At 59.5% G+C, this 96,883-nt stretch carries 87 protein-coding genes (1 of these 87 cut by a window edge); 40 read left to right on the plus strand and 47 right to left on the minus strand.

Annotated elements, in window-relative coordinates:
• The 7 genes in view from VOY09_RS02860 to mnhG are tightly spaced (each overlapping or abutting the next) and all read left to right on the plus strand, a layout consistent with a single transcriptional unit that may run on beyond the window.
• Window positions 1-1,774, plus strand: the 3' portion of a protein-coding gene (locus VOY09_RS02860; protein ID WP_322892395.1) for a putative monovalent cation/H+ antiporter subunit A. The gene continues 485 nt to the left of window position 1, outside the view; 1,774 of the gene's 2,259 nt are visible here — the last part of the coding sequence; its start codon lies beyond the left edge, outside the window; its stop codon occupies window positions 1,772-1,774.
• Window positions 1,771-2,190, plus strand: a complete 420-nt coding sequence (locus VOY09_RS02865; protein WP_322892394.1) for a Na+/H+ antiporter subunit B — start codon at window positions 1,771-1,773, stop codon at window positions 2,188-2,190. Before VOY09_RS02860 ends, VOY09_RS02865 begins: the two co-directional genes overlap by 4 nt.
• Entirely contained in the window at window positions 2,190-2,549 is a 360-nt protein-coding gene (locus tag VOY09_RS02870) for a Na+/H+ antiporter subunit C (protein WP_322892393.1), read from the plus strand. The genes VOY09_RS02865 and VOY09_RS02870 overlap by 1 nt, the downstream gene beginning before the upstream one ends.
• A complete protein-coding gene (locus VOY09_RS02875) occupies window positions 2,546-4,102 on the plus strand; it encodes a Na+/H+ antiporter subunit D (RefSeq protein ID WP_322892392.1) in 1,557 nt (518 codons plus the stop codon). Before VOY09_RS02870 ends, VOY09_RS02875 begins: the two co-directional genes overlap by 4 nt.
• Entirely contained in the window at window positions 4,099-4,578 is a 480-nt protein-coding gene (locus VOY09_RS02880) for a Na+/H+ antiporter subunit E (protein WP_322892391.1), read from the plus strand. The genes VOY09_RS02875 and VOY09_RS02880 overlap by 4 nt, the downstream gene beginning before the upstream one ends.
• Complete coding sequence (locus VOY09_RS02885) at window positions 4,575-4,877, plus strand: monovalent cation/H+ antiporter complex subunit F (RefSeq protein WP_322892390.1); 303 nt, start codon at window positions 4,575-4,577, stop codon at window positions 4,875-4,877. Before VOY09_RS02880 ends, VOY09_RS02885 begins: the two co-directional genes overlap by 4 nt.
• Window positions 4,870-5,166 (plus strand): monovalent cation/H(+) antiporter subunit G, encoded by a 297-nt coding sequence (mnhG, locus tag VOY09_RS02890; protein WP_322892389.1) that lies wholly within the window; start codon window positions 4,870-4,872, stop codon window positions 5,164-5,166. Before VOY09_RS02885 ends, mnhG begins: the two co-directional genes overlap by 8 nt.
• A 3-nt stretch (window positions 5,167-5,169) precedes the next feature.
• Here the strand turns inward: mnhG and VOY09_RS02895 are convergent, their stop codons facing one another.
• Window positions 5,170-5,334 carry a hypothetical protein gene (locus VOY09_RS02895; protein ID WP_322892388.1) on the minus strand — a complete coding sequence of 55 codons (165 nt, stop codon included), beginning with the start codon at window positions 5,332-5,334 and terminating at the stop codon, window positions 5,170-5,172.
• 162 nt (window positions 5,335-5,496) lie between these two features.
• On the opposite strand from VOY09_RS02895, the gene VOY09_RS02900 reads away from it, so the two are divergent.
• Window positions 5,497-5,766 (plus strand): hypothetical protein, encoded by a 270-nt coding sequence (locus VOY09_RS02900; RefSeq protein ID WP_322892387.1) that lies wholly within the window; start codon window positions 5,497-5,499, stop codon window positions 5,764-5,766.
• Between the two features lie 64 nt (window positions 5,767-5,830).
• Here the strand turns inward: VOY09_RS02900 and VOY09_RS02905 are convergent, their stop codons facing one another.
• Window positions 5,831-7,873: a PhoX family phosphatase gene (locus tag VOY09_RS02905; RefSeq protein ID WP_322892386.1), complete on the minus strand. Its 2,043-nt coding sequence runs from the start codon at window positions 7,871-7,873 to the stop codon at window positions 5,831-5,833.
• A gap of 208 nt (window positions 7,874-8,081) precedes the next feature.
• Here VOY09_RS02905 and VOY09_RS02910 point away from each other — a divergent pair, with 208 nt between their 5' ends.
• From VOY09_RS02910 to VOY09_RS02925, 4 genes are all read left to right on the plus strand, one after another.
• The gene (locus tag VOY09_RS02910; protein WP_322892385.1) at window positions 8,082-9,155 is read left to right on the plus strand and encodes an ABC transporter ATP-binding protein; all 1,074 of its coding nucleotides are present in this window, start codon (window positions 8,082-8,084) and stop codon (window positions 9,153-9,155) included.
• A 22-nt stretch (window positions 9,156-9,177) separates the two neighbouring features.
• Window positions 9,178-10,137 (plus strand): ABC transporter substrate-binding protein, encoded by a 960-nt coding sequence (locus VOY09_RS02915; RefSeq protein WP_322892384.1) that lies wholly within the window; start codon window positions 9,178-9,180, stop codon window positions 10,135-10,137.
• 71 nt (window positions 10,138-10,208) lie between these two features.
• Complete coding sequence (locus VOY09_RS02920; RefSeq protein ID WP_322892383.1) at window positions 10,209-11,882, plus strand: iron ABC transporter permease; 1,674 nt, start codon at window positions 10,209-10,211, stop codon at window positions 11,880-11,882.
• A gap of 4 nt (window positions 11,883-11,886) precedes the next feature.
• Window positions 11,887-12,633, plus strand: a complete 747-nt coding sequence (locus VOY09_RS02925; protein WP_322892382.1) for a metallophosphoesterase family protein — start codon at window positions 11,887-11,889, stop codon at window positions 12,631-12,633.
• Window positions 12,634-12,643: 10 nt separating this feature from the next.
• Here VOY09_RS02925 and VOY09_RS02930 read toward each other — a convergent pair whose 3' ends face one another.
• The 7 genes from VOY09_RS02930 to VOY09_RS02960 are packed head-to-tail and all read right to left on the minus strand — an operon-like array spanning window position 12,644 to window position 19,652.
• Window positions 12,644-14,002: an FGGY-family carbohydrate kinase gene (locus VOY09_RS02930; RefSeq protein WP_322892381.1), complete on the minus strand. Its 1,359-nt coding sequence runs from the start codon at window positions 14,000-14,002 to the stop codon at window positions 12,644-12,646.
• Window positions 13,999-14,313: an L-rhamnose mutarotase gene (gene rhaM, locus VOY09_RS02935; protein ID WP_322892380.1), complete on the minus strand. Its 315-nt coding sequence runs from the start codon at window positions 14,311-14,313 to the stop codon at window positions 13,999-14,001. The genes VOY09_RS02930 and rhaM overlap by 4 nt, the downstream gene beginning before the upstream one ends.
• Entirely contained in the window at window positions 14,314-15,300 is a 987-nt protein-coding gene (locus tag VOY09_RS02940; RefSeq protein WP_322892379.1) for an ABC transporter permease, read from the minus strand.
• A complete protein-coding gene (locus VOY09_RS02945) occupies window positions 15,297-16,265 on the minus strand; it encodes an ABC transporter permease (RefSeq protein WP_322892378.1) in 969 nt (322 codons plus the stop codon). The genes VOY09_RS02940 and VOY09_RS02945 overlap by 4 nt, the downstream gene beginning before the upstream one ends.
• Window positions 16,262-17,758, minus strand: coding sequence for a sugar ABC transporter ATP-binding protein (locus tag VOY09_RS02950; RefSeq protein ID WP_322892377.1), 1,497 nt, complete (start codon window positions 17,756-17,758; stop codon window positions 16,262-16,264). Before VOY09_RS02950 ends, VOY09_RS02945 begins: the two co-directional genes overlap by 4 nt.
• A 60-nt stretch (window positions 17,759-17,818) precedes the next feature.
• On the minus strand, window positions 17,819-18,811 hold the full coding sequence (gene rhaS / locus VOY09_RS02955; protein WP_322892376.1) for a rhamnose ABC transporter substrate-binding protein: 993 nt from the start codon (window positions 18,809-18,811) through the stop codon (window positions 17,819-17,821).
• Between the two features lie 28 nt (window positions 18,812-18,839).
• Window positions 18,840-19,652 (minus strand): DeoR/GlpR family DNA-binding transcription regulator, encoded by an 813-nt coding sequence (locus tag VOY09_RS02960; protein WP_322892375.1) that lies wholly within the window; start codon window positions 19,650-19,652, stop codon window positions 18,840-18,842.
• Window positions 19,653-19,817: 165 nt separating this feature from the next.
• Here VOY09_RS02960 and VOY09_RS02965 point away from each other — a divergent pair, with 165 nt between their 5' ends.
• On the plus strand, window positions 19,818-21,914 hold the full coding sequence (locus tag VOY09_RS02965) for a bifunctional rhamnulose-1-phosphate aldolase/short-chain dehydrogenase (protein ID WP_322892374.1): 2,097 nt from the start codon (window positions 19,818-19,820) through the stop codon (window positions 21,912-21,914).
• A 9-nt stretch (window positions 21,915-21,923) separates the two neighbouring features.
• Window positions 21,924-23,168, plus strand: a complete 1,245-nt coding sequence (locus VOY09_RS02970; protein WP_322892373.1) for an L-rhamnose isomerase — start codon at window positions 21,924-21,926, stop codon at window positions 23,166-23,168.
• 102 nt (window positions 23,169-23,270) lie between these two features.
• On the opposite strand, the gene VOY09_RS02975 is transcribed toward VOY09_RS02970, so the two are convergent.
• Entirely contained in the window at window positions 23,271-23,636 is a 366-nt protein-coding gene (locus VOY09_RS02975; RefSeq protein WP_322892372.1) for a helix-turn-helix domain-containing protein, read from the minus strand.
• A gap of 77 nt (window positions 23,637-23,713) precedes the next feature.
• Here VOY09_RS02975 and VOY09_RS02980 point away from each other — a divergent pair, with 77 nt between their 5' ends.
• The 6 genes from VOY09_RS02980 to VOY09_RS03005 all read left to right on the plus strand — a co-directional run bounded on the left by VOY09_RS02980 (window position 23,714) and on the right by VOY09_RS03005 (window position 30,618).
• Entirely contained in the window at window positions 23,714-25,219 is a 1,506-nt protein-coding gene (locus VOY09_RS02980; RefSeq protein WP_322892371.1) for an amidohydrolase family protein, read from the plus strand.
• Between the two features lie 172 nt (window positions 25,220-25,391).
• A complete protein-coding gene (gene ytfQ, locus VOY09_RS02985) occupies window positions 25,392-26,345 on the plus strand; it encodes a galactofuranose ABC transporter, galactofuranose-binding protein YtfQ (RefSeq protein ID WP_322892370.1) in 954 nt (317 codons plus the stop codon).
• Between the two features lie 80 nt (window positions 26,346-26,425).
• Window positions 26,426-27,919 (plus strand): sugar ABC transporter ATP-binding protein, encoded by a 1,494-nt coding sequence (locus tag VOY09_RS02990; protein ID WP_322892369.1) that lies wholly within the window; start codon window positions 26,426-26,428, stop codon window positions 27,917-27,919.
• The gene (locus tag VOY09_RS02995) at window positions 27,916-28,923 is read left to right on the plus strand and encodes an ABC transporter permease (RefSeq protein ID WP_322892368.1); all 1,008 of its coding nucleotides are present in this window, start codon (window positions 27,916-27,918) and stop codon (window positions 28,921-28,923) included. Before VOY09_RS02990 ends, VOY09_RS02995 begins: the two co-directional genes overlap by 4 nt.
• Entirely contained in the window at window positions 28,920-29,876 is a 957-nt protein-coding gene (gene yjfF / locus VOY09_RS03000; protein ID WP_322892367.1) for a galactofuranose ABC transporter, permease protein YjfF, read from the plus strand. The genes VOY09_RS02995 and yjfF overlap by 4 nt, the downstream gene beginning before the upstream one ends.
• 13 nt (window positions 29,877-29,889) lie before the next feature.
• Window positions 29,890-30,618 carry a FadR/GntR family transcriptional regulator gene (locus tag VOY09_RS03005; RefSeq protein WP_322892366.1) on the plus strand — a complete coding sequence of 243 codons (729 nt, stop codon included), beginning with the start codon at window positions 29,890-29,892 and terminating at the stop codon, window positions 30,616-30,618.
• A 16-nt stretch (window positions 30,619-30,634) separates the two neighbouring features.
• Here the strand turns inward: VOY09_RS03005 and VOY09_RS03010 are convergent, their stop codons facing one another.
• The 13 genes from VOY09_RS03010 to VOY09_RS03070 form a co-directional block, all read right to left on the minus strand.
• Window positions 30,635-32,392, minus strand: a complete 1,758-nt coding sequence (locus tag VOY09_RS03010; RefSeq protein ID WP_322892365.1) for an ABC transporter ATP-binding protein — start codon at window positions 32,390-32,392, stop codon at window positions 30,635-30,637.
• Complete coding sequence (locus VOY09_RS03015; protein ID WP_322892364.1) at window positions 32,389-33,348, minus strand: acetamidase/formamidase family protein; 960 nt, start codon at window positions 33,346-33,348, stop codon at window positions 32,389-32,391. The genes VOY09_RS03010 and VOY09_RS03015 overlap by 4 nt, the downstream gene beginning before the upstream one ends.
• Window positions 33,349-33,352: 4 nt before the next feature.
• The gene (locus VOY09_RS03020) at window positions 33,353-34,972 is read right to left on the minus strand and encodes an ABC transporter substrate-binding protein (protein ID WP_322892363.1); all 1,620 of its coding nucleotides are present in this window, start codon (window positions 34,970-34,972) and stop codon (window positions 33,353-33,355) included.
• A 34-nt stretch (window positions 34,973-35,006) separates the two neighbouring features.
• On the minus strand, window positions 35,007-35,927 hold the full coding sequence (locus VOY09_RS03025) for an ABC transporter permease (RefSeq protein WP_322892362.1): 921 nt from the start codon (window positions 35,925-35,927) through the stop codon (window positions 35,007-35,009).
• On the minus strand, window positions 35,927-36,808 hold the full coding sequence (locus VOY09_RS03030; protein WP_322892361.1) for an ABC transporter permease: 882 nt from the start codon (window positions 36,806-36,808) through the stop codon (window positions 35,927-35,929). The genes VOY09_RS03025 and VOY09_RS03030 overlap by 1 nt, the downstream gene beginning before the upstream one ends.
• Window positions 36,801-37,394 (minus strand): ANTAR domain-containing response regulator, encoded by a 594-nt coding sequence (locus VOY09_RS03035; RefSeq protein ID WP_322892360.1) that lies wholly within the window; start codon window positions 37,392-37,394, stop codon window positions 36,801-36,803. The genes VOY09_RS03030 and VOY09_RS03035 overlap by 8 nt, the downstream gene beginning before the upstream one ends.
• Window positions 37,391-38,485, minus strand: a complete 1,095-nt coding sequence (locus tag VOY09_RS03040) for a transporter substrate-binding protein (protein ID WP_322892359.1) — start codon at window positions 38,483-38,485, stop codon at window positions 37,391-37,393. The genes VOY09_RS03035 and VOY09_RS03040 overlap by 4 nt, the downstream gene beginning before the upstream one ends.
• Window positions 38,486-38,707: 222 nt before the next feature.
• Window positions 38,708-39,565, minus strand: coding sequence for a fumarylacetoacetate hydrolase family protein (locus VOY09_RS03045; RefSeq protein ID WP_322892358.1), 858 nt, complete (start codon window positions 39,563-39,565; stop codon window positions 38,708-38,710).
• An 88-nt stretch (window positions 39,566-39,653) separates the two neighbouring features.
• Entirely contained in the window at window positions 39,654-40,601 is a 948-nt protein-coding gene (locus VOY09_RS03050; protein WP_322892357.1) for an ABC transporter substrate-binding protein, read from the minus strand.
• Window positions 40,602-40,666: 65 nt separating this feature from the next.
• Window positions 40,667-41,674 (minus strand): ABC transporter permease, encoded by a 1,008-nt coding sequence (locus VOY09_RS03055; protein WP_322892356.1) that lies wholly within the window; start codon window positions 41,672-41,674, stop codon window positions 40,667-40,669.
• Window positions 41,674-43,197, minus strand: coding sequence for a sugar ABC transporter ATP-binding protein (locus tag VOY09_RS03060; protein WP_322892355.1), 1,524 nt, complete (start codon window positions 43,195-43,197; stop codon window positions 41,674-41,676). The genes VOY09_RS03055 and VOY09_RS03060 overlap by 1 nt, the downstream gene beginning before the upstream one ends.
• A gap of 42 nt (window positions 43,198-43,239) precedes the next feature.
• Window positions 43,240-43,983, minus strand: coding sequence for an SDR family oxidoreductase (locus VOY09_RS03065; RefSeq protein WP_322892354.1), 744 nt, complete (start codon window positions 43,981-43,983; stop codon window positions 43,240-43,242).
• A 10-nt stretch (window positions 43,984-43,993) separates the two neighbouring features.
• Window positions 43,994-45,517: an altronate dehydratase family protein gene (locus tag VOY09_RS03070; protein ID WP_322892353.1), complete on the minus strand. Its 1,524-nt coding sequence runs from the start codon at window positions 45,515-45,517 to the stop codon at window positions 43,994-43,996.
• Between the two features lie 100 nt (window positions 45,518-45,617).
• On the opposite strand from VOY09_RS03070, the gene VOY09_RS03075 reads away from it, so the two are divergent.
• From VOY09_RS03075 to VOY09_RS03090, 4 genes are read left to right on the plus strand one after another with little or no spacing between them, the layout of a single operon-like run.
• The gene (locus tag VOY09_RS03075; RefSeq protein ID WP_322892352.1) at window positions 45,618-46,316 is read left to right on the plus strand and encodes a GntR family transcriptional regulator; all 699 of its coding nucleotides are present in this window, start codon (window positions 45,618-45,620) and stop codon (window positions 46,314-46,316) included.
• Window positions 46,317-46,329: 13 nt separating this feature from the next.
• The gene (locus tag VOY09_RS03080) at window positions 46,330-47,376 is read left to right on the plus strand and encodes an aldo/keto reductase (protein WP_322892351.1); all 1,047 of its coding nucleotides are present in this window, start codon (window positions 46,330-46,332) and stop codon (window positions 47,374-47,376) included.
• Window positions 47,366-47,797 carry an RbsD/FucU family protein gene (locus VOY09_RS03085; RefSeq protein ID WP_322892350.1) on the plus strand — a complete coding sequence of 144 codons (432 nt, stop codon included), beginning with the start codon at window positions 47,366-47,368 and terminating at the stop codon, window positions 47,795-47,797. Before VOY09_RS03080 ends, VOY09_RS03085 begins: the two co-directional genes overlap by 11 nt.
• Window positions 47,794-48,618: an amidohydrolase family protein gene (locus VOY09_RS03090; protein ID WP_322892349.1), complete on the plus strand. Its 825-nt coding sequence runs from the start codon at window positions 47,794-47,796 to the stop codon at window positions 48,616-48,618. The genes VOY09_RS03085 and VOY09_RS03090 overlap by 4 nt, the downstream gene beginning before the upstream one ends.
• A gap of 576 nt (window positions 48,619-49,194) precedes the next feature.
• On the opposite strand, the gene VOY09_RS03095 is transcribed toward VOY09_RS03090, so the two are convergent.
• From VOY09_RS03095 to VOY09_RS03120, 6 genes are all read right to left on the minus strand, one after another.
• Window positions 49,195-50,196 carry an SDR family NAD(P)-dependent oxidoreductase gene (locus VOY09_RS03095; protein ID WP_322892348.1) on the minus strand — a complete coding sequence of 334 codons (1,002 nt, stop codon included), beginning with the start codon at window positions 50,194-50,196 and terminating at the stop codon, window positions 49,195-49,197.
• A complete protein-coding gene (locus tag VOY09_RS03100; protein ID WP_322892347.1) occupies window positions 50,193-51,542 on the minus strand; it encodes a UDP-glucose/GDP-mannose dehydrogenase family protein in 1,350 nt (449 codons plus the stop codon). Before VOY09_RS03100 ends, VOY09_RS03095 begins: the two co-directional genes overlap by 4 nt.
• Window positions 51,543-51,833: 291 nt before the next feature.
• On the minus strand, window positions 51,834-53,429 hold the full coding sequence (locus VOY09_RS03105; protein WP_322892346.1) for a gamma-glutamyltransferase family protein: 1,596 nt from the start codon (window positions 53,427-53,429) through the stop codon (window positions 51,834-51,836).
• A complete protein-coding gene (locus tag VOY09_RS03110; RefSeq protein WP_322892345.1) occupies window positions 53,429-54,940 on the minus strand; it encodes a tripartite tricarboxylate transporter permease in 1,512 nt (503 codons plus the stop codon). Before VOY09_RS03110 ends, VOY09_RS03105 begins: the two co-directional genes overlap by 1 nt.
• A 6-nt stretch (window positions 54,941-54,946) precedes the next feature.
• Window positions 54,947-55,456 carry a tripartite tricarboxylate transporter TctB family protein gene (locus VOY09_RS03115; protein ID WP_322892344.1) on the minus strand — a complete coding sequence of 170 codons (510 nt, stop codon included), beginning with the start codon at window positions 55,454-55,456 and terminating at the stop codon, window positions 54,947-54,949.
• Window positions 55,453-56,403 (minus strand): tripartite tricarboxylate transporter substrate binding protein, encoded by a 951-nt coding sequence (locus VOY09_RS03120; protein WP_322892343.1) that lies wholly within the window; start codon window positions 56,401-56,403, stop codon window positions 55,453-55,455. Before VOY09_RS03120 ends, VOY09_RS03115 begins: the two co-directional genes overlap by 4 nt.
• A 117-nt stretch (window positions 56,404-56,520) precedes the next feature.
• On the opposite strand from VOY09_RS03120, the gene VOY09_RS03125 reads away from it, so the two are divergent.
• The gene (locus VOY09_RS03125) at window positions 56,521-57,399 is read left to right on the plus strand and encodes a LysR family transcriptional regulator (protein WP_322892342.1); all 879 of its coding nucleotides are present in this window, start codon (window positions 56,521-56,523) and stop codon (window positions 57,397-57,399) included.
• Window positions 57,400-57,434: 35 nt separating this feature from the next.
• On the opposite strand, the gene VOY09_RS03130 is transcribed toward VOY09_RS03125, so the two are convergent.
• From VOY09_RS03130 to VOY09_RS03140, 3 genes are all read right to left on the minus strand, one after another.
• A complete protein-coding gene (locus tag VOY09_RS03130; RefSeq protein WP_322892341.1) occupies window positions 57,435-57,980 on the minus strand; it encodes a YaeQ family protein in 546 nt (181 codons plus the stop codon).
• Window positions 57,981-58,139: 159 nt separating this feature from the next.
• Window positions 58,140-59,063: a zinc metalloprotease HtpX gene (gene htpX / locus VOY09_RS03135; protein ID WP_322892340.1), complete on the minus strand. Its 924-nt coding sequence runs from the start codon at window positions 59,061-59,063 to the stop codon at window positions 58,140-58,142.
• Window positions 59,064-59,196: 133 nt separating this feature from the next.
• On the minus strand, window positions 59,197-59,670 hold the full coding sequence (locus VOY09_RS03140; protein WP_322892339.1) for a DUF305 domain-containing protein: 474 nt from the start codon (window positions 59,668-59,670) through the stop codon (window positions 59,197-59,199).
• Window positions 59,671-60,011: 341 nt separating this feature from the next.
• On the opposite strand from VOY09_RS03140, the gene VOY09_RS03145 reads away from it, so the two are divergent.
• Both VOY09_RS03145 and VOY09_RS03150 read left to right on the plus strand, forming a co-directional pair.
• Window positions 60,012-60,374, plus strand: coding sequence for a DUF411 domain-containing protein (locus VOY09_RS03145; RefSeq protein ID WP_322892338.1), 363 nt, complete (start codon window positions 60,012-60,014; stop codon window positions 60,372-60,374).
• Window positions 60,375-60,383: 9 nt separating this feature from the next.
• Window positions 60,384-61,145, plus strand: coding sequence for a glutaredoxin (locus tag VOY09_RS03150; RefSeq protein ID WP_322892337.1), 762 nt, complete (start codon window positions 60,384-60,386; stop codon window positions 61,143-61,145).
• A gap of 11 nt (window positions 61,146-61,156) precedes the next feature.
• Here the strand turns inward: VOY09_RS03150 and VOY09_RS03155 are convergent, their stop codons facing one another.
• On the minus strand, window positions 61,157-62,434 hold the full coding sequence (locus VOY09_RS03155) for a hemolysin family protein (protein ID WP_322892944.1): 1,278 nt from the start codon (window positions 62,432-62,434) through the stop codon (window positions 61,157-61,159).
• Between the two features lie 84 nt (window positions 62,435-62,518).
• On the minus strand, window positions 62,519-63,475 hold the full coding sequence (locus VOY09_RS03160) for a DUF6635 family protein (RefSeq protein ID WP_322892336.1): 957 nt from the start codon (window positions 63,473-63,475) through the stop codon (window positions 62,519-62,521).
• Between the two features lie 223 nt (window positions 63,476-63,698).
• On the opposite strand from VOY09_RS03160, the gene VOY09_RS03165 reads away from it, so the two are divergent.
• From VOY09_RS03165 to VOY09_RS03190, 6 genes are all read left to right on the plus strand, one after another.
• On the plus strand, window positions 63,699-64,619 hold the full coding sequence (locus tag VOY09_RS03165; RefSeq protein ID WP_322892335.1) for a calcium/sodium antiporter: 921 nt from the start codon (window positions 63,699-63,701) through the stop codon (window positions 64,617-64,619).
• Window positions 64,620-64,678: 59 nt separating this feature from the next.
• Complete coding sequence (locus VOY09_RS03170) at window positions 64,679-64,978, plus strand: hypothetical protein (RefSeq protein WP_322892334.1); 300 nt, start codon at window positions 64,679-64,681, stop codon at window positions 64,976-64,978.
• A 46-nt stretch (window positions 64,979-65,024) separates the two neighbouring features.
• Window positions 65,025-67,490, plus strand: coding sequence for a protein translocase subunit SecD (secD, locus tag VOY09_RS03175; protein ID WP_322892333.1), 2,466 nt, complete (start codon window positions 65,025-65,027; stop codon window positions 67,488-67,490).
• A gap of 94 nt (window positions 67,491-67,584) precedes the next feature.
• Complete coding sequence (locus tag VOY09_RS03180) at window positions 67,585-68,586, plus strand: hypothetical protein (RefSeq protein ID WP_322892332.1); 1,002 nt, start codon at window positions 67,585-67,587, stop codon at window positions 68,584-68,586.
• Window positions 68,587-68,691: 105 nt separating this feature from the next.
• A complete protein-coding gene (locus tag VOY09_RS03185) occupies window positions 68,692-69,675 on the plus strand; it encodes an ABC transporter substrate-binding protein (protein WP_322892331.1) in 984 nt (327 codons plus the stop codon).
• A gap of 1 nt (window position 69,676) precedes the next feature.
• Window positions 69,677-71,413: an iron ABC transporter permease gene (locus tag VOY09_RS03190; RefSeq protein WP_322892330.1), complete on the plus strand. Its 1,737-nt coding sequence runs from the start codon at window positions 69,677-69,679 to the stop codon at window positions 71,411-71,413.
• Between the two features lie 3 nt (window positions 71,414-71,416).
• Here the strand turns inward: VOY09_RS03190 and VOY09_RS03195 are convergent, their stop codons facing one another.
• Complete coding sequence (locus VOY09_RS03195) at window positions 71,417-72,460, minus strand: ABC transporter ATP-binding protein (protein WP_322892329.1); 1,044 nt, start codon at window positions 72,458-72,460, stop codon at window positions 71,417-71,419.
• Window positions 72,461-72,755: 295 nt separating this feature from the next.
• Between VOY09_RS03195 and VOY09_RS03200 the strand changes: the two genes are divergently transcribed.
• The 4 genes from VOY09_RS03200 to VOY09_RS03215 all read left to right on the plus strand — a co-directional run bounded on the left by VOY09_RS03200 (window position 72,756) and on the right by VOY09_RS03215 (window position 78,991).
• Window positions 72,756-73,262: a 2Fe-2S iron-sulfur cluster-binding protein gene (locus VOY09_RS03200; RefSeq protein ID WP_322892328.1), complete on the plus strand. Its 507-nt coding sequence runs from the start codon at window positions 72,756-72,758 to the stop codon at window positions 73,260-73,262.
• Window positions 73,259-74,245 (plus strand): xanthine dehydrogenase family protein subunit M, encoded by a 987-nt coding sequence (locus VOY09_RS03205; protein ID WP_322892327.1) that lies wholly within the window; start codon window positions 73,259-73,261, stop codon window positions 74,243-74,245. Before VOY09_RS03200 ends, VOY09_RS03205 begins: the two co-directional genes overlap by 4 nt.
• Entirely contained in the window at window positions 74,242-76,440 is a 2,199-nt protein-coding gene (locus tag VOY09_RS03210) for a xanthine dehydrogenase family protein molybdopterin-binding subunit (protein ID WP_322892326.1), read from the plus strand. The genes VOY09_RS03205 and VOY09_RS03210 overlap by 4 nt, the downstream gene beginning before the upstream one ends.
• Window positions 76,441-76,669: 229 nt before the next feature.
• Window positions 76,670-78,991 (plus strand): Tex family protein, encoded by a 2,322-nt coding sequence (locus tag VOY09_RS03215; RefSeq protein WP_322892325.1) that lies wholly within the window; start codon window positions 76,670-76,672, stop codon window positions 78,989-78,991.
• Window positions 78,992-79,591: 600 nt separating this feature from the next.
• Here VOY09_RS03215 and VOY09_RS03220 read toward each other — a convergent pair.
• The 12 genes from VOY09_RS03220 to VOY09_RS03275 all read right to left on the minus strand — a co-directional run bounded on the left by VOY09_RS03220 (window position 79,592) and on the right by VOY09_RS03275 (window position 93,569).
• Entirely contained in the window at window positions 79,592-80,299 is a 708-nt protein-coding gene (locus VOY09_RS03220; protein ID WP_322892324.1) for a hypothetical protein, read from the minus strand.
• Window positions 80,286-80,975 (minus strand): phosphate regulon transcriptional regulator PhoB, encoded by a 690-nt coding sequence (gene phoB, locus VOY09_RS03225; RefSeq protein WP_322892323.1) that lies wholly within the window; start codon window positions 80,973-80,975, stop codon window positions 80,286-80,288. Before phoB ends, VOY09_RS03220 begins: the two co-directional genes overlap by 14 nt.
• A complete protein-coding gene (phoU, locus tag VOY09_RS03230; protein ID WP_322892322.1) occupies window positions 80,975-81,691 on the minus strand; it encodes a phosphate signaling complex protein PhoU in 717 nt (238 codons plus the stop codon). The genes phoB and phoU overlap by 1 nt, the downstream gene beginning before the upstream one ends.
• Before the next feature lie 11 nt (window positions 81,692-81,702).
• Complete coding sequence (pstB, locus tag VOY09_RS03235; protein ID WP_416236718.1) at window positions 81,703-82,464, minus strand: phosphate ABC transporter ATP-binding protein PstB; 762 nt, start codon at window positions 82,462-82,464, stop codon at window positions 81,703-81,705.
• Window positions 82,465-82,511: 47 nt separating this feature from the next.
• Entirely contained in the window at window positions 82,512-83,807 is a 1,296-nt protein-coding gene (gene pstA / locus VOY09_RS03240; RefSeq protein WP_322892320.1) for a phosphate ABC transporter permease PstA, read from the minus strand.
• Between the two features lie 11 nt (window positions 83,808-83,818).
• A complete protein-coding gene (gene pstC / locus VOY09_RS03245) occupies window positions 83,819-85,195 on the minus strand; it encodes a phosphate ABC transporter permease subunit PstC (RefSeq protein WP_322892319.1) in 1,377 nt (458 codons plus the stop codon).
• Between the two features lie 66 nt (window positions 85,196-85,261).
• A complete protein-coding gene (locus tag VOY09_RS03250) occupies window positions 85,262-86,311 on the minus strand; it encodes a substrate-binding domain-containing protein (RefSeq protein WP_322892318.1) in 1,050 nt (349 codons plus the stop codon).
• Window positions 86,312-86,850: 539 nt separating this feature from the next.
• The gene (locus VOY09_RS03255) at window positions 86,851-89,376 is read right to left on the minus strand and encodes an arsenate reductase (azurin) large subunit (RefSeq protein ID WP_322892317.1); all 2,526 of its coding nucleotides are present in this window, start codon (window positions 89,374-89,376) and stop codon (window positions 86,851-86,853) included.
• A gap of 12 nt (window positions 89,377-89,388) precedes the next feature.
• Window positions 89,389-89,910, minus strand: coding sequence for an arsenate reductase (azurin) small subunit (locus tag VOY09_RS03260; protein ID WP_322892316.1), 522 nt, complete (start codon window positions 89,908-89,910; stop codon window positions 89,389-89,391).
• A 151-nt stretch (window positions 89,911-90,061) separates the two neighbouring features.
• Entirely contained in the window at window positions 90,062-91,291 is a 1,230-nt protein-coding gene (locus tag VOY09_RS03265; protein WP_322892315.1) for a sigma-54-dependent transcriptional regulator, read from the minus strand.
• A complete protein-coding gene (locus VOY09_RS03270; RefSeq protein ID WP_322892314.1) occupies window positions 91,285-92,709 on the minus strand; it encodes a HAMP domain-containing sensor histidine kinase in 1,425 nt (474 codons plus the stop codon). The genes VOY09_RS03265 and VOY09_RS03270 overlap by 7 nt, the downstream gene beginning before the upstream one ends.
• Complete coding sequence (locus VOY09_RS03275) at window positions 92,709-93,569, minus strand: PhnD/SsuA/transferrin family substrate-binding protein (protein WP_322892313.1); 861 nt, start codon at window positions 93,567-93,569, stop codon at window positions 92,709-92,711. The genes VOY09_RS03270 and VOY09_RS03275 overlap by 1 nt, the downstream gene beginning before the upstream one ends.
• Before the next feature lie 589 nt (window positions 93,570-94,158).
• Here VOY09_RS03275 and phnD point away from each other — a divergent pair.
• The 3 genes from phnD to phnE all read left to right on the plus strand — a co-directional run bounded on the left by phnD (window position 94,159) and on the right by phnE (window position 96,790).
• Complete coding sequence (gene phnD, locus VOY09_RS03280; RefSeq protein WP_322892312.1) at window positions 94,159-95,106, plus strand: phosphate/phosphite/phosphonate ABC transporter substrate-binding protein; 948 nt, start codon at window positions 94,159-94,161, stop codon at window positions 95,104-95,106.
• Between the two features lie 65 nt (window positions 95,107-95,171).
• Window positions 95,172-95,993, plus strand: a complete 822-nt coding sequence (gene phnC / locus VOY09_RS03285; RefSeq protein ID WP_322892311.1) for a phosphonate ABC transporter ATP-binding protein — start codon at window positions 95,172-95,174, stop codon at window positions 95,991-95,993.
• Window positions 95,990-96,790, plus strand: coding sequence for a phosphonate ABC transporter, permease protein PhnE (gene phnE, locus VOY09_RS03290; RefSeq protein WP_322892310.1), 801 nt, complete (start codon window positions 95,990-95,992; stop codon window positions 96,788-96,790). The genes phnC and phnE overlap by 4 nt, the downstream gene beginning before the upstream one ends.
• Window positions 96,791-96,883 lie beyond the last annotated feature (93 nt).

Below are 96,883 nucleotides of genomic sequence, written 5' to 3' on the forward strand. Positions count from 1 at the left end.
GATCGTGCTGATCGGCAATGTCGCGGGCACATTCGAGCTGTCGGAAATCCGCGCCATGCCGGGTGTGCTGACGCAGAGCGTGTTTTACCTGCCGATCCTGATTCTGGTGCTGTTGGCGGCATTCACGAAATCGGCGCAGATGCCGTTCCATTTCTGGTTGCCCAATGCGATGGCGGCCCCGACCCCGGTCAGCGCCTATCTGCATTCGGCGACGATGGTGAAGGCGGGGATTTACCTGATGGCCCGCACGCATCCGTCGCTGGCGGGGACGGATGTCTGGCTCTGGACGCTGACGATTGCGGGTGCGGCGACGATGGTCTTTGCCTCGGTCATGGCGTTGCGGCAGACCGATCTGAAACAGGCACTGGCCTATACGACATTGATGGCGCTTGGCGCGCTGACGCTGCTGCTGGCCAATTCGTCGGGCTATGCGATCACGGCGGCGGTGGTGTTCCTGCTGATGCATTCCTTTTACAAGGCGGCGCTGTTTCTTGTCGTCGGCATTCTGGATCACCAGACCGGCACGCGGGAAACGACGAAGCTTTACGGCCTTGGCCGCGCCATGCCGGTGACCGCCTTTGCCGCTGTTCTGGCGGGGCTGTCGATGGCAGGTCTGCCACCGTTTCTGGGCTTTATCGCCAAGGAATTATCCTATGCGGGCGGGGTCGAGGCGGCGTCATCCCCTTGGCTTGTCGCCGGGGCCTTCCTGATCGCCAATGCGCTGATGTTCGCGATTGCGGCCATCGTCGGCTATCGGCCTTTCTTCAGCAAGGCCGGCAAAAAGCTGGAAAATGTGACCGAGGCGAAATGGCCGATGCTGGCCGGACCGCTGGTGCTGGCCATGTTGGGTGCTTTTTTTGGGATCTTCCCCTATTGGTTGCAGAATAGTCTGATCCACCCGACCGTTGCATCGATCCTTGGCAGTACGGTGGATGCGAAAGATCTGCATCTTTGGGCCGGGTTCAACCTGCCTTTGGTGCTGAGCCTTGCGACCTTTGCCCTTGGCTTTGTGCTTTATGCGTTCAGCACGCCGTTGCGTGCGATGTTGATCCGGATCATCGACAATGGCCCGAACTTTGACCGTGGCTGGGATAAATTGCTGGCCGCTGTACTGGCCTTTGCCAAATGGCAGACGCGGGTGATCCAGACCGGGCAGCTGCGGTTCTATATCATGGCGACCTTTATCACAGCACTTGTCGCCATGGCAGGGACGATGGCGATCAAACAGGCGCTGGTTCTGCCCATCGTCTGGACCCCGGTCAGTCTGACCGATGGGATGGTCTTTGGGCTGGTGATCACCGGCACGGGCCTTGCGATCTGGACCCAGTCACGCATCACCGCCATTGCCGGGCTCGGCGTGGTGGGGATCGGGATCGCGATGATCTTTATCCTGTATTCCGCGCCGGATGTGGCGATCACGCAATTGCTGGTCGAAACGCTGATCGTGGTGCTGTTCGCGGTTGCTGCATTGCGCCTGCCCAGCCTTGGGTCGGAACCGTTGAGCAAGCGCTGGCTGGATGCGGCTGTCGCGATTGGTCTGGGTGTGACCGTCACGCTGATCATGCTGATGGTCACCGCAGGCCCGATTGACCGCAGCTTGTCCGATTTCTTTGAGGCGGCCAGCTATCCGGATGCGTTCGGCCAGAACATCGTCAATGTCATCCTCGTCGATTTCCGCGCGCTGGATACATTTGGTGAAGTTGCGGTCGTGCTGGTCGCTGCGATTGGCGTCTTTGCGCTGCTGCGCAGCAAACCCGAGAAGGACGAGGCATGAAATCTATCATTCTGATCGCCGGGTCGCGGTTGCTTGTGGCCCTGCTGACGGTGTTTTCCGTCTATATGCTGCTGCGCGGGCATAATGAGCCGGGTGGCGGATTTATCGGCGGGCTGCTGGCGGCTGTCGGTTTCGTGATTTTCGCCATCGCCTGCGGAACCGAGGATGCGCGCAAGGCGCTGCGGTTCCGCCCGGCCAGCATCGCCGCTGTCGGGCTTGGCATGGCGCTGTTTGCCGGGCTGATGGCCGCGATCTGGTCAGATGCGTTTTTCACCGGGCAATGGTTGTTCATCAACGCCACGCCAGAGGATAAGGGTATCCCGCTGTCATCGGTGCTGATCTTTGATATCGGCGTCTATCTTGTCGTGCTTGGCTCTGTCCTGACGATTGTTTTTGCCTTGGAAGAGGAGGTCTGATGGAACCGCTTTTGTCGATCCTGATCGGTGTTCTGGTGGCGGCTTCCGTCTATCTGATGCTGGCGCGCAACCTGATGCGGTTCCTGTTCGGTCTGATTCTGTTGTCCAACGCGGCCAATCTCGCGATTTTCGCCTCTGGTCGGATGACAGCCGGTGGGCCGCCGCTGGTGCCTGATGGATTCGATACGCCGGTCGGCACCGTCGCCAATGCGCTGCCGCAGGCGCTGGTCCTGACGGCGATCGTGATCGGCTTTGGTTTGTTTGCCTTCGCATTGATTTTGGCTGTGCGCGCTTATCGCAGCCTTGGCACTTTGAATACCGACGAAATGCGCGTCGCTGAACCGAAAGAACAGGGATGAGCTGGTATCTATCGCTTCCTTTGATCCTGCCATTTGCGACAGCGGTCATCGCTTTCCTTTTGCGCGACCGTGCCATTGGTGCCTGGGTTTCCGTTGCCGGATCGGCGCTGGGGCTGGTTGCCGCAGGCGTATTGATGGCACTTGTGTTGGATCAGGGTATTGTCGCAGGACAAATGGGCAATTGGCCTGCCCCTTTCGGGATCACATTGGTGGCCGATCTTTTGTCGGCGGTCATGGTGCTGATCACGGCGATCACGGCATTGGCGGTGGCGATCTATGCGCTGTCGGATGTGGATATGCGGCATGGGCGGCTGGGCTATCACGCTTTGTTCCAGATCCTGATCGCTGGCGTGACCGGTGCTTTCCTGACGGGCGATCTGTTCAACATGTATGTCTGGTTCGAGGTGATGCTGATCGCCTCTTTCGGGTTGCTGATCATCAATGGCGGCAAGGAACAGATCGACGCTGGCGTGAAATATGTCGCGCTGAACCTTATTTCCACGATCCTGTTTCTGACCGGGATCGGGCTGCTGTATGGCCTGACCGGCACGTTGAACTTTGCCGATCTGGCCCTGAAGGTGGAAGAGGTCGAAAATCAGGCATTGCTGACCGTCATCTCGATGATGTTCATGGTGGCCTTTGGGGTCAAGGCGGCGGCATTTCCGGTGTTTTTCTGGCTGCCTGCCGCATATCACACGCCCAGCTTTTCCGTCTCTGCCGTTTTTGCGGGCCTGCTGACCAAGGTCGGGGTTTACGCGCTGATGCGGGTGTTCACTTTGGTCTTTGACCATGACATCGGCTATACCCATACGATCCTTTTGTGGGTCGCTTGTTTCACCATGGTGACAGGCGTGTTGGGCGCAGCGGCGCAGTCGGATTTCCGCAAGATCCTGTCGTTCCATATCATCAGCCAGATCGGCTATATGATCCTGGGTCTGGCGATCTATACGCCTTTGGCGCTGGTCGGCGCGGTGTTCTATCTGGTTCACCATATCATCGTGAAGGCGAACCTGTTCCTGATCGCGGGCATCAGCCAAAGGCTGACCGGCGGGTCCGATGTCTACAAGATCGGGGGGCTTTATAAATCCAGCCCGTTTCTTGCGGCCCTCTTTCTGATCCCGGCGTTTTCGCTGGCGGGTTTCCCGCCGTTGTCAGGGTTCTGGGCGAAATATATCATCGTGAAAGCGTCACTCGACCAAGGTTTGTGGATCGTCGCCTTTCTTGCCTTGGCGGTGGGTCTGATGACGATCTATTCAATGACCAAGATCTGGGCAGAGGCCTTCTGGAAACCGCATCCTGACGGGATCGAGCCGAAACTTTCCACCCTGCCCGGCCGCAGCGCGCTGCTGATCCCGGTGATCTTTCTGGCGGTGTTGACCATGGTCATCGGGTTGATGCCAGATCCATTCGTGACATTCGCTGAACGGGCGGCGGAGCAATTGCTGGATTCGACGGCCTATATCACCACCGTGCTGGGCGAAGATGCGATGCCAGCCGCCCTGCCCGATACGGGTGATGTTCCGGCGACCGAAAATCCGGAGGTAGAACAATGAATATGTTTATCCTCAACATCGCGCTGGCGATCATCTGGGCCGCCTTGTGGGGCAGCCCGACCTTGCTGATGCTGGGCGCGGGCTATGTGCTGGGTTTTTTCACGCTTTGGTTCGCGTCGCCTGTGTTCGGCCTGAAAGGCAGCTATTTCCTGCGATCCTGGCGGGTTGTGCGGCTGATCCTGTACTTCATCTATGAATTGATCATGTCGAGCCTGCGCGTCGCTTATGACGTGCTGACACCGGACGATTACAGCAACCCCGCCATTCTGGAAATGCCGCTGGATGTGAAAACCGATTTTCAGATCCTGCTGATCACGAATCTGATTTCGCTGACACCGGGGACCTTGAGCCTTGACGTGTCGCCCGACCGCAAGACCCTGACATTCCATGCCATGTATGCCGACGATCCAGAGGCGCTGATCGCGGATACGAAAAACGGCATGGAACGATTGGTCAGAGAGGTATTTGAAGAATGACTGCCACCGGTTTTCTGGATATCGCGACCTATATCTCGGTCGCTTTGATTGCCTTGTCGCTGGCGATTGCCTTTGTGCGGCTGGTGCTTGGCCCGACGCTGGCGGATCGGGTTGTGGCGCTCGATATGATGACCACCCTGATCATCGCCTTTTGCGGCATCGTCGCAGTGCTGACGGCGGTCGCCGCCTTTCTGGATGTGGCGATTGTGATGGCGCTGGTCGGCTTTCTGGCGACGGTTGCGCTCGCGCGCTATGCCGAACGCCGCGACCCCGAAAACAAGGCGCATGCAGATGATTGAGATTATCGTCGGATTATTCCTGCTGATCGGCAGCTTTTTCGCGCTGGTCGCGGCCATCGGGATCTACCGGCTGCCGGATGTGCTGATGCGGATGCATGCCTCGACCAAAGCGGGGACTTTGGGCAGTAGTCTGATCCTTGTGGGCTGTGCGTTTTATTTCACCGATGCGGCGATCACCACACGCGTGATCGCCACGATTGTGTTTCTGATGCTTACAGCACCGATTGCCGCCCATATGTTGGGACGCGCCGCGGCACGCGGATATAAGCCGCATCGCAAAAACAGATAGCCCTTAATGGTCAGGGGCGTCCTTGGCCAAGGTCGATTTATTCTCATCGCGGTGCATCTTGGGATCGTGCAGCCGATCAAGGGTTTTCTTGCGGCTGACCATCGCCACGACGATGACGGCGAGAAACGTGAAGATCGACAAAGCGATCAGAAAAATACTGCTGTCCATAACAAATTCCTTTCGGGTTGTGGTGTCGGGACAACCGTTGACGGGCCAAAGCGTTCCCGGCCCCCAGATGTCCCATTACCGAGGGAACGAAATGCCTTGTTGCGGGTTTTATTATAAATGAAGCCACGCCAGCCAAGCTGGCCTATGAACGGAGGCCCAAAGATGAGCCATTCAGAAAACAATGTTGATCGTCAGGTCAAGCGCCACAAAGGCCCGCTTTACGGGATGATCGCCGTCGTCGTCTTTGCCGCCGTACTGCTATTCTGGTGGTTGGGCACCGAAGTTGACGAGGCCCCCGGCATGGAAGGTGAGGCCGCCCCTGCGTCGCAGACCTCGCCGGATCAGACCACCGGCACAGACCCGATCATCGATGGTGAGACAACGCCGGTCGAGACAACACCCGTTCCGGGTGACACTGTCGTCACTGAATAATCAACACGATATAACGAAAAAAGGGGCGCGTTGATCGCGCCCCTTTCCTGTTCATGGCTGCGGATCAGGACCCGACGACGCCGCCGTCATCCTTGGTGATCACGACAGTCGCGGACCGTGGCACGGTGCCATTGTAATCCGGGAAGCCAGAGCCGAAGTCACCAGCTGCAAATTGCTCGGGCGAGGCATTGGCGCCGGGGTGCTGGAAGTTCACGAACATCGTTCTGCCATCGGGCGTGGTCACGACACCGGTGGTTTCCTGACCCCATGGGCCGGTCAGAAAGCGCTTGATCTCGCCGGTGGCAGGATCGGCGCAAAGCATGCCGTTCATGCCCAGTTCGGCGTTTGGTCCGGTATGATCGGGGCCGACATCGCCCATATCGGTCTGGATCCACAGGCGGGAGTCGGCATCGCACCACAGCCCGTCCGGGCTGCCGAAGATGCTGTCGTCATCCAGAGTGCCACCATCCGCCAAGGCAGAGCTGTTGGCAGGACCGGCGACCACGAACAGGTCCCAATCGAACGACATCTTTGTGTGATCGTCGTTGTCGTAGTTCCAGCGAATGATTTGGCCATAGTTGTTTTCGGCACGTGGGTTGGCGGCGTCAACTTCTGCCTGGGTCCGGCGGGTGTTGTTGGTCAGCGCGAAATAGACAGTGCCGGTGTTCGGATCGACAGCGCCCCATTCGGCGCGGTCCATCTTGGTCGCGCCGACAAAGTCAGCCGCCAGACGGGTGTTGACCAGAATATCGGCCAGATCGGCAAAGCCGTTTTCCGGTGTCAGCCCGTTGCGGCCAGCCGCCAGTGCCAGCCATTCGCCGGAGCCATCATCGTTGAACTTGGCGACATAGAGCGTGCCTGTGTCAAGGATCGCACCATCGGTTTCGCCTTCGACGAAGACGTCGTCAGAGACGAATTTGTAGATATATTCAAACCGTGCGTCATCGCCGGAATAGCAGACAACAGGCGCGCCGGCGACTGGGTTGGCGAAGACAACGCCTTCATGGGCGAAACGGCCCAGAGCGGTGCGTTTGATCGGTGTCGCCTCTGGGTCCATCGGGTCGATTTCGACCATCCAGCCAAAGGTGTTCGGCTCGTTGCGGTAATCTTCGGTTGCAGAGGCACCCTTGGCCGCAGCGTCGAAACGAACATATTCATCCGCGCCGGATTTCGCCATATGCCAGCCGTAACGACCGCCCAGAGGATCGTCAGACACGCCATAGCGGGCATGTTCGCGCGGCATGTCGGCATCGGTGTTCGAGAAATAGCCAGCCCAGTTTTCCTCGGCGGTCAGATAGGTGTTCCAAGGTGTCACACCATGGGCGCAGTTGTTGACTGTGCCGCGAGTCATTGTGCCATCGGGGCTGAATTTGGTCTGCACATGGGCAGACCCACGCACCGGGCCACCGATTTCGATCGGCGTAACGCCAGTCACCTTGCGGTTGCGCGGATCGGCGACAACAGCCCAGCTGCCATCGGCCTGTTTGCTGGTGCGGTAGATGCTGACGCCATGGGCGGCGACTTCCATCCGGACTTCGTCATCGTCGCGCATGCCATCGGCATCATAGACGACATCGCTTTTGCCCATCGGTTGGCCTTTATAGCCTTCTTTCTCGGCATGCAGGAAGCGTGGTTCGATATATTCGTGGTTCACCGCGATGATGCCATCCTCGGAGGACCCATCAATCGGGAAGAAATGGATACCGTCATGGCACTGGCCGATCTGGTGTTCCTGTTCGGCACCTGTGTTGGCACCGGCGCGGTAGGCAGGCATATCGCCGGAGATCGGCTCGCCTGTAGGCGCCAGGATGGAGAAGCTGTAGCCTTCGGGCAGCACGACGCTATCGTCAAAGGACACGGGCACGGGGGTAAAGCCGATCAGGCTCGACGTCGTCTGCGCCAAGGCCGCCTTGCCGGTCAATGAGGCACCGATCAGGCCTGTGGTGATGGTCGCCAGACCACCCATCAGGAAGCCGCGGCGTTTCATGCGGGCGTCCATCACATCATAGAAAGTACGGTTCGCGGATGTGTTGCACTGCGGCTCATCGCCATGCTCAAAACCGGGTGCGTTGGTGTGATCGGGGAAATCTCGCTCGAAATCTTTCATTTCTGGCTCTCCATATTGGTCAGGGTCTCGGCCCGTGCGGGTCGATGCAGGCTGGGTAGCCCGGCCAGATGACAGAAACATGACGCGCCACCGCAGAATGTAGGTGATCGGCGACTTCAATTCCTGATTGTCGGCGGCTCTGCCCCTTTCTTGAAAGGGCGCAGCTCCGTCACAAAACCGTAACATCGTGGCGCTACGGGATCATCTTATGATACAAAATGTCGCAGCCGATCCAAGCTATGCCCTGCAGGCCAAGCGTATCGCCAAATCCTTTGGCGATACGCAGGTCCTGCGCAATATCGACCTTGATCTGGTGCCGGGCGAGGTTGTGGCATTGCTGGGCCCCTCGGGCTGCGGCAAGACCACATTGCTGCGGATCGCGGCGGGGCTTTTGCCTGCGACAAGCGGACAGATGCAGATCGCTGGCAAATCCGTGGTTGATGGCAGCAAATTCAACGCTGCCCCGGAAAAGCGTGGCATTGGCATGGTGTTTCAGGATTACGCGATCTGGCCGCATCTGAGCGTGCTGGACAATGTCGCCTTCCCGCTGCGGATGCGCAAACTGGGCCGCAGCGCGCGGGAGAAACGCGCGCATGAGGCGCTGGACCGTGTCGGTCTGGCACATCTGGCGGATCGGTTTCCCGGCACGCTGTCAGGCGGACAGCAGCAGCGCGTGGCGCTGGCCCGCGCGATTGTGGCGGAACCGCCGCTGGTGCTGTTTGATGAGCCTTTGTCCAACCTTGACCGCGAATTGCGTGAAGGTCTGGCACTGGAAATCGGTGCGTTATTGCGCGAACTGGGTCTGTCAGCGATCTATGTCACGCATGACCAATCCGAAGCTTTCACGATCGCGGACCGTGTCGCTGTCATGCTGGGCGGTGAGATCGCGCAGATCGCCGTGCCGGAACATCTGTTCGCGGCACCAGCCTCGGTGGCGGTGGCGCAGTTTCTGAATATCGGTGCATTGATCGACGGCAGTGTCAGCGCCACGCGCGGCTTTACCTGCGCACAGGACCGGATCAATCTGCCCCATCTTGCCGGGATGTCACCCGAAGGACCGGCACGCATTCTGATCCCGCGCACCGCCGTCCGCCCCGATCCGCAGGGCGCGCTGATGGCGCAGGTGTTGCGCTGCCAGTTTCAGGGTGACCGTTACCTTTTGCATCTGGGATTGGGCGGCGCGGGCGCGAGCCTTGTCTGCCCGACCGACCGCCCTGCCCTTGTGAACAGCCAGATACCGCTGTCGATTGATCCTGATCGGCTGCGTGTTTTTACAAATTAAACTCATGTAAAAGGACCATAACATGAACCGTACGACAGTTCTTGCCGCGACTTTTGGCCTGATCGGCAGCTTTGCCCAGGCCGATACTTTGACATTCTACACAGCCGGACCCGGCGGTCTGGCCGATGCGCTGGCGCAGGCGTTTCAGGCCGAAACCGGGATCACCGTGAATGTGTTTCAGGGCACCACCGGGCAGGTCATGGCGCGGCTGGAAGCTGAAGAAGCCAATCCGCAGGCGGATGTCGTTGTCTCGGCCAGCTGGGGGTCCGCTGTCGATATGCAGGAACGCGGGTTGCTGATGGAGTATATGTCGCCCAATGCGGAAAATGTGCCCGATAGCCTCAAGACCAGCCATTATACCGCGCAGGGGATTTCAGCGCTGGCGCTGGTCTGGAACAGCCAGAGCGACGTGCCGCGCCCTGCCGAATGGTCCGACCTGACCGATGAGGTCTATCGTGATATGATCACCATGCCCGACCCTGCGCAATCAGGCACCGCCTTTGATCTGGTCGCCGGGCTGGAAGCCGCGATGGGCGAAGAGGCCTGGGATCTGCTGGCCGCACTGGCCGATAATGACATGATCGTGCCCGGCCCGAATGCCGCAGCGCTGAACCCGGTGTTGCAGGGTGCCAAGGCCGTGGTCTTTGGCGCTGTGGATTACATCAGCTATGGTCAGGCCGCTGACGGAGAAACCATCGAAGTCATCGTGCCAGCAAGCGGCACGGTCATCGCGCCCCGTCCGATGATGATCCTCAATTCCACCGCCCAGCCAGAGGCTGCACAGCAATTCGTTGATTTTGTGCTGTCGGATGCCGGTCAGGAGATGGTTGCCCAGACATGGATGATGCCCGCCCGTGCCGATATCGCAGGTCTGCGCCCCGGTATCGCCGATCTGTCGGTGATCGCCGTCGACGAAGATGCCGTTGCCGCCCGCCGCGATGAGATCATCGCGCGTTTCAACGACACTGTCATCAACCGCTGATCCGGACCGGATTGACGTGCATGGCCCCGAGCATTTTCGGGGCCATTTGCATGCACCAAGGAAGATAACACATGCTGCGCGCGCAATCTGTTCTGACACTTCTGGCGGCGGCGGCGCTGCTGATCCTTGTTGGCTTGCCGGTTCTGTTCATCCTGATGCAAGCAATCTTTCCCGAATTTGCGCGCGGATCATTCGAAGGCGCTTTTGCCAGCCTCGCGATCCTGACCGAGAATGACCGGCTGATCACGCAAGCGCGCAATACCGTCAGCCTTGCGTTTTCGGTGATGCTGGGCTGTCTGATCTTTGGTCTGCCCATTGGTGTGCTGCGCGGACTGTTCCATGTGCCCGGCGCGCGTGTCTGGGATGTGGTGTTCCTGATCCCGTTTCTGATCCCGCCGTTCATCGCCGCGATTGCCTGGATGATGACCTTGCAGCCGCGCGGCTATCTGTTCCAGCTTGTCGGTTTTGATCTGGGCGGGTTCCTGTTCAGCTTTACCGGCGTTGCCTTTGTGATGACGCTGAACCTGTTTCCTTTGGTCTATTTCGCTGTTTCGCGCGCGTTGGAAATGGTTGGTGGCCGGTTTGCCGCGGCGGCGCGGGTGCATGGTGCGCGGCCAATGCCTGCGTTTTTCCTGATCACCCTGCCGTTGTCGATCCCGGCGATTGCCGCCAGCCTGCTGATCGTTTTTGCCCTGTCGATCGAGGAATTCGGTACCCCCGCCGCCCTTGCATCCCGCACCGGGTTCGAGGTGCTGGTGACCGGCATCTATACCCGCCTGTCGGACTGGCCGATTGATCTGTCCGGTGCGGCGCTGGGGTCGGTGATGCTGATGGCGATGGTGCTGGCGGCCTATGTGCTGCAGAACTGGATCGCGACGCGGCGATCCTATATCAGCCAGACTGGCAAGCCTGCCGATCTGGACAAGGCCGATCTGGGGTCCTGGCGCTGGCCGGTGCTGGGGTTGTTCATGCTGGTCGCGGTGATCGGCGTGGTTATTCCGCTGATTGCCATTGCGGTGACGTCAGTCATGGGCACAATTTCGGGCGGGCTGCTGTGGTCAAATTTCGACCTGCGCCATTATGCGCCGATATTCGAGGCGGGCAGCAACGCGGGACAAGCCTTGCTGACCAGCGGTTGGCTGGCTGTGCTGACCGCCTTTGCGACGGCCATCATCGGTGGGCTGGTCGCCTATATCGTCGTGCGCGGTACGGGCCGGGGCCGCGTGGTGATGGACGGGTTGTCGGTATTGCCCAATGCTATTCCGGCCATCGTGCTGGCGGTGGGGATCATTCTGGTCTGGAATTCACCCTATCTGCCGGTCACGCTTTATGGCACGGCGGCGATCCTGCTGATCGCCTATATCGGCATTCTGCTGCCCTATCCGATCCGCTATGCCGTCGCACGGTTGCGGCAAATCTCCGGCTCGCTGGATGATGCGGCCCGCGTTGCGGGGGCGGATCAGATGCAGGCCCTGCGCCATATCATCCTGCCGCTGATGGCGCCGTCGCTGATTGCCGCGATGATGCTGGTTTTCGCCATCGCCTCGCGCGAGCTTGTCGCCTCGATCATGCTGGCGCCTGCGGGGCTACGCACCGTCGGGACATTTGTGTTCGCGCAGTTCGAGCAAGGATCGGTCCAGACCGGCATGGCGATGAGCGTGATTGCGATTACCATCACCTCTGGCATATTGCTGGGCGTGAACCTTTGGTTGGCGCGGCAAGGCAGCAGCGCGTTTTCAGGATAGGCTGATGGTGCTGATTGCCCAGATCACCGATCTGCATCTGCGTGATGATGGCGCATATCCGGCGCATGATCCCGCCGATGCCCTGCGCCGGGCCTTTGCGCAGATCGCCGCGATGGCGATGCGCCCCGATGCGATCATCCTGACCGGCGATATCATCGACCGGAGCGCGCGCGGCTATGACGCCGCGCTGGGATTATTGCGCGACGCACCGGTGCCGCTGTTGCCAATGCCCGGCAATCACGACCCTGCACCGGCCTTTCGTGCCGCTTTTGCCGATTGGGTCGATTATGCGCCGGATCATCTGAGTTTCACCCGGCAGATCGGAGACCTGCATCTGATCGCCTTGGACAGCACATTGCCGGATGGCAGTGGCGGGGTTGATCATGCGCGGCTGGCGTGGCTCGAACAGGCCCTCGCCCGCGCGACCGGGCCGGTGCTGTTCGCCCTGCACCATCCGCCGTTCCCGACCGGCGCGCCGCATCTGGACAAGGCGGGGTTTACGCAGGCTCGGGCGCTGGCCGGTCTGGTCGCGCAGGGCGCCGTTTGCCGGGTGATTGCGGGCCATGCGCATCGCGCGATGCAGAGCCTCTGGGCCGGCTGTCTTGCCAGCACGGCCCCGGCGATTGGCCATGGGCTGAGCCTGTCGCTGACTGGCGCTGATCCGCATAATCCGGTGCAAAGCGAACCTGCGTTTGAGCTGCATCTGATCGCGCCGGATCATATGGTCACCCATTGGGTTGGCGTCACTTAAACCACGTCGTCTATCGCCCGGTCAGGCTGTGCCAGTGCTTTGCATAGGTGATCAGGCTTGCGCTGTCAGTCGGCGGCGCGACCGATTGCGTCTGTGTCGGGGCGGCATGCCGCAGACACAGCAAGGTCGCCCCGACAGAGGTGCCGGTCGCGGAATCTGCCACCGCGACCTCGCCTGACGACAGCGCAGAGAGCATGTCGAGATAGTCTTGATTGCGGGCAAAGGGTCCCTCGACGATGACCGGACCGCGCGCGCCGGTCAGGTCCAGACAGATGCGGGTCATCAGTGCCAGATACCAGGCCAGCGCCAATGCCTTTTGCCCCGGCGTGGCGGGGTCGGCTGTCCAGCGCATGACCTGCCCCTGAAACGGGCCGGAGCCGGGGTCGACCGCAGGCAGCAGCATAAGTCCGCGCTGCAGGACATCGGCGCGGTCCATTATGTCCGGCGCGGTGTTGTCGCCCTGACGGATCAGATCATATTCGCGTCCGCCCATGAAGCGGGCGGATGGCACCGCCTCTGCGCGGGCAGAGACATTGACCAGCACGTCGCGGCCCGGGTCGGGTGTGATGGGATCGCCGCCAACCGCCATGCAGACGACCCAGGTGCCGGTCGAGACGACGGCGAACGGGTCTGATCGCCCCAGCAGATGCGGGTAAAGCGAGGCGTTGGAATCGTGGATGCCCACGCTGACGGGGGTCTTTGTGGTCATGCCAGTGATCTTGGCAATTTCGGGCAAAAGCTGTCCCAATTGCTCATCTGGTCTGCGTGGTGACGCCATCTTGTCGGTCAATCCGAGCCGGGCCACCAGCGGCGAAATCTGCCCTTTCCACGGGTCCCACAGATCGGTGTGGCAGCCCAAGGAGGATACATCACAGGCCATCTGCCCGGTCAGCCGCCAGCCCCAATATTGCGGATAGGTCAGGACATGCGCGGTGCGGTCCCGCAGACCGGGGTCCGTCGCAAACATCCAATGCAATTGCGCGCCAAGGTTCAGCCCATTGGGCAGGCGTGGCGAACCGGTCAGGCTGAAATCGGGGCGCAGCCTGTTGTATTCAGCGTCCAGATCATCCGGGCCGTCATGTTCGTAGTCCAGCATCGGCGCGGCAAGCCCGCCCGCGTGATCCAGCAGCACCGCCGCCGCGCCATGGGTGGTAACCGAAATTGCATCGACACCCCAATTCGCATGAAATTCCGCCAGATTGAGCAGAAAGAAATCCCAATGCCCGTCCAGATCGAAATGCGGCCAAGGCGGGCCGGGCAGCACCTTGTTGGGGCGGGTGACGACGCTGATCTCGCGCAGGGAGCCTTCCTCGACCAGTGCCAGTTTGGCATTGGTCTTGCCCACGTCGATGACGGCGATCTTCCTCATGGCATGTGAAAGACGGGCGTCAGCGGCGTGGCGACGGGCGCATTATCCAGCCCGGTTTCCATGATGTCCGCCATATGCGCCCACCAGCGCTGCATCACAGGATGATCGGGCAGCGCATCCATGCCGTGACCCTCCTTTCGCCACAGCACACCGAACAGGATATGCGTGTCGCGGTCCAGATGGATGGAATAATCGCTGACCCCCGCCTGATGCAAAAGATCAACCAGTTCCGGCCAGATCGCGTCATGGCGGCGTTTATATTCATCCTCCATGCCGGGGTTCAGCTGCATTTTAAACGCGTATTTTTCCATTCATCTTTTCCCGAACAGCCGTGGCAGGGCGATGACACTGATCAGCAGGGCACCGATGAAAATGCTCATCACGATCCCCGGCACATTCAGCAGGCCAAAGCCGAAGGTCACCATGCCGATGATCAGCGCGGCCAGCACGATGCCCGGAATACTGCCCGACCCGCCAAGAATATTGACCCCGCCAAGCACGACCATGGTGACGACCTCAAGCTCGAACCCCGCGGCGATGGAGGGTCTGGTCGAACCAAGGCGCGAGGTCAGGCAAACCGCGGCAATCCCCGACATCAACCCGGTCAACAGAAACAGGATGAATTTCACCCGCGCCACCCGGATGCCGGAAAACTGCGCCGCCGTGGCATTGTTCCCGATGGCATAGACGGCGCGACCAAAGCTGCTGCGGTGCAACAAAGCCCAGTAGATCACCGCCAGCACTGTGAACAGAACCAGCTCAAAACTGAACACCCACCAGACATAGCCCTGCCCGAAATAGGCGAATCCGGGCGGATAGCCGGTGAACGCCTGATCGCCCAGCACGATATAGGCGATGCCGCGAAACAGGCTCATCGTGCCGATGGTCACGACGATGGATGGCAGCCCCATGCCCGCGACTAGAATGCCGTTGAACGCACCGCACAGCACCCCGGTGCCCACGCCGACGATCACCAGCACCGGCACCCCTGCGCCGGCCTGCATCGCGACCCCCATCGCAGTCGATGCCAGCGCGATGATGGAGGCAACAGACAGATCAATCTCGCCCGAGATGATCAGCAGCGCCATGGCCAGCGCGATCATTGCCTTTTCGGTAAAGTTGAAAGTCGCGTCGGACAGGTTCCACGCATTCAGGAAATAGGGCGAGGTGAAGGAATTGGTGACAAAGATCGCAATCGCCACGGCCACAAGGATTGATTCCCAGGACCGCAAGGCGCGTACCGCAGGCGATTGCAGCCGGTCAGGGATGGCGCGGGCGGTATGTGGTTGTTGGGTCATGTGGGCTCTACCTCTTTGAGGATGATGCGGCCTTTGGGGCGGTTCTGGGTGGCGTTTAGGGCGACGGCAATCACGATGGCACTGCCGGAAATCGCCATCTGCCAGAAGGGCGAAATACCAATCACCGGCAGCGCGTTATTGATCACGCCCAGAAACAGCGCGCCCAGAACTGCGCCGATCACGCTGCCCGCGCCACCCGCGATGACGATCCCGCCGATCACGCAGGCCGCAACAACCTGCAATTCAAACCCGGCGGCCACATCGACATAGGCGACGGCATAGCGCGCAACCCACAGATAGCCCGTCAGCCCCGCCAAAGCGCCAGAGATGACAAAGGCAATGCATTGCGTCCGCCCGACATCGATGCCAGTGTAAACCGCCGCATGCGGATTGCCGCCCACGGCATAGAAAGACCGGCCCAAAGGCGTGCGCGTCAGGATTACGAAGAACAGCGCGATAGCGAGTAACGCCACCCAACTCATCACCGGCAGGCCCAGCAGCATAGTGCGTGGGAGGGCTTTGAATGCCGTGCTCATCTGGTGCGCGTTGACCCATGCCCCGCCGGTCATCAGAAAGATTGTGCCGCGATAGATCGTCATCGTGCCAAGTGTGACCACGATGGAAGGGATACCCAGTTTCCACACCAGCAAACCGTTGAACGCACCCAAGGCACCGCCCATCAGCACCACGGCGATCAGGATCAAGGGCAGCGGCACGCCCATGCCATTCATCAGCGCCGCTGCCATGCCGCAAAGTGCCAGATTGGCCGCGACCGACAGATCAATGCATTTGGTCAGGATCACGATCATCTGGCCAATCGCCAGCAGGATCAGCGGCGAGGTGTCGTTGAACACATTGACCAGATTGCCGGGCCGCACAAAGGCGGGGAAACGCGCAGCCACCCCGCCGATCAGCAGGACGATGGCAAAGGCCAGCAAGACATCGCGGTTTTTGAGAGTATTCATGCAGCCTCTGCTATGCCTGCGGCAGCGCGGACCAAACGTTCGGGGGTCATTGCATCGCCTGTGACTTCATCCACGATCCGGCCTTCGCGCATCACGATGACGCGGTCGGACATGCCGAGGATTTCGGGAATTTCGGAACTGACCATGATCACCGCCAGCCCTTCGGCGGCAAGTTCTGCCATGAATTCATGCACCGCCGCCTTGGACCCGATATCGATCCCCTTGGTCGGCTCGTCCAGAATGATGACGCGGGGTTTGGTCGCCAGCCATTTGGCGATCACCACCTTTTGCTGGTTGCCGCCCGACAGCAGCCCCAGTTCCTGATCCAGACTGGCGGCGCGCAGGTCAAGCCGTTGGGTATAATCGCGGGCGAGCTTGAATTCCTCGGCCAGCCGCAGGAACCCGTTCCGGCTGGTGCGCGACAGTGACGGCAGGGTGACGTTCTGGAAAATCGGCAAACCCCTGATCGCACCCTGCCGCCCGCGATCTTCGGGCACATAGACGATCCCAGCGGAAATCGCGTCATGGGTAGACCGGATCACGCGGACCTTGTCATCAATGCGCACAGCCCCTTTCGACGGTGTGGTGATGCCGAACAGGGCCTGCATCACCTCTGACCGCCCTGCCCCGACGAGGCCGTAAAAGCCAAGGATTTCCCCCTGATGCAGGGTGAACCGGATATCGGCAAATTCGGTCGGATGATCATAGCCCGCCACGGTCAGAACGGGCGGCCCGATATTGGGCGTGCGGGTGGGGAAAATCTGATCGACGCTGCGGCCGACCATCATCTGGACCAATTGGCCTTCGGTGACGTCCTTCATTGCACCTGCGCCAACGAATTGCCCGTCACGAAAGACAGTATAGCGGTCGGCGATCCGGAAGATTTCATCGAATTTATGGCTGATGAACAGGATCGCCTTCCCCTGCGCCTTCAGCGTCTCGACCAGATCATAAAGCTCGTGGATTTCCTTGTGGCTCAATGCCGCTGTCGGTTCATCCAGCACCACGACGCGGGCGTCAGTGGACAAGGCGCGCGCAATCGCCACCAGATGTTTGGACGCAATGCCCAGATCACCCAGCCGCAGATCAGGGTCCATCGACGACCCGATCCCCACCAGCAATTCGCGCGCCCCGTCACGCATCGCGCGGCGGTCAATCAGGCCGAACCGTGTGCGCGGCGCATGGCCCAGCCAGATATTCTCGGCCACGGATAATTCGTCAAACAGCACCGTTTCCTGATGGATCGCGGTGACACCAGCATCGGTGGCGGCCTGTGCATTGGCAAATTGCACCACCTCACCCGCGACGGTGATCGTGCCTTCTTCGGGTTGGTAGATGCCGGTCAGCACTTTGACCGTGGTGGATTTACCGGCACCATTTTCGCCGATCAGGGCGGTGACTTGACCGGGGTAAAGGTCAAGCTGGACGTCCTGCAAGGCTTTGACACCCGGAAATGACTTGGAAATGCCGCGAAGCGACAGGATGGGTTCCATCAGACTGGCCTTTGGGAAATGGGGCCCCGGCAAAGTCACACCTTGCCGGGGCAGAAGCGATTAGAAGATCGACTTGAATTCGTCGATATTCGAGGAATCGTAGGTGAACGGATCAGACATCGCTGCCTCATTGTTGTCGTCCAGCACGGCCTCGCCGATCCGGCCCATCGAAATGGTCGCACCCGGTTCGGCGGTCGCTTCGCCTTTCAGCAGGTTGTAGGAAATCATCGTTGCAGCGTAACCCAGATCAATCGGGTTCCAGATCGCAAAGCTGATTGTTGCACCGGATTCCACAGCCCCCGCCATTTCCGACGGCAGACCAAGGCCGGTGACATTCACCTCGCCAATCTTACCCGCATCGGCGACAGCCTGTGACGCCGCCAGAATACCCACCGTCGTCGGGGCGATAATCGCCTTGAGATCAGGATAGGTGGACATCAGGCCCTGCGCTTCGCGGTAGGATTTATCGGCAAGGTCATCGCCGTAAACCGTCGCGACAAGGTTGATGCCGGGGTAATCAGGCAGGACCTTCGTCGCCTCTTCAATCCAGATATTCTGGTTGGTCGATGTCGAGGTCGCCGACAGGATCGCCACATCGCCGCCATCCGGCAGTTGGTCGGCGGCCAGTTTGATGATCGTATTGCCGATCAGTTCCGGCGATGACGGGTTCAGATGCATCTGACGACCCGCAGGGGCGACACCGGAATCCCATGAAATCACGGTGATGCCACGGTCCATCGCACGTTGCAGCGCGGGGGCCACCGCGTCGGGGTCATTGGCGGAAATTGCGATGGCATCGACGCCTTGCGCGATCAGGGCGTTGATCACCTCGATCTGGCCTTCGGCGGTGGTGCTGGTCGGGCCGGTGTAGATGATTTCGACATCACCCAATTCGGCAGCGGCTTCCTCTGCGCCTTCGTTGGCGGCTTCGAAAAAGCCGATCCCCAGCGCCTTGACCACCAGCGCGATCCGCACGTTTTCGGCAGCAGCAGGCTGCGCCAGCATCAAGGATGCAAAGGCGGCAGAGGCCAGCGCTTTCTTCATAATAGACATTGTTTCGTTCCTCCCAGTTAAAAATCCGTCAGGCGTCGCCTGCCCGGTCCTCCGTCCTGTCAGCGGCCCCTGTGCGGGCCACGATCAGCTTGATATCCGCCGCGTCCAGCATGGCGGCGTCGCGGTCACTGATCCCTTCGTCGGTGATGACGGTATGAATGCGTGACAGCGCGCAGAGCAGCAGGCTGGAGCGGGCGGAAAACTTCGTGCTATCGGCCAGAACCACCAGTTCATCGGCCTGATTAATCAGCTTTTGTTCGGCCTGCACCAGCATCGGGTCCCCCTCCATCAACCCGAGCGCGCCAAGGCCACGACAGCCCATGAACATGCGGCTGGCATAGAAATTGCGGCTGCCATCCTCGTCAAAGGGCGACAGGATGATGTTCTGTTCGCGGTAGATTGCACCGGCAGGCAGCAGAACCGTATTTTTGGAATGTTTCAGCAGATGTTCCGCGATTGGAAAGCTGTTGGTAAAGACCTGGCATCGGCGCGCCGTCAGCGGATGGACCATCTGGAATGTCGTGGTGCCACCGTTGATGATGATCGCCTCGCCATCTTTGCACAGATCGACTGCGGCGCGGGCAATCGCGCGTTTTTCAGCCAGACGGATGGTTTCGTTGAGGCTGAAAGGCCGGGCATTGATGCTGACGAATTGCGATGGCGACACTGATTCCGCCCCGCCGCGCACCCGGCGCAGTTTCTTTTGCAGATGCAGTGCGGCGATATCGCGGCGGATCGTGGCCTCGCTCGCCCCTGTCAACGTGACCAGATCGGCGACCGTGACAACGGGCCTGCCTTCGATGGATGACAAGATGATCCTGTGGCGTTCGCTTTCGTGCATTACCGTCTCCCCTGTTGCCTAGTTTCCAACTAAAACAATCATTGTCAATCATTTTCAGTCATCACAATCATTTCTGCGGCGCAGCATGATTGAATATGATTGTTATTGATTGACTTTCATTGCGAACTCGGCGCAATTTTCAGCCAGAGGTCAGAGGAGGATATCATGACAGCACCCGACAACCATTTGAAAAACCTGTGGGATGACGCGCAGGCCGCTGGCATGAGCGAGTCGAAAAAGCTGCTTTACCGCTCCAACCTGCTCGGCTCTGACAAGCGCGTGACGAATTACGGCGGCGGCAATACCAGCGCCAAGGTGATGGAACGCGACCCGCTGACCGGTGATCAGGTCGAGGTGTTGTGGGTCAAAGGCTCCGGCGGCGATATCGGGTCCATCAAGATGGACGGGTTTTCGACCCTCTACATGGACAAGCTGCAAGCGCTCAAGGGCATGTATCGCGGTCTGGACCATGAGGATGAAATGGTCGGCTATCTGCCGCATTGCACCTTCAACCTCAACCCGCGTGCCGCCAGCATCGACACGCCCTTGCACGCCTATGTGCCGCGCAAGCATGTTGATCACGTCCATTCTGACGCGATCATCGCCATCGCCGCCTCAGTCAATTCGCGCGACCTGACGACCCAAGTGTTCGGCGACGACATCGGCTGGCTGCCATGGAAAAAGCCCGGCTATGAACTGGGGCTTTGGCTGGAAAAGCTGGCAACGGAAAATCCCCAGATGCGCGGTGCGGTGTTGGAAAGTCACGGCCTGTTCACCTGGGCCGATGATGCCAAAGACTGCTATCTGACCACGCTGGAAATCATCAACACAGCCGCCGATTGGCTGGCAGAACAATCCGCAAGCAAGCCCGCCTTTGGCGGCGTCAAACGCCCGGACCTGCCCGCAGAGGAACGCCGCGTGGTGGCGGCACAGCTGATGCCGGTGATCCGCGGGCTGATCTCGGGCGACCGGCACAAGGTCGGCCATTTCGATGATTCTGCTGCGGTGCTGGAGTTCGTCGGCTCTGAAATGCTGGACACGCTCGCCCCGATGGGCACCTCCTGCCCGGACCATTTCCTGCGCACGAAAATCCGCCCGCTGGTGGTGGATTTCGACCCGGCCAACCCGGATATCGCCGCAACGCTGGCCAGCCTTGCCCCCGCGATCGAAGATTACCGTGCCGATTACGCCGCCTATTACGACCGCTGCAAACATGACAACAGCCCCGCCCTACGCGACCCCAATGCGGTGGTCTATCTGGTCCCCGGCGTCGGCATGATCACCTTTGCGCTGGATAAGGCGACGGCGCGGATATCGGGCGAATTCTATGTCAACGCGATCAACGTCATGCGCGGCGCGTCTGCTGTGTCCACCTATCAGGGCCTGCCGGAACAGGAAGCCTTTGATATCGAATATTGGCTGTTGGAAGAAGCCAAGTTGCAACGGATGCCGAAACCCAAATCCATGGCTGGTCGCATCGCCCTCGTCACAGGCGGCGCGGGCGGGATCGGGTCCGCCACCGCCGAACGGCTGCTGAAAGAAGGTGCCTGCGTCATGCTCGCCGATATCGACGGTGCGGCGGTGGATGATGTGGCGGCTGGCATGGCGAAAGCCTTTGGCGCAGATGTCGTGCGCGCCTGCGCCATGGATGTCACGGACGAGGCGCAGGTCATTGCCGCTTATGCACAAACAGCATTGGAATTCGGCGGCGTCGATATTCTGGTCTCCAACGCCGGTATCGCCTCCTCTGCCCCGGTCGAGGACACCACGCTGGCCTTGTGGAACAAGAACATGGATATCCTGTCCACCGGCTATTTCCTTGTCAGCCGCGAAGCGTTCAAACTGCTGCGCAAACAAGGGATCGGCGGGTCGGTCGTCTTTGTCGCCTCCAAGAACGGTTTGGCCGCCAGCCCCAATGCCAGCGCTTATTGCACGGCGAAAGCGGCCGAGATTCATCTGGCACGCTGCCTCGCACTGGAAGGCGCAGATGCGGGCATCCGCGTCAACACCGTCAACCCCGATGCCGTGCTGCGCGGATCGAAAATCTGGTCCGGCGAATGGCTCGACCAGCGCGCCAGCACCTATCAGACCGACAAGGACGGGCTAGAGGAAATGTATCGCCAACGGTCCTTGCTGAAACGGTCGGTCCTGCCCGAGGACATCGCCGAAGGCGTCTATTTCCTCGCCTCGGACCTGTCCGCCAAATCGACCGGCAATATCCTGAACGTCGATGCCGGCAATAAAGAAGCGTTCACGCGCTAGGGGATGATGATGACCAACACCTATGAGTCCGCCCGCGCCCAGTTCGCCGATTGGGGCGTGGATACCGAGGCAGCCTTGGCCGCGCTGTCCACCGTGCCGATTTCCGTGCATTGCTGGCAGGGCGATGATGTGGCGGGGTTCGAGACGAAAACCGGCACATCGGGCGGCGGCATTCAGGCGACCGGCAACCATCCGGGGCGCGCGCGCAATCCTGATGAATTGCGCGCCGATCTGGATTTCGCTTTCGCGCAGATCCCCGGCAAGCACCGGCTGAACCTGCATGCCTGCTATCTGGACAGTGACGAAAACCCCGACCGTGACCAGATCGCATACCACCATTTCACGCCTTGGGTCGATTGGGCAAAGGGTCAGGGGCTGGGGCTGGATTTCAACCCGACCTTCTTTGCTCATGCGAAAGCCGATGACAACCTGACCCTGTCGCACCCCGATGCGGGGATCCGCGATTTCTGGATCGAACATGGCAAGCGCTGCCGCGAGATTGCCGCAAGAATGGGCCGGGAACTGGGTTCTGCTGCGGTCAATAACATCTGGGTGCCGGACGGGTCCAAGGATACGCCGGTCGACCGGATGGCAGCACGGCGCCGGCTGGAAGCGTCATTGGACGCGATGATGGCCGACAAACTGCCGAAAAGTGAACTGATCGACGCTGTGGAATCCAAACTCTTCGGGATCGGCGTGGAATCCATGACCGTCGGCAGCCACGAATTCTACCTTGGCTATGCGATCCGCAAGGGCATGGCGCTTTGCCTTGATATGGGCCATTTCCACCCGACCGAGAGCGTGGCGGACAAATTGTCATCCGTCGCCCTGTCGGTCGATGATATCCTGCTGCATGTCTCGCGCCCGGTGCGCTGGGACAGCGACCATGTGATCCTGCTGAATGATGATCTGCTGGCGATGGCGCAGGAACTGGTCTTTGCCGATCTTCTGTCGCGCACGCGGATCGGGCTGGATTTCTTTGACGCGACGATCAGCCGGACCGCGGCCTGGGTCATCGGCGTGCGCAATATGCAAAAGGCGCTGCTGCGCGCCTTCCTGCTGCCGCAAACGCAGTTGAAGGCGATGGAAGACAGCCTTGATTTCACCGGACGTCTGGTGCTGAGCGAGGAAGCCCGTGACCTGCCATTTGCCGCGATCTGGGGCGAATTTTGTGCGCGCGCTGATGTGCCGGTTGGGGCGACTTTGCTGACGGATCTGCAATCCTATCAGCAAGGTGTTTCCGGGCGCGGGTGAAATAATGAATGATGATCCAGGTCGGCGAACCGGTCGCAGGGACCTGTCTAAAAAAGCCTAGCCCAGTTTGTCACTTATGAATGCGGCTCAGGTGCAAAGGCGTTACGCGGCATGCGCCTTTGCCGCATTCTCCTCGATCACAGTGCAATTGTCTGCGGCCCATTGGCACAGGGTGAACAGCGGGCCGACCAAAGTCTGGCCCAGATCGGTTAGCCTATATTCCACCCAAGGCGGGTTTTTATCCGCATAGACCTGGCGCGCCACCAGCCCGTCACGTTCCAGCCCGCGCAGGGTCATCGTCAGCATCCGTTGCGAGATATTTTCAACCTCGCGCCGGATCTGGCTATAGCGTTTGGGCTGTTCGGACAGGATCAGGATCACCAGCACGGTCCATTTATCACCCACCCGCGACAGGATGGGTGAGATCCTTTCGCAATCGCCGGGCACAGACATGTTCCCTAGTTTCATTCACGTGTCTCCTTGCGGGTATTTCTACATCCTTTAGATGCCTAGGGCACTAATAGTAACCACAAGGACAAAACACAATGTGTGAGCTTTGCAAGGCCGGTTTCCCGCGCCAACATAACCACCCGACCCGCCGGACATTCCTGCGCAGCGCCATGGCCAGTGCCGCTGCGGCGGCGTTTCTGCCGGCCTTCATGACACGCCCCGCCATGGCGCAGGACCTGCCCGCTGGCGTGGGTGAGGCTGGCCGCCGCACTCTGATCAAAGGCGGCCATATCCTGAGCCAGGATTCGACCATTGGCGATTTCACTGGGGATGTGCTGCTGGAAGGCAGCCGGATTTTGGAGGTCGCACCATCGATTGACGCAGGCGACACCGCTGTGATCGACGCCACAGGCCGGATCGTGATGCCGGGATTTGTCGACACGCATCACCACCAGTTTGAAACATCATTGCGGTCCTATCTGCCCAACGGGATCATGTTCGGCGATCCGACACGGCCCGATGAGCCGAATTATCTGGATGATATCCTTGGCAAATTCTCCAAGGTTTACCGGCCAGAGGATGTCTATATCGCGCAGCTTTTTGGTGGTTTGAGCCAGTTGGATGCCGGTGTGACCACCGTCCATGACGTCTCACAAATCCACCATTCGCCCGCCCATTCCGATGCGGTGATCGCCGGGATGCAGGCCGTCGGTCGGCGCGGTGTGTTCGGTTATTTTGAAGGCTATGGTCCCGATCTGGCCTATCCGCAGGATGCCCGCCGTCTGCGGAACGAGTATTTCGCATCCGACGATCAATTGCTGACCATGCTGATGGGTGGTGAAGTCTATCTGCCCGGTGTTGATCCGCTGGAACTCTGGCGGCTGGGGCAAGAGCTTGACCTGATGATCGGGCTGCATGTCGTCGGATCGCTTGGGATGCAAGAGACGATGGATAATCTGATCCCGCATTACACTGACAAACACCTGTTCATCCATATGACCGGCATGTCCGACGCCGCATGGAATCGTGCGCAGGAAGTCGGCGCGCATGTCTCACTGTCGGTGCCGATCGAGATGCAGATGCGCCACGGCACGCCGCCGATCCAGAAAGCCATCGATATGGGCATGGCGCCATCTCTGTCGGTCGATGTCGAATGCACGATGACCGCCGATTTCTTTACCCAGATGCGCGGCGCGATGACGGTGCAACGGATGTTCGCCAACGAGATTGCATTGGAACAAGGGCCAGAGGCGGCCCCTGCCCTGATGGATGTGCGCGATGCGATCACCTTTGCCACGATCAATGGCGCGGCTGGGTTGAAGCTAGATCACAAGGTCGGGTCGCTGACGCCGGGCAAAGAGGCGGATATCATCCTGCTCAACGCTGACGCGCTGAACGTGGCCCCGCTGAACAATGCGGCAGGCGCGGTGGTGACGCTGATGGAACGTTCCAACGTGGAAACCGTGCTCGTCGCGGGCCAGATCAAGAAATGGCAGGGCGCGATGGTCGGCCATGATATCGCCGCTTTGCGTGATCAGATTGTTGCTTCGCGTGACTATCTGTTCGAGGCGGCAGAGGTCGATATCCCCTTGTTTGACTGATAAATCCTGGCCCTGTGCTGCCCGGGAACGGATGCGCGCAGGGCCATTTTGCAGGCTGTGCCGCGCGAAAAGTGCAAAATAGCCTGCAAAAAATTCTTGCCCCAATGTATATAATAGTATTTATTTTCCCGCAGGTCCGGAGGGGACCAACGAGATCTCGGGAGGATTTCTTATGCTGAAACGTATTTTGATGGCCAGTGTGGCTGTCACGAGCTTTGGGGCCGTTGCGGCCCATGCGCAGACCATCGGCTTTTCGCAGATCGGGTCTGAATCCGGTTGGCGCGCCGCCGAAACCACTGTCACGATGCAAGAGGCCGAAGCACGCGGCATCGATCTGCGCTTTTCTGACGCGCAGCAGCGGCAGGAAAACCAGATTGCGGCACTGCGGTCGTTCATCGCACAAGGTGTCGACGGTATCCTGCTGGCCCCGGTCGTCGCAACCGGCTGGGATTCGGTCCTGGAAGAGGCGGCAGAGGCTGAAATTCCAGTCGTCCTGCTGGACCGCATGGTCGACAGCGACCCAGAGCTTTACCTGACCGCTGTCGGGTCCGATCTGGTGCATGAAGGTCGCGTTGCGGGGGAATGGCTGGTCGAAACTGTCGATGGTGCGGAATGCCGGGTCTTTGAATTGCAGGGCACAACCGGGTCTTCGCCCGCGATTGACCGCAAGGCCGGTTTTGAAGAAGGCATCGCAGGGGCCGATAATATCGAGATCGTGCGCAGCCAGACCGGCGATTTCACCCGGACGCGCGGCAAGGAAGTCATGGAAAGCTTCCTGCAGGCGGAAAATGGCGGCGCGGATATCTGCGCGCTTTACGCCCATAACGACGATATGGCCGTCGGTGCCATTCAGGCGATCAAAGAGGCTGGACTGACCCCAGGCACCGATATCCTGGTCGTCTCAATTGACGCCGTGCCGGATATCTTCCTTGCGCTGGCTGCGGGTGAGGCGAATGCCACGGTGGAACTGACCCCGAACATGGCAGGCCCTGCATTTGACGCGCTGGAGGCTTATTTCGCCGATGGCACGATGCCTGAAAAATTCATCCAGACAGAATCGCGGCTTTATACCCAAGCTGATGATCCTGCCGGTGAATATGAGGCCCGCAAAGATCTGGGTTACTGATATTGTAACGCCTGTTGCCGGGGCGCGGGGAAACCTGCGCCCCGGCGTCATCTTTGCCCCTGCCCTGCACGAGGCCCCGAATGCTGCTTGCGACACGCGACCTGACCAAGACGTTTCCCGGAACAAAAGCGCTGGACGCTGTCAGTTTCGGCCTGAAAGCGGGCGAGGTTCACGCCCTGCTGGGCGAAAACGGGGCCGGAAAATCGACCCTGATCAAATGCCTGACCGGCGCATATAGACGCGATTCCGGTGATATTCTGTTCGAAGGCCAGCCGATATCGCCACAAAGCACGCTGGAAGCGCAGGCGATTGGCATCGGCACGGTTTATCAGGAGGTCAATCTGCTGCCCAACCTGACGGTGGCGGAAAACCTGACCCTTGGCCATCCGCCGCGCCGGTTTGGCATGATCCGCACGCGCGCGATGATCGCGCAGGCGGATGAAATGCTGGCGGGTTATGGCCTTGATATCGATGTGCGCCGGACGCTTGACCAATATTCCGTCGCGGTGCAGCAGATCGTGGCGATTGCCCGCGCGGTGCATTTGTCAGGCCGTGTGCTGATCCTTGATGAACCCACCGCCAGCCTTGATGCGCGCGAAGTGCAGATGCTGTTCGATGTGGTGCGCGACCTGCGCGCGCGCGGGCTGGGGATCATCTTTATCTCACATTTTCTGGATCAGGTGTTCGAAATCTCGGACCGTCTGACCATTCTGCGCAATGGCCAGCATATCGCGACACATGAGGCGGCGGATGTGGACCGGATGCAATTAATCACCTTGATGCTGGGCCATGAATTGCAACAGGAAACCGCCACAAAGCTGCGCCCGATGGCGGACAGCACAGATGCGATCCGCTTTACCGGCGTCGGGCGGCGGGGCCGGATCGCGCCTTTTGACCTGACCGTCCACAAGGGCGAAGTCATCGGGATGGCGGGCCTGCTTGGTTCTGGTCGCACGGAAAGCGCAGAGGTGCTATTCGGCGCTGTCCCCAGCGACAGCGGCACAGCGGAAGACAGCAATGGTACAGTGGACCTACGCAATCCACGTGCGGCGATTGCCGCCGGTTTTGCCTTCGCGCCCGAGGATCGCAAGACCGACGGGATCATCGCGGAACTGAGCGTGCGGGAAAACATCATCCTCGCGCTGCAAGCGCGGCGCGGATGGGCGCGCCCGATCCCGCAGGCCGAACAGGTCCGCATGGCGAATGAGTATATCGCCCGGCTGGATATCCGCACACCGGATGCAGAAAAACCTGTGGGCCTGCTGTCAGGCGGCAATCAGCAAAAGGTGATCCTTGCCCGTTGGCTCGCGACCAACCCACGGTTTCTTATCCTTGATGAACCGACGCGCGGGATCGATGTGGGCGCCCATGCTGAAATTCTGCGGCTGATTGAAGAGGTTGTGGCCCAAGGCATGTCGATCCTCGTGATCTCATCCGAGCTGGATGAACTTGTCGCCGTTTCCCATCGCGTGATCGTCGTGCGCGACCGGCAGCATGTGTCCGAATTAACGGGGGAAGATGTGACCAGCGATACGATTGTCCGCGCGATTGCAGCGCCAGAGGTGGTGGCATGAAGACCGTTCTGCGCCGCATTGCACCCCAATTGCTGACATTGGCCGCCGTGATCGTGTTGGTCAGCATATACTTCCCCAGTTTCTGGCAGATCGTCTATGTGAATGACCGCCTTGTCGGCATCCCGATTGACGTGATCAAACGGGGCGCTCCTGTTGCCCTGTTGGCCATCGGCATGACATTGGTCATTGCCACGCGCGGCATCGACCTGTCGGTCGGCGCGGTGATGGCGATCTGCGGCGCGAGTGCGGCCTGGTCGATTGATCAGGGCTTCGGCCTGTGGTCCGCGCTTGGCATCGCGCTGGTTGCGGGGCTGGTCTGCGGCTTGTGGAACGGGTTGTTGGTCGCTGTCTTCAACATCCAGCCGATTGTCGCAACATTGATCCTAATGGTGGCAGGGCGCGGCGTTGCGCAGCTGATCACCGGTGGGACAATCCTGACCTTTGACAATGATATGTTTTCCTATCTGGGATCAGGCACATTGTTCGGCATCCCGGTGCCTGCAGTGATCTGGGTGCTGACGGGTATCGGCTTTGGCCTGTTGGTGCGGCGCACAGCGCTTGGGCTCTTGGTGGAATCCATCGGGGTGAACCTGCGCGCCAGCACGCTGACCGGGATCAACAGCCGCGTCTTGCTGATCGCCGTCTATATGGGTTCTGGGTTTTGCGCCGCTTTGGCGGGGATCATTGCCACAGCGGATATCCGCGGGGCAGATGCCAATAACGCGGGGCTTTGGCTGGAGCTTGACGCGATCCTTGCCGTGGTCATCGGGGGTAATTCGCTGCTGGGTGGTCGGTTTTCGATCCTCGCCTCGATCCTTGGCGCGATGATCATCCAGACGATCAACACCGGCATTCTGCTGGCGGGCTTCCCGTCCGAGTTCAATCTGGTGATCAAGGCGGTGCTGGTGATCGTCATCCTTGTGCTGCAATCACCCAAAGTGCTGCCGCAACTGGCTTATCTCTGGCCCAAGCGACAAAGTGCCGGAACGGGGACAAAGACATGAACATCCGCGCGCTGCCGCTTTATGCGACGATTGCCATCTTTCTGCTGGCCTATCTGATCTGCTATATTCAGTTCCCGGCGATGCTATCCACGCGGGTCATTGGCAATCTTCTGACTGACAATGCCTATCTCGGGATCGTCGCGGTGGGCATGACCATTGTGATCATCTCGGGCGGGATCGATCTGTCGGTGGGGTCTGTCATCGCCTTTGCCGGTGTCTTTATCGCGGTGGTTTTGCGCGATACTGGGCTGCATCCATTGGTGGCCTTTGCGATGTTACTTGCGATCACCACCGCCTTTGGCGCGGCAATGGGTGGGATGATCTATCTGCTGGCAATGCCGCCTTTCATCGTCACGCTGGCGGGCATGTTTCTGGCGCGCGGGGCGAGCTACATGCTGTCGATTGACTCCGTCCCGATTGCCGATCCGTTCTACGACATGATGCAGCGCGCCTATTATCTGATGCCGGGCCGGGGACGTTTGACGTTGCTGGCGGTGATCATGATCGCCGCTGTGGCCGTGGGGATGATCGTGCTGCACCGCACCCGCTTTGGCACCAATGTCTATGCCCTGGGCGGGGGCGAGGCGACGGCGCGGCTGATGGGGGTCGCGGTTGGCCCGACGACCGTGGCGGTCTATGCGTTTTCGGGCTTTATGGCTGGGCTTTCGGGCATCGTGTTTTCTATCTACACCTCTGCCGGTTATCCGCTGGCGACGGTCGGGGTGGAACTGAATGCCATTGCCGCAGTGGTCATCGGCGGTACACTTTTGACTGGCGGCAGCGGCTATATGTTTGGTACTTTGATCGGTGTTCTGACCATGGGTCTGATCCAGACCTATATTGTCTTCGACGGCAGCCTGTCGAGCTGGTGGACAAAAATCGTGATCGGCGCTCTGCTGCTGATGTTCATCCTGCTGCAAAAAGGACTGCTGCGTTTACGCATTAACAAGTAGCTAAGGAGAAATCATGTCCGATCTGTTGCGCGATGCCCTGAACGAAACGCTGGTGCGCAATAGCCATGGGCAAGTTGTCGAAGGGATCGGCAGCGCGATTGTCAGTGGCAAATATCCGCAAGGATCGATCCTGCCACGCGATGAAGAACTGGCGGGCCAATTCGGTGTTTCACGCACCGTGTTGCGCGAGGCGATGAAAACCCTGTCCGCCAAAGGCATGATCGTCGCCCGCACCCGCGTTGGCACCAAAGTTTGCGACCGGCAGCAATGGAACCTTTTTGATGCCGCAGTGCTGGTCTGGCATCTGAATGAATATCCCGACATGGGGTTTCTGGATCAGTTGTTCGAGATGCGGCTGACGATGGAACCTGCCGCCGCCGCCATGGCCGCGACCCGCGCGACTACGGAAGAAATTACCTTGCTTTACGATCATGCCGAAGCGATGCGAACAGCAGAAAGTGACAAGACCTTTGCGATGGCCGATCTTGCGCTGCACCGCGCGATTACCAAAGCCTCGGGCAATGTGTTCATGCATTCGGTGGGCACTTTGATCGAGGCGGCTTTGCTGACCACGTTCCGGCTCAGCTCGCCCGCGTCAGAGCCGGTGACGCAGCAGGATGTCTCTGCCGCGCATCTGCGCATTGTCGATGCCATCGCGCGGCGTGATACCGGTGGCGCGGAACAGGCGATGCGCGATGTGATCCTTTATGGGCAAAGGCGGATCAGCGGCGCGGTGCGCTGAGCGCGCCGGTCTGACCCTAGACCGCCATTTCCGGCGCGACGAGATGACCGCAGCCGATATCCGTCAGCGCCAGCCGGGTGACGTCATCGCCGATCCGGCGCATTGGCGATGGTGGCTCGCTCGCTGGGCGCAGATATGCGCTACGCTGGCGAGTTGGGTCGGGGACCGGCACCGCATCCAGCAGACGTTGCGTATAGGGATGGCGCGGATTTCCGAAGATCTGGTCGCGCGTGCCCATCTCGACGATCTGGCCCAGATACATCACGGCCAGCCTGTCGACGACATTTTCGACCACTGCCATATCGTGGCTGATGAACAGATAGGCCACGCCGAATTCGGCCTTCAATTCTTCCAACAGGGCCAGCACGCGCGCCTGCACCGACACGTCCAAGGCAGAGACACTTTCATCGCAAATGATCAGCCGGGGCCGCAAGGCAAGCGCACGAGCGACGCAGATCCGTTGCCGCTGGCCGCCGGAAAATTCATGCGGATAGCGCGTCATCTGGTCACTGGTCAGCCCGACGCGGCGAAAGAGTTCTGCCGTGCGATCACGTCGTTCGCTGGCCGTGCCGATCCCGTGGATCACCAAGGGTTCGGCCACTGCATCGCCGACCTTCATCCGTGGGTCGAGGGCGGCCATAGGGTCCTGAAACACCATCTGCACATCGCGGCAGATATTTTTGCGGCCCTGCGCGGTCAGACCTGACAAGGATTTGCCATCCACATTGATCTGCCCCTGATGCGGAACCAAACCAGCCAGCGCCTTGGCAATCGTGGATTTGCCACAGCCGCTTTCGCCGACAAGGCCAAAGGTCTCGCCGGGCTGTATGTCGAAGCTCACGCCTTCCACCGCATGCACGCGGTGGGTGGGACGGCCCAGAAAATTCGCGCCGATGTCGAAATGCACTTTCACATTGACCAATCGCGCCACCGGGACCAATGCCTTGGGCGGCAAAGGTGCCGCACGCGCGGCCCCTGCCCCCAGCCGTGGCACAGAAGCCAGCAGATCGCGGGTATATGCCGCCTGTGGCGCGGCGAAGACGTCAATCGTCCGCCCTTGTTCAACCATCCGGCCCGCCTGCATCACCACGACGCGATCCGCGGTTTCGGCCACCACGCCCATATCATGCGTGATCAAGATAATCGCCGTGCCGGTTTCCTGCTGCAAGTCTTTTAGCAGTTCCAGCACCTCGCGCTGCACGGTCACATCCAATGCGGTCGTCGGTTCATCCGCGATCAGAAGCGCGGGACGTAAGGCCAGCGCCATGGCGATCATCACCCGCTGGCGCATCCCGCCAGATAATTCATGCGGATATTGGCCCATCCGGCGTTCGGGCTCGGCAAGCCGCACTTGCCGCAAGGCCCCAATCGCCGCCTCGCGCGCCTGATGGCGCGACAGCGGCTCATGCGCCCGGATCGCCTCGATTAATTGCGTGCCGATGGTCTGCACCGGGTTCAGCGATGTCATCGGTTCCTGAAAGATCATCGCCACCTGCGCGCCGCGCAAAGGCCGCATCTGGTTTTCGGTAAGTTGCGCCAGATCGGTGCCACCCAGCAGCATCTGCCCGGACGTCACAGTCACATTGTTCGGCAGCAAACCCATCAGGGCGAGCGAGGTGATGGATTTCCCCGAACCGCTTTCCCCTGCAATCGCCAGGGTTTCGCCCGCACGCAGATCGAAACGCAGGTCCGAGACAAGGGGTTTCACCACCCCCCTGTCCCGGACAGAGACGGTCAGATCGCGGACCGACAGCAACGGATCAGACATATTCATGCGAAAACCGAGCGTGGGAAATAGAACGATACCACCCAATTGGGCATATCGACGATTTCCGATATCCGCAGATCGCCACAGGTCGACACCAGCATATAGGCATCGACCGCCGCCATGCCGTGCTGTGCACAGAGCAGATCGACCATCTGTTCAACCGCCTGCCGCGCGCCTGTCATCAGGTCAGGGCCGATGCCAGTCGTCACCTCATAGCCATCCGCGTCGATATGGCGGGTCACCGGACCCGGCGTGGTGAAACGCGGCATTTTTAGGTTGGCACCTTTCACCAGATCCAGCGTCAGCGTCACATCCATCGGGCTTTCGATGGCGGTGCCGCAAACCTCGCCATCGCCTTGGGCGGCATGGGTGTCGCCCACGGAAAACAACGCCCCCGCGACCTCGACCGGTAGGTAAAGCACCGTGCCTTTTGCGATATCACGGATGTCGAGATTGCCGCCCGTCCGACGTGGTGGCACGATGGAATGCAGGCCGGGTTCGGCCTGCGCGACACCGATAGTGCCGGTGAACGGCTTCAGCGCGACCTTGCCATGTGCGCCCCAAAGCGCGGGTGCCAGACTGACCGCATCGTATTTCCATAAGGTCAGTGCCGGATCGGTGAACTGATCGGCGAGCAGCCCGAAACCGGGGATATTCGCCGTCCAGCCCCAGGCAGAGCCATCCTGCACGCGCGGCGCAAAGTCATGCAGCGTGATTTTCAGCGCATCGCCGGGTTCGGCCCCATCGACATAGATCGGGCCGGACACCGGATTGATCTTGCCGAAATCCAGCGCTGTGACGTCAGCTACTGTGCTCGACGGGCCAAGCTGGCCCGCCGATGAATCCTGACAGTGAAACAGGATCGTTGATCCCGGTGCGACCACCTCGGCCGGGGCAATGGAATTGTCCCAGCCGAAATGGTGCTGCGCCCCGTGGATCGTGTAGTCGCAGTTTTTGCACATTTTATTATTCAGTCACAAAGACATAGTCATAGTTGACAGGGATCGACACCGGATCGACATAGAGCGCGTCATCACCACCCATGCGGGCCGATTTCATCGTGTAGCGCTGTTCGTTGAACACTGGCACCCACGGGGCTTCGGCCATCACGTCCTGATAGACCTGCGACCACATTTCCAGCCGTTCTGGTGCGGCAGGGTCGATGAAGCTGTCAGCTTCGACAGCCATGGCATCGATCCCTTCATTGCAGAATTTCGACCAGTTCCAGCCCCCCTCGCCCGCGCCGGCGCAACCGAGGATCGGGCCATAGAAGTTCGACGGATCCGGGAAATCCGCGATCCAGGCCATGCCGCCGGACCAGATCATCGGCGCCTCACCCGCGCCGCCAGCCTCGATCACATTGGCCTGTGCCAGGCTGCGGATTTCCAGCGTCACGCCGATCTCTGCCAGATCCTGCTGGATCGCCTGGGCGATGCGCGGGTTAGGGTCAGTGTTCATCACGTAAAGCTCGGTGGTGAAACCATCCGCGAAACCGGCCTCGGCCAGCTTGGCCTTGGCAGCTTCGACATCATAGGCGAAACCATCGAACCCTTCGCTATAACCCGGCATGCTGGGTGGCAGCGGCTGGGTGGCGGGCACAGCGCGCCCGTTGATGATCTGAACGATCCGTTCCTTGTTGATCGCCATATTCACCGCCTCGCGCACGGCAAGCTGATCGAACGGGGCAACGCCGACATTCAACGTGATATAGCCGGTATGCAGCTGGCCGCCTTCGATCACGCGCGCAGCCTGTTCGGGATCAGCCATGACTTCGACGAATTTCGCAGGGGGGATGCCGTCACCCGGCACGTCGACTTCACCCTGTTGCAAGCGAAGAAGTGCTACAATCGGCTCTTGCCCGACTTCAAAGGTGATCCCATCAAGATATGGCACGCCTTCACGCCAGTATTCGGCGTTCTTTTCAAAGACGACGCGCTGGCCGATGGTCCAGTCAGTCAGTTTGAACGCGCCCGTGCCGACAGGGTTCTTGCCGAAATCATCGCCCATTTCCTCGACCACCTCCTGCGGCACGATAGAGGCAAAGTTCAGCCCCATCACATGCAGGAAGGTTGCATCAGGCCGTGACAGGGTGATCTGCACGGTCAGCGGATCGATCACTTCGACCCCCGCCAACGTCTCTGCCGCACCGCTTGAAATCTCGTCAAACCCGACAATCGACGCAAAGAACCCTGCGCCGGGGGATTGCGTGGCAGGCAAGGTCACACGGTCGAGCGAATATTTGACATCTTCCGCCGTCATTTCACGGCCGTTGTGGAAGGTCACACCCTCGCGCAGCGTGAAGGTAAAGACTGTGCCATCCTCGGACACCTCATAGCTTTCGGCCAGACCGGGGCGCAGATCGGTGGTGCCGGGGACATAATCCATCAGCCCGTCAAATAGCGATTTGATCATCGACCAGTTCTGCCAATCATAGCCGATGGCTGGGTCGAGCGTGGCGACATCATCCTTATAGGTGATGGTGATCATGCCACCCGGTGTCGCCTCGGGGTCAGGTGTGTAATCCTGCGCCGCCAGCGGCAGCGCCATGGCAGCGATAAGAGCAGTCGAACAAAGCAGTTTTTTCATGATGATCTTCCTGTTGTTGAGGTTGGTTTGTGCTTCACCGCATCTTGATGCGCGGATCGATGAAGGGGGTGATGACGTCAGCCAAAAGATTGCCCAGCACGATGGCGGTCGCCGACACCATGGTCACCCCCATGATGATCGGGATATCGACACGCTGGATTGCCTGCCAGGCAAGCTGGCCGATGCCGGGCCAGCCGAACACGCTTTCGACGACGACGAGCCCGCCCATGAAAATACCGATATCGATCCCGATCATCGCGATAATCGGCAGGATCGCATTGGGCAGGGCATGGCGGGTCAGAATGCGCGCACGGGTCAGCCCCTTGGCGCGGGCGGTGCGGATGTAATCCTGCCGCAGCACCTCGATCATCGATGACCGCATCATGCGCGAATACCAGCCTGATCCCATGATCCCCAGCGTGACCGCGGGCAAAACCAGATGCGCGAAGGTGCCGTAACCGCCGATGGGAAACCAGCCAAGCTGGACGGCAAAGACGTATAGCAGCAGCAGACCGACCACGAATTGCGGGGCAGAGACGGCGACAAAACTGGTCACCATCAAAGCCTGATCCAAGGGCCGCCCGCGAAAGATCGCTGCGATCACGCCCAAGGTCAGCCCGATCAGCAATTCACAGAAAATGCCCCCCGCCATCAACAGCAAGGTTGCGGGCAGGCGCGAGGCGATCAGCGCCGACACTTCGGTGCGTTGCAGGTAACTGCGGCCCATATCGCCTTGGACAAGGCCCGCCAGATAGCGACCATATTGCACCAGCAACGGCTGATCCAGCCCCAGTTGCTGACGGATATTTTCCACCGTCTGCGCCGTGGCCGACCGCCCCGCGATCTGGCGCACCGGATCGGCAGGCAGGACGTAAAGCAGAACGAACGTGATGAAACTGACGCCCAGCAGGATCAACAGGGCCTGAATGACGCGACGCAACAGATATCCGGCCATCAATCCTGCCCTCTTTGTGTGGGGTCCAGCACATCGCGCAGGGCGTCACCGACCAGATTGAACGCCAATGCCAGCAGCAGGATCGCGGCACCGGGGATGAACACCAGCCACGGCGCGGCCTGAAAATAGGTCTGGTTTTCAAAAATGATATTGCCCCAGCTTGGCGTTGGCGGCTGCACACCGACACCAAGGAAACTCAGGGTCGCCTCCAACAACACGGTGACCGAAATCCCCAACGTGCCCCAGACAATCAGCGTCGGCACCAGATGCGGGAGGATATGCCGGAACAGGATGCGCGATTGCGATGCGCCCAAGGTGCGTTCGGCGGCGATGAATTCACGCTCTGACAGGCTGGTGGTTTCAGTATAGACCACACGCGCAGTCTGCACCCAGTTCACCAATGCGATGACCATCGCCACGATCCAGAGCGAGGGCTGGAAAATCGCCGCCAGACAAATCGCCAGCAACAGCGCCGGAAAGGCCATCATCAGATCGGTGAAGCGCATCAGCACCGATCCAATCCAGCCCCGCAGAAACCCGGCAGTCAGCCCGATCAATGTGCCGATGATCAGCGCCGCGCCATTCGCCACCACCCCGATGATCAGCGAGGTGCGCGCGCCGTAAAGGATACGGCTGAACAGATCGCGCCCCAACAAGTCCGTGCCCATCAGAAAGTCGCCGCCCGGCGGCATCGGTGCGCCTTGCAGGGTCAGACCATCGAACAATTGCTCGTTCGGGCCATAGCGCACCAGCCAAGGTGCAAAGATCGCGCCACCCACGACGATGAAAATGATCGCAAAGCCGAACAAGGCAAGCTTGCGGCGCAGCAACCGCCGCCACACGCCCGCAGGCGAAACGATGACCGGGGTGATATCAACCATGATCACTCTCCTGTGGTCCGGCGTTGGAGACGATGCGTTCTGCCGCTTCCTCGAAACTCACCCGCCAGGCCATCGCCATCGCGCGCAACTGATCATAGGCGGCATCTTCCGACTTGCCCCGCGCAGCCAGCAAGGCCACGGCACGCACCACGGTTTGCCGCTGGCCCAACCGCGCGCGCAGGCTGGTAATCCGGTCGGCCATCTCCGCGCGTGCGTCAAAAGTCGCGCGGGCGATCAGCAAGGCGGAATAGACGCCGCCAGTTCCCACAGGCTTCAAAATCTGCGCGTCAGCGCCGAAATTCATCAGCCATTCGATGCGCCCCGGCGCCTCGGACCCGACAAGGGCGATAGTGGGCATCGGGGCCTGACCCGCAGGCCAGGGGAATTGATCGTCATAGGCGGGATCAACATCCAGAAACAGATAATCAGCCCCGCGCGCCGCCACTGGCAAGCTGGGCCAATGCGGGGTCACTTGCAGGCCAATCGCCTCTAACTGGCGGGTCAGGGCGACCACGGTGGCATGTGGCCGGTGCAGGATCGCAGCATTTGCCCCGCCCAATTCAGGGATCTGCAAGCGGCGCATCATGTGACCACCCGCAAGGCAGGACGTAACGTCTCGCGGCCCATTGTCAGATAAGGATCACCCTCTACCGGCCCCATGGATTTCAGCGCGACAAAGGCACCCTGCTGCACCTGCGCGATGACGACTGGCAGGCTGGTGTGATGCGTGCGCGCATTGATCCCAAGCTGCGCGGCTTCCGGCAGGGCGAGCAATTGCGCCAGCGGCCACATCTCGGCCCCCGGACGCCCATGCAACAAACGCGCCAGCATCATGACAGAGGCATGGGCTGCCGCCTCGAAAGACGACCCGAAGTCCCTGCCCTCGCCCTGCGCCAGACCGGGCTGTCCGCGAAACCACGGCCCGGCAGCGATCACGCCTTCGGCAGCAGCACCAATCGCAGGTAATTCGCATTCGGTCAGGTTGCAGGACAGCACCGGGCAATTCCCTTGCGCGAAATAGAGATCACGGGCGCGCAGGTCGGCCATCCCTTGCAAGAACGCATATTGCGATGGGCCGATCAGTTGATTAAGTACGAAATCGGGCCGCATCTCGGCGATCTCGGCCACGATCCGCGCCACATCGGTGGACCCCAGCGGCAGATACCGTTCGCCCAGCACCGACCCGCCAGCGCGCATACCGATTTCGCGCGCCAGCCGGTTCATTTCCCAGCCCCAGATGTAATTCGACCCGGTGAGATAGCTCCGCGTGCCGTGCCGGGCAAAGGCGTGATCCAGCAATGGCAACAGGTGCTGGTTCGGGCAGGCGTGGGTATAGACGATGCGGTCAGATGTTTCGAACCCTTCATGCGGCACCGGATACCATAGCGCGCCATCCGCCCGCTCAAGAGCGGGGATCACTTCCTTACGGCTCCATGATGTGGTGCAGCCAATGACATGGCGCGCGTCCGTTTCGCGCAGGATGTCTTCGCAGAGCGGCGCATAGGCATCGACATTGCCCTGCGGATCACGCGTGATAGCCCGAAAGGCGATATCAAACGCAGGGTCAACATTGACCTGCGCGATGGCCTTGAGTGCACCGGTCAGGCTCGCCTCGCCCAGCAGGCTATAGGTGCCGGAGCGCGAGAACAGGATGCCAAGGTCGATCTTGCGTTTCAATGCGATGCCTCAAACGAAAAAAGCCCCGCTTTCCCAAACGCAGATAGCGTTGCGGGAAAAGCGAGGCGTGAATGCCGATATGTCTTGATCAAGATCGCCCGAGATTTGACTTTATGTCAACTGCAAGACAGAGCAGGCGATCTCGATCGGTGTGATGGCTTAAAATTTAAGCGCTTTTGGTGATATCTGCCCCGAACAGGGCGATATGGTTGAAACCTGCCTTCAGGCTGATGCGCGCACCTTCTGCGTCTGCACGCCAAGCCCGTCGATGCCAAGGCGCAGAACCTCGCCGCCTTTGAGGTAATGTGGTGGCTTTTGCCCCATCCCGACACCGGGCGGCGTCCCGGTTGAGATGATGTCACCCGGTTGCAGGCTCATGAACCGTGAACAATAGGCGATCAAATGCGGCACCTTGTAGACCATCGTCGCGGTGCTGCCGTCCTGATAGCGCTTGCCGTCCACCTCCAGCCACAGGCCGAGGGCGTCATGATCAGCGATTTCATCCGGTGTCACCAGCCAGGGGCCGGTCGGACCGAAAGTGTCGCAGCCCTTACCCTTGTCCCATGTGCCGGCGCGTTCGATCTGATATTCGCGTTCAGACACGTCATTGATCACGCAGAAACCGGCGACGTGGTTCATCGCATCGGCTTCTTCAATATAGGCACCGCCCTGCCCGATCACGACACCCAGTTCGACCTCCCAATCGGTTTTGACCGATCCACGCGGGATCTGGATATCATCGTCAGGCCCGCAGATGGCCGAGGTCCATTTGTTGAAAATCACTGGCTCCGGCGGCACGTCAAGACCGCTTTCGGCGGCATGATCGGCATAGTTCAAGCCGATGCAGATAAATTTACCCACCTGCCCGACGCACGGCCCAAGGCGCAGATCGTCCTGCGGCGTGCCAGCAACAACCGGCAGGCTGTCGATATCCAGCGCCTTCAGCCGCGCAATCGTATCGGGCAGCAGCGCCGCACCGGCGACATCTGGCACATGAGCAGACAGATCGCGCACGTGACCTTCCGCGTCCAGACATCCGGGTTTTTCCTGACCGCGCGGGCCGTAACGCAATAGTTTCATCTGCTCTCTTTCTTCATTTAATATGGCGCAGCCCCGGACCTGATCCGGGAGCTTGCCCCGGACCCCGATCCGGGGCCGCTAGTTCTGATCAATCGTAAAGAACCGCCTGAATGTCAGCATCATCGATATTGGACTGATCATAATAGTAAAAGCCCGTGTCGATCACCGCTGGCAATTCTTCCCCGTTCATCGCCGCAATTGCGGCCTTGACGGTTTCATAGCCGATCCCCACCGGGTTCTGCGTGATCGCGCCTGCCATCAGACCCTCGCGGATCGCATCGGTCTGCGCCTTGCCGGAATCATAACCGATGATGGTGACACCTTCGGTGCCCATTTCACGCACCGCATTGACGATCCCGATGGCCGATCCCTCATTGGTGCCGAACATCCCGTCCAGATCAGGGTTGGCGGTCAGGATCGCCTTGGCGACTTCGGTTGATTGCAACTGATCGCCTGCCCCATATTGCACGCTGACAATATTGATATCGGGATAGGCGGCTTCCATCTGGTTCAGAAACCCGTCGCGCCGGTCAATCCCGGTGCGGCTGGTCTGGTCATGGGCGACGACGGCAACATTGCCTGCGCCGCCGATCAGTTCCGCCATCTTGTCAGCGGCCAAAGCAGCGGCAGCGACGTTGTCGGTCGTGGCCGTGGTGACAGGAATATCGCTGTCCACACCGCTGTCAAAGGCAACAATCGCGATGCCCGCATCGGCGGCCTGCTGTAGCAGCGGGATAGCGGCCTGACTGTCGAGCGCGGCAAAGCCGATGGCAGACGGGTTATTGGCCAAAGCGGCAGACAGCATGTCGATCTGGCGGTCCACCATGGTTTCGTTGTCGGGGCCCTCAAAAGTGATACGCACCCCTTCTTCTGCCGCGGCCTGATCGGCACCGGCTTTTACTGCCTGCCAGAACTGGTGCTGAAACCCTTTCGAGATCAGCGGGATATAGATTTCATCCTGAGCAAAGGCAGCAGGTGCCGTGCTCATGGTCAAAGTGGCGGCAAATGCGCCGAATAAAACGCGACGTGACAACATGTGGTTTCCTCCCTTGGTTGTCGGTTGTCCCGGCCACCTTTTGCCGGGGATCGTGGTAAATGGTGTCAGGCAGACCGTCTGCGGCGCAGCATATCGGCATAGACCGCCAGAATGATGATCGCGCCGGTGACAACGGTCTGCCATTCCTGCGCGACGGACAGGACCCGCAGGCCGTTGGTCAGCACCGCCATGATCAAGGCGCCGATCAGCGAGCCGAGGATCGAGCCGCGCCCACCGGACAGCGACGTCCCGCCGATGACCACCGCCGCAATCGCCTCCAATTCATAGCCGAGCCCCAACGCGGGCTGCGCCGAATTCAGCCGCGATGCGATCAGCAGTCCGGCGATGCCAACGATGGCACCTGACAGCGCATAAATAGCAATCTTCCAACGGTCGGTATTCACACCCGACAGCCGCACCGATTCCTCGTTCGACCCCAGCGCGAAACAATAGCGCCCCAGCACCGTGCGGTTCAGGATATAGGCGGTGACACCGGCGACGACGAAAAGGATCAGCACGCCATTGGGGATCGGCACAGCCGGGAATATCTGCCCGATCAGCGACCCGCGCGAGATTTCGCTGAACCCCGGCGTATCGTTGAAATAGATCGGGCGGGTGCCGGAGATCACAAGACTCATTCCCTTAAGGATCAGCATCATCCCCAATGTGGCAATGAACGGCGGGATTTTCATCTTGGCAACAAAGGTGCCGGAACAAAGCCCGCAACCCGCACCGGTGGCAATCGCCGCGATCACACCCAGCCACAGCGGCAGACCAGCATAGGTCAGCACCACCCCGGTGATCACCGCGCAAAAGGTCATCATCGTCCCGACCGACAGATCAATCCCGCCGGTGATGATCACCAGCGTCACCGCAATGGCCAACACCCCGTTGACCGATGTCGCCTGCAGGATCGCTATCATATTCGAGGTCTGCATGAAATTCGGCGAGGCTATCGAGAAACCGATCAGCAGGATGATCAAACTGGCAAAGGCCAGCACCCGCTGATGCGTCCCCGTCGCGATCATCCTTGCGGCGACAGATTTCGGGGCGTCCTGGGTTGATATGCTCATTATGCGTCCTCCGCTTCGACCACAGCACTTTCGCGCTGCGTGGCCAATGTCATGATGTCCTGCTGGCTGGTGCCTGCGCCGCCGGGCAGAATGCCGGTCAGGCGCCCCTCGCACATCACCGCGATCCGGTGCGACAGGCGCATCACCTCCGGCAATTCCGATGAGATGACGATGATCGCGCGACCTTGCGCGGCGAGTTCTTCCAGCAGGGCGTAGATTTCGGACTTTGCGCCCACGTCAATGCCGCGCGTCGGCTCATCAAAGATCAGCACATCGCAATCACGCAGCAGCCATTTCGCGATGACCACCTTTTGCTGGTTGCCCCCCGACAAAAGCCGCACATCCTGCAGGTCAGACGGCGTGCGGATACGCAACTTGTCGATATAGGACAGCGCAGTTTTCTGCATGGCGGCTTCGTTCAGGATGCCTGCCTTGCTGGTGAATGTCGCAAGGCTCGACATTGCAATATTGGCCCGCACCGACATATCCACGGCAAGCCCCAGATGTTTGCGATCTTCCGACAAATAGCCGATCCCGGCGGCAACAGCGTCACAGGGACTACGGATATCGACCGGCTGACCGCCCACCAAAATCTCGCCCGCGTCGCGTTTATCCGCGCCAAAGATGATCCGTGCCACCTCGGTCCGGCCCGCGCCCATCAGCCCGGCAAAGCCAAGGATTTCGCCCTTGCGCACATCAAAGCTGACGCCGCGCACATCCCGGCCGCGCGACAGGTTGCGGACTTCCAGCGCGACCGCGTTCCGGCTGGTGTCTGGAAATTCCGGGATCACATGCGCCAGATCGCGGCCCACCATCAGCTGAATGATCTTGTCCAAAGGTGTCGTCGCCGCATCCACCGTATCGATATAGGCCCCATCGCGCAGCACGGTGACACGGTCGGCGATCCGTTTGATCTCATCCATCCGGTGGCTGATATAGACGATGCCAACGCCATCAGCCTTCAGCTTGTTGATCACCGCGAAGAGTTCGGTGATTTCGGCATCATTCAGCGCGGCGGTCGGTTCATCCATCACCAGAACGCGGGGGTTGTAGGAGAGCGCCTTGGCAATCTCGATCAATTGCTGGCGCGCAATGGTCTGGGTGCCGACCATGGTGCGCGGGTCCAGCGCGAGGCTGAGAGAGGCGAAAATTTCCGCCGTCTGCCGGTTCAGCGCCGCCTCATCCAGCCGCCCGAAACTGCGGCGCGGTTCGCGCCCGATCAGCACATTCTGCGCGGCGGTCAAGTCATTCATCAGGCTGAGTTCCTGATGGATGATCCCGATCCCCAGATCCTGCGCCGCGCGTGGGCTGTCAGGCGTGACCGGCGCGCCGTTCACAAACATCTCCCCGCCGTCGCGGGCATAGATACCCGCCATGATCTTCATCAGGGTCGATTTGCCGGCACCGTTTTCGCCCATCAGGGCATGGACTTCGCCCGCGCGCAGATCGAACTGCACGCCTTTGAGCGCGTGAACACCCGGAAAGCGTTTCTCGATCCCTCGCATTTCGACCAGAAATGTCATGTGCTGCGGCCCTCCCAAGCCTTACCTCCTCCCGCTTTGCCGTCAGATCGTCACGCCACCATCCACAAGTACCGCTTGGCCGGTCACGAAACGGCTGGCATCCGACAAAAGATGCACAATCGTCGGCGTTAGATCATCAACCGTCGCCAGACGGCCCATCGGCTGACGCGCGATGAAATCCTTTTCCGCCTGCACCGGGTCCGGTGCGGCGGCGATCCGCCCTTGCAAGGATGGCGTGTCCACCGTGCCGGGGCATAGCGCGTTGCAGCGCAGGTTCCGCGTCACGAAATCGGCGGCAATCGCCTTGGTCAGCCCGATGACTGCTGCCTTGGTTGCGCCGTAAGCGGTGCGGTTCGGGAACCCTTTCACCGATGACGCCATCGACGACATATTGAGGATCGCGGCACTGCCAGTGTTGTCAGCCTGCCGCAGCAACCCCGGCACAAAGGCGCGGCACATCCGCACCATCGACGTGACGTTCAGATCGAGCGCAAAGGCCCAGTCATCATCCGTCAGGTCCAGAATGCTGCCGTGATGCACCACACCCGCGCAATTGAACAAGCTGTCTAGGTCGGGCAGGTCATCAGCCAGCGCTTTGATCGCACCCGCGTTGGTCACGTCAAGCAGCCGGGTTTCAATGCCTTTCACGCCGTCCAGCGCCGCCAGCAGGTCCGCATTGACATCCGTCGCAATCACCCGCGCGCCTGCGGCGGCACAGGCGCGCGCACTGGCCGCCCCGATGCCCTGCCCCGCTGCCGTGATCAGTATCGTCTTGTTGTGCAACATATCTTCCATCCTACATTACCGCGCCGATCTGCCAGGGCACGAATTCGACCCCGCCAAAACCCAGCTCTTCGCTTTTCGTCTGCTCACCGGAGGCGATGCGGATGAACATCTCGAAAATCTCATGCCCCTTCTCATCCAGGCTGACACCATCGGTGATGATATCGCCGCAGTTAATGTCCATATCCTCGGACATGCGGCCATACATTTCAGAATTGGTCGCCAGCTTGATACAAGGCGTCGGCATATAGCCCGACACCGACCCGCGCCCGGTGGTGAAGGCAATCAGATTGGCGCCTGATGCGATCTGGCCAGTGACGGAACAGGGGTCAAAACCGGGGCTGTCCATAAACACGAACCCCTTGGTCGTGATCTGCTCGCCGAACAGGTAAACCTCTGCCAAGGGTGCCGCCCCGCTTTTAGCAACAGCACCCAGCGATTTTTCAAGGATCGTCGTCAGCCCACCACGTTTGTTGCCGGGGCTGGGGTTATTGTCCATCTCGCCTTGATTACGCGCGGTGTAATCTTCCCACCAATGGATGCGGTCGATCAGTTTGCGGCCCACATCCTCGGACACGGCACGCCGGGTCAGCAGATGTTCTGCGCCGTAAATTTCGGATGTTTCCGACAGGATCGTCGTGCCGCCATGCTGGACCAACAGATCCGACGCCTTGCCCAAGGCGGGGTTCGCGGTGATCCCGGAATAGCCATCCGATCCACCACATTGCATCCCCAGCATCAGTTGCGACACAGGCGCAGGCTGGCGGGTCGCCTGATTGGCCAGTTCCGCAATCCCGCGCAATTCCTCCAGACCCTTTTCAATCGTCTTGCGCGTTCCGCCTTCCTGCTGGATCGTCATATAGCGCAGCGCACCATCGGCCCGGATCGGGCGTCCGCCGACAAGGGCCGATACCTGCATCACCTCGCACCCCAGCCCGATCAACAGAATACCGCCGAAATTGGGGTGCTGGGCATAGCCGGACAAAGTGCGAAACAAAGTGGCGTAGCCTTCGTTGTCGCTGGCCATCCCACAGCCGGTGCCATGGGTGATCGGCACGATCCCGTCGATATTGGGAAATTCATCCAACAGGCCAGATTTCTCCGCCGCTTCCGCAATGAATTTCGCAACTGACCCGGAACAATTCACCGAGGTCAGAATGCCCAGATAATTGCGCGTGCCGACGCGGCCATCCGCGCGGTGATAGCCGTTGAATGTCCGCGCCTCTGCGACTGGCGCAAGCGGAACGGCCTGACTGGCATAGGCATAGTCCTGCGCGTGATCGCCCATGCCAAGGTTCTGCACATGCACATGATCGCCCGCCGCAATATCCGTCTTCGCCTGACCGATGATCTGCCCATAGCGCAGCACATTGCTGCCAGCAGCAATCGGCGCGACAGCGATCTTATGCCCTTGTTTGACCGATTGCACAGCCTTCAGCCCCGATACGTGATCAATCTCACCCGCTGCGATATCGGCCAAAGCGATGGCGACATTATCCTGTGGGTGCAGATGGATCAGTCGAGGGGTCTGGGTCATGCATCGCTCTCCTCTGGTCAACAAACGACCCTGCGCTTAAACAGAACGCTAGCTTGACTAAACACACCTGTCAACTAACATGCCAGTAAGGGAGCAATGCATGGCCGCAGAAAATCTTGTCGTGGATATCGACAGCCTTGATGGGCCTTTGGGGCAAAGGGTCTATTCTGTGCTGCGCAACGGCATCCTTGATCTGACCTTTCCGCCCGGCATGGTGTTGCGAAAAGCGGCGCTTTGCGAGCAACTCGGCGTCTCCCGATCTCCGGTGGCCGAGGCTTTGGGGAAATTATCCTCCGAAGGGCTGGTGGATATCATCCCGCAATCCGCGACCCGCGTGGCGCAACTGTCGCTGAACGAATTGCGCGAAGAGAGTTTTCTGCGCGAGGCGGTCGAGGTCGCGGCGGTCGCCAAAGTCGCGGCGGACCGGACAGAGGAGCAACTGACCCGATTGTCGCGCAATCTGCGGCTTCAGGCCTTGTTGACCGAAGACCGCGATTATCAGGGTTTTTTTGAGGCGGACGTCGATTTCCACGCCTTGATCATGGAATTCACCGGCTATCCCAAAGTTGTCGCCGCCGCGGGCCAGCTGTCGCTGCAATTGCGCCGCGCTAGGATGCTGCTGTTGCCCAAGGAAGGCCGCCCCGAAGAAACCGTGCAGGAACATCAGGCCGTGCTTGACGCGATCCGGGCGCAAGACCCCGATGCCGCGCGGCAGGTCATGTCGGCCCATCTGGGACAGCTGATCACAAGGCTGGCGCCGCTGGAACGCCAGCACCCGACCTATTTCCGCCCGACCTGATTAAGGAAAATCGATGCGACTGACCCAGACCCGCAACTTAAACGATAGAACCGCCCGCCCGATTGCCTTGACCCAATTGGGTTTCGGCGGCGCACCTTTGGGTAATCTGTATCGCAAAGTATCGGACGTGGATGCCCAGGCGACATTGCAGGCGGCCTGGGATGCGGGCATCCGCTATTTCGACACCGCCCCGCAATATGGGCTGGGCCGGTCTGAAATGCGCTTTGCTCAAGCCTTGCAGCGGTTTGAAGGCGATCTGGTGCTCTCTACGAAAGCAGGCCGGGTATTGCTGGATTGTGCCCCGGAAGAGGTCACACCAGAAGCCTTCGTCGATGTGCCGCAAAAGCGGATTGTGTTCGACTATACTTATGACGGGATCATGCGCAGTTTTGCCGACAGCATGGCCCGGCTTGGTACAGATCAGATCGACATCCTGATGCTGCATGACATCGATGCAGGCACACATGGCGTTGCCGGGGTCGAGGATAAGCTGCACGAATTGTTCAACCAAGGCGGCTATCGCGCCCTGACCGAATTACGCAGCACCGGGCGGGTCGCGGCGATTGGTGCCGGGGTAAACACATGGCAGATCTGTGAAAGGCTGCTGCAAGAGGCGGAGTTCGACTGCTTTCTGCTGGCAGGCCGCTATACACTGCTGGAACAGGACCCTTTGGACAGCTTTCTGCCGCTCTGCATCGCCAGAGATGTGGGGATCATCCTCGGCGGGCCCTATAATTCCGGCATCCTCGCCACCGGCGCAATCGAAGGCGCAAAATATAATTACGCCCCTGCCCCGGCAGATATCCGCGCCAAGGTGGATCGCATCGCCGCTGTCTGCGCCGCCCATGATACCGATCTGATCACCGCCGCCTTGCAATTTCCGTTGGCGCATCCGGCGGTCAAGACAGTCATTCCGGGTGCCGCGACACCCGATGAAGTACGCCAAAATGTCCGCATTTTTGAAACTGACGTGCCACGCGGCCTATGGTCCGATCTGAAATCCGAAGGGCTGATCCGGCAAGACGCCCCCGTCCCCATGGAGGCAATCAATGCTGCGTAACATTCCCCAGATCCTGTCACCCGACCTGCTGCACAGCCTGCGCGCGATGGGGCACGGCGATGATATCGTCATCGCCGATGCCAATTTCCCCGCGACCAGCCTCGCCCGCCGCTGTCACCGGCTCGACGGAATCAGCGCCACTGATTTGCTGGAGGCGATCCTGTCGCTGCTGCCGCTTGATACTTTCGTGCCAGACCCGGCCGTGGTGATGCAAGTGGTGGGCGATGCAGATGCGACCCCGCCGATTGTCACCGCTTTTCAAAGCATCATTCACCAACGCGCAGATCATCCCGTGACCCTGTCGGCTATCGACCGCTTTGATTTCTACACGCGGGCCAAGGAGGCCTTTGCCATCGTCCAAACCGGCGAGACGCGGCTATACGGCAATATCATCCTTAAGAAAGGCGTGATCGGCGCATGATCATCGACGCGCATCAGCATTTCTGGCAGATCGCACGCGGCGATTATGGCTGGCTGACCCCGGATCTGCCAAAGCTTTACCGCGATTTCATGCCATCCGATCTGGCACCGATTTTGCAGCGCAATGATGTGAAAGGCACTATTCTGGTGCAGGCAGCGCCCAGCTTTGCAGAAACGGAATTTCTGCTACAGATCGCAGAAAAGACGCCCTTTGTTCTGGGTGTCGTCGGCTGGGTCGATTTCACCGATCCCGATGCCCCGGCCACAATCGCCCGGCTCGCCGCGCATCCAAAACTGATCGGCTTGCGCGCCATGATACAAGACATCCGTGATGATGACTGGATGTTGCAAGACAGGCTGACACCAGCCTTCGAGGCAATGATCGCCCATGATCTGGTGTTTGACGCGTTGGTCCTGCCAAGGCATCTATCGCGCCTCAAGAGACTGGTCGCCCGGCATGCAGAGCTGCGTGTGGTGATCGACCATGCAGCCAAACCCGCCATTGCAGACCGGCAGTTCGACTCATGGGCCGCCGACATGGCCGCCTTGGCCGCGCAGGAACAGGTATGCTGCAAATTATCCGGCCTGCTGACCGAAGCTGGCGAAAACGGCAGCAAGGCAGACCTTGAACCTTACATCGCCCATTTGCTGCGTATTTTCGGCGCGGGACGTCTGATCTGGGGCAGCGACTGGCCGGTCCTGACCCTTGCCGCAAGCTATGACAGCTGGCTTGAGATCGCAAAGGCGCTGATCCCTGACGACGCGGTTCCGCACGGTATCTTTGGCGGCAATGCGGCAAAGGTTTATCGATTATTTGACTGACGCATCTGAGCCAGAAGTCCAGCCCCCGGCAATATTGAAGCCGTCCTCTCACCGTCAATCAGCACTTGCGTTTTCACCCAATTGGCCGCTCTGATCGCGTCATAATCAAATTATATTACAATCATGAAACAAATTCGTCCTGATGAGGCATAGTTTTGCTACGCACATCAAGGCTTTGATAATCTTGCTACTTATGATTGAGTGCCACGTCTTTTCTGAGCAAAAACCGTTCACAAAACGTCACCACGCAACGCCCGCCCTTTTCAGATACGGCGGATCACGTTATGTTCACGATATATTTATTATTTATAAAATTTAGAATTCTGAGGCTATCATGAGTAACGATTTTACGTGGCGCTTAGTCGAGTGCCGTAAATGTGGACATATGTTGAGGTTCGGAAAAACGCGCTGCGGGTATTGCCAGCATCCGACACCATGGCTCAACCGATATCCGGTTTATCTGCCGGTCGTCATAGTCGTCTCACTCGGCTATATTGCCTTTCACTTCGTTTAAGGTCGGCTTGACCGAGAGTGTGTGGGGTTTACCTGGGATAATGGCGCGGTTTGGCCGTTAGGTCAGTTGCGATAGTACTCCCGATACCATTTCACAAACCTAGCAACCCCGTCGCGCATATCCGTCTGCGGCGCATAGCCGGTCAGCGCCTGCAGCAACCCCGCATCGGTCCATGTTGCGAGGACATCTCCCGGCTGCATCTCCATGTTATTGCGGGTTGCAATCTTGCCGGTGGCCGCTTCAATCGCGGTGATGAAATCGTCCAGCCGCACCTTGGTGGAATTGCCGATATTGACCACCCGGTAGGGAGCGACGGGTGACAGGCTGTCACCGGCATGGGGGCCGCCCTGCCCCGGCACGGCGTCGAACAACAGCCGGATCGCGCGCACCAGATCATCGACATAGGTGAAATCACGCCACATATCGCCGTGGTTATAAACATCGATCGGATCACCGTTCAGGATCGCCTTGGTGAATTTGAACAATGCCATATCGGGCCGCCCCCATGGCCCATAGACCGTGAAGAACCGGAACATCGTGATGGGCAGGTCGTGGATATGCGCCCATGAATGCGCCATCGCCTCATTCGCCTTTTTGGTCGCGGCGTAGAACGACATTTGCGTGTCAGCCTTGTGCGTTTCCGCATAAGGCATCTCGATATTGGCACCATAGACCGAAGAGGTCGAAGCCATCAGCAGATGCGCGGGCCGCACAGCCAAAGCCGCCTGCATCAGGTTGAAGGTTCCGATGATATTGGCGTCGATATAGGCGCGCGGATTGTCGATGGAATAACGCACGCCCGCTTGGGCTGCCAGATGGACGATGATATCGGGCTGCGCGGCGGCGACGGCCTGCGTCAGGGTATCAGCTTCTTCCAGCAGCGCCTCTGTCGCGGTGAAACCTGCATGCTGGCCCAGCAAAGCGTGCCGCTTTTGCTTGAGCGTCACATCGTAATAATCCGACATCCCGTCATAACCGGCGACCTGCCAGCCTTCCTGCAACAGCAATTCGGCAAGATGGAAGCCGATGAAACCAGCCGTCCCTGTGATGAAGGCGCGTTTCATTCAGCGGCACTGCGACTGGCGCTACTGTCGGTCAGAGGCTGCGCCCGCCCGACCCCGTCATAATCGACAAAGCCAGCCGCCAGCACATCATCGCGGTCATAGATATTGCGCAGATCGGCCATCCGCGCATTGGTCATGCCATCGGCCAGACGTTTCAGGTCCAGCGCGCGGAACTGGTTCCATTCGGTCAGGATCAGCAGGCAATCAGCGCCCTGCGCGGCCTCATAAGGATCAACCGCCCATGTCACGCCGGGCAAGAGCGCCTCGCCTTCCTTGCGGCCATGCGGATCGACCACGCGGACCTTCGCGCCGCCACCGACCAGCGCGGGGATGACAGTCAGGGATGGCGCGTCACGCATGTCATCGGTCTCGGGCTTGAAGGTCACGCCGAGCACCGCGATTACCTTACCATTGACCGACCCACCGCAGATATCCATGACCTTGTCGATCATCCGCCGCTTGGTCAGGTCATTCACCGCGATCACGGTTTCGGTGATCCGCTGCGGCACACCATGTTCCTGCCCGATCCGCGCGAGGGCGCTGGTATCCTTGGGAAAGCACGACCCGCCATAGCCCGGCCCGGCATGCAGGAATTTATTGCCGATGCGCCCGTCAAGGCCCATGCCCTTGGCCACCGATTTCACATCCGCGCCCACCCTTTCGCAAAGGGCGGCGATCTCATTGATGAAACTGATCTTGGTCGCGAGAAAGGCATTGGCGGCATATTTGATCATTTCCGCCGATTCCAGATCCGTAAAGACGATCGGAAAATCGCGCAGGAATAGCGGGCGATAGACATCGCCCAGCACCTGCTGCGCGCGGTCACTTTCGACGCCGACAACGACGCGGTCAGGCTTCATGAAATCGTCAATCGCCGCCCCTTCGCGCAGGAATTCGGGGTTGGAGGCGACGTCGAATTCCGCATCAGGCCGGGTTTGGCGGATCACATCCGCGACCTTGCGATTGGTGCCGACAGGCACGGTCGATTTGGTGACAACGACTGCATAGCCCGTCAGGGCGCGCGCGATATCGGCAGCGGCGGCCATCACATAGGTCAGATCGGCATGACCATCACCGCGCCGGGTCGGTGTGCCGACCGCGATGAACACGGCATCCGCACCATCCACAGCGGCGGCAAGATCGGTGGTGAACGTCAGCCGCCCGGCTGCGACATTGCGCGCCAGCACGGCATCGAGGCCCGGTTCATAGATCGGAACCTCGCCGCGTTCCAGCATCGCAACCTTTGCGGGCAACTTATCCACGCAAACCACATCGTGACCAAAGTCAGAGAAACACACCCCTGAAACAAGGCCGACATAGCCCGTGCCAATCATTGCTATTTTCATAAACTCGAGACCTTTAACATTACAGGCGCAGGTGGCAGAAAACTGTCACCAACGCGGACTATTTACCATATCGGACCGCAGCCGTATTTACCCTTCAGCGCCTTGATCACGCGCCATAAGGGTATCATGTTGTTCCATCTTAAGTTTGAGAAAACGTCAAGCCAGGGATATTTTTTGAAACGCCGTTTGAGGATCCGCAATGATGTATCGCGGATATTATCCTCTAACGCCATCAGAATGCGGCGAACTGGTGAACCCCATAGCGTGCAGGTTCCCTTACAGTGATTTAGATCAAAAGCCGCCCGCCTGACCGTCTTTGCGCGGGTCAGAGCCCGCCGCATAGCCGCCAGCATCACGTTTCTCGATCAGCTGCGCACCGCCAAAGCCAAAAGCGCTGTCCGGTGTTTCCACCGAAATCTCATGCCCCAGCGCGGCAAGTTCAGCGCGCGTGGTCTCGGACAGGGCGGATTCGCAGGCCACTTTTCTGCCCTCAATGAACCGCCAGCGTGGCGCGTCGATGGCCGTTTGCACGTCTTGATCCCAGACGTGCGTGCGCATCACCATCTGCACATGGCCTTGCGCCTGCATCGGGCCGCCCATGACGCCAAAGCTCATCTTGGGTTTGCCGCCTTGCATGAGGAAACCGGGGATGATGGTCTGGAACGGGCGTTTGCGCGGGCCAACCTCATTCGGATGGCCGGGTTCCAGAGTAAACCCAGCACCACGGTTTTGCAGGCTGATCCCGGTGCCAGGCACGACAACGCCCGATCCGAAACCGGAATAATTCGACTGGATGAACGACACCATCATGCCCGACGCATCCGCCGTGGTCAGATAAACCGTCCCGCCGGTCTTAGGCGCGCCGGGGCCGTAATTCTGGGCGTGGTCACGCGACACCAGCTTGGCGCGGCCTTTCAGATAATCAGGGTTGATCAGGTCCTCTGGCGTGACTTTGGTCATATATTTCGCATCGGCGACAAATTTATGCAGATCGGCAAAGGCCAGCTTGATCGCCTCGATCTGCAAATGCAACGCCATCGGATCATCGGCCTGAAGCTCCGCCAGATCAAGATGTTCCAGAATGCCAAGCGCCATGAGTGCGGCGATCCCCTGCCCGTTTGGCGGGATTTCATGCAAGGTCACGTCACGGTAATCAGTTGCAATCGTCCCGCACCATTCGGGCTGATGCGCGGCCAGATCAGCCACGGTCAGGGTCGCGCCATTGGCTCGGGCATCAGCGGCGATTTTCTCGGCCAAGGTGCCTTCGTAGAAATCACGCCCGCCGCTTTCGGCGATCCGCTGCAGCGTATTTGCCATATCCGCACTGCGGAACCTTTCACCGGCCTTGGGCACCTGCCCGCCCGGCATGAACATATCCGCAAAGCCCGGCTGACCCGACAACACCTCTGCACCGCGCTGCCACAATGTGCCGATCACCGGCGATACGGTAAATCCGCTTTCGGCATAATTGATCGCGGGCGCAAGGACCGTCGGCAGGTCCAGCTTGCCGAAACGGCGGGTCAGTTCCGCCCAGGCACTGACGGCACCGGGCACCGTGACGCTGCCCCAGCCGCGATAGGGGACCTCTGTCTGACCACGAAAGTAATCAGGCGTCCAGGCTTCGGGCGATGCGCCGGATGCGTTCAGACCGCGCAATTCCTTGCCATCCCACAGGATACAATAGGCATCACTGCCCAACCCGTTGCCGGTAGGTTCCACAACCGTCAACGTGGCCGCCGCCGCAATCGCCGCATCAACAGCATTGCCGCCGCGCGCCATCATTGCCAGCGCTGCCTGCGTCGCCAACGGATGAGAGGTGGCCGCCACATTCTCGGCAAGCACCGGGGAACGGCGGGACGGGTAAAGCGCATCATGGCGAAGAGGCATCAGGTAACATCCTTAACTTGTGTATTTTTACGTCTGTCTTTCAAAATCCCGCGGATGGCCCAGGCGATGGACAGCAACGCGGCAACAAGAAACACAAGGCTGACAGGGCGGGTCAGAAACAGTGACCAATCATTTTCGGTCATCAAAGCACGGCGCAGATTGGTTTCAGCAATCGGGCCAAGGATCACGGCCAGCACCAATGGAGCGAGCGGATAATCCAGCGCCTTCATCGCATAACCAAAAATCCCGATGGCGATAAGAAGCGACAGATCACTGACCCGGTTGTTCAGGGCGAATGTACCCACGATGCAGCAGACCAGCACAGTCGGCACGATCACCCATTTGGGCACCTCGGCGACACGCAGAAAAGCACGCATCGACACGACACAGATAAACAGCATCATCAGGCTGGACACAGCCATGGCGATGAACATGCCATAGACAAGGTCCGGGTTATCCATGATCAACCGTGGCCCGATGGAAATGCCATGCACCATCAGGGCGGCCAGCAGGATCGCATCTACCGCAGACCCCGGAATCCCGAGAGAGATCATCGGAATAAGCCCGCCACCAGCAGTAGCCGAATTGCCCGATTCCGAGGCGACGACGCCTTCGGGATTGCCTTGGCCGAAACTTTCCGGCGTTTTCGACGCGCGCTTGGCCTGATCATAGGCAATCAGGTTGGCGATCGACCCGCCCGCCCCCGGCAGCGCACCAATCGCCACGCCGATCATCGAGGACCGGATCAGGTTGACAGGCCCAGCCAACACTTCGCGCATCACGGCGAAATTGTTGAACTTGATCTCGCCCTTCACCAGCTTTTCGCCGCTATGGATCGTCTTGGGGTCTTCGACTTCGCTGGCAAGTTGCGAAATTGCATAAATCCCGATCAGCACGATCAGAAACGGCAGGCCAGCGCGCAAGGCGTCGATCCCCATGTCAAACCGTGGGCGTCCCATCATCGGGTCCGTGCCAATGGTGGCAATCGCCAGACCGATCAAACCCGAAATCAAACCGCGTTGCAGCGAATGGCCCACAAGGCTCGCCACAATCGTCAGCGCGAATACGATCAGGCTGAAATATTCCCACGGCCCCAACCTGACCGCAAAAACCGCCAGCGGCGGTGCTGCAACAATCAGCACCAGTGTCGAAATGACAGTCCCAAAGAATGACGCCCAGACACCCAAGGCCAACGCCCGCCCCGGTTCGCCCTTGCGGGCCATGGGATAGGCGTCGAATGTCGTGGCAAGCGCCGATGGCGTGCCCGGAATACCCAGCAAGGCGGCGGATATCAGACCACCCGTATAGCCGCCCACATAGACCGCCAGCATGACCGACACGCCCTGCAACGGCGGCAAGGCAAAGGTCAGCGGCAGCGTCAGCACAATGGCCATGGTGACGGTAAAGCCGGGAATGGCCGCAGCGACGATCCCGGCAATGGCGCCGAAGAACATCATGATCAAGGTCGAGAAAGACAGCACCTCAGAGGCGCCAAGAAGAAACGCGTCCATAGAATGTTACCTTCCTCTGGGCAAAAAGACGTTGAAGACTTCGGCGAAAAGCCAGTTCAGCCCGAATGAAAAGATCAGCGACAGGATCACGCAAAGCACCACTGCTTTTTTGGTCCTGGGCGATAATGTCAGCAAGAAGACGAGCAGGAAAACCAGTGTCGCGATGGGATAGCCGATGATCGGCATCGCCGTGATATAGATGATCAGGAACGCGAACATCAGCAGCACAAGGTACCGGGTTCTGGCCCATAAAACGACCTGCGACGCAAAGCGGGGATAAGCCTCGGCCGGGATCTGGCGAACTGACCCGACAATGGCGCTGACCAGCAGCAGGCTCAAAAGCACATGCACCAGCATGGGGAATGCGCCTGCACCCAATGCCTCGAACCGCGATGTCGGGATGCTCAGCGCCTCAATGAACATGCCGATGGATGCCGCCAGCAGCGCGACATAGGACAGAAGGCGCGCGATCTCGCCCGCCTCCTGCGTCAGAACCTGATCACGATTGTCGTTCAAGGCGCGATAACCTCGGCCAGACGCTCAACAGTGTCGCTCAGATTGCTAAGATATGCGGTGTAATCTTCACGACCACGGAACATGACGTCAGCACCTGAATTGTTGATCTGCTCGATAAAGGTTTCATCCATCGCCAATTGTTCCAGCGCAGCCTCTAGTGTCACCTGCACATCCTCCGGCACGCCCTTGGGCACGACAATGCCACGTGTGATCAACAGATCCAGATCAGCGCCCATTTCCAGAAAGGTCGGCACATCGGGTGTTTGTGCAATCCGCTCTTCCGTCCCGGAGGCAAGGAACAGCAGATCACCGTTTTCCGCGAATGAAAGCGACGAAGAAATATCGCCGATGGCCACATCAAGATTGCCACCCACAACAGCGCGGATACGTTCACCCGTGCCTTCATAGCCGACATAGCGCCATTCAAAATCAAACGCCTCGGCGATCATGGCAGCATGCAGATGCGGCACACCGCCCAAAGTCACACCGACGGTCAGCGCATTGGGATTTTCCTGCGCATAGGCGACCATTCCTTCAAAATCGTCAAACGGCTGGTCGGTGGCCGCCACAAGATATTGCGGTGACGCTGTCATCAGCGCGATCAGGTCGAAATCATCCCATGCCAGATCCGTCATCCCGACCGCAGTCGCGGTCAAAAGCCCCTCATGCACCTGGCTGATCGTATAGCCATCTGCGGGGCGGCGCACCGCCTCGGCCAGACCGACCGTGCCACCAACGCCGCCAATGTTGATCACCGGCATTTCGGCGCCAAGATATTCAGAAATGTTATTCGCAATGATCCGCATCAGGATGTCGCTGCCGCCACCGGGGGCCCAGGGCACGATGAATTCAACCGGCCGTGTCGGATAATCCTGTGCAAATACGGGCTGCACCATCATCGCCGCTGCCAGTCCGGCGCCCGCGATAGTCCGTGTGAATTTCGTCATGGGTGTCTCCTTGTTGGTTGCCTTAAATATTGGCCTTCCCCTTGGCTACAAAGAAAGCAAAGGCGCATAAAGCGATTTTATTTGATGTTTAGATAAAGCTTTGCTTAATCTACACCCATGGATATACGTCAACTTCAGACAATCATCGCCGTTGCCGACACTGGCAGCCTTGTCACGGCAGCCGGTGTTGTGAACCTCACACCATCGGCAGTAAGCCAGCAAATTCAATCACTTGAGGGGGAACTTGGTGTAGACCTATTCGACCGCAAGAAACGCCCTTTACAACTGAATGCCAAGGGCGAGGAATTCCTGCGCGCGGCCCGTGACATCGTGCAGACAATGACCGAAACCAGAATGATCATTTCTGGCGGCCGCACCGCCGGTATGCTTACTTTCGGGGCGATCCGCACGGTTTCTACGCATCTTGTGTCCGAAGCCTTCGTCCGGATGCGGGCAAGCTATCCTGACCTGACCTTTCAGATGAATGTCGGCATGTCCGAACGGCTATTGTCCAATGTGGCAGCAGGAAGGTTGGATGCCGCCCTTGTCGCGGAACACGTCGGGGTTCCTGCGGGTCTTGTCTGGCGGCCAGTCCTGACAGAACCGCTGGTCATGATCGCCCCTGCCGGGAATGAAGGCCGGTCCGAAGTCTGGCTTTTGCGCAATCTGCCCTTTATCCGCTATGCGACCAGCGTGCCGCTTGCCCGTCAGATCGAAACCGAGCTGTCGCGCATGTCGGTGACGCCACGCGAAATTGCTGTCACCAATACCATGCCTGCGGTCGTCGGCATGGTGCAGGCCGGGCTTGGCGTGGCGATCGTGCCGCAAATCGCCATCTACAACGTCAGCCCGCAGTCGCTGTACTGGCAGCCCTTCTGCGACGGCGCGATCACACGTTGCGTTGGGCTTGTGCAGCGGCAGGTGTCGTCCCGCTCAAAGGTATTGGCGCAGCTGTATCAAGTGCTTGTGGATCACGTTGAAACCAGCGCGCCGTAGTTTCGGCACTGCTGTACTGATCAGCGAAGCCTGACTTAAGCTATGCTTTTCCACTTCACCGGGGTCACGTTGACAATATGATCACCCACATTGACCATCAGATCGCCGTCCTGGATATTGATCTGAAGCTTCATTGACCGGTTTGCCAGTGCGGCCAGTCTGGCCGTGTCATCCTCGGAAAAATTGGTGACTTCAAGATTATCGAACCGGGTCGTGCTGTTCTTGACCTTGTCCCACCACATATCGGCGGTCCTGCCGCCATAAGGGTAGATGAACACCTTATCCGCCTTGCCACAGGACTGACGTATCACCTTTTCGCTGGGCAACCCGAGAGCAACCCAGACGTCAAGTTCGCCGCTCAGGCTTTTCTGCCAGATGTCCGGTTCATCATCGGTCGACAGGCCCTTTGTCATTTCCAGATGCTCATGCGCATTGAGCGCAAAAGCCAAAATCCGTACCATCAGCCGTTCATCGGTCTCTGACGGGTGTTTGGCAACGGTCAGCTTATGGGTCTCATAATAATGCCGATCCATGTCAGAGACTGACAATTCAACTTTATAAATAGTGGCATTTTGCGCCATGACGTGTCCTAAATCTTCAATGATTGGGATGCGTACTGCGTCTGGTCACGTAGTGAAAGCAGATAACCATCGGCGACTGCCACCACGCGCGCCTTTTGCTTTATCCGTCACATTGCGGATGACGATTTCAGCGTCACGCTAAAACCGTCAGACGTCATTTCAGGACCAGGGGCCCCCGCGTCCGCGATTGCGTGTCGTGGGAACACCGCTTCTGACAAAAGGCTCTGCCGCGACCTGCGATGCGCCCTTGGTTTGCCCCGCCATCGCGCGCAATGCGGCAATTCGGTTCTCGGTCGCGGGATGGGTCGCGAACAGGTTGTCGTGTTTATGCGCATGCAGCGGATTGATGATGAACATATGCGCCGTCGCCGGGTTGCGCTCTGCCGCGTGATTGTCGATCTGCGCCGCACCCACGGCGATTTTTTCCAACGCCGATGCGAGCCAGAGCGGGTTGCCACAAATTTCCGCACCGGCCTTATCGGCGGCATATTCCCGTGTCCGGCTGATCGCCATCTGCACCAGCGCTGCGGCGAAAGGTGCAAGGAACATCAAGGCCAATGTGCCGATCATCCCGAGCCGTTCACGCGAACCGCCAAAAAACATGGCAAAATTGGCCAACATCGAAATTGCACCGGCGAAGGTGGCCGTCACTGTCATGATCGCCGTATCGTGGTTGCGGATATGGGCCAGTTCATGCGCGATGACGCCCGTCAGTTCCTCGCGACTGAGGCTGCGCATCAGGCCGGTCGTCACCGCAACGGCTGCATTCGCCGGGTTGCGCCCGGTTGCAAAGGCATTGGGTTGCGGCGTGTCGATCAGATACACTTTGGGCTCCGGCAGGCCCGCGTTGCGTGCAAGATCGGCAGTCATGGCATGCAGGCCAAGACGGTCACCCCGGATGACAGGCTGGGCATTATGCATCCGCAGGATCATCCGATCCGAGTTCCACCAGGTATAGACATTCATCGCGGCGGCAACGACCACTGCGATCAGCGCGCCCCCGGCTCCGCCCAGCAGGTAGCCAATGCCCATGAACAGCGCGGTCATCGCCGCCATCAATATCGCTGTCTTCACATAACCCATCTTTGTCTCCGAAAAGTTGTCACTGTGACACGCGGTAGATATGGGTAAGCGACTGGACGCGTGCAAGCACGTCCAGCACGCAGCGGTCATGACAGGTTAGCAGGCAGCAAGAACGGCTTTAACCAGCACCAGTTCAGTTGGCGTTTTCAGCCAACCAATTGCTCATTTCTTCCATCTCTGCGACCTGTGCCGCGATAATTGCTTCGGCAAGCGCCAGCATTTGCGGGTCCTGACCATGGTCAATCAGCACTTCGGCCATGTCGATGGCGCCCTGATGGTGGGCAATCATCCCGCAGGCGAAGGCGATGTCGGCATCTTCATTCATCATCCCGTCATGCATGGCGGGCATGGAGATCATCATCCGGCGCATGTTTTCCTGCACGTGCTCTGGCATGGCCGCAAGATCGACCCCGTCCATATCCATCATGCCACCATCCGTTTCGGCATCCATGCTGCCATGCCCCATCGCAGAATGGTCCATATCGCCCATCGCGGTCTCAACATTGCATTGTTCGGGAAGCTGGAACTCTGCCTCTTGCGCGGCGGCAGAGAATGACAGCGCAAGCGTCGTTGCCGCCGCTGTGAGGATTGTCTTTGTATATGTCATTGTGGTTCTCCTGATTTTCTATCTGTCTGGGCGCGTCCACCGCGCCTTGTCGTTTCAACATCGAACAGCATGCCCCCCGATAGGCGACAACATCGCTAGGGAGATATGGGGATTCCAGCTACTGGAAGGTCAAGCGCCGCCGCGAAGATTTATTTTGTGGCGCGGACTTGACCTTCCTGCCGCTGGAATCCCCATGTCTTGTTCCAAGGGTCTTTGGGACCAAAACTTGGCACAAGAAGGATTTGAATATGATGGATCGACGGATATTCTTGGCATCGATGGTAGGAACCATGGCTTCTGCCTCCGCTGTGATGGCTGCCTCGCCCCAAGGGAGAACCGATATGATAGAGGTTGTCCGGTCACCCGATTGTGGCTGTTGCGGTGCATGGATCACCCATCTGCAAGAGCATGGCTTCAGCGTCGCGGAGGTGTTGTCCGACGACATGACCGCCGTAAAAGATCGTCACGCCGTCCCGGCACAGCTGAGATCCTGTCACACCGGCGTTATCGACAGCTACGTGATTGAAGGGCATGTGCCGGCGCAGGATATCCAAAGACTGCTTGAGGAACGCCCGCAGGCAGACGGGCTTGCCGTGCCCGGCATGCCCATTGGTTCACCGGGGATGGAAATGGGGGATCGGACTGACACTTATGACGTTGTTCTGTGGTCAGGGTCCGAGACACAGATTTTTTCGACATATTGAGGGAACGCAATGGCACAGACACCACAGAGAACGGCCAGCCTTCACCGGATGGTCACGCCCGAGCATACCTGCCCCTACGGGCTCAAATCGCTGGATCTGCTGAAACGGCATGGTTACATCGTCGAGGATCATCATCTTGAAACGCGCGAACAAACCGATGCGTTCAAGGAAAAACACGATGTGAAAACCACCCCACAAACCTTTATCGACGGGCAGCGGATCGGCGGCTATGACGATCTGCTGGCACATTTTGGCAAGGACTTGCCGGATGCGGATGCAACCACCTATACGCCGGTCATCGCGCTTTTCGCGATGGCTGCGGCGATGGCTGGGGCCACAAGCTGGGCTTTTTCCGGGCAGGTCATCACCATCCTCGCCGCCGAATGGTTCATCGCCATCGCCATGTGCCTGCTGGCCTTGCAAAAGCTCAAGGATATCGAAAGCTTTTCGACGATGTTCCTGAACTATGACCTTCTGGCGCAACGCTGGGTACGATACGGCTACATCTACCCATTTGCAGAAGGGCTTGCCGGTGTTCTGATGATCGCGGGTGCGTTGATGTGGCTGTCAATTCCCGTCGCCCTGTTTATCGGCACGATTGGCGCGGTCTCGGTTTTCAAGGCCGTCTACATTGACAAGCGCGAGCTGAAATGTGCCTGCGTCGGCGGCGATAGCAACGTTCCTTTGGGGTTCGTTTCCCTGACCGAGAACCTGATGATGATCGGCATGGCCGTATGGATGCTGATAAAAATCGGGACTCTCGGCCATTGATTATCGCGAAATCACCCTGCCCGCGCGACCAGAAGCTTGTCGATCCGCCGCCCATCAAGATCGACAACTTCGATAGTCCAGCCTTGAAGGGTCAGCACCTGACCAACCTCGGGCAGATGCCCGATTTCTTCGAGAACAAGCCCCGCAACCGTCTCAAAATCGCGATCTGGCCCGATATCGAGTGACAGCATTTCGGCAAATTCATCCACCGGCATCCAGCCAGCGACCAGATAGGATCCGTCGGCGCGGGTGACCACCTTTGGCTCATCTGTCACGTGATCAGGGAATTCGCCTGCGATGGCCGTCAACACATCCATCGGTGTAATGATCCCCTCAAAATGCCCGTATTCGTCATAGACCAGCACCATATGCGCGGGGGCGGTGCGCAGACGGTCCACCACCTCCAGCGCGCTTTTGCCGTCGCGGACAACCGGGGCTTCGCGCAACAAGGCACGCAGATCGAAAGGTTCGTTCATCAGGGCGGGGGCAAGAATATCGCGCGTCGTCAGCACGCCGATGATATTGTCGACCTCACCGTCCCAGACCGGCACGCGCGACCTGCTCAGATCATGTAGCCGCTGCAGCAATGCGGTCTGATCAATATTGGCATCCAAGGTCTCGACCTCATTGCGTGGGGTCATCAGGCCCCGCGCGGTGCGGTCGGCCACGCGCATCACGCCAGCGATCATCTGGCTTTCGGCACGGTTCATCGCGCCAGAGCTTTCCGCCTCGGCAATGATCAGGCGGACTTCTTCGTCGCTGACACCGCGGGATTGTTCGCCCGATTGCCCCAGCAACCGCAGAACCAGTTTGCCCGAACGGTCAAGCACCCAGATCAGCGGGGCCGCGACCCGTGCAATGATCCGCATCATCGGGGCCATCCGCGCGGCTACCTGTTCTGGCGCACGCAAAGCGATCTGTTTGGGCACAAGTTCGCCGACGATCAAGGACAGATAGGTGATCGCCACCACAACCGAGCCCACGCCCAATGGCTGCGCCAAACCGACGGGCATCCCCGCCTCAGCAAAGGTCGCGGCCAGACGTGCGCCCAATGTCGCGCCCGAAAACGCCCCGGCGAGGATACCGACCAGCGTAATGCCAATCTGGACGCTGGACAGAAACCGGCCCGGGTCTTCGGCCAGCCTGATCGCCGTTGCCGCACCCTTGCTGCCTTTATCCGCCAGCATCTTGAGCCTTGCTGGCCGGGCCGACACGATGGCCAGTTCCGACATGGCCAGAAGCCCGTTGATCAGGGTGAGCGTGACTACAATCGCGATTTCGAAATACATTTTTTCCCGTTCTTGCCGGATCATCCGGCTGTTGCTGTCATAAGAGTGTATTGTGTTGCACTGGCCGGGGCCATGGCAAGCCTGTCAGGGCCTGAAAACCCGCAACAGGCTGGCGATCGCATCCCAGATATCCAGCACCCGCGCATAAAGATGTTCGCGCGCGACGAAAGGCTTGCTGCCGCTGGCGGTCAGTTCAACCTCCAGCGTGTCGATCAGGCGCAGCAGGCGGCGGCGGTGGATACCAAGGCGGCTTTGCACCGGATCGGCAAGGATGCCTGCAAAGGCCGCGAAGATCGATCCGATCATGATCAGCACGGCCACTGTTAACCCGACCAGCACGGGCGATGCGCCGGGGCGGAACATGCCGTACCAGACACCACCCAGGCTTTCGCCCAAAGGAAACTGGGTGACCGCAGTCGTCCAGGCCAGCGCATCGGCCACGCCGGGCGCCATCGAGATCATGCCGGGTGTCAGCGCATTGAAGACCAAAGCACCCACCGCGATCGTGCACAAAGCCGTCGTCATGTCTGCCACGGCCGAGCGTGTGCTGGCGTAATCGGCCAAGGCTGTTGCAATGCGCTGACCAACCGCCGCCGCCGCCGCCGGATCGGGCCGCTGACGGATCATTTCGCGAAACTGCGGTGCGGCCAGAACGGCCCGCGCCAATGCAGATGGATCCCGTGCGGCAGCATCTGCATCCAACGGCAGGCCCAACAGATCGGTGACAATCAACGCCTCGACCCGCCGCGCAACAGCGGTGCGCAGCAAGGTGCGCCGCCGCGCGAACCACTGGCCGATGCGGCGAAACCCCAGACGCCGAAAAATATAGGCCATCAGCCGCGTCAGTAGAAATATTGGAGCGAGCATCACATTCAAAGGTGCGCGCAGAATATCCCACCCACAGGCCGAGGCATGCAGCCAGAACGTCCCCGGCCAGGTGAAATAACGGCCAACAAAGCCGTCGACCTGATGGCGCAAGCCCGTGAAATATGCATGTGGAACTGCCGCATTGCGCGGTCGGCTATGTGATGATGAGACCATGATGGGTGCCCATCATCTCCTGTTGTTTATTGCCGGACACAAAGGCGTGCGGCTGACCCAGTATGCATGTCGTAGCGCCCGCCAGTGACTGCAAGATCCTACATTAAATCTTTTTAAGATGTGGCTGCAAAAATATTATTTTTCCAGACGGCTTGCACAGTCTCGGACCAATGCACAAATCCGGGATTGATGGGCAGATCATCTGCCAAGAAGGACCTCTCCGTTGGATTATATTTATGTTGTCGCCGGTCTGATCGGCTTGTTTTTTGGTGGTGAGGCGCTGGTGCGCGGCAGTGTCGGCATCGCCCGCCGGCTTGCGATCCCGCCTTTGCTGATTGGTCTGACAGTCGTTGGTTTCGGCACATCGACGCCCGAACTGCTGGTTTCTGTCGATGCCGCGTTGCGCGGTGTGCCGGATATTGCGCTGGGCAATATCATCGGCTCGAACATCGCGAATATCCTGCTCATTGTGGGTCTGACGGCACTGGTCTGGCCGATCACCGTCATGGGCGCGACATTGCGGCGTGACACGTTGGTGATGATTGCCGCGGCTCTGGCGCTGGTGCCGATCTTTGCGCTGGGGCAGATGGGACAGCTGTCCGGTGTTATTCTGGTGGCAGGTCTGATCGGATATCTGATCTGGGCCTATCGCACGCCCGACGATGCTGAGGCCGAAGATGCTGACCTGCCCGCGCCTGCGTCAACCTTGGTTTCTGCGCTCTGGGTCATTGGCGGTCTGGTCGTGCTGATGGTAGGCGCGCGGTTCCTGGTTGATGGCTCCGTCTCCATCGCTCGCGGCTATGGCATTTCAGAGGCCTTTATCGGCCTGACGATTGTGGCAGTCGGTACGTCGCTGCCAGAACTCGCGACATCCCTGATCGCGGCTTTCCGTCGCCAGTCCGAGATTGCGATCGGCAATATCGTTGGTTCCAACATCTTCAACGTGCTGGGTATTCTGGGCATCACCGCTGTCATCGCGCCGATCCCGGTTGCAGGCCGGTTCCTGAGCTTTGATCTGCCGGTGATGATCGCCGTGTCGCTGGTGCTGACAGCGCTGTTGCTGACCCGCCCCAAGATCGGCCGCTGGATGGGTGTCGCCATGCTGGCAGGCTATGTGATCTATGTCTGGGCAGCGCAGGGGTGATCCTGCGCAGCGCATCATCGTGGCGAAAGGCTAATACAGCAACGCTTTGCCGGCTGGTGGTGGTGCTTTTGCTGGCGCTGTGCGCCGCGCCGACGATGCCGGCGCAACTACTCAGCGGCACGGATCGTCCGGTCGCTGACAGCCAGATTACCGCGATTGATGGTGTTCTGATACAACAGCGCCAGCTGCTCCGTGCGCCGCTGGGGCAAGATGATCTGACTGATTTTATTGCGCCAGTTGCGGTGCCCGAGACTTCGCCAACAGGCCGGGTTTCGGTCATCTGGTCGGCCTCTGCACGCGCCAATCGGGCCGCGAGCCACAATATCCTGCCACCACTGCGCGGCCCGCCTGCCGTCTGACACACGTTTCGTCAGATATACTGTCAGGCAATCATGGATATTGAATATGCGCCGACCAGCATGGGTCATCATGACCTATGTCGTCCTGCTGCTACTTGCAGTGGCGACAGCCCTTCCCAACTTTCTTCCTACGACCGCCCGCAATGCGTTGCCCGACTGGGCGACCAGCCAGACCGTGTCGCTGGGTCTTGATCTGCAAGGCGGCGCGCATCTGCTGCTGGCCGTGGATCGCGACGATCTGGCCCAAGCGCGCTTGCAGGATCTGCGCGAAACCCTTGTGGCCGAGATGCAGGCGCTGAACCAAAACCAATCCGCGATCAGCAGCGACGGGCTGACGCTGAGCCTTGCTGCCGATGACGCCTTGTTCGCTGCCATGCAGGACCGTGCCGCCGCGACAGCCGAGCCGGGCATGCCGGTGGATTACACAGTGACGCTGACTGATCGCGTGATGCGGCTGGCACTGACATCCGCCGGTCTGGACCGCGCCGCAACAGCCGCCGCCGACACCAGCCTTGAAGTGATCCGCCAGCGTATTGATCAGGTCGGCGTGTCCGAACCGGTGATCAGCCGTGTGGGTGATGACCGTATTCTGGTGCAGATGCCCGGCGTCGAGAACCCGGCGCAGTTGCGCGATCTGCTGGGGTCGACCGCCAAGATGAGCTTTCAGATGGTCGCCCCCCAACCCGGGCCGGGTGTGTCTTTGTTGGCGATGCGTGATGGCAGCGGCACAATCCCTGTCGAAAGCCGCGTCGCCCTGTCCGGTGACAGGCTGGATCAGGCGGCGATGGCTTTCGATCCCGACACCGGCCAACCAATGGTAACCTTTGCCTTTGACCGGCAAGGGGCCGTGACCTTTGCCGACATCACAGCCGCCAATATCGGCCAGCGCTTTGCCGTTGTGCTGGATGGGCAGGTGTTGACCGCGCCGGTGATTCAATCCGTCATTCCCGGCGGCCAAGGCCAGATCACCGGCAATTTCACACCGCAAGAGGCGCAGACCCTTGCAGTCCTGCTGACCTCGGGCGCCCTGCCCGCCTCGCTGGAGGTGATCGAGGAACGCAGCGTCGGGGCCGCACTTGGTGCAGATTCGATCCGGTCCGGGCTGGTCACGGGCATTGTCGGTCTGGCGCTGGTGATGACGATGATGGTCGTGCTGTACGGCGGCTGGGGACTGCTGGCCAGTGCGGTGCTGGGGATCAACGTGATGCTGACCCTGACGGCATTGGGCGTTCTCGGCGCAACGCTGACCTTGCCGGGGATTGCGGGCATCATCCTGTGCCTTGGGATCGCGGTGGACAGCAACATCCTGATCTTCAGCCGCATCCGTGAAGAAACCGCAAAAGGCGCCGTCGCGATCAAGGCGCTGAAACAAGGATATGCGCAGGCCTGGGCAACGATCTTTGACGCCAATATCACTACGCTTCTGGCGATGGTGCTGCTGTTTCTTTTCGGTGCTGGTGCCGTGCGCGGCTTTGCCATCACGATGAGCCTTGGCATCGTGATTTCGATGTTCACCGCTGTCGTGCTGATGCGGATGATGATGGAAGCCTTGGTGCGGCGCCGCAAACCCGCGCGGCTGACGATTGCGCCGCTGTTTGGACGGGTCCGGGCACCCGGTGCGTTTTCCTTCATGCGGCGCGGGCGGCTGGCGCTCGCAGTGTCGGCGATGCTGTCCATCGGCGCGATTGTGGCGTTGATTGCGCCCGGACCCAACCTCGGGATTGATTTCACCGGCGGTCTGCAGATGGTGCTGCGATCCGACACAACCGTGCCGCTGGCCGATCTGCGCGCGGCGATCACGGCCAGCGTGCCGGGTGACGCCAGTCTGCAAGCCTTTGGCGATGTGAATGAGGCGCTCATCCGTGTCCAAGGCGTAGCGGGACAAGCGACTGTCGCTGCTGTCGAAACCGCAGCAGCGCAGGTTGTGCCGGGTGCTGTCTTTGACCAGATCGATCTTGTGGGCCCGACGGTCAGCGGCGAACTTGCCACCACCGGGCTGATTGCCCTGTCGCTCGCCATTCTGGCGATGCTGGCCTATATCTGGGTGCGGTTTGAATGGCATTTCGCGGCAGGTGCGATTGTCGTGCTGTTCCTCGACATTACCAAAACCTTTGGCGTGATCGCCCTTGCGGGCTGGGAGGTGAATCTGACGACCATCGTCGCCCTGCTGACGCTGATCGGCTATTCGGTGAATGATAAAGTGGTGGTCTATGACCGCATCCGCGAACATCTGCGCGCGGGTGGCGATATTTCACTGGCGGACGTGATTGACCGCAGCCTCAACCAGGTGCTGGCGCGCTGCATTTTCACATCGGGCACAACATTGGCCGCATTACTGCCGATGGCGATCTGGGGCGGACCTGCAGTGGCTGGTTTCGCCTGGCCGATGATCGCAGGCGTCGTGATCGCAACGGCATCGTCGCTCTTCGTGGCGGGGCCAGTGTTGGCATGGCTGGCCGCGCGCAGCGGCGTGGCCCGCCAAGGGTCCGAGGTGCCGGGGGCAGCGACGTGAATGGCTGATCGCAATACTGGTTTATCAGTTCCGTCCTTTTCTGTAATTGACAGACCATCGCCAATAGCGCTGCGACCTAACGAAAGGCTTTGCCATGACACTGCGAATCCGACCCGCTGAACACGCCGATCTTGATCAGATGTGCGATCTATTGCTGGCTGATGCGGAAAATCGCTGCACCGCCAATCCGGGGCTATGGAAACTCGACGAAGATCCGCGTGGCAAAATCATATCCACGATAAAGGCGGCGATGGAGGCGCAGGACCCTCCTATCCGGCACCAATGGCTGGTCGCACAATCAGGCGACAATATCGTGGGCGTCGCGCATTCGATCCTGCTGCCGGTTCCGCCGATCTATGCCGGGGCATTCGGACCGCCCGGCCTGATCATGGAGGATTGCTATGTCGCACCCGGCGCGCCGCCAGCAACGCAACATGACCTGCTCACGGCGGCAGAAGCGGATCTGATGGCGGCCGGGGCGCTGATTCTGCTGGCATCCAGTGTGGACGGCGGAACATTGGAATCCGCTTATGCCGAACAGGATTATGCCCCGCTGACAAAGTATTTTGCCAAGACCGGCCTGACCCGGCAAACGGCGTTCGCCGATGTGCGGCAAGCCACCGTCGATGACGTTCCCGGCATTGTCACCGCAAGCGCGGTTCACCGGCGTGTTCTGGAGGACCTGCACCCGCTGTTCTGGAAACCACATGCTGATGCCGATACACGTTTTGACGCATGGATGCGCCGCAGCCTGACGCTGCAAGACCGCGATATGTTCGTGTCAGACGAAGGCGGGATCAGTGGCTACGCGATCTCGCAACCGGCGACCGCACTTCATTTTCCGATGCCGCATGACATCACGGAGATTTGCGTGATTGATGACTTCTTTCATGACACCTTCACGTCCCCGCAGAAACGCGGTGCCGCTGCTGACACGGCGGTCGCACTCTTTTCCGCAGCAGAGGCTGCGCGTGCCAAGCGCCGTGATCATTCCGTTCTGGTTGTCTGTCCGGCCGAATGGCAATCCAAAATCCAGATTTTGGAACAGCTTGGATATCGTAACGCAATCACCTGGCACATCAAGATGCTGGTCTAAAGCTGGGTATTTCCTGCCGCGGCGATCAGTATTCACAGCATGACACTACTGTCACAATTCATTGTTAAAGGTCCCGGATATTTTCGTGTCAAAAGGAATTCCGACATGCGCCCCACCGCTACTGCACTCACCACCCTTCTTGCCCTGCTGCCTTCAGTTCTTCTTGCGCAGGATGTTTCGGGCAAGCTTGTCCTTTATACCTCTCAGCCAAATGAGGATGCACAGCAGACTGTCGATGCCTTCATGGCCGCCTATCCAGGGGTCGAGGTGGAATGGTTCCGCGATGGCACGACACAGGTCATGGCCAAGCTCGCGGCAGAATTTCAGGCCGGTGCGCCGCAGCCGGACGTGCTGCTGATCGCCGATTCTGTCACCATGGAAGGGCTGAAAGCCGAAGACCGGCTGATGGCCTATCCCGAGGCTGACACCAGCGCCTATGCCGATGGCGTGATGGACCCAGAAGGTTTCTGGTTCGCGACAAAGCTGATCACTACCGGTATCGTCTATAACACCTCTGCCACCATGGTGCCGACATCCTGGGCCGATCTGACCGCGCCTGAGGCCGAATACAATATCGTGCTGCCATCGCCGCTGACCTCGGGTGCGGCGACGATCCATATGGTGTCAATTGCCGGGGTACCTTCCTTGGGCTGGGATTATTATCAGGCGCTGGCTGATCAGGGTGCCATCGCACAGGGCGGCAATGGCGGTGTCTATCAGGCCGTCGCCGGTGGTGAGAAGCTTTACGGTTTCGTCGTCGATTTCCTTGCCATCCGTGGCAAGAATGACGGCGCCCCGGTGGAATTCGTCTTCCCCGAGGAAGGTGTCTCCGCCGTCAGCGAACCTGTGGCGATCCTGTCGACCGCGCAGAACCCCGATGCGGCAAAAGCCTTTGTCGATTTCATTATCTCGGTCGAAGGACAGGAACTGGCCGCCGCGCAAGGCTATCTGCCCGCGCATCCTGACGTAACCCCGCCCGAAGGTTTCCCGCCGGTGAGCGAGATCAATCTGATGACCTTCGATCCTGCCGCTGCATTGGCCGAAGACACCGACAACAAGATGCGCTTTACCGAAATGTTCGGCGGCTGATTTGACCGCTGAAACAATCTCCCGGGGCGGTTCGCGCCGCCCCGGCTGGCGCTATGGCGAAGGGCTGACGCTGACCACCACGGTCGCAGTCGTGACATTGCTGGTGGGCGTGCCGCTCGCACTCTTGTTTCGCACCGGCCTGACGGATGATGCAGGTTACACGCTTGGCCCATTGTTAGCGGCGATGGACAGCACTGCCTTGCAACGTGCGCTGTGGCATTCGGTGCAAAGTGCTGGGCTGTCGGCGCTTTGCGCGACCATATTCGGCACACTTTTGGCCTTGATCATCGGCCTGACCGATATCCGCGCGCGCGGTCTGCTGGTGTTCCTGATCCTGCTGCCGATGATGATCCCGCCGCATGTCACCGCCATCGCCTGGCTGCAGGCCATGGGTCCGGGCAGCCCGCTGTTGAATATGTTCGGCCTCGCGCCGCCGCCCGGATCGCCGCATCCGATGCATGGGCTGGGCGGATTGGTGGCGCTGCTGACAATCCAGCACACAGCCCTAGTGTTTCTGATCCTGCGCGCCGCCCTGCGCGGTTTCCCGCGCGAAATGGTCGAGGCTGCACGGCTGTCCGGTGCCGGCATGGGCCGCATTCTGTGGCGCGTGATTCTGCCACTTTTGGCGCCTGCTCTGCTGGCGGGGTTCATGCTGGCCTTCACCGCTGCCTTGGGCAATTTCGGCATCAATGCGCTGATCGGCGTGCCTGCGCGCTATACCACCCTGCCCGTGCTGATCTGGCAGCGGCTGGCGGCTTTCGGCCCCGGCATGTTGTCCGGCGTCGCCGTGATCGCGATCATTCTGGCGCTGCTGACGCTGGCGGTGCTGAGCCTGCAATTATTCCTGACCCGCCGCCTGCGCACGCAGATGAGCGGTCTGGCCCAGTCCCCCTTGGCGCATCCTTTGGGCGCGTTCCGCCCTGTGGTCGAAGCCGGGTTGTGGCTGGTCGTCGTCGCCACTTTGGTGCTGCCGCTGACGGCGCTGGTCACCACATCTTTGGTGCCGACCTATGGTGTGCCTTTGTCCCGCACGACCGCGACTTTCGCGAATTATGCGGAAGTGCTGTTTCGTCAGAGCGTGACGGCCCGTGCCTTTGCCAATTCGACGTTCATCGCCAGCGCGGCGGCCATTGTGATCGCGATCCTCGCCATCGCCCTGGGGCATTTCATGACCCGCGGGTCGCGCAGCGGCCAACGCGCGGCCAGCCTTGCCGCTGGGCAGGCAGAGATGGCCTATGCGATCCCCGGTCTGGTGATTTCGGTCGCCTTCATCCTTGCCTTTCTCCAACCGCTGCCGGTGCTGGGCCTGCGGCTTTACAATACGCTGTGGATCATCCTGCTGGCCTATGTCGCGGCCTTTCTTGCCATCGGGCTGAAACCTGTGGTCGCGGCCTTTTCACAGATGGACAGCAGCCTTGATGATGCAGGCCGGGTCGCGGGCGCAGGATTCGGGCGGCGGATGCTGCGGATATCCGGCCCACTGGCCGCACCTGCCGCCGCATCAGGCGCAATGCTGGTGTTTCTGACCGCTTACAACGAGGTGACAGTGTCATCACTGCTGTGGTCGACGGGGAATGAGACGATTGGCACCGTCATCTTCAACTATGAAAACGGCGGCTACACGACGCTTGCGTCAGCCATGTCAGTCGTCACCGTGCTGGCGACAATCATGCTGATGCTGGGGCTGAACCTCTTTGCCCGCCGCGTACCGCCGGGTGTGATCCCATGGCGGGCCTGAGCGTTAGTCCTGTGGCAAAACCCAGCCGCCGTTGATCATCAGATCGACATTTTCCCCAACGGCGGGCTTATCCTGCAGACTGATCGGCAATGCCTCGGGCAACCCGTCAACCTCGACCAAAGCATCCCAGTGATTACCGCGAAAGGTCAGGCGGGCGATCCGCGCCGCCAGCCCGCCGGCACCCAAGGCAATCTGTTCGGGCCGCAGCATTAGTCGCGCCGCACCTGTCTGCGTGCCGACAGGGCAATCCGCCGTAACCACTACCGGACCCAGCCTGACCTGCGCCTTTGTCCCCATGACGCCGACAACCTCAACCGGCAGAACCACGCCTTTGCCGATGAAACCCGCGACACGGTCGCATACCGGGCGGGCATAAACCTCTTCCGGCGGGCCGGATTGCAGGATCCGCCCCTCCCACATCACCGCGATCTGCCCGGCGAGGGCCATCGCCTCATGCTGGTCATGGGTGATGTAAAGCGTCGTCGCCGCACTGCGGCGGTGAAAGGCGGCCAGTTCCTCTTCCATACTCGCGCGCAGATGCGGGTCGAGGTTGGCCAGCGGTTCATCCATCAGGATCGTCCGTGCGCCCTGCGCCAGACAGCGCGCGAGCGCCACCCGCTGCCTTTGCCCGCCCGACAGTTCGGCAGGCATACGTGCGGCATGCGGTGTCAGCGCGACAGTTTCCAGATGGCCCGCCGCCGCCTGCTGCGCCGCCTTGCGCCCCATCCCGGCGGTTTCCAACGGAAAAGCCACATTGCCCGCGACACTCATATGCGGCCAAAGCGCATAGGATTGAAATACCACGCCCACGCCGCGATCCTCGGGGCCGATATGCAGGCCCGGCCCGGCGACCACTTTGCCATTGAGGGCGATTGTGCCGCTGTCGGGCTTTTCCAGCCCCACGATCAGCCGCAATAATGTTGATTTCCCACATCCTGACGGGCCAACGACAACAAAAAATGTGCCTGCAGGAATGTCGAGAGTGACGTCTTCCACCGCCATCTTGCCCGAAAAGCTGCGTGACACCGCGTTCAGTTGGATGCTCATAGAGTTGGTCCCAAAGCTGTCCTGGCGCACGCAACCGCGCCGCCGGGAAATGACGAATTCACCGACTCTCTATCCGCATTTTTCATGACATGCGATTGACGCATCGCAAATTCTGATCACCGAATGCCATGCCATGCCAGATCAGTGACGGAAGAGGATCGCATGAGTGCACGAAAAACTTTGCCGCCCAATGGCGTGATCAATGTCCGGCAAAACCACGCCACCCTGCCACGCTGAACCAAATCCGATCCGCTGCGTTGCATCTGCATACCAGTCCAAAAATCCGGAGCATGAGATGCAGTCTAAGCTGAAGATCAACAACGCCGAATATCATCTGGATCACGATCCACGCACCTCGCTTCTGGATGCTTTGCGCAATCACCTCGGCCTGACGGGCACCAAGAAAGGCTGCGATCACGGCCAATGCGGCGCTTGCACGATTTTGGTGAATGGTCGGCGCATCAACTCATGCCTCACCCTCGCCTGCATGCACGATGGTGATGAGATCACGACAATTGAAGGGATCGGCACGCCAGATGAAATGTCTGACTTGCAGAGTACCTTCATAGACCATGATGCCTTTCAATGCGGCTATTGCACGCCGGGCCAGATTTGCTCAGCTACTGCGATGTTGGAAGAAGCACGCCAAGGCTGGCCCAGCCATGTCACCGATGATCTGACGCAAAGCGCTGATTTGTCCGATGCAGAGATTTCCGAACGGATGAGCGGCAATCTGTGCCGCTGTTCGGCCTATCCCAATATCGTGGCAGCCATCCGGCAAATGGCAGGTGAAACACAATGAAGACCTTCACCTATAGCCGGGCAGAGTCACAGAGTGACGCCGTTCAATCAGCACAAGCCGGGACCGCTTTTATTGCCGGTGGCACCAACCTTCTTGACCTGATGAAGCTGGAAGTCATGACCCCGGATCATCTGGTCGACATCAACCACCTTGACCTCAAGCGGATCGAAGAAACCGCGGATGGCGGCCTGCGTATCGGGGCGCTGGTGTCCAACAGCGATCTGGCGAATGACATGCGGGTCAGGACAAGCTGGCCGCTTTTATCACAGGCGCTGCTGTCCGGTGCCTCGGGCCAGTTGCGCAACAAGGCGACGACCGGCGGCAATCTGCTGCAACGCACACGCTGCTATTATTTCTATGACACCGACACCCCCTGCAACAAAAGAACCCCCGGCAGCGGCTGTGCGGCGCAGGGCGGTTTCAACCGGATCCACGCGATCTTTGGGACGAGCGAGGCCTGCATCGCCACCCACCCCAGCGACATGGCCGTCGCCTTGCGCGCGCTCGGGGCAAAGGTTGAAATTCTGCGCAATGACGGTGAGGTGCAGAAGGTTCCCTTGGGCGAGCTTTACCGCTTTCCCGGCGACAATCCTGAGGTCGAAACGATCCTACACCCCGGCGACCTGATCACCCATGTGCTGCTGCCAGCGCCTTTGGGCGGCACGCAAATCTACCGCAAAGTCCGCGACCGCGCCTCCTATGCATTTGCGCTGGTCTCAGTGGCGGCAATCATGAGATTACAAAACGGCAAGATTTCCACAGCACGGCTAGCCTTCGGCGGCGTCGCCCCCTTCCCTTGGCGCGTGCCGGAGGTGGAGGACCTGATAGAAGGCCAAGCTCCATCGCCTGCGCTATGGACACAAGCGGCTGACCTGCTGCTGCAAGACGCCAAAGGTCAGGGCAGCAATGATTTCAAGATCCCGCTGCTACGCCGGACATTGGCGGCGGTACTGGAACAAGCGACGAACGGAGCAGACATATGAGCACGCATCTGAAGATGGACGAACCTGATCACCGCCGCCGGCTTGACCATATGGCGCAAGGTATCATCGGCACCGGGATGAACCGACCCGATGGCAAGGCCAAGGTGACGGGTACTGCCCCTTTTGCCTATGAGGTTCAGCCGGAGGGAATGGCCTATGGCGTGCTTGTGCGCGCGGCGGTCACCTGTGGCACGCTAAAGCACGTCGACAGCGACAAGGTCGCCGCATTGCCCGGTGTTCTTGCCGTGATGCATGGGCCAAAGTTCCTGCGCAATCCGGCACAGGGCACCGCCGACAAAGCCCCGGTGCAAGGCAGTGAGGATATCGCCTATTGGGGTCAGCCGGTCGCGCTTGTTGTCGCTGAAACATTTGAACAGGCCCGCCATGGGGCACAGATGCTGCAGCTCGAGATCAAGGCCAAGTCAGGACAGGTCGACCCCGAAACGGCCACTTTCGAAACACCCGAGAAAAAGCAGGACAGCCAAGGCGATCTGGATCAGGCGATGCAGCAAGCGGATTTCACTGTCGATGTCACCTACACCACCCCGGGTCACAACAGCGCCGCGATGGAGCCGCATGCATCGATCGCCGCATGGGACGGCGATCAGTTGACGCTGCGTGGCAGCTATCAGATGCCCAATTACAATATCAACGAACTTGCCTCTTCCCTTGGGATTACGCCCGAAAAGGTCAGAATATTGTCGCCTTTCGTCGGCGGCGGCTTTGGCTCGAAACTCGGCATTGCACCCGAAGCGGTCGCCGCGGCACTCGCAGCGCGGGAACTGGCACGCCCGGTGGGTGTTGCCTTGAGCCGCAAGCAAGTGTTCGAGGCGACAATGCGCCGCTCAGAAAGCCGTCAACGTGTCAAGCTGGCCGCAGATGCGCAGGGGCAGCTTACGGCCATCGGGCATGACGCCTATGTTTCCAACCTACCGGATGAGGATTTTTCCGAACCTGTGACGCAGGCGACGCCGTTCACCTATCAGGGTGAGAACCGCGTCATCGGCCATCACATCGCCCGGGTGAACCGGACCTGTGCAGGCTCTGTCCGCGCGCCAGGGGAATCCATCGGCCTGACCGTGCTGGAAAATGCGATGGATGAACTGGCTGATGTGCTGGCGATTGATCCGGTCGAATTCCGGCTGAAGAATATTCCGGACAAGAACCCCACCTCGGGTCTTCCTTTTTCCTCTCACAAGCTTGCCGAAGCATTACGCACTGGACGCGACAGGTTCGGATGGGACGCACGCAACCCAAAACCCGGATCTTGCAGAGAAGGCGAATGGCTGCTCGGGATGGGCATGGCATCGGCGGTGCGCGTCAATATTCTGGCTGAGGCGCGTGCGCGCGTGACCCTGTCTCCTGGCGGAGAGGCCCACGTAGAAACCGACATGACCGATATCGGCACAGGCACCTATGCAATCCTGACGCAGATTTGCGGCGAAATGCTGGGCCTGCCAGCCGAAAAGATCACGGTGTCGCTGGGTGACACCTCGCATCCGCGCGGGCCGGGGTCTGGCGGGTCTTGGGGCGCGTCTTCGGCAGGCACCGCCGTCTTTCTCGCCTGCGAGCAAATTCGCGCGGAGATCGCCAAAAAGCTGGATGCGGATGAGACAGATCTGAGTTTCAAAGATGGCCATGTCATATTTGAAAACCGTCAGACGCCCCTGACCGACCTCATTGACGCAGCCATCACAATCGAAGGGCATGTCGAACCGGGCAAAACCATGAAGGACGTGACCCAAGCCACCTATGGCGCGCATTTCGCTGAAGTCGCTGTCAATGCCGTGACGGGAGAGACCCGGGTACGGCGCATGCTGGGCGTGTTCGCTGCAGGGCGCATCCTGAATGAAAAAACGGCGCGGTCCCAGTGCCTTGGCGGGATGACCTTCGGGATCGGTATGGCCCTGACCGAAGAGTTGGTCCATGATCCGCGACATGGTCAGATCGTCAATCACGACTTTGCCGAATATCATCTCCCGGTGAACGCCGATGTCCCGCAACTCGATGTCGTCTTTCTTGAAGAGCGCGACGATTACGCCAACCCGATGCAATCAAAGGGCATCGGCGAACTGGGCATCTGCGGTGCGGCGGCTGCCATTACCAATGCGATGTTTAACGCGACGGGTGTGCGTGTCCGCGATTATCCCGCCACGCTGGACAAAGTGCTGGCCGGTTTTGAGGATGGTTGTTGAGCTTGGGGAAGATGCGGACATCCGGGTCGCCCTGATACCCAGAGTTACAAAACCCGATACGCAGATTTAGGCATTGTGGCCGCTGCGATCTGCCCACTTTATGGCGCGGATCTTGCGATATCATCATGCGCCAAATCGCGCGTCACGGTGTCAAACACTGTGCAATGGACTTGGCGGCACGTGGATGTACCGCTATCACAATCCTTCCAAAGCCACGAAGGACCCAGTCATGACCGCCATCGCAGATCGCATTGCCCGCACCATCGCCGCCGAGATCGCAGCGCGCCCGGATCAGGTTACCGCGACAATCGCTTTGTTGGATGGCGGCGACACCGTGCCTTTTGTCGCGCGCTACCGCAAAGAGGCCACAGGCGGGCTCGATGATACACAATTGCGCAAACTGGCCGAACGGTTGGAGTATTTGCGCGATCTTGAAAAGCGGCGCGCGAGTATCGTTGCGGAAATCACGTCGCAGGGAAAACTGACCGATGCGCTGGCCCGCGCGCTGGCCACGGCCGATACCAAATCTGTGCTTGAGGATCTTTATCTGCCGTTCAAGCCCAAGCGGCGCACCAAAGCCATGATCGCGCGTGAAAACGGGCTGGAACCCTTGCTGCGCGCGATCCTTGCCGACCGCGCGGCGGACCCTTTGGCCTTGGCGACAGCCTATATCAGTGATGTCGTTCCCACCGAGAAAGACGCGCTCAACGGCGCGCGCGACATTCTGGTCGAGGAATTGGGCGAAAACGCCGCCCTGCTGGGCCGCCTGCGCGATTTCATGCAGAAAGAGGCGCTGATCACCGCGCAGGTCAGCAAAGGAAAAGAAGAGGTCGGCGCGAAGTTTTCCGATTATTTCGCCCATAGCGAACTTTGGGCGACGATCCCGTCGCACCGCGCGCTGGCGATCCTGCGCGCCTCCAAAGAAGAGATCGTGACGATCAATATCGCGCCAGAGCCGGAAACCGGCCTGCCGCGCGTGATCGGCATGATCGCCGCCGAAATCGGGATCACCGGCGACGGCAAAGGTGATACTTGGCTACGCGAGGTTGCGCGATGGGCCTGGAATGTCAAATTGAGCCTGTCGATGTTCATGGACCTGATGACCGACCTGCGCCGCCGCGCCCATGATGCCGCGATTGATGTCTTTGCCCGCAACCTGCGCGATCTGCTGCTGGCGGCACCGGCTGGCGCGCGGGCAACATTAGGCCTTGATCCAGGGATCAGGACCGGGTGCAAAGTCGCCGTCGTGGATGAAACGGGCAAGCTGTTGGATACAGCGACGATCTATCCGTTCCAGCCACGCATGGACCTGCGCGGTGCCGAAGCCACGCTGACCCAGATGATCCAGAAACATGGCATCGCCCTCATCGCCATCGGCAATGGCACCGCCAGCCGCGAATCCGAACGCTTGGTCGCTGATGTGATCAAAGCCCTGCCCGCAGGCACACCCCGCCCGACCCCGGTGATCGTGTCAGAGGCCGGGGCATCGGTCTATTCCGCCTCCGAACTCGCGTCACAGGAATTCCCCGATGTTGATGTGTCGATCCGTGGTGCCGTGTCCATCGCGCGCCGCCTGCAGGACCCTTTGTCTGAACTGGTGAAAATCGAACCACAGGCCATCGGCGTCGGCCAGTATCAGCATGACGTGGACCAGCGGCGACTGGCGCAAAGCCTTGCCGCTGTGGTCGAAGATGCAGTGAACGCAGTGGGTGTGGACCTCAACATGGCCTCTGCGCCGCTGTTGTCGCATATCGCAGGGCTGGGGCCGTCGCTGGCGCAGGCGGTTGTGGCGCATCGCGATGCGCACGGGCCATTTGCCAATCGCAAAGCCTTGTTGAAGGTCGCGGGGCTTGGCCCCAAGGCGTTCCAGCAATGCGCCGGTTTCCTGCGGATCAGCGGCGGGACGGATCCGCTAGACGCCTCATCCGTCCACCCCGAAGCCTACGGCGTCGCACGCAAGATCGTCAAAGCCTGCGGGCGCGATATCCGCGAGATCATGGGCAACAGCAGCGCCCTGTCCAGCCTACGCGCCGAACAATTCGTGGATGGCGATTTTGGTCTGCCCACCGTGCGCGATATTCTGACCGAGCTGGAAAAGCCGGGCCGCGACCCGCGACCCACCTTCAAAACCGCGACCTTTGCTGAAGGCATCGACAGTATCACCGACCTCAAACCCGGCATGTCGCTGGAAGGCACCGTCACCAATGTCGCGGCCTTCGGGGCCTTTGTCGATATCGGCGTGCATCAGGACGGGCTGGTCCATGTCAGCCAACTGGCCGATAAATTCGTCAAAGACCCGCATGAGGTGGTCAAAGCAGGCGATGTCGTGCGCGTCCGCGTCACCGAAGTGGACGTGCCGCGCAAACGCATCGGCCTGACCATGCGCAAAGACAACGATGCGAACCCCGCCCCGCGGACGCGCGATGCGGCCGCAGCAGGCGCTTCGCGGACAGCAAAGACCGGCAAAACACGACCTCCCGAAGCGCAAAGCCAGGGTGCATTCGGGTCCGCCCTGGCGGATGCGATGAAACGCCGACCAAACGGCGCGTGACGTCTGAGGGGTCTTGCCAGCAACGGTCCCGATGAGCAGCCCTTGCCCTAAGCAGCAGTGAATATCTGCATGGGCAGGGGCAAAGCGAGAGGCAATACCGTCGAAACAGACGACTACATTCATATTCTCGGCGGATGAATCAAACTGTGAGATCTGCAGGATCCTGTCGGTTCTGCGTTGCTCAGCTTTTCTGGGGATTTAGTGGCGGACAGACAGTCAGCCAAACAACAACAAGCATTCATTTAGTCCGTATGATAACAGAGAAATAATTTACTTGGTTAATAAAAATGTGTAGCAATATGATTAGCATATTTTTAACAGAGTGTTGGTTGCGGGAGCTCGACTTGGACACTGTTTAGCACGCCTTCGAACGGTCGTCATGAGTCGATGAAAGACAAAATCAAGCTACGGTGGATGTAATTTTCTCGTTCTAAAGCGTTATACAATTCATCTGAGGGCCAATCCTTTGGCGTCCAGAAATCGAAAGATGAGATCGAAAAACGGATGCAATTCGTGAAACATACCGTCACTGGCGGATCGAAAAAACCACCGCGATACTTTCCCGCTGTGATAAATTGCACCAAAATTATGTTACCTTGCCTAATCCCCGGCTAACGTAAAACCGATCCCGCGCACAACTCGTAAAGGATCAACCCCGATCTGCTTCTTTATACGGCTGCGCATTCGAAAGATGTGCAGTTCATTAGACCGAAGGGAAGTGACTCTGTTGCCAAAAACGAGTTTTGCCAATGATTGCTTATCCAACACCGCCTCGGGTGCGTCGAAAAAAGGACCAATCACACAATGATCTGTTTTGCTCATTGTCGCACAACGCTCACCTTGACAAAGCCTAAATTGCTGGCAATCTAGGGTAAATACATTCGTAGATCTAAGGTCTTTGATAGCAATCGGGCGCTCGCGGCGTAATGTGGACCTGACAGTAATAAAGCAGTTGGCAGTACTAGACTGCTGATTCAAAAGTCCAATGGTCTCAGTTTTCGCGCTGAGTGTAGGGACATAGGGTAATATAGCTAGAGTTTCGGTTGCCTGATACGCTTTTATTAGCGCAGTTGTATCAGGGTGGGCTGTGGCCAAAGTGATATCATAAACTACTATATCCGGCTTTACGTTAGCCAAGACAGTCAGAGCTATCGATATTTCAGGGCTATGGAACAGCTCTATCAAGGCGAGATCGCAGGCAGCAACAAGCGCGTAAGTCGGTTCGCTTGGTGAAAGCCAAAGCAGCTTCGAACGCTCTGTGCTTTCAGAGAGAACAACTGGTAGAATGCGTGCTTTATCCCAGCGCATATCCGGCGCCGCGCACAGTGCGGATCAGGTCGTCGCCGCCGTGACTGCCCAGAACCTTGCGCAACCGGCCGACATGCACGTCAACGGTGCGGGTATCGACATAGATGTCGCGGCCCCAGACGCGGTCCAGCAATTGATCCCGGCTCCAGACCCGGCCCGGCTTTTCCATGAAGGTGGTCAGCAGGCGGAATTCGGTCGGGCCGAGGCGCAGCTCATTCGCGCCACGGAACACTTTGTGGGTTTCGGAATCCAGCACGATATCGTCGTAAACCAGCCGCTCGCCCATTGTCGCAGGCCGCGACCGGCGCAGATGCGCCTTCACACGCGCCAGAAGTTCGATGATCGAATAGGGTTTGGAGATGTAATCATCCGCCCCGGTTTCCAGACCGCGAACTTTGTCCACCTCTTCCGACCGTGCAGAGAGCATGATCACGGGTGTCATGCGGAACGCCGGGCGGCTTTTGATCTGGCGGCAGATTTCGATGCCGGATGTGCCGGGCAGCATCCAATCCAGCAGGATCAGATCGGGCTGTTCTTCTTCGATCAACAACAGAGCTTCGTTGCCATCGGCGGCTTTGATGACGCGGAACCCTTCGCTTTCAAGGTTGTAAGCCAGCACTTCACGTTGTGCTGGCTCATCTTCGACCACAAGGACAGAAGGTTGCAGTTCGACCATCAGATGGCACTTCCTTGCAGTTCCAATGCAGTGTCGTCCTGCTTGGGCCGTTCATCCTCAGGCAGCTTGCCAGTCACGGCATAGATCGCCTGTTCGGCGATGCCGGTGGCATGATCGCCGATCCGTTCGATGTTTTTGGCGATGAAATGCAGATGCATGCCCACGGCGATATTGGCATGGTCTTCCATCATATGGGTCAGAAGCGAGCGGAACAGGGTGTTGTATATCTGATCTGCTTCGACATCGCGGTCAATGATGTCATGCGCTTTGGTCACATCGCGCTGGATGAAAGCGTCCAGCGCATCATTGATCATGCTTTCAACAAAGGAAGACATGCGCCCCAAGTCAGACAAGGTGCCGCTGATCGGGCCGACGCTCGACATCGCCTTGGTCCGCTTGGCGATATTCTTGGCATAATCGCCGCAGCGTTCCAGATGCGAGCTGATTTCCATCACCGACAGCACCAGCCGCAGGTCTTTCGCCGTCGGCGCGCGCAGGGCCAGCAGACGGGCTGCATCGGCTTTGACCATCAGGTCAAGCTCATCGATGATCCCGTCGCCTTTGCGCACCTGTTCGGCCAATTCGGCGTCGCGGGTTTTCAGCGCCTTCGCCGCATCGCTGAGCGCCTGTTCCACCAGACCGCCCATTTTCATGACCGTGGCCTGAATGCTTTCAAGGTCGCGGTCGAAGGACGCGACGATATGTTGATCGTTCATAGCTTTGATCCTTATCCGATCCGGCCGGTGATATAGCTTTCGGTGCGTGGGTCTTGCGGGTTGGTGAAGATCTGATCGGTGGTGTTGAATTCCACCAGATTGCCCAAGTGGAAGAACGCGGTCTTTTGGCTGACGCGGGCCGCCTGCTGCATAGAGTGGGTCACGATCACGACCGAAAATTCCTGGCGCAATTCATCGATCAGCTCTTCGATCTGGGCTGTGGCAATCGGATCAAGCGCAGAGCAAGGTTCGTCCATCAGCAGCACTTCTGGTGCTGTCGCAACGGCCCGGGCAATGCACAGACGTTGCTGCTGACCACCCGACAGGCCGGTGCCGGGGGAATTCAGGCGGTCCTTCGCCTCGTTCCAAAGTGCGGCACGGCGCAGCGACTTTTCAACGATGATATCCATGTCGGCCTTTGTTTGCGCCAGACCGTGGATTTTCGGGCCATAAGCCACGTTATCATAGATCGACTTGGGGAAAGGGTTGGGTTTCTGGAACACCATCCCGACCTTGGCACGCAATTGCACCGGATCGACGCGGGCGTCATAGATATCCTGCCCATCCATCGTGATGCTACCGGTGACGCGGCAGATGTCGATCGTGTCGTTCATCCGGTTGAGGCAACGCAGGAAGGTCGACTTGCCGCAGCCCGACGGGCCGATAAAAGCAGTGACCATCTTGTCACCGATTTCGACATTCACGTCCTTGATGGCGTGGGTATCGCCATAAAAGACCTGCACACCGGAGGCAGCGATTTTTGTTTCATTCATTTCAGAAGTTCTTTCAACTCGTCTCAGATCATCCATGGTGCGGTCCTTTACCAACGGCGTTCAAATTTGCTGCGCATATAGATGGCGATCCCGTTCATGAAAATCAGGAAAGTCAGCAATACCAGAATGGCAGCAGAGGTCCGGCTGACAAAGCCGCGTTCGGGGCTGTCGGCCCAGATAAAGATCTGGGTTGGCAGGGCGGTGGCGGCTTCAAACGGGCTCGAAGCAGCCGAGGTGATGAACGCGTTCATCCCGATCAGCAGCAGGGGGGCTGTTTCACCCAAAGCCTGTGCCAGACCGATGATCGTGCCGGTCAGGATACCAGGCATCGCGAGAGGCAGCACGTGCTGGAACACCACCTGTTGTTTTGAGGCACCCACACCCAAGGCCGCTTCGCGGATCGAGGGTGGCACGGCCTTCAGCGCGGCGCGGGTCGCGATGATGATTGTCGGCATTGTCATCAAGGCCAATGTCAAACCACCCACGAAGGGGGCAGAGCGTGGCATCCCGAGGTAGTTGAGGAAAACCGCCAGCGCCAGCAGACCGAAGACCACCGAAGGCACAGCCGCAAGGTTGTTGATATTCACTTCGATGAAGTCGGACACTTTGTTCTTGGGTGCGAATTCTTCAAGGTAGATCGCAGCACCGATCCCAGCGGGAAAGGCGATGATGAAACAGATCAGCAAGGCCCAGAACGACCCGACCAGCGCCCCACGCAGACCGGCAAGTTCAGGAAAGCGGGAATCGGCATTGGTGATCAGCGAAAAATTCAGCGGTTTACTGATCGCGCCAGCATCAACCAACTCGTCCCACCAACCCACGGCCTGATCATTGACGCGGCGCAAAGCTTCTGGCGTGTCGCGATTGATCGACCCTTTGTGCAATTGGTCGAATGCGTCAGAGGCGGGGACGGTGATGCTGATGGTCTGCCCGATCAAGGACGGATCGGCAACAACCCGGTCGCGCACATAAAACTGCGCCCCGTTTGACAGGATCTGCTGCACAGCACGCCGTTCTGAATCGTCATCAACACTCGGCAGCTTTGCGATCATCGCATTGGTCACGACATTCTGGAAACCGCCACGGGGCAGGTTTTCGACGGGGACTTCAGCAGGATCGATAAAGACATCCAACGTGATATGCGTCTGTACAAAGGCGGTGTGGCCGGTGCGGATCAGCGAAGCGAACAGCAAGAACATGACTGCAAAAGCGATGGAGATTGCCACGAGACCAAGACCTTGCAGCAGCACGTCTTTACGCTTGCGGCGGGCGATAGCCGGTGACCGGTCTGTCAGCGAAATCTGGTGTGGGGCGGGTATGCCCGTGTTAGGAGAGTCAACCATTTATCAATGCCTCAATCATAGATTTCGCGGTATTTGCGGACGATCCGCAAGGCCAGCACGTTGATGCCAAGTGTGATGATGAACAACATCATTCCCAGCGCAAAGGCTGACAGCGTCTTGGGGTTGTCGAAGGCAGTGTCGCCAATCAGCAGTGTCACGATCTGTACCGTCACGGCTGTGACCGAATCGAGCGGATTGATCGTCATCCTTGCGATCAGACCGGCGGCCATCACCACAATCATGGTTTCACCAATCGCGCGGCTGACGGCCAGCAGCACACCACCGACGATGCCGGGGATGGCGGCAGGGAACAGGACGTTCAGCATGGTTTCCGACCGTGTGGCCCCCAGCGCCAGGGCGCCGTCACGCAAGCTTTGCGGGACTGCAGCCAAGGCGTCATCGGCGAAGGACGAAATGAACGGGATCAACATGATCCCCATCACCCCACCAGCCGCCAAGGCTGTGTTCGATGCGACGTCAAGCCCCAGCGTTGCACCTGTGCTGCGCAGCCAAGGGGCCACGACCAGGATCGCGAAGAAGCCGTAGACAATCGTTGGCACACCCGAAAGGATTTCAAGGAAGGGCTTGATGACCGAGCGTGCGCGGCGCGAAGCGAATTCGTTCAGATAGATGGCGGTCATCAGACCGATGGGAATGGCAATGATCAAGGCCACGCTGGCGATCACGAATGTCCCAAGGAACACCGGAATGGCACCAAAGGCACCTTCGGCAGCGATCTGGTCCGCGCGGATCGGGATCTGTGGTTCCCAGTTCAGACCAAACAGGAATTCCGTGATCGGCACCATCGAGAAGAATTTGCTTGTCTCATAGGCGAGCGCGAAAACGATCGCAACGGTGACAAAAATTGCGAAGATCGCGCAGAAGCCCATCAGCCGCAGAATGATGCCTTCGCTGCCCTGGCGGGCGCGGAATTCGGCGGTCACCGTGCGGCGGGCAAAGGCGATCAGTGCTGCAACCGCGATGACCACGACGATCACCAGCGCGATATCTGCAGTGCGGCTATATCCGACAAGACGTTCCGCCGCTTCGATCTTCCACGGTTCGGGCGTGCCGAACACCCGCCCGCTGGCGAGAGAGTTGATTTCGGCCATGATCAACTGGATCGCGCCAGTACCAAGGCCGTCAAACGTGCCTTCCGGCAGGCTGGCGGCGACCAGACGCTGGATCAATGGATCAGCCAGCGCGATCCACACGAGAATAAGAATGAAAACCGGCACGAGAACGACCAGAGCCGAAAACATGCCGTGGAAACCGACCAGAGAGTGCAATGTTGCGCCCCCGTCACGAATGGCCTGAGCGGCCCTTATGTTCATCACATAACCGATGGCGGCGGCGACAAACAGGATGATGAAAGCGAGCAGGATCATGCAACTGGCCAATCTGTTGAAAAAAACCTGCCCCGCGGCTTTCGCGGGGCAGGCCTGGAGACTAATTTACTCGGTTTTGGCGGCCATTGTTTCGCCGGCGATCACGGCAGCCTGTGTGGCAGCGCGGATATCGTCAGCCAAAGGCACCATGCCACGCTCAGACAGGTAACCGCCCTGAGCCAGTGCATCCTCGGACATGTATTCTTCGATGAATTCCTGCATGTTCGGGATCACACCGCGGTGTGCGTTCTTGATGTAGAAATACAGCGGACGCGACACAGGGTAAGAACCGTCAGCAACGGTTTCAAAGCCTGGCTCGATGCCGTTCAGCTTCACACCAGCCAGTGTATCCAGGTTTTCGTAAACGAACGAATAACCGAAGATACCCAATGCGTTTGGATCAGCCTGCAGACGCTGCACGATCAGGTTGTCGTTTTCACCGGCTTCGATGAATGGCCCGTCGGTGCGCATGCGCGAGCAGTTTTCTTCGACCCAGTCGCCGTCAAAGCCACCGTCAGCGACATAGTCCAGCTCTTCACAGCCAGCATGCATCGCCAGTTCAACCCATGCGTCACGTGTGCCGGATGTGGGTGGGGGGCCAATAACGACGATGTCGATGTCGGGCAGGCGCGCATCGATTTCAGACCAACGGGAATAGGGGTTGTCGGCCCATTCGCCATCGACAGGAACCTGTGCTGCCAGTGCCAGATACATCTCGCCCAGAGTGATGTCCCACTCAAAGTCGGATGCGTTGTTGTAAGCCATCGACAGGCCGTCAAAACCGATCAGCGCTTCGGAGATGTCGGTGACGCCGTTCTGGACGCACAGGTCATACTCACCAGCCGTCATAGCGCGCGATGCGCCGGTCAGGTCAGGATGAGCTTCACCGATGCCGCCACAGAAAATCTGCATGCCGCCGCCGGTGCCGGTGGATTCAACGATTGGCGATGGTGCGCCAGTGTTGTTTGCGAATTGCTCTGCAACAGCTTGGCTGTATGGGAACACGGTGGACGAACCCACGAGGCGAATTTCGCCGCGGCCGCTTTGCGCGGACACTGCTGTGGCGGATGCAGCGGCAAGCGCCAGCACCGACACGGAAAGTTTGGTGAATGTCATGGTAACTCCTGATTGTCGTTTCGGACCGACAGAACCGGCCTCACTCACCGGATAGTGCGATTCTGTGAAGGCGATGTAACAGTTATATGACGATTTTGTAACAGCCATCTCTCGTGCTGTGTTCAGGCATCCGAGGTGCTTATCTCAGTTGCATCAACAACCACCTTCCGCAGCATTTCATGTTTCGAGAGCGCCGATTGTTGTCGGTGTTGGGGCGTGGCATTTTGGACCCCGCCTCCCGCCAAGACTTATCAGCACGAGACAAACTGCGCGATCAGTGCCGACTAGCGATAATTATGTGACTTTGATTAAAGGATAATCTCAGGCAATGATCTTTTTCCGCAGGGATATGGTTCGTTGCGCCCCGGGCACGGTCGAGCCGCAGTCTCCCGATCCGGATGCGTGATTGCCTGCAACCAATCCGCGCGGATTCGACAAAGATTGGCCAATAGGATGAGGTCAGCCCTCAGTAGAGGCACCACGAAAGTCAGCGCCGCCCGGCTTGCACCGGGCAGCGCTGTTCGTTTTGTAGACCATACTCAGAAGCGGTATTCCTTGGACTTGAAGGAAATACCCCGCACCGCTTCGGGCATATCCGAGATTTTGCGGATATCGGCCCAAGTCTGTTTGTAGACAGGGATCACCAGTTCATTCACGCCTTCGCCAACGATGTTGCCCTGCGTGCCCCGCGGCGAGCCGAACAGCATGAAGGTCTCACCGCGCTTGGCAGTATCGGTCGGATAGGCCATCGCCTGCGTGGCCCCGTTGTTGTTGAACACCTCCACCAGATCGCCGGGGTTGATGTTTTTCTCGGCCATATCCTCGGGATGCATTTCGAGGAACGGATAGGGCCAGCGATCCATGACAAAATCGTTCTCCTGATCAAGAAACCAGTTCTGCCAGTTGAGGTTGGACCGTCCGTTATTAATAAAGAACGGATAGGCGGCCTTCTCGGCATCTTTGCCCGGTGTCGCCAGCCCACGCCATGGGCCAGCCATGAACCGCGCGCGTCCGTCATCGGTTGAGAAAGCGCCATCCTTGTAAAGTCGGTCGGTACCAAGGATCGTCTCGCCATCCAGCCCGGCAGGCGGTTCTTGAAAGCCATTCGTTCCCATGGCACGCAGGCGCGCATAGGTGACATCGGGATGCGCCGCCTGATACCCATCGATAAAGGCATCCTCTTCACTGTCCCAGTCATAACCCTGGAATTGTGCGGCGTAATCGGCTTCGCCCATATTCGACAGCACCCTCTCCATTGCCTGCGCGATACCAGCGGCGATGAGGCAATCTGGCTTGGCGTGGCCCGGCGGGTCCATATATTTTTCCGCCAGACGCATCCGCCGCTCGCCATTCATCGAAGTGAGGTTCATTTCCCCCTGTTGTGCGGCTGGCAAGACGACATGCGCCTGACCGCCCATCTCGTTCTGGATGATATCGACATTCACCGCAAAAAGCCCACCTTCGGCAATTGACGCGACAATGGCATCGACAAGTGCATCCTGCCCCTGCCCTGCGAACGCATCCATCGCCTCTTTCACCATATTGGTACGGCGATTGTAGGCGCGTTTGAACTCGGTCGCGTTCAACGTTGTGCGGTAATGGTTGCAGGCCCAGATGTGATGTACACCGCCTTCGCCATTGATGATGAGCTGGTCCACATAGGCAGCAGGCCGTCCAACATGGCTTTCATTCGGGCGGAAATAGCCCTCCTGATGGCCACCCATCCGCACGCAACCGCCACCAAGCTGTCCAATATTGCCTGTGGCGAGTGCGATATTCACGATAGCGCCATTAGTGCGGTAATTGTCATTGCCCCAAATGACACCTTTCTCATAGCCGATCATCGTGCGGCGGCGGGAGCCATCCTCTTTCGGCTGTCCGATCCATTCGGCAGCCTTGCGGATATCTTCGGCAGGCACTCCGCAAATTTCGGCAGCCTCATCCAGCGACAGGCGTACGGCGTCTACGGTATCCTCAAAGCTCGACAGATGGCCGGGCTGGCCGTCAGACTCCCCCCCTGCGGGAAACTGAGCAGGGCGATCAACGGCTTCACGCAACGTATGCGCCTCGATGAACGTCTGATCCTGCCAGCCCTGATCGACGATATGGGTGAAGATCGCATTGGCCAGCGCCAGATCCGTGCCCGAGTTGATTGCCAGATGCAGCACGTTCTCAGCGCCCGCGGTATCCTCGGCAGCATTGACGCTGACCGTGCGGCGCGGATCGATAAAGATGACCCGTGCAGGCGCATGGGCCTCATCGGGCATCAGGTCCGATTTCTTCCCCATCGACGCGCCCTGCAGGTTCGGCACCCAATGGTTCAAATAATAGTTCGTCTGGCATTCCAGCGGATTACAGCCCCATGCGACGAGCGTATCAGCCAACTCGGCATCTTCGTAGGCATTGTTGAGTTCACCCACGCCCATGTCGCGTGTCGCGTGAACCTCGGAATTATAGGCGGGCCGGTTGTGAATGCGGACGTTCTTGACCTTCATGCTCTCGAAATAGAGTTTCCCGGTGCCCCAGGTGTTCTCATAGCCGCCGCCCGAGCCGCCGTGATCAAACATCGACACGATCAGGTCATCCTCAGACCCGTCTGTCACGACCCGTGCCGTCACACGGGCCACGAGATCATAGGCATCATCCCAGCTTGTCTGCTGGTAGGACCCGTAGCGCCATACCAGCGGATCAGTCAATCGGTGGCCTTGTGTGCCGGTCACGGTGGAGGGATGGTTCTCCGCCATACGCGCGCCGCGGACCGAGCCAAGCCCGGAATTCACCACGCAATTCACATCAGGCTTGATCACCAGATGCACATCGCGCCCATCCTGTTTCACGATGTTATACATCGACGGCGCATACCAAGCTTCGGTATCCTGAAACTGCTGCTCGCTAAGGTCCACCCCAAAGATGTTTTGCGCAGGTTCGGTGCCGCCCTGCCGGTTGATCGGCCATGTATAGGCCTTGTAGCCGCAGCCAACGATACAATAGTGGCAAACGGCATTCACTTCGGTCGCGTCGGCAGGAATGATCGGCAGACGGTCGATTTGTCTTTTATAAGCCATGGTATTTCCCCCTCAGAGCACGTTGGACAGACGGCCGTAGATCAGCTCGTCCACGCCCTCGGCATATATCTCGCCGTCATCATCGACGCGCAGGTTGAATTGCGGCAGGTTGCTGGTGGAATGGCCCCAGACCTGCTGACCTCCGGCCTCGACATCGAAGCGCGAGTGATGGCCGGGGCAATTCATCGTCCGGTCGTCGCCATTGTAGTTCAAGTACCAGCCTTTGTGCGGACAGAGCACGGAATAGGCGACGATATCACCATCCGGGCCTGCACCACCTTCGACAGCCTGTCCAAGCTTGAGAAGGACACCGGGGCTGTCATCATCGGGATAGGCGATGTCAAAAGGTTCATTGACCACCAAATCGGTAAGGTTGGCGAGACGGTTCGACGGGTAATCGACCCGTGCAAGTGCGGCCTGCGCCTTGGCCTCTTGCGTGCCTATGAGTGTCGTGGCAGCTGCGCCTGCGCTGGCCATAATGCCCCCACGCAAGAACTGTCGGCGGCCGGTATCGACCAGTCGATTGCATTTCATGGCTTGGCTCCTCCCTAGCTTTGGCAACAATGTAGCGGACCTAACCGGCATTGCGGCAGTATGAAGCGGTGAAACCGGGACTCTGAACTATCTGAAATTGAATGGTTTTGCGGCAGTGTTCGGAATTCCGAACACTGCCAGTGGCCAGCCTTCAGGACAAACCAAGCTTTTGCATCTTCTCCCAGAGAGTCGTGCGAGCGACACGCAACAGCCGCGCCGCCGCGCCAATCTGACCCTGTGTCTCCTCCAGCGCTGCGACGATTTGCGCGCGTTCGGCTGCGTCCCGTGCTTCGGCCAGCGAGCGCAACACATGCCCCCCAGCAAGCCGTTCTGGGAACAGGTCGGTCGGTTGCAAAAGTTCGCCCTGCGCGGATTGCATGGCGCGCATCAGCCGTGATCGCACCTCACGCCCGCCACCGGGCCAATCGTGATCGCGCACTGCAATCTCGGTCAGCGCACTGATCCCGCGCAAAGGTGAGGCGCGCCGGGCGTTGAGCGTATCGAACATTTGGTCAAGCAGCCAGAGCGCATCATCGGGGCGGTCACGCAGTGGGGGGACAGCGATCTCAGCAGCGGCGAGCCTTGCATAAAGATCAGGCCGGAATTGCTGTGCCGCAACCCTTTCTTCAATCAGGGGATCGGCGGCTGAGATGATGCGCGCAGTGAAACCGGCATCGAGCCTCTCGAACAGGCGCGACTGCACTGGCCTGGTCATCCTCTCGATTGCGTTGAGAAAAAGCACGCCGTCTCCCAGCCGCTCGATTGCCCCACCAACTCCAAAAAGCGCAGCCTCAACATGGGCCTCGCGCGCAAGATTGACGGTCATGAACGGGGCTGCAAGCCGGTCCGACAGGCTGTGCAGCCGTGCTGCAATCAGCCCCTTTGCGAGCCCGGGCCCACCCAACACGATTAAATGCGCGTCATCTGTGGCAAGCTTCTGCACCAGCGCTTCTATGCGCCGTGCCGCTGGCGAAAGGCCAATAAGCGGCGGCAGCACCTCGACGCTTTTCGCTGGCATCAGTCGCACCAGTCGGTCAAGAAAACGGGCCATATCAAAGGGTTTGGTGATATAATCCGCCGCACCCGCCTGTATCAGCCGCACTGCCTGCCCTATCTCGCCCTGCCCCGTGATGAACAGAAACGGAGGCGGGCTGGAGGTCCGGCACAGCGTGGCATAGATGTCCTCGCCATTGCCATCGGGCAGCCGGATATCGCAGACGACGGCATCAATGGGCGCACGCGGCGTCCGCAGCGCCCCCACGGCACGCGCTACCTGTTTGATCCAGAGGACCTCAGCCCCTTCAATCTCAAGTCGCTGAGCGATGGACCCGCCCATGATCTCATCATCCTCAATGAGCGCAATGCGGCGGCCTTTTAGCATAGCTGTGTGCCTTCTTTTACGGGAAAGGTCAGCACGATCCGCGTGCCTTTGCTCTGCGGCGCACAGTCAATCTCGCCGCCTTCCTTCAACACCAGATCGCGCACCAGCCGCAGCCCGGTGCCACCGCCGGGTGGGATCGCGGTGGAGGTGAGCAAGCGCAGGCGGGCCGCTTCAGGCAGACCTGGCCCATCATCGGTCACTGTTACCACCAGCGCATCAGGCCTAGCTTGCACCTCCAGCCCGATTTTCCCGCCTTTGTCCGCCGCTTCAGAGGCATTGAGCAGCAGGTTCAAAATGATCTGCCGCAGAGAGCCCGCATCATGCCGTGACAGCAGGTCCGGCGCGCCCGAGACCTGCCAGTCAAGCGACTGGCCTTGGCGCGCCGTCTCGGGGCCGATGAGCAGTCGAAGGTCATCAAAATCGCTCGCGCTGAGCCGCGTGCCGCTGTGATCGAGCCGGTTTTCGTCGAGCGTCGCCCGCACCACATCGCGCAGATGTTTTAGCCCCCTTTCGAGAAGCGCTGCCGATTGCCGCACGACCTGCGGTCGCTCCGCATAGCGCGTGATCGTGTCGGTGGCGTTCAGCAGCCCACCCAGCGGATTGTTGATCTCATGCGCCAGCGAAGACGACAGCCGCCCGAGGCTTACGAACCTCTCGCGTTCTGCAAGCCGCCGCTCCGCCTCGACCCGCGCTTCGACCGCATGCGTCATCGCATTATAGGTCAGAAACAGACGAGCAAGTTCAGTATCGCCTTTTGGTACATCCGTGCTTGGGATCGGGCGGGGCTGGCCATCGGTGGCGTCCATCCCGCGTACCAGAACTGTCATGGGCCGCAACATCCGGCGCATCGCCAGATAGCCACCCAATGCCAACACACCCGTTGCCAAGGCATTGCCGATCAGCAGGTAGAGCCCCGCCTGCCGCCGCTCGGCGACAAGATCGGCGACGTCAAGCTCGGTTGTAATGCTGCCGACAATGCGCCCCTGATAGAAGAGAGGTGCCGCGACACGCAGATGCTGGTCAGCGCCGCTGATGCTGACGGCATCGAGCGATTGGGCATTGGCATCGAGCCCATCAATGGCACTGTCCACCGGAACACGGCGCGGATCGCTCGCGGCCAGCACGCGCCCGCTCTCCTCGGCCACAACCGTCAGCACCATGCGCGGTGTTTTGCCCGCAGAGCCCGCCCGGTCGAGCGTATCGTAGATTTCCCAGATATCATTGCGCAGCACGAGTGGGCCAAGCGCGACCGACAGCCCTTCGATATGCAGCGCCGCCAGTTCCTGCAGCCGCGCATCCTGAACACGGCCCAAGGCTGCGAGCACTTGCTGCGAGGCGACAATCCCTACCAGCACCATCATCAACGCCGCGATAAGTGGCACTCGCAACGTCAGCGGCAGGTGGCGCAGCCTCTGCATTACCGCGCGCCGTCGAAATCGCGCAGCCGTCTGGCAATCCCGTCGAAGAGGGCGGGCGTACCGGGGACCATCCCGTCAAGCTGGAGCAAAGCCAGCGCGCGACGACCTTCTTCCGTCGCAGACATATTGAGCAAGCAACTCTGAAACGCGCGTAGATTCGGGGATGCCATTCTGTCTGCCCTTGCGCAGAATGGCGGAAAGCCCAGCCATTCAGATCGCGCAATTACTTTCGTCTGCGCGGTCAGGTCGGGCTCGACGCTTGCGAGCGTTTCCCAGACGTAGCCATCAACGCTGCCTGACCTTACAAGGCCGGCACCCACCGCCCGCACCACATTGCGGTGCCCATAGGTGAAGATCGTACGGGCAAAAAAGTTTTCGGGCCGCTGTCTAGCGCGAGCGAGGTCGGAGGCGGTGACAAGATAGCCCGAATTGGAATCAGGGTCGGAGAAGGCATGCATGCTGCCTTCCAGATCGGCCAGAGCACGCGCATCATCGGTAGGTGCTGCGATAAGATACGACCGGTAACGCGGCGCACCCCGCCAAAGCGGCACGGCAACGAGCGACAAAGCGGTCTGATGCTGGAGGTAGGGATAGCCGCAAAGCCATGCCGCATCGACCGCACCTCCCAGCAACAGCCCGGTCACCTCCTGATAAGTCCGACGCTGCACAAGCTCGACTGACCTGCCCATTGCAGCACCGAGCGTGGCGCGCAGCTGTTCAATGATTGCTGCGTCATTGTCGCGGAACACAGGCGTCAGCCCGAGCCGAAAGCTCACCTGTGCGCCAAGGCGCGGCGCCGCCAGCGTCAGCGCCGCTGCTGCCCCCGCAAAGCTGAGTGACGCCCGCCGAGTGAATGCCATGATCAAATCTCCCGCCAATACAGTTGATACCAGCAACGTGGGAAAGGCAATTGGGCGGGAGAGTTTGCAATAGTAGCGTTCGCCCATAGCCAACACCAATTCGGTTGAACGCTAGCCATAAGAATTCATCAGGTTCCTTTTTTGGCACGTGATGGGATGTTTGCAGCCTTTCCAATTTCGGTATCCCAGGGTTGATAGGCACCCTAATTTGCATCGGGCGTTCTCGGACATATGGGCATCGTCGGTCAGTTTTAGGGTGAGTCGGGCGCGTTGTTCAGCACCAGGTCGGCGATGGAGGAACTCACGCCTCGAACAGCAGCCGGATAAAACTTTGACGTGGCAAGAGTCTGGCAGCGTTATAGCGATCGGGGTTATCTGGTCGAACCTGTTAGCTGCGAATTTGGCAAGAAGTAGGCGCAGGGTAGCCGTCTCGGCTTAGCAGCACCGTAATACCTAGCCGAATATGCCAATGACAATTGTTGCTCTTCAGAAAATGATTTTTACAAAACCATCACATATATTTTACGTCACTGTTTCCTCCGACAGTCAGGGACAGGGCATCATCCCGCTGTCACAAAGGAAATTCACCATGAAAATGATTGCGTCACTGACCGCTATGGCTGTCGTCCTGGCCACGCCCAGCTTTGCTGAGTTCGCGTTGTCCGAAGGCTATGTCGACACTGACGGCGACCTGATCGCCGACATCCCCACCGACGAAAGCCAGTGGCTGGACCCTGACACTTTGGTGTTTGCCTATACACCTGTCGAAGATCCTGCCGTTTACGCAGAAGTCTGGCAGCCCTTCCTTGACCACATGGAAGAACTGACCGGCAAGACCGTGCAATTTTTCCCCGTGCAATCCAACGCCGCCCAGATCGAAGCGATGCGCGCGGGCCGTCTGCATGTCGCCGGTTTCAACACCGGGTCAAACCCGCTGGCCGTTGCCTGTGCCGGTTTCCGTCCATTCGCCATGATGGCCGCCGAAGATGGCTCTTTCGGCTATGAGATGGAAATCATCACCTATCCTGACAGCGGCATCGCCGAAATCGCCGATCTTGCTGGCCGCACCTTGGCCTTTACCTCGGAAACCTCGAATTCCGGCTTCAAGGCACCATCCGCCCTGCTGGAATCCGAATTCGCGCTGGTCGCTGGCACCGATTTTGAAACCGCCTTTTCCGGCGCGCATGACAATTCGATCCTGGGTGTCGCCAACCGCGACTATGACGCTGCCGCCATCGCCAATTCGGTGCGCAAGCGGATGGAAGCCCGCGACGTGATCACCGCCGATCAGGTCGAGATCATCTATACATCCGACACTTTCCCAACCACCGGCTATGGCACCGTCTATAACCTGCACCCCGATCTGCAGGAAAAAGTGGCAGAGGCTTTCTTCTCTTTCGACTGGGCCGGCACCAGCATGGAAGAAGAATTCAGCGCTTCGGGTGAAGCACAGTTCATCCCGATCACCTTCCAGGAAAACTGGGCCGTGATCCGTCAGATCGACGCGGCGCTGGACGTGCAATACACCTGCGAATAACGCAGGCCCCACGGATTGACGCGGGCGGTGCAAATCGCCCGCGTTCCCCTTTTTCAGGATATCCCATGCTGATCCTTCAATCGCTTTCCAAGACCTATAAAACCGGCGACACGGCCCTGTCTGACGTGTCGCTCGAGGTGCCCAAAGGCCAGATCATGGGGCTGATCGGCCCCTCTGGCGCGGGCAAATCCACGTTGATCCGCTGCATCAACCGGCTGGTCGAACCGACCGGCGGCAAGGTGCTGCTGAACGATGTGGACCTTGTAGGTCTTGGCAAGCGCGACTTGCGCCAGCAGCGTCGCCGGATCGGGATGATCTTTCAGGAATATGCTTTGGTTGAACGGCTGACCGTGATGGAAAACGTGCTGTCAGGCCGTTTGGGCTATGTCCCGTTCTGGCGCAGTTATCTGCGCAAATTCCCCGCAGATGATATCGCGCGCGCCTATGCGCTGCTGGACCGTGTCGGGTTGATGGAACATGCCGATAAACGCGCCGATGCTTTGTCCGGTGGTCAGCGGCAACGCGTGGGCATCGCCCGCGCGCTGGCGCAGGACCCCGAATTGCTGCTGGTCGATGAACCGACGGCGAGCCTTGACCCCAAGACATCCCGTCAGATCATGCGCCTGCTGATCGAGATTTGCGCCGAACGCGGTCTGCCCGCCATCGTCAATATCCATGACGTCCCGCTGGCCCAGCAATTCATGCAGCGCATCGTGGGGCTGCGCGCCGGGCGCGTTGTCTTTGACGGGCCGCCTGATCTGCTGACGCAGGATGCCTTGACCACGATCTATGGCGAAGAAGATTGGAACGCGATGCGCAAGGGCGACGAGGAACAGACCGCCGCCGAGGCCGACGCGCGCGACCGTCTGGCGGCGCTGGTCATATGAGCAGCTATCCCACCAGTTGGAAACGCCCGCCGCAAATCGTCAAGGACCGGCGCTGGCGGATTGCGCTGCAAACCGGCATTGTCATTTATCTAATCCTCGCCATCGGATCGGTAGAGGTGAACTGGACCCGCGTCTACGAAGGTCTGGAACGCGGACAGCGCTTTATCATGGGGTTCCTGCAACCGGATTTCACCAGCCGCTGGCGTGATATCAGCACGGGTCTGGTCGAAAGCCTTACGATGACGCTGACCTCGACCGTGGTCGGTGTTGCGATTTCCATCCCCATCGGGATCGGGGCGGCGCGCAATATCGCGCCCCGCTGGATTTATGCGATCTGCCGGTCGATCATCGCCATCAGTCGGGCGTTACAGGAAATCATCATCGCAATCTTTCTGGTGGCGATGTTCGGGTTCGGCCCTTTCGCCGGCTTCCTGACGCTGTCATTCGCGACCATCGGCTTCATCGCCAAATTGCTGGCCGATGATATCGAGGAAATTCAGGAGGCACAGGCAGAAGCCGTCCGCGCCACCGGCGCATCCTGGTGGCAGGTCGTCAATTACGCGATCCAGCCGCAGGTGATGCCACGGCTGATCGGGTTGTCGCTATACCGGCTTGATATCAATTTCCGCGAATCCGCTGTAATCGGGATCGTCGGTGCGGGCGGCATTGGCGCGACGCTGAACACCGCGATCAGCCGCTATGAATATGATAGTGCCGGGGCAATTTTGCTGATCATCATCGGGATCGTGATGGTGGCGGAATACAGCTCCAGCTATCTGCGAAAGTTCCTGCAATGACCGAGCTGACCCATCATTCCCAAGTCTGGACCTATCGCACCCCGCGCATGCGGCTGCTGATCTGGGGTGGCTGGCTCGCCTTGGTCGCGCTCT

Source organism: Yoonia sp. 67-2, assembly GCF_035117555.1.
Lineage (GTDB): Bacteria > Pseudomonadota > Alphaproteobacteria > Rhodobacterales > Rhodobacteraceae > Yoonia.

Bases quoted from the DNA above. Each gene is read 5' to 3' on its own strand.
- VOY09_RS02865 (WP_322892394.1), top strand. From the start codon at position 1,771: ATGAAATCTATCATTCTGATCGCCGGGTCGCGGTTGCTTGTGGCCCTG.
- VOY09_RS02870 (WP_322892393.1), top strand. From the start codon at position 2,190: ATGGAACCGCTTTTGTCGATCCTGATCGGTGTTCTGGTGGCGGCTTCC.
- VOY09_RS02875 (WP_322892392.1), top strand. From the start codon at position 2,546: ATGAGCTGGTATCTATCGCTTCCTTTGATCCTGCCATTTGCGACAGCG.
- VOY09_RS02880 (WP_322892391.1), top strand. From the start codon at position 4,099: ATGAATATGTTTATCCTCAACATCGCGCTGGCGATCATCTGGGCCGCC.
- VOY09_RS02885 (WP_322892390.1), top strand. From the start codon at position 4,575: ATGACTGCCACCGGTTTTCTGGATATCGCGACCTATATCTCGGTCGCT.
- mnhG (WP_322892389.1), top strand. From the start codon at position 4,870: ATGATTGAGATTATCGTCGGATTATTCCTGCTGATCGGCAGCTTTTTC.
- VOY09_RS02895 (WP_322892388.1), bottom strand. From the start codon at position 5,334: ATGGACAGCAGTATTTTTCTGATCGCTTTGTCGATCTTCACGTTTCTC.
- VOY09_RS02900 (WP_322892387.1), top strand. From the start codon at position 5,497: ATGAGCCATTCAGAAAACAATGTTGATCGTCAGGTCAAGCGCCACAAA.
- VOY09_RS02905 (WP_322892386.1), bottom strand. From the start codon at position 7,873: ATGAAAGATTTCGAGCGAGATTTCCCCGATCACACCAACGCACCCGGT.
- VOY09_RS02910 (WP_322892385.1), top strand. From the start codon at position 8,082: ATGATACAAAATGTCGCAGCCGATCCAAGCTATGCCCTGCAGGCCAAG.
- VOY09_RS02915 (WP_322892384.1), top strand. From the start codon at position 9,178: ATGAACCGTACGACAGTTCTTGCCGCGACTTTTGGCCTGATCGGCAGC.
- VOY09_RS02920 (WP_322892383.1), top strand. From the start codon at position 10,209: ATGCTGCGCGCGCAATCTGTTCTGACACTTCTGGCGGCGGCGGCGCTG.
- VOY09_RS02925 (WP_322892382.1), top strand. From the start codon at position 11,887: ATGGTGCTGATTGCCCAGATCACCGATCTGCATCTGCGTGATGATGGC.
- VOY09_RS02930 (WP_322892381.1), bottom strand. From the start codon at position 14,002: ATGAGGAAGATCGCCGTCATCGACGTGGGCAAGACCAATGCCAAACTG.
- rhaM (WP_322892380.1), bottom strand. From the start codon at position 14,313: ATGGAAAAATACGCGTTTAAAATGCAGCTGAACCCCGGCATGGAGGAT.
- VOY09_RS02940 (WP_322892379.1), bottom strand. From the start codon at position 15,300: ATGACCCAACAACCACATACCGCCCGCGCCATCCCTGACCGGCTGCAA.
- VOY09_RS02945 (WP_322892378.1), bottom strand. From the start codon at position 16,265: ATGAATACTCTCAAAAACCGCGATGTCTTGCTGGCCTTTGCCATCGTC.
- VOY09_RS02950 (WP_322892377.1), bottom strand. From the start codon at position 17,758: ATGGAACCCATCCTGTCGCTTCGCGGCATTTCCAAGTCATTTCCGGGT.
- rhaS (WP_322892376.1), bottom strand. From the start codon at position 18,811: ATGTCTATTATGAAGAAAGCGCTGGCCTCTGCCGCCTTTGCATCCTTG.
- VOY09_RS02960 (WP_322892375.1), bottom strand. From the start codon at position 19,652: ATGCACGAAAGCGAACGCCACAGGATCATCTTGTCATCCATCGAAGGC.
- VOY09_RS02965 (WP_322892374.1), top strand. From the start codon at position 19,818: ATGACAGCACCCGACAACCATTTGAAAAACCTGTGGGATGACGCGCAG.
- VOY09_RS02970 (WP_322892373.1), top strand. From the start codon at position 21,924: ATGACCAACACCTATGAGTCCGCCCGCGCCCAGTTCGCCGATTGGGGC.
- VOY09_RS02975 (WP_322892372.1), bottom strand. From the start codon at position 23,636: ATGAAACTAGGGAACATGTCTGTGCCCGGCGATTGCGAAAGGATCTCA.
- VOY09_RS02980 (WP_322892371.1), top strand. From the start codon at position 23,714: ATGTGTGAGCTTTGCAAGGCCGGTTTCCCGCGCCAACATAACCACCCG.
- ytfQ (WP_322892370.1), top strand. From the start codon at position 25,392: ATGCTGAAACGTATTTTGATGGCCAGTGTGGCTGTCACGAGCTTTGGG.
- VOY09_RS02990 (WP_322892369.1), top strand. From the start codon at position 26,426: ATGCTGCTTGCGACACGCGACCTGACCAAGACGTTTCCCGGAACAAAA.
- VOY09_RS02995 (WP_322892368.1), top strand. From the start codon at position 27,916: ATGAAGACCGTTCTGCGCCGCATTGCACCCCAATTGCTGACATTGGCC.
- yjfF (WP_322892367.1), top strand. From the start codon at position 28,920: ATGAACATCCGCGCGCTGCCGCTTTATGCGACGATTGCCATCTTTCTG.
- VOY09_RS03005 (WP_322892366.1), top strand. From the start codon at position 29,890: ATGTCCGATCTGTTGCGCGATGCCCTGAACGAAACGCTGGTGCGCAAT.
- VOY09_RS03010 (WP_322892365.1), bottom strand. From the start codon at position 32,392: ATGAATATGTCTGATCCGTTGCTGTCGGTCCGCGATCTGACCGTCTCT.
- VOY09_RS03015 (WP_322892364.1), bottom strand. From the start codon at position 33,348: ATGTGCAAAAACTGCGACTACACGATCCACGGGGCGCAGCACCATTTC.
- VOY09_RS03020 (WP_322892363.1), bottom strand. From the start codon at position 34,972: ATGAAAAAACTGCTTTGTTCGACTGCTCTTATCGCTGCCATGGCGCTG.
- VOY09_RS03025 (WP_322892362.1), bottom strand. From the start codon at position 35,927: ATGGCCGGATATCTGTTGCGTCGCGTCATTCAGGCCCTGTTGATCCTG.
- VOY09_RS03030 (WP_322892361.1), bottom strand. From the start codon at position 36,808: ATGGTTGATATCACCCCGGTCATCGTTTCGCCTGCGGGCGTGTGGCGG.
- VOY09_RS03035 (WP_322892360.1), bottom strand. From the start codon at position 37,394: ATGATGCGCCGCTTGCAGATCCCTGAATTGGGCGGGGCAAATGCTGCG.
- VOY09_RS03045 (WP_322892358.1), bottom strand. From the start codon at position 39,565: ATGAAACTATTGCGTTACGGCCCGCGCGGTCAGGAAAAACCCGGATGT.
- VOY09_RS03050 (WP_322892357.1), bottom strand. From the start codon at position 40,601: ATGTTGTCACGTCGCGTTTTATTCGGCGCATTTGCCGCCACTTTGACC.
- VOY09_RS03055 (WP_322892356.1), bottom strand. From the start codon at position 41,674: ATGAGCATATCAACCCAGGACGCCCCGAAATCTGTCGCCGCAAGGATG.
- VOY09_RS03060 (WP_322892355.1), bottom strand. From the start codon at position 43,197: ATGACATTTCTGGTCGAAATGCGAGGGATCGAGAAACGCTTTCCGGGT.
- VOY09_RS03065 (WP_322892354.1), bottom strand. From the start codon at position 43,983: ATGTTGCACAACAAGACGATACTGATCACGGCAGCGGGGCAGGGCATC.
- VOY09_RS03070 (WP_322892353.1), bottom strand. From the start codon at position 45,517: ATGACCCAGACCCCTCGACTGATCCATCTGCACCCACAGGATAATGTC.
- VOY09_RS03075 (WP_322892352.1), top strand. From the start codon at position 45,618: ATGGCCGCAGAAAATCTTGTCGTGGATATCGACAGCCTTGATGGGCCT.
- VOY09_RS03080 (WP_322892351.1), top strand. From the start codon at position 46,330: ATGCGACTGACCCAGACCCGCAACTTAAACGATAGAACCGCCCGCCCG.
- VOY09_RS03085 (WP_322892350.1), top strand. From the start codon at position 47,366: ATGCTGCGTAACATTCCCCAGATCCTGTCACCCGACCTGCTGCACAGC.
- VOY09_RS03090 (WP_322892349.1), top strand. From the start codon at position 47,794: ATGATCATCGACGCGCATCAGCATTTCTGGCAGATCGCACGCGGCGAT.
- VOY09_RS03095 (WP_322892348.1), bottom strand. From the start codon at position 50,196: ATGAAACGCGCCTTCATCACAGGGACGGCTGGTTTCATCGGCTTCCAT.
- VOY09_RS03100 (WP_322892347.1), bottom strand. From the start codon at position 51,542: ATGAAAATAGCAATGATTGGCACGGGCTATGTCGGCCTTGTTTCAGGG.
- VOY09_RS03105 (WP_322892346.1), bottom strand. From the start codon at position 53,429: ATGCCTCTTCGCCATGATGCGCTTTACCCGTCCCGCCGTTCCCCGGTG.
- VOY09_RS03110 (WP_322892345.1), bottom strand. From the start codon at position 54,940: ATGGACGCGTTTCTTCTTGGCGCCTCTGAGGTGCTGTCTTTCTCGACC.
- VOY09_RS03120 (WP_322892343.1), bottom strand. From the start codon at position 56,403: ATGACGAAATTCACACGGACTATCGCGGGCGCCGGACTGGCAGCGGCG.
- VOY09_RS03125 (WP_322892342.1), top strand. From the start codon at position 56,521: ATGGATATACGTCAACTTCAGACAATCATCGCCGTTGCCGACACTGGC.
- VOY09_RS03130 (WP_322892341.1), bottom strand. From the start codon at position 57,980: ATGGCGCAAAATGCCACTATTTATAAAGTTGAATTGTCAGTCTCTGAC.
- htpX (WP_322892340.1), bottom strand. From the start codon at position 59,063: ATGGGTTATGTGAAGACAGCGATATTGATGGCGGCGATGACCGCGCTG.
- VOY09_RS03140 (WP_322892339.1), bottom strand. From the start codon at position 59,670: ATGACATATACAAAGACAATCCTCACAGCGGCGGCAACGACGCTTGCG.
- VOY09_RS03145 (WP_322892338.1), top strand. From the start codon at position 60,012: ATGATAGAGGTTGTCCGGTCACCCGATTGTGGCTGTTGCGGTGCATGG.
- VOY09_RS03150 (WP_322892337.1), top strand. From the start codon at position 60,384: ATGGCACAGACACCACAGAGAACGGCCAGCCTTCACCGGATGGTCACG.
- VOY09_RS03155 (WP_322892944.1), bottom strand. From the start codon at position 62,434: ATGTATTTCGAAATCGCGATTGTAGTCACGCTCACCCTGATCAACGGG.
- VOY09_RS03160 (WP_322892336.1), bottom strand. From the start codon at position 63,475: ATGGTCTCATCATCACATAGCCGACCGCGCAATGCGGCAGTTCCACAT.
- secD (WP_322892333.1), top strand. From the start codon at position 65,025: ATGCGCCGACCAGCATGGGTCATCATGACCTATGTCGTCCTGCTGCTA.
- VOY09_RS03180 (WP_322892332.1), top strand. From the start codon at position 67,585: ATGACACTGCGAATCCGACCCGCTGAACACGCCGATCTTGATCAGATG.
- VOY09_RS03185 (WP_322892331.1), top strand. From the start codon at position 68,692: ATGCGCCCCACCGCTACTGCACTCACCACCCTTCTTGCCCTGCTGCCT.
- VOY09_RS03195 (WP_322892329.1), bottom strand. From the start codon at position 72,460: ATGAGCATCCAACTGAACGCGGTGTCACGCAGCTTTTCGGGCAAGATG.
- VOY09_RS03200 (WP_322892328.1), top strand. From the start codon at position 72,756: ATGCAGTCTAAGCTGAAGATCAACAACGCCGAATATCATCTGGATCAC.
- VOY09_RS03205 (WP_322892327.1), top strand. From the start codon at position 73,259: ATGAAGACCTTCACCTATAGCCGGGCAGAGTCACAGAGTGACGCCGTT.
- VOY09_RS03210 (WP_322892326.1), top strand. From the start codon at position 74,242: ATGAGCACGCATCTGAAGATGGACGAACCTGATCACCGCCGCCGGCTT.
- VOY09_RS03215 (WP_322892325.1), top strand. From the start codon at position 76,670: ATGACCGCCATCGCAGATCGCATTGCCCGCACCATCGCCGCCGAGATC.
- VOY09_RS03220 (WP_322892324.1), bottom strand. From the start codon at position 80,299: ATGCGCTGGGATAAAGCACGCATTCTACCAGTTGTTCTCTCTGAAAGC.
- phoB (WP_322892323.1), bottom strand. From the start codon at position 80,975: ATGGTCGAACTGCAACCTTCTGTCCTTGTGGTCGAAGATGAGCCAGCA.
- phoU (WP_322892322.1), bottom strand. From the start codon at position 81,691: ATGAACGATCAACATATCGTCGCGTCCTTCGACCGCGACCTTGAAAGC.
- pstB (WP_416236718.1), bottom strand. From the start codon at position 82,464: ATGAATGAAACAAAAATCGCTGCCTCCGGTGTGCAGGTCTTTTATGGC.
- pstA (WP_322892320.1), bottom strand. From the start codon at position 83,807: ATGGTTGACTCTCCTAACACGGGCATACCCGCCCCACACCAGATTTCG.
- pstC (WP_322892319.1), bottom strand. From the start codon at position 85,195: ATGATCCTGCTCGCTTTCATCATCCTGTTTGTCGCCGCCGCCATCGGT.
- VOY09_RS03250 (WP_322892318.1), bottom strand. From the start codon at position 86,311: ATGACATTCACCAAACTTTCCGTGTCGGTGCTGGCGCTTGCCGCTGCA.
- VOY09_RS03255 (WP_322892317.1), bottom strand. From the start codon at position 89,376: ATGGCTTATAAAAGACAAATCGACCGTCTGCCGATCATTCCTGCCGAC.
- VOY09_RS03260 (WP_322892316.1), bottom strand. From the start codon at position 89,910: ATGAAATGCAATCGACTGGTCGATACCGGCCGCCGACAGTTCTTGCGT.
- VOY09_RS03265 (WP_322892315.1), bottom strand. From the start codon at position 91,291: ATGCTAAAAGGCCGCCGCATTGCGCTCATTGAGGATGATGAGATCATG.
- VOY09_RS03270 (WP_322892314.1), bottom strand. From the start codon at position 92,709: ATGCAGAGGCTGCGCCACCTGCCGCTGACGTTGCGAGTGCCACTTATC.
- VOY09_RS03275 (WP_322892313.1), bottom strand. From the start codon at position 93,569: ATGGCATTCACTCGGCGGGCGTCACTCAGCTTTGCGGGGGCAGCAGCG.
- phnD (WP_322892312.1), top strand. From the start codon at position 94,159: ATGAAAATGATTGCGTCACTGACCGCTATGGCTGTCGTCCTGGCCACG.
- phnC (WP_322892311.1), top strand. From the start codon at position 95,172: ATGCTGATCCTTCAATCGCTTTCCAAGACCTATAAAACCGGCGACACG.
- phnE (WP_322892310.1), top strand. From the start codon at position 95,990: ATGAGCAGCTATCCCACCAGTTGGAAACGCCCGCCGCAAATCGTCAAG.